A 112,361-nucleotide genomic window follows, 5' to 3' on the forward strand; every position below is an offset into this window, starting at 1 on the left:
GGGTCAGCGGCCGGGCCGGGTTGGGTTCGGTCCGGATTGCCCGTCGAGACGTATTCTGAGGGGACCTGAGCAAGATGAAATACTGGTTATCTGCCTGTTTGGCCGTTGCGGCCCAGTCCGCATATGCTGGTTGCAGCCCGGATGAGGGCACATGCAAGACGGCCTTGGGCGAATATCACATCGAACTGCCCAATGCCGAAAACCCGCCTTTGCTGGTATTCTTGCATGGCTATGGCGGCAGTGGGTCCGGCACCATGAACAACCGCAGCATGGTCGAGCCCTTATTGGCCCGTGGATACGCCGTTATGGCCCCCGAGGGTCTGGAAAGACCTGATCGCGGCGGCACCAAAAGCTGGAATTTCTACCCGGGCTTCGGTGAACGGGATGAGACAGCCTTTCTGAGCGAAGCGGTGAACGATGCGGCAGAGCGGTTCGGCATCGACAGCGATCGCGCGGTTCTGGGTGGGTTTTCAGCCGGAGGGTTCATGGTGAACTATCTGGCCTGCGACGCGCCCGAGACATTCTCGGCTTATGTGCCGGTTTCCGGCGGGTTCTGGCGACCACATCCAGAAGCCTGCAATGGGCCGGTGCGCCTGTTCCATACGCACGGCTGGATAGACAATGTCGTGCCGCTCGAAGGGCGGCTGCTTGGAGGTGGTCGTTTTCATCAGGGTGATATCTTTGCCGGGCTTGAAATCTGGCGTGTTGCCAACGGATGCGTTGACACCAAACCCAGCGGGTTTTCCACGACCGGTCCATTCATGCGCCGGTATTGGAGCGGCTGCGCTGATGGCAGCGCGCTGGAGTTCGCTCTGTTTCCCGGTGGCCATACAGTGCCAAATGGTTGGGCGGACATGATGGTGGATTGGTACGAAGGTCTGCCCGGCGGATAATCACTCTGCCGGGGTCATGCTTCCCTTACCTTCGATCAGACGTTTCAGCTCATCCCGATGACGACGGGCTGATCGGGTGATATCTGGCTCAGCAAAATCCTCGCGCATTCCGACCATCTGGCGCGCCGCCCCGGCGGATACGCCGCTGAGTGCTGACAGTGGGATTGCAAAGGCCAGGCTGATGGCAATCGGGGCCAGCCAGATTGAAACCAAACCGGCCAGAATACCAACACTGAGCGCGATGCCGCTAACGGTTTCCAGCGCATGGCAAAAGATCAGTGTGCGCAGACCATAGCTGCCTCCGTCGCGCGCCTGCGGTGACCAACCTTTTTGCAGGCCCAAGGAGGTGCGGAACACGGCAATCATCTGTTGCACCATCAGGATCGGCGCGTAGAGGATCGACAGGATGACTTCGAACAGGAACGAGGTGAAGAACCGCCGCCAACCGCCGAAATCTGAATAGCGGACACCGCTCAGCGGTAGGGCGGCCACGCCCAGAACCTTGGGGGCCAGCAGCATCGCGTACATGACCAGAATGATCAGCACGTGACGGGTTTCGCTCATCTCGGGCCATTGCGGAAACAGTGGGTTGTCCGGGCTGAAATAGTGCAGAACTGACGCCTCTTCACCCTGACCGATCAGTGCCCACATCAGTAGCAGTGCAAACCACAGCGGCGACATCAGATAACCAACCGCACCATGGAACATGTGAAACCGCGAGACCGAGCGGAACCCGCGCGAGCCCAGCAGTTTCAGGTGTTGCAGGTTCCCCTGGCACCAGCGACGATCCCGCATGGCGTGATCGATGAGGGTGGGTGGTGTTTCTTCGTATGATCCACGGATACGCGGCAGGAAACGCACGCCCCATCCGGCACGGCGCAGCAGACCAGCCTCGACGAAGTCGTGGCTCATGATCAGCTTATCTTGCCCGTTGAACGACCGCAGCTTTGGCAGGCCTGCACAGGTGGCGAAAGCCTTGGTTCGGATGATGGCGTTGTGGCCCCAGTAATTGCCTTCTTGTCCGCACCAGCGGGCCAGACCTTCGGCAAATGCAATGCCGTAGACGCCATTGGCGAATTGCTGCATTCGGGCAAAGACCGACTGCGCGCCGATCAGTTGCGGGTAGCTTTGGATCAGCCCTGCACCGGGGTCGCGGGCCAGCGAATCCGTCAGGCGGGCGATGGCGCGTCCGGTCATCAGGCTGTCTGCATCCAGCACCAACATCGCATCCCAATCGCCGCCCCATTGGCTGACCCAATCGGCGATGTTGCCCACTTTGCGATCCGTATTCTGTTCGCGGCGGCGATAGTAGAGTTTCAGATCGGGGGCTAACGTGGTGCGCAATGCCTCGATACTGGCTTGTTCCTGTGCCGCGATTTCGGGGTCGCGGGTATCTGACAGAATGAACATGGCGTATTCGTGCCGTCCGCCGCGTGCGCGCAGCTGTTCCAGCATGGTGCGGGCATTGCCCAGAACAAACCAAGGAACCTCATTGTAGATCGGCATCAATAGGGCGACGCGCAGCGGCTGTACGCGGCCCAGAGCGACGGGTCGTTCTTGCCGCGATAGCGAGATCATTCCTAGCAGGACAGTGCAAACCGTGAACGAGATCCAGAAGAAGTTGAACGAGATCAACGCCAGCAGAATGCCTTCGACCAGGTTGATCCCCTCGGCCCCGAACCAATCGGTCATTACCCATAGCAGGCCAAGTGTTGCCACCATGGCCGGGGAAAAGGCCAGCGCGCGCCAGAACCCGGCTGAGCGATGTTTGCCTGATGGCACCTCGGCATCACGGAACCCGGCGCTGAAGTCCTGAGCGGGCATCGCCTGTGGCGCCTCGGGTGGCATGATATGCAAATCGCGGTTCATGCGGTCCAACGATACAGCCACACTTCGGAGGCCGGGCGTTTGTTTACTAGCAGCTGCGCGCGCAGTTCGACATGGTCACGCTCATCAGGTTGGAAGGAAAACGCCAGGCGCACACCGCCGGTATCGGGGTTGCGTTGCAACACACCATCTGAGGTTTCCGCATGAGGCGAATTGGCAAAGATGGTAACTGCGTCCAGATCATCGAACAGCTCACTGGGTTCGAAGTCGATCACGGCCAGACGGCCCTCACCAAAGGTATTTTCACCCATGGCCGTGTTGATCACGCGCGGCATCGGCGTAAGCTGAGGTTCCTCGCCCCAGATCAAGCGGTAGGTCAGATCAACCTGGTTGCCAGCAGAATAAGGTTCTGCCGGACGCCAATAGGCAACGATGTTGTCGTAGATCTCCTGATCGGCTGGGATCTCAACCAGCGTCACCGTTCCCTTGCCCCAATCAGAGCCGGGCTCGACCCATAAGCTGGGGCGCTTGTGATAATTCGCCTCAAGATCTGCATAGTCCGAGAATTCGCGTTTACGCTGCATCAGGCCAAAGCCCTGAGGGTTCGTATCCACGAAGGACGAGATTTGCAGGTGGGTTGGGTTGGCCAATGGCCGCCAGATCACCTCTCCCGCGCCGTTGCGGATCAGCAGCCCGTCGCTGTCATGGACGGCAGGGCGGAAATCATCAAAGCGGCTATGATTTGTTTGGTCGAACAGGAACATCGAGGTTCCGGGCGCGATGCCAACGTGATCCAGTTCGGTACGTGGGAACAAGGTGGCATCGACATCCATGATGCAATCGGCCCCTGCAGTCACATTAAACCGATAAGCCCCCGTTACGCTGGGGCTGTCCATCAGGGCGTGAACCACCATATTGCGTTGGCCGGGTTCCGGTCGTTCCAGCCAGAAGCGGATGAATTCGGGGAATTCCTCGCCATCCGGATCGCCGGTTTTCAGCGCCAGGCCACGTGCTGACAGGCCGTAAACCTCGTGCAGACCGATGGCACGGAAATAGCTGGCCCCTTGCCAGACGCAGAACTCATCGGTTTCGCCGGGGCGGTGCATTTCAGTGCGCAGGCGCAGGCCAGAGAAACCCAGGGTTTCGTCGATCGGTAGGGCCGGAACATCTTTGGACTTGTCGAACATGTCCAGGTCGAAGGTGACCGGTCTGGTCATGCCTTTCTCAACTGTTGATACTTTGACCGTGCGCGGGAAATACAGGCCGGGCGTGAAGAAATCGACGTTGAACGGCGTCTCGGTTTCATACCACAGCGCGCGATCCAGCCGGAACCGGATCGAGCGGTATTGCTGGTACGTCAGGTCCTGCCATTCCTGCGGCACCATCTCGCGCTCAGCAAAGGGGCGGCTGGCCAGTTCGCGGGCAAGCTCGATCACATGGCTGCGGTCAAACGGCACATCCCCGCCCGAGGCAAAGGTGGCCGGCGCCAGAAACAGCGCTGAAGTTGAAACCAGAAATGCGCGGCGCGTCAGGGTCATCTCTTTGATTTCCAAGGCTGTGATTTGAACCAGGCCGCCAGATAGGCCACCGCGATGATCATGGCAAAGCCAATCGTGTTGGCGGCGAAGACGGTGGCAAAATCCCGCCCAGCCTGATCCAAGGCAACGCCGATGAGGCGCGCTGCGGCCATCGAAAAGACGAAGACCGCCAGGGATTGCTGGCCCACTTTGGTGATCAGTTTCAACACCACTTGCCAGATGCGCGCACCAAGACTGTGTCCCGAAGCAATCAGACGGTGTCCATGTTCACCGGCGACAACCCAGCCCAGATAGGCCAATGACAGGAAGTGGATATAGCGGAACAGGCCGAACTCGGTCTTGCCGCGCAGTTCTTTGGTCAGGGGCCAGATCTCGCGGATTTCTTCGGCCAGGCCGGGGGTTGCGGATTGCACCCACAGGAACACTTTCCACGATCCGATCGGCGCGGACAGAACCAGAAACGCAATCGCCGCCCAGATCAGTGTTTTTGAGACCGGCGGGGCAGGGATCCAGCCGCGCATGAAGGCAAAGCCGGTGAAGAACAGCAACTGCCAGCCGAACGGGTTGAAGAACCATTGCCGGTCCGACCAAGGCTCGGCCGGAAGGGCAAGCGCGCCGGTCTGAGCCACCAGCCAGATCGACACCGAAGCCAGCGCGACGGCCCAGAACCCGATGCGCGACAACGCCATGAACAGCGGCATCATCGCCAGCACAACCAGATACATCGGCAGGATGTCAAAGTAGTTGGGCACATAGGTCAGGGTGAAAATCCCGACCATCTGCGGCAACGGATCGTTGAAGAAATGCTGCAGGTTCAGGGACGAGACGTAATTCTTTGTAAACAGGCCGGAATTATCCAGCGCCGCCATGGTCATGGCGACAAAGAAGAACAGACAGATATGCGCCCAATAGACCTGCCAGATGCGGAACGCCACGCGGGCGGTGCCCATCCACCAGCCTTTGCGCAGGAACGCGCCGCCAAAGGCGATGGCCGAGGCCATGCCGGAACAGAACACAAAGATCTCGGTCGCGTCAGAAAATCCGAACCGGGCCGGAATCCAACTGGTCCATGGGTTGCCGGGAATATGGGCCACCAGAATAATGAACATCGCGATGCCGCGATAGAAATCCAGACGCGGGTCGCGCATGGTGGCAGGTGCAGCCGCATGGGCCGCCACGGGCGCAAAATCAGAAGCGGGCGATACTGTCGCCATACGTTTTCTGTCCTTCTTGGTCTTTTTGTTATTCAGCCGGGACGCTTTGCGCGTCGCCGCTGTCGCGGGCCGCTTCGATCAATGCGCGGCGCGCTAGTGCGTAATTGTCCTCGCCTCCGGCGCGTTTCGCGCGGCGATCATCCAGAATGCGCTCGACTGCATCCAGACGACCTGCGCGCAGGCCGGAATCAATTGTGATGCGCTCGAATACATCACGCTGGGCGTGGCTGCCACCGGCCAATTGCATACCGGCCCGAGCGGTTGACAGGAAGTCAAAGGCCGCGCCGTAAAGCCCGTCGCCAAACGCCTCAAGCCCCTTGGCGGCTGCAATGCCCGGATCAGACATGCGGATCGGGGTGTCACCCTGATTGCGCTGCGCATCCTTTTGGATACGCTGCAGCATTTTCCCGGTTGCTTCGCCACGATTGTCACCGGTCAGGGCCAGCAGGTAGTGCAGGTCAGCAAAGATCAGGCAGCCATCCTCGGTCCGAGCGGCGCTGAGATCGGCCAGTTCCTCCCAACGGTTGCCGACATCGATCCCCTCAAGTTCGAGCCGCGAGAGCAGAGATGTGGCATTTGAGATGTCGCGGTAGTCGTCAGTCTTATCCTTACGGATATGCTGGTCGTATAATGCCATCACCTGATCGACCTGACCCAGATCCAGATGCATCAGCGCCTTGTGCCACCAGACGTGATAGCGGAAGTTGTTGCAATGGGCCCAAGCGTCCTCACGTCCGGCCAACCAATCAAGGCCCAGTTGGGCATTGCCCGTCATTTCGTGCACATGGGCCACAGCATGCAGGCCCCAGGCATCGTCTGAAACCATCCATAGCGCCTGACGCCCGGCAATTTCGGCCTTCTGGTAAGCACCGGTTTCTTCCAGCGCGAACGAATGGCACCCCAACAGGTAGCCGCGCCCGGCATGATCGGGCTCATAGGCAGGCAAGATGCGTTCGATCGACCGCCGCATCCCTTCGGCGTCCCCAAGAACAAACCGGGTTGCATGGCTGAGTTTCATCGCCAGCGTATCGGTTGGATGGGTGCGCAGAATCTCTTCGAACTTCTGGATCGCTTGCGAGGGCAGGTCGGACAGATAGAGTGACAGTGCCTCAACATACAGCCGTTCACGCGCAGATACGGGCTGCTGTTCCATTGCGGTGGTGGCCGCACTCAGCGCTTCGGTCGCAACAGGCAGCATTTCGCGCCGGCCCAGCAGAACCATGAACAAGCCCTTGATCGCGTGGCCCAGAGCAAAATCCGGTTCCAGCTCAAGCACCTTGCCCAAATGCTGAGGGGTGATTGCCGCATGCGCCATGAACCCAAGCAGAACACCATCCCACGCTTCGGCACTGGCCGAGTGGGTCAAAGTGTTCATTTGTCCAAAAACGTCTTGTTTCATACTTGGGTCCAATCCGACTGAGATATTCGACACTGTTTGATTTATCAGAGTGTGCGGGCGGGTCGTAACAGTATCGACCCTGCTCTCGAATTGGTGAAAACCCGTGTGTGCGAAAATTGAAAAAAACCGCCGATTCAAGGGCATGTTTCAGCAACTTGCCGCCGAAATGGGCAAGTGTTTCAGTCTTCAAAGGGGTTTTCAGCGCCTAAAATGTCATCAGTGTCTGCACCGAACACCGGCGGGGCGTGCCGGTATGTTACGGGCGTGCGGGACAGTTTCAGCGGATTCCCGATCAGATTCACCTCACCCGGTTCGGCTTGCATGGTGATCTGCATCTCGCGCGCATCCACCTGATCGGTGTCGAACACCTGATCCAATGTCTGTACCGGGCCAACAGGGACTTTGCGAAGTTCGAGTTCGGCGATCACGGTTTGCGTACTGTTTGACTGAAGCGCAGGCCGCAGGATCGCATTCAGTGCTTCGCGGTACTCCAGCCGGGCTGGGTTTGTGGCGAAACGCGGGTCGTCGGCCAGGTCGGGATGACCGATGAAATCGCAAAAACGGCGAAACTGGCCGTCATTGCCAACAGCCAAAATCACGTGGCCATCGGCGGTCTGATAGACCTCATAAGGCACGATATTGGGATGTCCATTGCCACGTCGCTGAGGAACATCGCCCGAGGTCAGATAGTTGACGCCTTCGTTGATCAGCCAGGCCACCTGCGAATCCACCAGCGCCAGATCGATCTGCTGCCCTTCGCCCGTCATGTCGCGATGGCGCAGGGCGGCCAGAATGCCGACAGCGGCGTACATCCCACACATCACGTCAGAGATGCCGACGCCCACTTTCATCGGCGCGCCGTCGGGGTCGCCGGTCAGTGACATGACGCCACCATAGCCTTGCGCCATCAGGTCATATCCGGGCTTGCTGGAATTGGGTCCGGTTTGCCCATAGCCGGAAATCGAACAATAGACGAGGCCCGGAAGATTCTGCGATAAGCTGTTGTAGTCCAAGCCGTATTTCGCCAGGCCGCCGGGTTTGAAATTCTCGATCAGGATATCAGCATGGGCGGCAAGGCGCTTGATCTCGGCCTGCCCCTCGGGCGTTGCGATATCGATGGCGACGGATTTCTTGTTTCGATTGGCCGACATGTAATAGGCGCTCAGGTCCGAGCGGTTGCCCTCGGTATCCGTCACATATGGAGGTCCCCATTGCCGCGTGTCATCCCCGCCCGAGGACGGGTTTTCAACCTTGATGACGCTTGCGCCCAGATCGCCCAGCAATTGTGTGCAAGTCGGCCCGGCCAGAATGCGAGACAGGTCCAGTACTTTGACGCCCTTCAGCGGCCCGTCAGATGCGGCCATCATATCCTCCACGCTCGATCTCGGCGGCGATCACGGTAAAGCGGTCGGCTTTGACCGCCTCTTCCAACGCCGTCCGCAGTTCTGCGCGGTTGCGAACAGTATGTCCATAGCCACCGAAAGCGCGCCCCATGGCGGCAAAGTCATGGCGGTCGAAATCAACGCCCCGATTGCCCATCTGGCGCTGGCGCTGTTTTAGCTCAATCAGCGCAAGGCTGGCATCGACAAAGACAAGAAAGATGGGATTGCCACCCATCTCGGCGGCGGTCGACAGCTCTCCGGCTATCATCAGGAAACCGGCATCGCCCGAGAAACTGATCACCGGACGGTCGGGTTCGGCCAGTTTCAGGCCGATGGCCATGGGCAGGGCACACCCCATCGTGCAAAGCGCCGAAGACTGGATCAGCCCGCGCGGCTCATGACAGTCCCACATCTGGCTCAGAAGGATGCGATGCGCACCACTGTCTGCCGTTGCAAGAGCGTTCTGTGGCAGGGTGGCGCGGGTTTCGGCGATAACTGCGGCAGGACCCCAGTCATCATCTTGCGGAAAGGCTTGCGCCAGCGCTGCCTTCACCTGAGCGGGTTCACTACCGGGCCAAGTCGCGCGTGCCGGGGTGCCTTTGGCCATCGCTTCAAGCGTTTCGCCGGTGTGAGCCACGAGATTCAGCCCGGCCTGATGCATGTAGTGATCATTGACAACAGCCGAGATATCGATGACGCGCTTTTGGTCCGGGTCCCAAATTTCGCGCCAACCGGGGCGCATCTCGATCGGGTCATAGCCCAGGCACAGCACCAGATCGGATTGTTCGATCAGCGGGATCAGGTGCTTATCAGCCAAAGGCGACAGCCCTGCACCGCCCAGACAAAGCGGGTGATCCTCGGGGATGACACCCTTGGCCTTATAGGTTGTCACGAACGGGATGTTGAAGTGTTCCAGAAAAGCCTGCACCACGCTGCACGAGTCATCATAGAGAACATCCAGTCCAATGATCGCGACGGGACGTTCGGCCTCGGACACCCAGCGACGTGCTTTGGCGAGGCAATCGCCTTCCGGAGCAACGGCTGCGACCTTGGCCAGACGCCGGCGCTTGGTCGAGGACACGCGCATATCCGCGACCGAGATTGGTACGTCGATATGAACCGGGCCGGGCCGGGGCTGGTTGGCCAGCGATACGGCCTTGTCTGCGATGATATCCGCGCCTTCTGCGGTCATCACAAAAGTGGCCTTGGTGATCGGGCGATAAACCTGGCTGTGATCCATCACCTGATGGGTATAGGTCAGCGCTTCATCGGGATCGACGCAGCCGGTCAGAACAATCATCGGCACCCGATCCTGAAACGCGTTGGCGACCACGTTGATCCCGTTCATCGCACCTGGGCCAATGGTAGCGACCAGAATCGCTGGCGCGCCGTCGCGGTGATGCACGGCCTCGGCCATGAATCCGGCCGCGTTTTCATGTTTGGCCAGGTGAAAGGTGATCCCTGCCTGCTCCAGCGCGTCGACCAGTGTCAGCACCTCACCGCCGGGCATGCCAAATGCATGGCGGCATCCGGCCTCGTACAAGCGTTGGGCCAGCAAATCAGCCGCGCGGGGGGACATGTCCTGCATCAATGAGCTCCGAGATTTTCTTTGCCAAGCAGATGTCTGACCTTCGCACCAGAGGCAAGCCGGATCACGCCAGTGTGACTATTCGCGCGCCGATTCCGCAATGGATTGAAACTTCGCGTCCAATTCTGCGGCGATGTCTGACAAGGCTGCGCCAGCTTGGTTGGCATATGGGGCGAAGACAAAACTGGGCGTCTTGTAGGACAGGGTTGCAGTTCCGTCTTCATTCTCGGTGACATAGAACCGGATTGGGGCTTCGATCATCGCCTGGGTTGAAGTTTCCAGAACCCGCACAGCATAGTCATTGTTGAATACGCCGATCACCCGATTGCCGGGGATGGTGATGCCACGTGCCGCTGCTGCCTTGGTCGGACCGGCCTGCGTGACAACGATTAGCCCGTTTTCTTTGACCGCCGCCTTGGTGTCCGCGACCAAGGCCTCATAGGTCTTGTCGGTCTCATACACGGCCCAGCCCGGCAACGCTTCGTCGGCCAAAGCGGGCAGGGCAAAAAGGCACATTGCTGCGTACAGGGCTTTCATATCTGAGATCTCCGTCAGGTATTCACATCTTGATGCCAGACTTTGACGGGATTTGCACTCACATCACCGTGTGGACTTTTGCAGCAGATAGATATCCATAATCCAGCCGTGATCGGCACGGGCCTTGGCGCGGGTGTCCAATATCTGTTGGGCAACGTCGAGCAGTGGCCCATGGATCAGGATTTCCTCTTTCATCCCGACATAAGCGCCCCACCAGATGTCATAACTCGCCATATCAAGGCTTTGGAATGAGCATTCCCCATCCAGCATCACCGCAACTTTCGAGGCATCTGCAGGCCACCCATCGTCTCGCAAGCGCCGCCCGGTTGTGACCACATAAGGTGCACCAATATCGTTGATCGGGATCGCATGTGCTGCTGTCAGGGCTTGTAGCGCGGTGATCCCCGGAATGACGCGTTTGCGGGGTTGTGGATCCAGCCGGGCCGCGATGCGCAGAGAACTGTCATAGAGCGATGGGTCGCCCCAGATCAACAGCGCCACTTTGGTTACATCCGGGTACTCTGCAAAGGCTGTCTGCCAGCGTAGGGCGATGGCGTCATGCCATTCGTCGACACCTCGCAGATATCCCTCATCCGAGCGGCGCTTGGGAATATCGAAATAGGCGATCTGAGGCGGCGTCTCGCAGGCCTTTGTGATGATCTCCTCCCGCACCCCGGCCAGATCAGTCTTGTTTTCACCCTTGCGTGGGATCAGGATCAGATCGGCCTCTCGGATCGCTTGCACACCCTGCAGGGTCACATGATCTGGATTGCCGGTGCCGATACCAATCAGGGTCAGCTCATACATCTTCGAATTCCGCGAGTGGGCCATAGAGGATCAGCGCCGGGGCTGTTCCGATCTCAGCTTTCAGCTTGTCCGCCAATGCGCCGATGGTTGAACGATGAAGGACCTGATCCGGGGTCGAAACGGATTCCGCCAGCAAGGCAGGCGTCTCCAACGGCAGGCCATGGGCATGCAGCGCATCGACCAACAAGGGAAAGGTGCGCTTGCCCATGAATACAACCGTTGTCGCCAGCCCATCGGCCAGGGCAGGCAGGTTCAGGTCTTCGGGCAATTGCCCGCTTACATCATGGCCGGTCACAAACTGCACTCGGCGCGCGGTCAGGCGACGTGTCAAAGGAATGCCAGCTGAGGCAGCCGCCGCGACGGCAGAGGGGATGCCCGGTATGATCTCGTAGTCGATCCCAGCCTCGCGCAACGCGACCAGTTCCTCTTCCAACCGTCCAAACAACCCGCCATCCCCGGATTTCAGTCTCACAATGCGTTGCCCTGTCTGGGCGTACTCTACGAGCAAGCGACTGACATGGTTCTGCTTCGGCGATGGGCGGCCAGCACGTTTGCCAACCCCAACCAAATCCGCATCCTCGCGCGCATGACTCAGAATCGGGCCGCTGCTTAAGTCATCGAACAGCACCGCATCGGCTTTTTGCAACCGATCCACGGCTTTGAGCGTCAGAAGTTCCGGATCACCTGGGCCAGAGCCGATGAACGAGACAAAACCCGTCATGCCGAAGCCTCAGCGATTAGGTGGAAGAATGTGCCGGTGACATTGCCGCGCATCGATCCGGTTTGAGGGCCTTCCGTGCCTTCGGCATCAAACACGCGCGCCAGCGGCGCGTCGGGTTGGTCGACAATCGATGAGTAATGGAACTCATGCCCACGCAGGGCGGCACCTGCTGCAAGCCCGGGCATCGGGGCCAGCAGCTCAGCCCTGCGATAACCCAGGTTGAATTTGCGTTTCTCGTAGGAAGTGACCAGCCCCAGCAACCCGGCCATTTGGTGCCGTGTGCCGTCTTTGTCGATTAGCCCTTCACCCAAAGCCATGTAGCCGCCGCATTCGCCATGCACCGGTTTGGTTTCGGCATGGCGGCGCAGCCCGTTTAGGAAGGTATTTGCAGCTGCCAGTTTGCCGGCATGTAGTTCCGGGTATCCCCCCGGCAACCAAACCAGATCGGCATCCGTCACCGGTGCTTCATCCGCCAAGGGTGAGAACGGTAGCACTTCGGCTCCGGCTGTGCGCCAGCCTTCCAGCAAATGGGGGTAGGTAAAGGAAAACGCGGCATCCTGCGCCAGTGCAATCCGTTGGGCCGGGGGCCGCGGCAGCGCGGCTGACGATGGCCCAACCGGGCCTGAGGAGGCCGCCCGCTTGATCGCCTCAAGGTCCACGTGTTCCCGCAGGAACGCCGCATAACCCACGATGGCGCTTTCCAGATCGGGATGCTCTACAGCTTGGATCAGGCCCAAATGGCGCTCGGGCAGGGTCAGGTCACCGCGCCGCGGCAGCACACCCAGTACGGGCAGACCCGCACGCTCCATGCCCAAGCGGGTCAGGCGCTCGTGCCGGGGACTGGCACAGCGGTTCAGGATCACGCCTGCAAAGGGCAGGTCGGGGTTGTACATCTTGAACCCCAGGGCAGTGGCAGCTGCCGATTGCGCCTGACCGCCGACATCCAGCACCAGAACCACCGGCCAGCCCATGCGTTGCGCCGTTTCCGCGCTGGAGCCATGCCCCAGCTCGCCGGGTTTGGCCACGCCATCGAACAGACCCATCGAGCCTTCAGCGACCACAATATCCGTCCCGTCTGCCTGATCCGAGATCGCGTTCAGCAGCGGATCACCCATCGCCCAACTGTCCAGGTTGAACGAGGCCCGCCCCGCCGCAGCCCGGTGAAAAGCCGGGTCGATATAGTCGGGGCCGCTTTTGAACGGTTGCACGGTCAACCCATCCTCGGCCAGTGCCCGCAACAGCCCCAGCATAACAGTGGTTTTGCCTGTGCCCGAAGATGGCGCGGAAATCAGTATGCCCGGAGGATTAGTCATCGCCATGTTCCCAGCTGGACCATGGGCTATCTGCGTTTTGCGGACGATACCGACGATCATAAGTCTTTGAATAGAGGCAGCTTTCGTCAAACCCTTCACTTGCCAGCGCGGGTCCGACCATGATCAGAGCGGTACGCGAAATGCATTCGTCCAGCGCATCTTTCAACGTTTCCAAGGTCGCACGGATGATCCGCTCATCCGGCCAACTGGCGCGATAGACAACGGCCACCGGGCAATCCGCGCCGTAGGCTGGTGTCAAATCCGCGATAACCTTGTCCAGATTGCCAATAGACAGGTGAATGGCCAGTGTAGCCCCGGTGCTGGCGAAGTTCTCCAACGTCTCACCTTCGGGCATCGAAGACGCGCGGCCCGGTGTGCGGGTCAGCACCACAGATTGCGCCAGACCGGGCAGTGTCAGTTCGGTGCCCAAAGCCGCAGCTGCTGCCGCAAAGGACGGCACGCCGGGGGTGACGCTTACCGGAATGCCCATCTCTTTCAATCGACGGATCTGTTCTCCCATTGCCGACCAGACCGACAGATCGCCTGAATGCAGGCGGGCCACGTCTTGCCCTGCCTTATGCGCCGCTTCGATTTCGGCCATGATCTGGTCCAGATCCATCGGCGCGGTGTTCACGATCTTCGCGCCTCTGGGGCAATGGCTAAGAATCTCTTCCGGAACCAGCGACCCGGCATAAAGGCACACCGGGCAGGATGCGATGATATCGCGCCCGCGCAGGGTCAGCAGGTCGGCGGCACCCGGTCCGGCTCCAATGAAATGAACGGTCATGTCTGTCCTCCGATAGCAATGGCGCAGGTGGCCAGCCGGTCGTTTGAAATCTGTCTGGGTGTAATCAGCCGCGCGCCGAATCCGGCGGTAGCCAAAGCGGATGCTTCGGCCACGCTGCCGGTGCCATAGCTCGCGCGGCTGCGGGGCGAGCATGTCAGGGTGCGCTGTCCGGCCAAGTCAGCGGGTGCAACAAGGTGCAATGGCAGGTCGACGATTGCCGCAAAGGCGTCCAACGCGGCGTGGCCGTCTTTGTTCGCGACCGTCGCCAACGCATCCACCGCATGGCCCGAGGACGCCTGATCGTAGGCCGCCTTCAGGCTGTCGACCGTGGCGGCGTTAGAAAACCCAAGACCGGCGACGATCATAGGGTCACGCTCCACTGCACCACCGGGTAAGCGGCTTTCCATCCACGCCGGGGACCCAGAGGGCCCGCCTGCGCCAATTCAATCCGCAGCAAGTCACCGCCAAGCGTTTCATGCCACTGAGCCAGCAGCGCCTCGCTCTCGAGCGTTACTGCATTCGCGACCAGCCGCGTGCCCTTTGGCAGACTGTCGCGCAACCAGACCAGCAAGGCCTCGGACAAGCCGCCGCCGATGAATACAACATCTGGATCAGCCAAGCCTGACAAAGCCTCAGGCGCGGTGCCGTGAATAACTTCCAATCGATCCTGCCCCAGCGTGTCCGCGTTGCGCCTAATGCGGTCTGCGCGCTCGGCCAGTGGCTCAATCGAGGTGGCGGTCAAGGTCGGGTCGCACATCAGCCATTCAATACTGATGGAACCAGTGCCACCGCCGATATCCCACAGATGCTCGCCTCGCTGAGGTGCCAATGCGGATAAGGTCAACGCGCGGATGGGGCGTTTGGTGATCTGACCGTCGGTTTCAAAGATGTCGTCCGGCTTGCCAGAAGCTTTGGGGAATGACATGCCGGGGCCGGTGACCTCGAGCCCAACGCAAACGGGGTGATCGAACGTGCCCAGCAGTGCTTCGGTCAGCGAAACCGTCTGCGTATTTTCGCGCGGTCCGCCTAGGGCTTGCATCACGTGCAGTGCGCTGTCGGCAAAACCGGTCTCTGTCAGATAGGTCGCCAGTTCGGCCACCGCCTTGCCGTCGCGCAGCAGAAGGATCGCGCGCAGCCCTGCCGCCAGATGTGGGCGCAACCGGGTCAGGGGCGCGGCGTGAAGTCCAAAGGTCAATGTGGCTTCCAACGGCCAACCCAATCGGGCAGCCGCCAGCGAAAAGGTGGATTGACCGGGCAGGGCAATCCATTCGCCTTCATCAAAGGTCCGGGCAATGACCGAACCGGCCCCGAACCAGAACGGATCACCTGATGCCAGCACGACGGTGGGTCGCCCGCGCAGGTCGTATAAAATCGGTATTCCATCGGCAAATGGCACGGGCCATTCGATCTGTTCGGCCTGAGTTTCTGGAACCAGCGACAGATGCCGTGGCGGGCCCATGACGATTTCGGCCCGATCCAGGGCTTGACGACTTGCGGGCGGCAGGCCATCCAGTCCATCTTCGCCCAGTCCCAGAATGGTCAGCCACGGAGCTTCATGCATGCCCAAACTCCTGCTTCTTGGCGGCACGACCGAGGCCAATGCCCTTGCTCGCAGCCTTGCCGAACGGGGGACGAACGCAGTATACTCTTACGCCGGGCGCGTGGACAATCCTCGCCCGCAACCATTGCCGGTTCGCGTGGGTGGGTTCGGAGGAGTCGATGGGCTGGCCGGATACATCCGCGACAACGCGATTACGCATGTTGTGGACGCAACGCACCCGTTCGCAGCAAAGATGAGTGCCAATGCTATCGCCGCGTGTAACGCTGCGGATGTTCCGCTTACCGCTTTGACCCGATCTGCTTGGAGCCCGCAGCAGGGCGATAGCTGGCAACATGTGCCGGATATCCCGGCAGCTGTTGCGGCGCTTGACGGTCCCGCTCGGCGCGTGTTTCTGGCTGTGGGTCGAATGCATTTGCAGGATTTCGCGGCTCAGCCTCAGCATCATTATTTGTTGCGACTGGTTGATGAACCGGAAACTGTACCTCTGCCCAACGCTGATATAGTTGTCTCGCGTGGGCCCTTCACGGTTGAGGACGATGTTGCGCTGATGAGAAACCACGGCACCGAACTGGTTGTTTCGAAGAACGCAGGCGGTACGGGTGCACGCGCCAAGCTGGATGCTGCGCGGAGGCTGGGTGTGCCTGTCCTGATGATCGACCGCCCCAGCCTGCCGTCCCGGCAAGAGCTTTCTTCGGTCGATCAGGTTTTGGACTGGCTTGATCATTCCTGACCCTCGGCCAAAGTGAACCTTGGTGTGTAGACAATTGGCGCGCCTTCGCGTTCGATCACGCGGGTTAGGGAGGAGCCGACGATCACAACGGTCTGCATATCGGCCATTTCGGGCGTTGCTTCTGCCAATGTCGAAATCCGGATCGCCTCATCCGCGCGCGACACGGCGCGGGCGAACAGGATCAGGCGTTCAGGTTCACATTCCTCACGCAGTATTTCCAGCGTCTTTACAAATCCTTCGGGCCGGGACTTTGAGCGCGGGTTGTAGAACGCCATCGCGAAATCGCCCTGTGCGGCCAGACGTAGCCGCTTTTCGATCAGCGACCAAGGTTTAAGGTTATCACTCAGGTTGATGGCGCAAAAATCATGCCCCAGCGGAGCACCGGCGCGGGCCGAAGCGGCCAACATGGCCGTAATGCCCGGCAACACGTCGACAGGAATGTCGCGCCAATCAACGGGCCCGTTTTCCATCGCCTCAAACACGGCGGCGGCCATGGCAAACACGCCGGGGTCTCCGGACGAGACCACAACAACCCGTTTCCCCTCAGATGCCATCTGCAACGCATGCTGGGACCGGTCAATTTCAACGCGGTTATCGCTGGCATGCAGAGTCAGCCCCGTGCGATCTGCCACGCGTGCGACATAGGGGATATAGCCAACCACATCCGTAGCCTGGGCCAAGGCAGCTGTGACTTCAGGTGTCACCAGCGCTTCATCTCCGGGGCCAAGCCCGGCAATCTTGACCCAACCCGTCATGGTCGCCGTCCCTGACCGTGAACGATAATGATCGAGAAATAGGGCGTGATCTCTTCGCAATCATCCGATAATTTGCAGACCCGCTGATTGGGCATCTGGGCGTATTCCACGATCCAGGCGCGGTCATACAGACCTGCGGTTTTCAAGGCGCGTTTGACCTTTTCGATATTGCGCCCGATTTTCATAACGACCAAAGCGTCGGTGTCCGCCATGCGACGAGCCAGATCATCTTCGGGCAATGTTCCCATCAGAATAGTCAGGACGTCGTCACCCCAAGTGATCGGGTCGCCCGTTGCGGTCCAGGCCCCGGACATGCCTGTGATCGCGGGTACGATTTCAACTTGAGCTTCATCTCGCAAGCGGTTGTAAAGATGCATGAATGAGCCATAGAAAAACGGATCACCCTCGCACAGTACCACGACATCTTCTCCTGCGTTTGACAGGTTTCTCAGATGCGCTGCGCAATCTTCATAAAACGCAGCGAGCAAGGCATTGTAGCGCGGATCAGACAGTGGAATTTCCGTGGTGACGGGGTATTCCATCGGGAACTCCGTCGCACTGCCGGGTATCATGCCATCCACAATCTTGCGCGCCTGACCGTTGCGGCCCGGCTTGCGAAAGAACGCCACATGGCGCGCATTGCGCAGCAAACGGTCGGCCCGAACGCTCATCAGATCCGGGTCACCGGGGCCGAGGCCAACGCCGTATATGGTGCCGGCGTTCATTCGGCGCGACTCGCGATGGCGTTCACGGCGGCAACGGTGATGGCGCTGCCGCCCAGTCGGCCTTTGACGATGCAGGACGGCACCGGCTGGGCCGCCCACAGCGCGTCTTTTGATTCGACCGCGCCGACAAACCCCACCGGGCAGCCGATGATGGCTGCAGGGCGCGGGCAGTCGGAGTCTTCCAGCATGTTCAGCAGATGAAACAGCGCGGTGGGCGCGTTGCCGATGGCGACTACAGCGCCCTCAAGACGCGGGCGCCACAGCTCCAGCGCGGCGGCTGAACGCGTATTGCTCATCTCTGCAGCCAGAGGGCGCACGCGCTCGTCATGCAGGGTGCAGATCACCTCATTCTCGGCGGGCAGGCGGAACCGGGTCACGCCTTCGCTCACCATACGTGCGTCACACAGGATCGGCGCGCCACCTTCCAGCGCGGTCCGCGCGGAGGATACAAAACCGGGTGAGAAATGGACGAACTCTTCCAGCCCGACCATGCCAGCCGCGTGGATCATCCGAACGGCGACCTGCTCTTCATCGGCATCGAACCGCGCCAGATCGGCTTCGGACCGGATGGTGGCAAAGCTTTCCCTGTAGATCGCCGCGCCGTCGGTTTCGTAAGTGTAGGGCATCAGGTGAAGTCCATCGTCATCAGTGTTTTGGGGTTCAGCCCGCGCAGGATTGGCTCATCCCCTGCGCGGCCCTGTTTGACAAGATCAAATCGTCCGTTCTGGCCGACTAAAACCACATCCGCGGGGCCCATTCGAGCGCAGCCTTTGGAACACCCAGAGACATGCAGATGGCCAGGAACGCGCGCGGCCAAGGCACGGGCGATTTCGCGGGTTTCCACCTGCGCCTGCGGGCAGAGCGGCGCCCCGGGGCAGGCGTCGGTGGTCATCAGCGGGTCGGAGCCATTTGTGACGAAGGCCGGTGCGGGTATCGCCGCCCCGCCTTCCAGCAGGATCAGTCGCCAAGGGGTGACACGTAGGGCAGAGGCGCCGCTGTCGCGGATCAGCGCGTGTAGCTCGTTGGCGGGCAATTGCCCAAAGGCCGCGCCATAGAGGCTGCCCAGATTGCAAGCACCCGGTTGCAACGGTGCGCCGATGGGTCCGGGGTCGCGGCCCTGCCACTCCGCAGGCAGACCAAAAGCCGCCACGGCCCGGGCCATGCGGCGGGTGTCTGGTGTGAAGACCTCGGCAAACCATGTGGCTAGAGCAATCAGGTGATCAATGGCCTCGGCCTCGGAGACGACACGTCCGGTCTGAGCCCCATCTGCGCGCAGGATCAGGTCATCAGCGGAACGCTCCAACCGGATATCGGCCGAGTCCGCCGCCAGCAGGCGCTCTGGTCCCGTGTCGATGGCAAAGCCGAACTTGGCCGGTAGAGCAGGCAACTCGCTCAGGCGGTCGATCAATTCCTGCGTCAGCCGCGCGGTCAGATCGCCCGGCTGGTAGAGCGGTGAGACCAGAATGTTGCGCCGGACCTCAATACCCGGCTCCGCGTCCAACAGCCCAAGCGCGGACAGCTCGGACAGCAATGCCTGGTGATCACTTTCCTGCACGCCGCGCAACTGCAGGTTCGCGCGGTTGGTCAGATCGATTGTGCCGTTGCCGAATTGCTGGGCCAGTTTACATAGGCCAAGCGCTTGTGCGGCGGTCAGCCGAGCCAGCCGAGGGCGCACACGCACCACCAGCCCATCCCCAGACATCATCGGTCGGTGGGCGCCGGGGCACCAACCTTGGACGATTGGTTTTGGGGTGGGCGCGCTCATCCCAGCCCCTCCAGATCCGCCCGGATCGAGTTGCGCCGGGTATTCCACAACCCGGCATCCAAAAGCGCGCGGAACCGGTCCTGCATCGCCTGATGGGCTTGCGGATTGGCCTGCTGCAGGAAGGCATCCACGTCTTCATCGCCCAGTGTCGCATCGTGGTAGAGGTCGAACAGATGCGGCGCAACGGTGCCCGACAGATGCGCAAACGAGGCCATGTGATCTAGCGTCGCGGCGATCTCGGCCGCGCCACGGAAGCCGTGGCGCTGCATCCCGGCGATCCAGTCCGGATTGGCTGCGCGGGCGTGGACGACGCGGCTGATCTCTTCCGGCAAGGTGCGGGCGCGTGGGTTTTCGGGATTGGTATTGTCCAGATGATAAAGCTGCGCGGTCCCACCCGTGGCCTTTTTGGCGGCGGCAAAACCGGCCTCATGCGTGGCGTAGTCGTTGGCCAGCAGCAAGTCTGTCTCGGTCAGGTCCTGCAGGTGAACAAAACTGTCGGCATGCGCCACGCGTCGGGTGATGCCCGCCTTGTCCTGAACGATGTTTTCGCCCTCCAGCGCGAAGGAGCTGGCCTCAAGCCATGCCTCACCCGCTTGCGCGCGCGCCTCGTCGGTATAGACCTCAGACAGTTGTGTCATGTTGACGCCATAGCTGCCGGGCGCGGGGCCGAAGACGCGGGCCGACGGGGCTTGACCGGCATAGGGGTTCCAGTCGCTCGCCTCATCCCGCGCCGCCAAGGCGCGAATTGCCTGACCGTATAGCGCCGAGAGGGTTGGGAAGACGTCCCGGAACAGGCCCGAGACCCGCAGCGTCACGTCTAGGCGCGGGCGGCTGAGGTCAGTGATCGGCAGCACTTCGATCCCCGAGACCCGCTCGGACTCTTCATCCCAGATCGGTTTCACGCCCAAAAGGTGCAGCGCCATGGCGAATTCCTCGCCCGCCGTGCGCATCGTGGCCGAGCCCCAAAGATCGACGATCAGCCCCTTGGGATAGTCGCCTTCTTCCTGAAGGTGGCGGCGGACCAGTTCCTCGGCCAGTTTGACGCCTTGGGTGTAGGCCGCCCGCGTCGGAACCGAGCGGGGGTCGGTGGTATAGAGGTTCCGTCCGGTTGGCAGCACGTCCGAGCGTCCGCGATAGGGGGAACCGGACGGCCCGGCCTCGATCCGCTTCCCGGCCAGCGCGTCGATCAGAGCGTTGCGCTCCGCATGCGCCGAGGGCGCGGGGTCGAAAGTACCGGAAACCTCAGACGCGCGGCCATAGATATGCAGCCCGTCGCCGAACTGGCTTTCTTTGATATCGCAGACAAAGCGGTCGATGCGGGTGATCGCCTCGGCAGTGCAGGTGGCCTGATCAAGGCCCAGATCGCTCTCCAACCCGATGGCCTGCGCCTCATCCCGGATATCTTCCTGCAGGCGATCGCGGCGTTTGGGGTCGAGGCCATCCGCATTCGAGAACTCATCCAACAGCGATTCCAGCCGAACCATGCGATCCGGGGTGCCACTTTCCTTCATCGGAGGCGGGATATGACCCAGCGTCACAGCCCCGATCCGGCGCTTGGCCTGCGCGGCCTCGCCCGGGTCGTTGACAATGAAGGGATAGATCACCGGCAGGTCACGGATCAGCGCCTCGGGCCAGCAATTCGCCGACAGCGCAACGGATTTGCCCGGAAGCCATTCCAGCGTGCCATGCGCGCCGATATGGATCAAAGCGTCTGCGCCCAATCCTTTGCGTAGCCACAGATAGAAGGCGACGTAGCTGTGACGCGGGGTGCGAGACAGATCGTGATAGTCGTCATCGCGCAGCTCGGGCGTACCGCGTTCGGGTTGCAGTGTAACCATCACGTTGCCTCGGCGCAGGGCGGTGAAGTGGAACGCGCCCTCGGTAAAAACCGGGTCGTCTTCTGGCTTGCCCCAAACAGTTTGGAGATCGACGCGCAGTTGCTCGGGCAGGTTAGCCAGGGCTGCCTGGTAATCTTCCAAAGACCATGAGATGCGCGCGTCCAGCAGGGTTTCAGCAATCGGCTCAGCCGGTGCGGTGCTGTAGCCCTCGGTTTGAAGATCGGCCAGGATCGCCTCGGCCGAGGCCAGCGCGTCGAGGCCCACCGCGTGCGCCATTTGCCAGTCCTTGCCGGGGTAGGTTGATAGCACCAGTGCGGGTACTTGATCTGCCTTGGGCTTGTTATGAAGGGTCAACCAGCCTGTGACACGGTTGATGATCGCTTCGATCCGCTCTTGCTCAGCCCGGTGGGCAAAGCGGGAATATTCCAGATGCGGATCACGCTTGCCCGGTTCCTTGAACGAGGCAATGCCCGCTGAAATGCGCCCGTCCACTTCGGGCAGCACCACATGCATGGCGAGATCGGCAGGGGAGAGACCTCGTTCGGCCTCGGCCCAAGCCTTGCGTCGGGATGTGGCGAGGGCCATCTGAAATACCGGCACGCCCGCCGCGTCCAAAGGAGACGTTCCCGATGCGCCTTTGCCCGAGAACGAGGTCGCGTTGATGATCGCCGAAGGTTTCAACGCGGCGATGTTATCACGCAGCCATTCTGCGGCAGCAGGAGCCTTGAGCGAAGGGGCGAAGAGGCCGACGGCCTCGAACCCACGATCCCGCAAGCTGCGGATCACGGCGGCGACAGGGGCCGTGTCCGCCGAGGTCAGATAGGCGCGATAGAACGTGACGATGATACGTTTTGCGTTGCCCGAAAAGGCCGCCTCAACCGGGATCACGCCGCGATCAGGACACCACGCGCCGGATTCGGGCAGGGTTTTAGCCCCCATAACAGGGCCGGCATAAAGCCCCGCCGCCAATGCCATCTGCGCCAAGGCAGCCTGTGCCGCGACCTCTCCGCCGGTGTCGCAGAGATGCGCCAGACGGCGCAGGGTCGAGACGGGCAGGGTGGAATATTCATCCAGCCGCGTGTCCTCTCGCCCGTCGGCGGGTAGGACAGCCAGCGCGATGCCCTTGGCCTGCGCCAGCGACAGCACTTGCTGCAGCCCGTAGGCCCAGTAAGGCACGCCGCCAATAAGACGGATCAGAATGCCTTTCGCACCCTCCAACGTCTGTTCCACGTAGGTGTCGACGGACAGAGGATGCTTCAACGCCGTCAGGTTCGCCAACCGCATCGTGGGCATGCGCCCCTCGGGCCCGCCACCGCGATGCCAGCCTGCCGCGAAAGCGCCAAGGTCGCTGTCCGAGAAGGACAGCACCACCAAATCCGCCGGGCTCTGGCCCAGATCGGTTGGGGTTTCCGTTTCTTCTAACCCGTGGCTTTCGCGGAAGACGACGTGCATGGGCCTTACTCGGCGGCCTCGGCTACACCCGTGAGGATTTCGCGGATTTCTGCTTCTTTGATGTCGTCATGCTCGGCGATCACTACCATGCGCGAGCGGCGTTCCTCGCCGGGCCCCCACGGGCGGTCGTACTGGTGACGCACACGAGCACCCACGGCTTGCACCAGCAGGCGCATCGGCTTGCCTTGAACGGCGGCATAGCCTTTGACACGCAAAATGTTCAGCTCGGTGGCCAGGCGCTCGATCTTGGCGACCAAATCGGCGGGATCGGACTGTTCCGGCAACTCGACGATGGTGCTTTCGAAATCGTCATGCTCGTGATCGTGGTGACCGTCGTGATGCGACGGACGAGCATCCATGTCGTCCTCGGCTGCGGCCTCAAGACCCAGAACGACGCGCACATCCACGGCACCTTCGGCAACCTCAACGACGGGTAGCGGGCGAGGGGCCTCGGCGGCGATGATCTCTTTCGCTTTGGCCACGCCTTCGGGACCGGCCAGATCAGGCTTGGTCAGCAGGATGATATCGGCGCAGGAAATCTGATCCTCAAACACCTCGGATAGGGGCGTTTCATGGTCGATCGAGTCATCGGCGAGGCGCTGAGCATCCACCGCTGCCACATTCGGCGCAAAGCGACCGGCTGCGACGGCCTCGGCATCGGCCAGCGCGATCACACCATCAACGGTGATTTTCGAACGGATATCGGGCCAGTCGAACGCCTTCAGCAGCGGCTTAGGCAAGGCGAGGCCCGAGGTTTCGATCAGAATATGCTCAGGGCGCGGCTCCAGAGCCATCAGGGCTTCGATAGTCGGGATGAAATCATCGGCCACGGTGCAGCAGATACAGCCGTTCGCGAGCTCCATGATGTTTTCCGCCGGGCAATCCGGGATCGCGCAGGATTTCAGGATGTCGCCATCAACGCCAACATCGCCGAATTCATTGACCACCACCGCCAGACGCTTGCCCTGCGGGTTTTGCATCAGGTGCTTGACCAGCGTGGTTTTGCCCGAGCCCAGAAAGCCGGTGATGACAGTGACGGGAAGTTTTTCAAGAGTAGACATGGGTCAAGCTCCAATCGGGGGAATACGGGCCGCACAGTTTTTGCGGAAATGTTCAGGACGTTCGCGCCATTTGACCAAACCATCGTCAGTGGCCAAATACTTGGTCACACCTTCGATGATCGTTTCGACATGGTCGGTTTCGTTGAGGTTTTCGTAGACAAAAGTCCAACGCGCGGGCCCACCACGTAGCACGATGGAACAGCCCTGATCGCAATTTGACAGGCATTCCACAGGCTTTAGGTCGATCCCGTCTGGCACGCCGGCCTGTTCCAGCGCCTTATGCAGCAAAGCGCCGGGGCGCTGGGTGTCATCTTCGATTGCCAGGCCACGGCGGCATGTCGTGCAGACCAGCAATTCAACTGGTGCGGCTTTACTCATCTCTCTCATCCCCCTTAGTCAAATCTGGGGGACGGGGTTTCATGTGGGCCGATCCAAGCCCCACACCGGAACACCCCGTCCGGTTTCATCTTCGGGCGCTGGCAGGTCTCCCGGCTTGCGGATGTCAGGGTGTATACCCTGTCGGATGTCCTGCCTTCCCAGCCTTTGGCCAGTGGCTTTGGGCACCCTCTCCGGTCACGGTCGCGGGGGCGGCTGCGTTTGGCGGTAAACCCGTTGACGCATTCCCTTTTCATCCTCTTACGAGGACACCAACGGATCGGACATGCGGCACTGATACGGTGCTTGTCAAGCGTGTCGCCGACAACCGCAAGGTCGGGCGCAGAAAAACGACCTGTGGCGGTCGTTGGGCGGCATGTCAGGGCTTGGCTTGCGGCTTTCGAAAGGTTTAACAGCGACCGCTTCACTGAACCAAATGTTTGACGAATAACCAGACGGCTCTTCATAACAGCAGATACAGGCCAACGGCGGGGGCGTTTTGCTCGGGTATCTGGAAGCTTTGTGAGAGTGGTGGGCGACCCTGGAATCGAACCAGGCGTGCGTCTCCGCGAGGGAGTTACAGTCCCCTGCCACACCTTGCGGCCTGTCGCCCACTGTCAGGCGTTGCACCTGACGTGGAGGCGTGATTACTAGCGCACCAAAGGAGCGTCAACAGGAAAATACGGCATTGACGCAGGAAAGCGAATTCATGGCCCGGAGGCCCTCAGAATGAAAAAACCCAAGTGGGTTGTTGAAAAGGAACAGGCACGAAAAGCAGCAGCGGCCGAGACGGTTTGGCTGTTTGGTTTACACGCCGTGCGCGACGCCTTGATGAACCCCAAGCGCCAGAAACTGCGCCTGATTGTGACACGAAACGCGCGGGACAAACTGCTCGAAGCCATTGAATTCGCAGGGATCGAGGCCGAGATGGTTGATCCGCGCAAGTTCAGTGCCCCGATCGATGCGGGTTCGGTGCATCAAGGGGCAGCGCTTGAGGTTAAGCCGCTGGAGTGGGGCGGTTTGGCCGAGAACTGCATCGGACGGGAACATCCCCGCGTGATCCTACTGGACCGTGTAACGGACCCACATAATGTGGGTGCGATTCTTCGGTCAGCCGAAGTACTGGGTGCAAGTGCTGTGATCGGAACCCGGCATCATTCGGCCCCTGAAACCGGGGCACTGGCCAAGACCGCCAGCGGCGCATTGGAACGTCAGCCTTATCTAAGGGTGCGCAATCTTGCCGATGCCATAACCGAGCTTCAGTCGATGGGATTTCTGGTGCTCGGTTTGGATGGCGAGGCGGATCAAACTATTGAAACAGCCCTGGGGGATCAAAGGGATCAACCTGTGGCGCTGGTATTGGGTGCTGAAGGGCCGGGACTGCGGCAAAAGACCAAAGAGACTGTGGATCAATTGGTGAAAATTGACGCATCCGGGGGATTTGGGTCGCTGAACGTCTCAAATGCTGCCGCAATCGCCCTATATGCCTCTCGGCACCATTAGCGAGGAGAGTACTATTTCCGGACCGTCCAAAATCGCTACCTGCTGCTACTGCGGTACACGGGCTGCCCTGGTTCTGACAGGAAAGAACCGGCATGAGCTGAGTTGTTCCAACTGCGGCGCACCGCTGCACGATCTTAAGAAACTGCCGAAGCACAAGGTTCAGAAATCAAGGCCTGACCGGGTCGCGATCAGTCATGCGGCGTCTCCGAAATCGCGAAAAAAGAAGAAGAAAAAGAGCACGCTTTATCGTGTTCTGGATGAGGCCTGGGATGTCATAGAAGACATCTTTGACTAAAGGCTGCTCCGCACTCGCAAGGATGTTCACATCCACGTCAACTGGGGTTTCACAGCCGCCCAAAAGTTGCATCTTAGTCGCTCGATTCTTTGCCACGGGACCCAGATGCAAAACCGCCGTTTCATATTCGGTATACTGACAGCCATCGCCCTTGCACCCGTCGCTTGGGCGCAGGATAAACCTGTCTATTTTGCGACCGATGGCGCCGCGATGGCGGGGTATGATCCGGTGTCCTATTTCGACAGTGCTGCACCGGTTCGGGGTGAGCCGAGCATTGCTGTCATGTGGAAAGGGGCCCAGTGGCATTTTGCGTCACAGGAAAATCGCGAGCGGTTTGAAAGTAACCCGCGCGCCTTTGCACCTCAGTTCGGGGGCTATTGTTCCTATGCGATGGCAAATGGGGTTCTAAAAAGCACTGACCCCATGGCATGGCAGGTCGTGGATGGGCGTTTGTATCTCACTCATTCCCCAGCAGTTGAACGGATGTGGGAACAGGACAGAGCGGCGAATATTCATCTGGCCGAGGAAAATTGGCCCGTCATTCTGTACGAAGACTAGCCGATTGTCCGTATTTTGTGAAAAGTCATCACAAAAATGAGCGCGCGGTCTTTTTTTTAACCAGATCATGCCTAAATGTCACAGTGACCGCGGAACGGAACTGCCGCGGGTCATTTCACTGTCCCTCGTTCCAACAACTGGCGCCCAAGGCTTCTTGGGCGCTTTTTTCTTTTTTGCGGCTATGATTAGGATGCAACCATGGCAGACTACTCTGACGCGCATCTGAAAACCATCCTGCAACGCACCAAAACCATCGCGGTAGTTGGGGTGTCGATGAACCCGGTGCGTCCCAGCTACTATGTAGCGCGGTATCTTTCCTTGAAGGGATATACCGTGATCCCCGTCAACCCGGGCCATGCTGGCAAGGACTTGTTCGGTCAAACGGTGCGTAGCGCCCTGTCCGAGATTTCTGAACCTGTCGATATGGTTGATATCTTCCGACGTTCCGAGGCTGTTCCGCCCATCGTCGACGAAGCGTTGGCGGCGTTCCCCAAGCTCCGGACCATCTGGATGCAGATCGGGGTCGAGCATCCTCAGGCCGCTGAAACGGCGCAGGACCGTGGTGTGGATGTGGTGATGAATCGATGCCCGAAGATCGAATATCAGCGCCTGTTTGGCGAACTGCGCATGGGCGGGTTCAGCACCGGCATCATCTCATCCAAGCTGTGAACCTAGTTGGTGACAAAGGGCTTCAACCGCGCCACCTGCTCGAGGCGCCGTTTTTCCAGAACAACATCGCGCGGAGCCCAGTCATATCGGCTGTCGTCTGACAGCGGTGACCAGAACAAAACCCCGCCATAGCGCCAGGGATCCAGCACAACACCTTCGTACATCGAGCCTCCGGCGCGGCTGATGATCGCCGTGCTGTGGTCGATGCGGAAAGGGTTGTCGGCATTGGCGATGGCGCGGTGCAGCGTAAGTGTTTCGAAGTTTTCCTGCTTTAACCGGCGTTCGATATCTTCGGCCCAATGCCAGCACAGCCCGCGTGGGCGTAGCCCCTGATTGACCTTTGTATTGTGGATCAGCGGGGGGTCGGTGATCTGATATTCCTGCGCCAGTTGCGCGGTGTAGGAATAGGCGATCCGGGCAGCGCGGTTGGCCTCTTCCGGGTCAATGTCGGGGCCTAATGCCCGGATTTCGGTCGCAAGGCGCTGAACCTCATCGCCGGTCTGCGGGGGAGGGGTGGCACAAGCCGCCAAATTCACAAGGGCCAGAACAAAGGCCAAAGCTCTAATCATTCCGAGTTCCCCTATTGAGCCTTCCGAAGGATCATAAGCCGGGGGTGCGCAGATCGGAACCCTGCTTAGCGCGTGGCCTTCTCAGCAATGCCGCTGGTGCCCTGTCGCCGTTCGAGTTCAACCAGCACATCATCCAGCGCAACATCGCGCGCGGCCAGCATCACCAACAGGTGGTATAGTACATCTGCCGCTTCGGAGATCAGCTTGTCCTTATCGCCTTTGACGGCTTCGATGATCGCCTCAACGGCTTCTTCCCCGAATTTCTCGGCACATTTTTCTGGGCCCTTGGCCAGCAGTTTGGCGGTCCAGCTGGAGTCCGGGTCAGTCCCTTTGCGCGCTTCGATGGTTGCAGCAAGATCGTGGAGAATACTCATGTCAGCCTCATCGGAATACCCGCAGCGGCCATGTGTTCCTTGGCCTCGCGGATGGTGTATTCGCCGAAATGGAAGATCGAGGCCGCCAGAACCGCGCTTGCACCACCCTCGGTCACGCCTTCGACCAGATGGTCGAGTTTACCAACACCGCCGCTGGCGATCACCGGCACGTCCACCGCGTCACTGATCGCTCGGGTCAGGGGCAGGTTGAACCCGGCCTTGGTGCCATCACGGTCCATAGACGTCAGCAGGATTTCTCCTGCACCTTTGGCTACAACAGTCTTGGCGAACTCGACCGCATCGATCCCGGTAGGTTTGCGTCCGCCATGGGTGAAAATCTCCCATTTCCCCGGGCTTACGGTTTTGGTGTCGATGGCACAGACGATGCACTGACTACCAAACTGGTCCGCGGCCTCTGCGATCACATCCGGGTTGGCGACGGCGGCCGAGTTGAAGCTGACTTTATCAGCTCCCGCCAGCAGCAGGGCGCGCACGTCGTCCTTGGTGCGCACGCCTCCACCTACGGTTAGGGGTACGAAGCATTGTTCGGCAGTGCGCCGGACCACATCGAACATCGTGCCGCGGTTTTCATGCGTCGCGTGGATGTCCAGAAAACAGATCTCGTCCGCGCCTGCGGCATCATAGGCTTTGGCCGATTCCACCGGATCGCCCGCATCGCGCAGGCCCACGAAATTCACGCCTTTGACCACACGGCCATCGGCAACATCCAGACAGGGTATGATGCGGGTCTTGAGCATGAACCTTCCTTTGTTTGGCGCACCTCTACCGGCAAAGCCCCGCCGATGCCAGACTTGTGATTGTGATCTGCGGTGAAGCCATGGAAATTAGGTGTGAAATTCAGCAAAAGGACGACTGCGATGAGACATCTTCTTCTGGCATCAGTTTTCACAATCGGAGGCGCTCTGACCGCCATGGCTGACGATATTATCAAGATACAAACCGAAAAATCCGTGGCTGAAGCGTTGGATGCGTTGGAAGCCGCTGTGGGCAATGCGGGTGCAACCGTTTTTGCGCGGATCGATCACGCGGCAGGGGCCGAAAAGGTGGGCACGCCGATCCCATCCAATCAGGTGTTGATTTTCGGAAACCCCGCTCTGGGCACGCCTGCCATGCTGATTGACCCTCGTGCAGGGCTATTCCTGCCGCTGAAGGTGCAGGCCTATCAAGATGCAGAGGGTCAGGTCTGGTTGGCCTATGAGGACCCGAAAGAAACGATGGACGAGTTGGACGAGGTCGAAAACTCACCCGTGGTCGAGAAAATGCGCGGAGCGCTGGCCAAACTGACTGCGGCGGCGGCTGGTTAAGCCCTAGGCGCTTGCGCGACTGACGCGTGCAAGCGCATTTCTGGCGATCAGGATGTGGAAAGGCAGGATCACTGCCAGGTACAAGCGTCCGCCCAGATTGTGCCGGTGAACCCAGGTCGCCAGCGAGATACGGCCATTTTCAGACAAGACCGAAACACGAAAATCCAGATGACGGTCGTTGAAGCCTGCGATCACCTCGGTCTCGTCGTCATGCTCAACAGGAAATATCCCGACCTTGTCGGTCGCACTGGGCCCGCCGGTGCTGAGCCCGAACGGCGCCACCAATACTCCGCGCAATCGAACAAGCGCCATGGCCCATGCCGGAAAGCTGGTGATAATCTCTGCTGCCTGACGTGGAGACAAATCCGACGCAACACTGAAACAGTCCAGGAAATCGCCCTGTTTGATTCGTTTGTGAAGCAAGCTTCGGGCCGATAGTGCCGTGCGTTTGACAGCGGAATGGAACATCGCGCTATTCTCTGAGAGTTGTCAGAGCCTCTTTCAAATCGATCGCCCCATCATAAAGGGCGCGGCCGGAAATGGCACCATTCAAGGCTGCGCCACAATCGCGCAGGGCAAGCAGGTCTTCAATCGAAGAGACGCCGCCCGAAGCGATCACAGGGATTGAAACAGCTTTCGCCAGCGCGGCGGTTGCGTCGATATTTGGGCCTCGCATCGCCCCATCCCGGTTGATGTCGGTGTAGATGATCGCCGCAACGCCTGCGTCCTCAAAACTGCGCGCCAAATCGGTGACCTGAACGTCCGTTTCTTCAGCCCAGCCTTTGGTTGCGACCAGGCCGTTGCGTGCATCAATCCCAACGGCGACCTTGCCGGGGAAGGCTTTGGCCGCTTCGCGCACCAGATCGGGGTTTTCGACGGCGACGGTTCCCAGAATGACGCGGGCCAGTCCTTTGTCGATCCAGGTCTCGATGGTTGCCATGTCCCGGATACCACCACCAAGCTGCGCGGGCACATCGCAGGCTTTCAGGATCGCTTCGACCGGGGCGGCATTCACCGGCTCACCCGCGAAAGCGCCGTTCAGATCGACAAGGTGCAACCACTCGCACCCGGCCTCGACAAACGCACGGGCCTGAGCGGTCGGGTCCTCATTGAAAACGGTGGCTTTATCCATCTCTCCGCGCAGCAGGCGCACGGCGTTGCCGTCTTTGAGGTCGATGGCGGGGTAGAGGATCATGTCGGGCGACCTTATCTGAATGTTACATGGGCGGCATATCGCACAAGCCGGGCCGGGGATGCAACGCGACGCAAAGTCAATCTTGTCCGCTACCCGATGGCAGGCCAAACTGTCACCAAATCAGGGAGGTTACTATGAAGAAACTTACAACATCCTTTGTCTTTGCAACCTTGGCGACCGGCGCAATGGCGGCGGACCCGGTTGATGGGCTGTGGAAAACACAGCCGGGTGACACCGGGGGGTATCTGCACGTCACCATCGGTGAATGCGGCAGCGCGATCTGTGGCACTATAGACAGTGCGTTTGATGGCAATGGCGATCAGCAATTGGATTATGAGAATCTGGGCAAGCAGATTATCTGGGACATGGTGCCCGAAGGTGGCGGAAGCTATGACAGCGGCAAGATCTGGGCCCCGGATCGGGATAAGACCTACAATTCGAAGATGACCCTGGACAGCCAGAACCAGCTGACGGTCAAAGGATGTGTCGCTGGTGGCCTGGTCTGCCGCGGGCAGACCTGGACGCGCGTTCAATAAGCTTTTACGGGGTCCAGGTCAGGAAGTTCCCGATCATGCGCAGGCCCACATCCTGGCTCTTCTCAGGGTGAAACTGCATCCCCACCATCGTGTCGCGGCCGATCACGGCCGTGACCTCTTGCCCATAGTTCACATATGCCAAACGCTGCACCGGGTCTGTGACACGGAAGTGGTAGGAGTGGACGAAGTAGGTATGATCACCGGATGCGACCCCGTTGAACACTGGGTGATCGCTTTCCAGAACCAGATTGTTCCAACCCATATGTGGCACCTTCAGTGCAGCATCTGACGGTTCAATCCGCACCACATCGCCAGCCACCCAGCCCAAACCATCGGTTTCGCTGTATTCATGGCCCTTTGAGGCCATCAGTTGCATTCCGACGCAGATGCCCAGAAACGGGCGACCTTTCTGTTCGACCGCTTCGACCATGGCGTCGTAGATACCCTTATGCCCCCGCAGCTCTGCCGCGCAGGCGGGAAAAGCTCCGTCACCAGGCAACACCAGCCGATCGGCGCGTGCAACGACATCCGCGTCCGAGGTCACCACGACCTCGCCCGCGTTTTCTTCCTGTGCCATGCGTTGAAACGCCTTCTCGGCCGAGTGCAGATTACCGCTCTCGTAGTCGATAATGGCAGTCAGCATCTACAAGGCACCTTTGGTCGATGGAATCGCATCTGCCTTGCGCGGGTCGGTTTCGACCGCATCGCGTAGCGCCCGCGCAACCGCTTTGAATGTGGCTTCGGCAATGTGATGGCTGTTAAAGCCGTGCAACTGGTCGATATGAAGGGTGATGCCCCCATGGGTGCTGAGCGCCTGAAAGAACTCACGCACCAACTCGGTGTCGAACGTGCCGATCTTCTGGGTTGGCAGGTCCACGTTCCAAACTAGGAACGGACGGCCAGACAGGTCCAGTGCACAACGCACTTGCGCATCATCCATGGGCAGGTGGCATTCACCATAGCGGCGAATCCCCTTTTTATCGCCCAAAGCCTGAGTCAGCGCCTGACCCAGCGCAATGCCGGTATCCTCGACCGTATGGTGGTCGTCGATGTGGTAGTCGCCCTTGGCCCGGATCGTCATGTCGATCAGCGAATGACGCGCCAACTGATCCAGCATGTGGTCAAAGAAACCAACACCGGTCTGGTTGTCATACTGGCCGGTCCCATCCAGATTGACCTGGACCGAAATCTCGGTCTCGGCGGTCTGACGACTGATCTTAGCGCTGCGCATGGGCGAATTCCTTTTGCTACAGGGGCGCTTATAGACGCGGACGGGCTGCCTATCCAGACCGCTTGAGGCCTTCGCTGCAAACTGTTGCAGGGGATTGCACCCGGGCGCGGCCCGTGCCAGCCTGCGCGCAACACGAACCAACAAGGCCCGGCCCATGTCCACCTGCGTTTTCATCCAGATCCGCTGTAAACCCGGCACCACTTATAAAGTGGCGGAAGAGATCGCGCTGCGCGAAATCCACTCCGAGCTCTATTCTACCAGCGGTGAATATGACCTGATGCTCAAGCTCTATATTCCCGAATCCGAAGATGTGGGCCATTTCATCAATGAAAACCTGCTGGTGATTCCCGGTATCGAACGCTCATTGACGACAATGACGTTCAAGGCGTTCTAGCCCAGCTCAAACGTCGTCACGCCGAAAATCCGGTTCAGGTCGATATCGGGTTCATGGTCCGAATACATTCGTGCGGTCTCAAAGACCTTCTCAAGTCCCAACGCATCGGCCAGCGCGAAGGCGGCGGCGTTGGGTTGGGGCATGTCGATAAACACCTCATGCGTTGCGTGATCCTCGGGGATAGTGTTGAGGACCGAGACCAGCAGCGCCTGTGCGATGTCAGGGCTGTCCGCAAACAAAGGCCCGATCTTATATCCGATCTGGCAGGGGCGCAGGGTCACGTAGCCCCTGATCGTCCCGTTTTCGATAAAGGCACGTGAGGCATGGCTAGGCGCGCGCAGCCATTCACGCACGAAAACGCTACGCGGGGCAGGGAATAGGGCCCGGTCATAGGTCAGCAAATCCTCGGATATCTCAGTCAGGACGGATATATGCGCAGTCGCTTGCGACCCAAGAGCGGCCAATATCCCGGTCTTTGTTCCGGTAAAGCGGTAGTTGTTATAGGCAAAGGTAAAGCCGGATTTGCGATAGTTGTCCTGTTGCTCGACCACACCATCCAGACCCATATTGCGCCCCTTGCAATGGGCCAGCGCGTGCTGGGCGATCTCCAGCCCATGGCCCGATCCGCGAAATTCGGGACGGACGATGTAAAAGCCCAGAAAAGAAAACGCATCGTCATAGTTCACCGCGGATACTGACGCGATCATTTCACCATCAAGAAACCCGCCCAGAAAGCCATCCGGGTCAGTAGGGCGAAAACACGCGGCATCGTGCTGACCGGGGTTCCACCCTTCGCGCCCGGCCCAGTCAACGGCGTGTTGAAGTTCTGCTGCAGTCAAGGGGCGGATGACGAAGTCAGACATGACAAATGATCCTGCAATTCATATTGTCGCCAGAATGGCGCAACGCTTTGCAAAGGACCAGCATGTTCGAGAAAGGTTGGTATCTGGAGCGGGCGAGGCGATTCGAACGCCCGACCCTAACCTTGGCAAGGTTATGCTCTACCCCTGAGCTACGCCCGCATCAGATACTTGTATGGTCCAAAGACCTCTCAATGGAGCGGGCGAGGCGATTCGAACGCCCGACCCTAACCTTGGCAAGGTTATGCTCTACCCCTGAGCTACGCCCGCGCCGTTGAGTGAGGAGGGATGTATAAAGTCCCACGCGAGGCTGCAAGCGGAAAAACACAAAATTCTGCAAAAATCTTTCGACGGAAACCGGTGTTTGGTGCGTTGAAGAACCAGAGGAATTGAGAACGAAAATGGCGGAGGTGGACAGATGGTACAGATTGCAGACCTGAAAATGGCGGCGTTTGCGGTGATGATTGTGATAGGATTTTGGATCATCAAAGCCGAGCCGGATCGCGTAGGCAATGCACATCCAGTGGGTATGGCGTCGTCCGTGGTCGAGTTCAGCGTGCTGCCGGGGTAAGCCCGGCCGAGGGACCTATAGAGCCAGTACAAGATTTGCGATAGCGCTGACCAGAATGGCAGCGAAAGTCAAAACCATTCCGATCTGCCGCAGAACAACAACCTGAGGGTTGCGGCCAAAGCCATAGGCATGCATCAGCCGTCCAGCCAGGATCAACAAACCCAACAGATTCACTAACAGACCTGGTGCGCCCTGCAACTCGACCATTGCAATCAAGAGCAGCGCAAAAGGTGCATATTCCGCGCAATTTGAGTGTGTGCGCATCGCTTTGATAAGCGCTTTGTCATCTCCATCTCCGACCGAGACCTTCCCGCTGCGGCGCGCCGAGATGACCTTTGCACTGAGCCAGACGTAAAGAATTGCGATCAATGCGGCATAGATCGGGGTAATAGTCAGCATTCTTGGGGCCTCCGTCTGGGTCATGCAAAATGGCCGCGCAGTTACCCGCGCGGCCATTCAAAGCTTAGCTGATTTTACAGCTTATTCCAGTTCCACAAGCAGGTCCTTGGCGTCAATCTGGCCGCCAGGCTGAACATGAACCGCTTTGACCACCGCATCGCGTTCGGCGTGAATGCCGGTTTCCATCTTCATGGCTTCGATGGTTAGCAGCAGATCACCTTCTTTGACCTGTTGTCCGACACTGGCCGCAACCGTTGCCACAACACCCGGCATCGGGGCACCAATATGGTTCGGATTGCCCGCTTCGGCTTTGGGTCGCGCCTGCGTGGATGACGTGACCATGCGGTTCGGCACCCGGATCACCCGAGGCTGCCCGTTGAGTTCAAAGAAGACTTTCACCTCACCCTTTTCATCGGTCTCTCCGATGGCCTGACAGCGGATTTCCAGCGTCTTGCCCGGGTCGATCTCGGCGGTGATCTCGTCACCTGGTTCCATTCCATAAAAGAAGGTGCGGGTCGGCAGGGTGCGGACGGGGCCATAGGTGCGGTGACGGCCCATATAATCCAGGAAAACCTTGGGATACATCAGGTAACCATTGAGGTCCTCGTCATCAACCTCCTTGCCCTCCAATTGCTTGGACAGTTCGGCGCGGGTGGCTTCCAGATCGACCGGAGGCACGTCCTTTCCGGGGCGTTGCGTGTTCGGTGCTTCGTCCTTCAGCACTTTCTGGATGATGGTGTTCGGGAATCCACCCGGAGGCTGACCCAGATTGCCGCGCATCATATCAACGACCGAGTCGGGGAAGGCCACATCCGTGTCCGGGCTTTCCACCTCGTGCCGTGTCAGGCCCTGACTGACCATCATCAGCGCCATATCGCCAACCACTTTCGACGACGGTGTCACCTTGACGATATCGCCGAACATCTGGTTCACATCGGCATACATCTGCGCAACCTCATGCCAACGCTCTTCCAATCCCAAGGACCGAGCTTGTGCCTTGAGGTTAGTGAACTGACCGCCAGGCATCTCATGCAGATAGACCTCGGACGCGGGCGCCTGAAGGCTGGATTCAAACGCTGCGTACTGGCCGCGCACCGCTTCGAAATAATCACTGATCTCGCGGATCGCCTTGATGTCCAGACCGGTGTCGCGGTCGGTGTGGCGCAGGGCTTCGACCACGGTGCCCAAAGTCGCCTGACTGGTGTTGCCCGAGAAACTGTCCATCGCGCAATCCACAGCATCCACGCCCGCCTCGGAGGCAGCCAGAATGGTGGCGCTGGCGATACCGGCGGTGTCATGGGTGTGGAAGTGGATCGGCAAGCCAACCTCTTCCTTCAAAGCGCGGATCAGGATCTTGGCCGAGGCCGGTTTCAGCAGACCGGCCATGTCCTTCAGGCCAAGAATATGGGCCCCAGCATCGCGCAGCTCTTTCGCCATGCCGACATAGTATTTCAGGTCATATTTGGCGCGATCCGGGTCAAGGATATCACCGGTGTAGCACACGGTGCCCTCGCAGATCTTGCCGTTCTCGACCACCGCATCCATGGCGACGCGCATGTTTTCGACCCAGTTCAACGAGTCGAATACGCGGAACACGTCGATATTCTGTGAAGCCTGGCGAACGAATTCCCGCACTACGTTATCGGGATAGTTGGTATAGCCAACCCCGTTCGCGCCCCGCAGCAGCATCTGGGTCATCAGGTTCGGCATCGCTTCGCGCAGGTCACGCAGACGCTGCCAGGGGCATTCCTGCAGGAAGCGGTAAGCCACGTCGAAGGTTGCACCGCCCCAGCACTCGACCGAGAACAGCTGGGGCAGGTTCGCCGCATAGCTGGGCGCAACCTTGATCATGTCAATCGAGCGCATCCGGGTGGCCAGAAGTGACTGGTGCCCGTCGCGCATAGTGGTGTCGGTGATCAGCAATTGTCGCTGGGCCTTCATCCAATCTGCAACCGCCTGTGGACCTTTCTGTTCCAACAGATTGCGGGTGCCCATCTGCGGCTCAGCCTTGAGCGCGGGCGCCTTGGCCTCTTTCAGATCGGAGCGTGGTTCCGGGCGATCCTTGGTCTCGGGATGCCCGTTCACGGTGATATCCGCGATATAGGTCAGCACTTTGGTGCCCCGGTCGCGGCGGCGTTTAAAGGCAAACAGGTCCGGTGTCGAGTCGATGAACTTGGTGGTGTATTCGTTCGACAGGAAGGTCGGGTGTTTCAGCAGGTTGATGACAAAGTCGATATTGGTGCTGACCCCGCGAATCCGGAATTCACGCAGTGCGCGATCCATCCGGGCAATTGCGGCCTGGGGTGTTGGAGCTTTCGCCGTCACTTTAGTGAGCAGCGAGTCATAGTATCGTGTGATCACCCCGCCCGCATAGGCTGTGCCGCCATCCAGACGAATGCCCATACCAGTGGCCGAGCGATAGGCTGTGATGCGGCCATAATCGGGGATGAAGTTGTTCTGCGGGTCTTCGGTGGTGATCCGGGTCTGCAATGCGTGGCCGGTCAGATGCACGTCGGCCTGGCTTGCTGCTCCTGTGGCTTCGGCCAAGGTCTTGCCTTCAGCGATCAGGATCTGAGCTTGAACGATGTCGATACCGGTGACCTCTTCTGTGACGGTATGTTCAACCTGCACACGTGGGTTCACTTCGATGAAGTAGAACTTGCCGGTTTCCATATCCATCAGGAATTCGACAGTGCCCGCGCATTCATAGTTCACATGGGCGCAGATTTTGCGGCCAAGTTCACAAATCTCGGCGCGTTGGTCTTCGGACAGATACGGGGCAGGGGCGCGTTCAACCACTTTCTGGTTGCGGCGCTGGACCGAGCAGTCGCGTTCATAAAGGTGATAGATCTCACCATGTTTGTCGCCCAGAATCTGCACCTCGACATGGCGGGCGCGGGTGATCATCTTTTCCAGATACCCCTCGCCATTGCCAAAGGCGGCTTCGGCTTCACGGCGACCTTCCAGAACCTTCTCTTCCAACTCGTCCTCGGATTCGATCGGGCGCATGCCGCGCCCGCCACCACCCCAGGAGGCCTTGAGCATCAGGGGATAGCCGATTTCCTTGGCCTCGGCCCGGATCGCATCCATGTCATCGCCCAGAACCTCGGTTGCCGGGATCACGGGCACACCTGCTTCGATGGCGACCCGTCGCGCGCTGGCCTTGTCCCCCAAGGCGCGCATGGTTTCCGCTTTGGGTCCGATGAACGTGATTCCGTTCTTCACACAGGCATCCACAAAGCTGGGGTTTTCCGACAACAAGCCATAACCGGGGTGGATCGCATCCGCACCGCATTCCTTGGCGACGCGAATGATCTCATCAATCGACAGATAAGCGGCAACCGGGCCCATTCCCTCGCCAATGCGATAGGCTTCATCCGCCTTAAAGCGATGCAGACCCAACTTATCCTCTTCTGCATAGACGGCGACTGTGCGTTTGCCCATCTCATTGGCGGCGCGCATCACGCGAATGGCAATCTCGCCGCGGTTGGCGATGAGGATCTTTTTGAAGTCAGTCATAGCGGGTCCCGGTGTTGATGGTTTGGGCGTGTTCTTAGCCGGACACTACGCGCAGATACATCAGTCTTTCTGGGTAGAACCGGCATGTTAACGCTCGCAAACGCCTTTTGTTTATGCGCTTTTCTTAACGTCGCTGCGATGCAGCATCAATTCTTTAATTTACTTTGGGTCAGCTGATCCAAAGAAAAGGCGCCCATCTGTCCCATGTTGGACAGCATATCCTGTTTCAGAATCTCGATCACATGGGCCGGACCTAGCGGTCCCAAGGCTGCCATCCCGTACAAAAAAGCCCGCCCCAGCATGACAAAATCCGCCCCACAGGCCAGCGCGCGCAGGATGTCCAGGCCACCTTCGATGCCACTGTCAAAGATCAGCGGCAGGTTGGTTGCCGAACGCAGCTCTGGCAAGACGTCGATACTGGCGGGGGCCGCATCGAACTGGCGCCCGCCGTGGTTTGACACCCACAGCGCATCAACGCCCGCGCGCTCCAAAGGCTCGGCGTCTTCGGCGCGCATCACACCTTTGATGATCAATGGCCCGTCCCAGTGATCGCGCAGCCAATTAACATAGTCCATGTCTGGCGAAGTGCGCAGCAGGTACCCCAAATGGGCGGTTGGCGGCAGGTTCTGTCCGCTGTCGATATACTTGTCCAGCGTGCGCATTCTGGGCGACCCCTGCCGCAACATCCCTAACGCCCAGGCGGGTCGCATCGCGATCTGTGCCAACAGTCGTGGCGTCAGCCTTGGGGGTTGCGTGAGGCCAGAGCGTGTCTGACGCTCGCGCCGAGAGGCCACAGGAACATCGACGGTCAGCACCAGAGTCCTAAAACCCGCGTTGCGTGCGCGAGACAGCAAATCGGCGCGTATGTCTGGGTCTTTGGGTGGATAGAGTTGGAACCATGCATTGTCGCCAATACTGGGTGCCAAATCTTCGGGGCTTTGTGCCGCGACGGTTGAGAGCGTGTAAGGCAGTCGGGCCTTGGCGGCGGTCCGGGCCAGCAGACCTTCGGCATCCGGCCAGACCAATCCGGACATACCGATCGGGGCAATACCAAACGGCATCGGGTAGTTCTGGCCCAAAAACTGCGTGCGGGTGTCAAAATCACTCTCACCGCGCAGGATTGCGGGGTAAAGCTGTACACGGTCCAGGGCATCCCGATTGCGCTGCAGGGCAGTTTCCATGCCCGTGCCACTTTCCACATAATCCCAGACAAAGCGCGGCAACCGCCGTCGCGCGCGGCGCTTCAGGTCCGAAATACCAGGGTAAAAGCTGTGTAAATCCATGCGGATTGATCCGCCTTGAGCTGCGATTCGGCAAGCATTTGAGGTTGTTCTACAGGTCTGCGCCTACGTTGGGGTGAGGTTCGTGCTTGATTTGTGGGTGTTCGGCTTCAAAAAAATGAGTGAACAAGCCGTGAACAAACTCTTCCCCTCAGCACGCAACCCGCGTAGTTTGGGGGTATGAGCAGTTACGACGAAATGGACGCCTTCGAGGGCGCATCGCTTTCGGCGCGGGCGATGCCAACGCGGTCGAAAGATCATTTGGAGTGGCTTAACACGCCACAACTTGAAGCGGCAACCAGGCTGGACGGACCTCTGCTGGTTTTGGCGGGAGCTGGAACTGGCAAGACGAGATGTTTGATTTCTCGAATCGCAGAAATCTTGGATGAAAAGCGTGCAAGATCGGATGAGATTCTTGCAGTCACGTTCACCAACAAAGCTGCGAAAGAGATGAAAGATAGGGTGCAAAAGTACCCGGTTAACGTCAGTCGCGGATTGCAATGGATGGGAACCTTCCACGCGATTTGCGTGAAATTGCTGCGGCGTCACGCCGAGCTTGTCGACCTAAAGTCGAATTTCACCATTCTGGACAGTGATGATCAGCTGCGTTTACTCAAACAGTTGGTGCAGGCGGCCAACATCGATGACAAGCGCTGGCCCGCTCGGATGTTGGCCGGCATCATCGACGACTGGAAGAACCGTGCGTTGACGCCTGACAAGGTGCCCGCTGCGGATTCTGGCGCGTACAATAACAAAGGTGTTGAACTTTATGCTCAATACCAGACCCGATTGCGTGAGCTGAACGCAGTGGATTTCGGCGACCTGCTTTTGCACATGGTCACGATTTTTCAGACCCATTCGGACGTTTTGGAACAATATCAACGCTGGTTCCGCTACATCCTCGTGGATGAGTATCAGGACACAAACATCGCCCAATACCTCTGGCTGCGTCTGCTGGCTGGGGGGCACAAGAACATTTGCTGTGTGGGCGATGATGATCAGTCGATCTATGGCTGGCGTGGTGCTGAGGTGGGCAACATTCTGCGGTTCGAAAAGGACTTCCCCGGCGCGTTTGTGGTGCGGCTGGAACAGAACTACCGCTCGACCCCACATATTCTGGCGGCAGCCTCGAATGTCATTCGCGGCAATGAAGGCCGGTTGGGTAAGGAACTGTGGACTGATCGCGAAGACGGCGAAAAGGTTCGCCTGATCGGCCATTGGGATGGCGAGGAAGAGGCGCGTTGGATCGGCGAGGAAATCGATGCGATGCAGGGAGGCACGCGCGGCGTGCGGCCCATGAACCTTGATGAGATCGCGATACTTGTGCGCGCCTCGCATCAGATGCGGGCGTTCGAGGATCGGTTCCTGACTATCGGTCTACCCTATAAGGTGATCGGCGGGCCGCGTTTCTATGAGCGGATGGAGATTCGCGATGCCATGGCCTATTTCCGGCTGGTGGTCAGCCCTGAGGATGACCTGGCGTTTGAGCGGATCGTGAACACACCCAAGCGCGGTTTGGGAGACAAGGCACAGCAGACGATTCAGGTGGTGGCGCGTGAGAACGGGGTGTCTCTGGTCGAAGGCGCGCGGCTTGCGGTCGAAAATGGCCTGATCAAAGGCAAGGGCGGCACGGCGCTGCGCGAGTTGATCGACGGTCTGGCGCGCTGGAATGCGATGACACGGGGCCCGCGGATTGAGGTCGATGATGCCTCGGTCATCGACGATGGCGTGTCGCCGATCCGCTATGGCGCGCCCGAGCATACGCATATCGAGCTGGCGCAGATCATCTTGGACGAGTCCGGCTATACCGGTCACTGGCAGAATGACAAAACACCCGAAGCGCCGGGGCGGCTAGAAAACCTCAAGGAACTGGTGAACCAGCTGGACAATTTCGAGAATCTGCAAGGGTTTTTGGAACATGTCAGCCTGGTCATGGACAATGAGCAGGATTCGGATGGCGCCAAGGTCTCGATCATGACCCTGCACGCGGCAAAGGGATTGGAGTTCCCAACCGTGTTCCTGCCGGGCTGGGAGGACGGATTGTTCCCCTCGCAACGGTCGATGGACGAATCCGGGCTTAAGGGACTCGAAGAAGAACGTCGCTTGGCTTACGTGGGTATCACCCGTGCGGAAGAGGTCTGCACGATATCCTTTGCGGCCAATCGGCGGGTGTTTGGGCAGTGGCAGAACTCCATGCCTTCGCGATTCATTGACGAATTGCCCGAGGATCATGTGGAGGTGCTGACACCTCCGGGGTTGTATGGCGGCGGGCAGGTCTCGGCGGGTATTGAAACCCGCGCAGCCGAGGCGAATGTGTACAACTCGCCCGGCTGGAAGCGGATGCAGGCGCGGCAGGGGCAGTATGGGATGTCGCAGCCCAAGGAAAGCCGGAATACGGTGATCGACGCAACAGCGGTGGCCAGTTTCACACTGGGAGAGCGGGTGTTTCACCAGAAATTCGGCTATGGCGGTGTGGTTGGCATTGAAGGCGACAAGGTTGAGGTCGAATTCGACAAGGCCGGGACCAAGAAAGTTGTCTCTCGGTTCCTATCCGCCAAGGACGACGTGCCGTTTTGATCTTTTGCGAGGCTCTGCCTCGCGCTCCGAGGTATTTTTGAACAGAAGAAGGTGGGGGCGTTCGCGCCCCTTTTTTGCTGTTTGCAAAAGAAAAGCGGCGGTTCCCAGGGAGGAGGAGAGGGAACCGCCGCTCTTTGCAACATCAGAGCAGGGAGGAGGAGAGCCCTGATGTATCAGCACCCGGGTTTAAGCCCGGTATGGGGAAGACGCGGCGACGTCAGGGAGGAGGTAGACGTCACCGCGCGCTTTCAACACCAGAGCAGGGAGGAGGAGAGCCCCGATGTATCAGCTTCCGGCTATTTGGGCCGGTATAAGGTGCGGCAGCATCAGGGAGGAGGTAGATGCTGCCGCTGATTACAGACCCTAAAGGGAGGAGGAAGGGCCTGATCTCGGTTGTTCTGGGCGCTTAGCGCGCTGTGTGTTCGTCGGCGGCTTGCTTGGCCAGACGTCGGATCATCGAGCGATGCAGGCCGAGATCGGCGAGTTCCCGATCCGAGAGGTTGGACAGCTCATTGACTGTCTGACGATACATCCGGTAGCTGGCGAAGCGGGTTTTGGCGGCTTCGATCCATGCGTTCAGCCCGTTGCTGTGTGCGCCTTTCAGCGCGGAAGTGTTGGTTGCGACTGCCATGTGCTCACTCGCTTTCATCTCTCTGTGCTGGTCATTTCCAGCGTTTGCTTGAGACTGAAGATAAGCCAATGCTGCAATTGCACAATAGGTAGCGATAACAATGCTGCTATGCAGCAAATGCATAGATATCAAAAACTTGATGCCCTGCACCTCGATTGCCCCTAAAAACATGAGTTCTGGGCAGATCATTTGCAAAATCGTTACATTGAAAAAAAATTGATGCACGATCTGAGTGCGCGATGTTTGAGCGACAAATCACAAAATTTAGGCGTTCACGGACCGGGTATCGAACGGTGTTGGGGTCCTTTGGAGGCGTCCTATGACCTTGCTGGGAATTCGTGGGATGCGGTGAACTCGGGCGATATCTCTGAGTTTTTTGAGAGGTGATTCGACTTCACGAGCAAGAAAATCGGTTAAAACACCCGGTTCTCTGAAAAAATCTGAGAATGTATGGGAAATCATGGGGTCAAATGGGTCGACGAGATTTGCATACATATAGTGTCTTGCTTGACGAAAGGCACTACAGGAGGTGCCTGAGGTTTGCTACAGAAAGATTTGAGGGCCATTGTTTGGCCACTGAGCTGGTATCGGGCCTAAATTTCCTGTTGATTTCCATGAATTCCCATGGCATCCCTATATGCATCCGATGAGGACGAGGCAGCAGGGGCACAAAACGACCCCAAACCAAATAACAAACAGGTTTCATACAGGCACTTCGCTTTCATCACTCTGAAGATCCGGCGCGCGAGCGAGCAGACATCCCCCCAGGTGGCGCGCGCAGCTGGACATCCCGCACAGCGGGTCAATGCGGCGGGTTGATCAGTGGCAGCAGATCAACTCGCCGTTTTTCATCCGGGGGACGTGAATTTTGAGGTGGGGCGCAAGCGAAAGGGACAGTCGTCTTGGCGCGCAGGTTTAGAGGTGAAAGCCACCATAAGGTGGACACGAAGGGCAGGGTGTCGATCCCGGCTTCGTTTCGCCGTGTGCTTGAAGCTTCTGATCCCAACTGGCAGCCCGGTGATACTCCTGAGCTTGTGATTGTCTATGGCGACCACCGTCGCAAATACCTTGAATGCTATACGATGCAGGCGATTGATGAGGTCGATGACAAGATCGATGCCTTGCCGCGCGGCTCGATGGAGCGGCGGATGCTGCAACGTATGTTCCACGGTCAGTCCTTCCCTACGACCGTAGATGAGACCGGACGTCTGGTCCTGCCCGCCAAGCTGCGCAACAAAATCGACCTTGGAAATGAGGCATTCTTTATTGCTGCCGGTGACACCTTCCAGATCTGGAAGCCCGAAACCTATGAGGTCGAAGAACTGGCCAAGACCGAAGAGTGGATGGACGATCTGCCAGATGATTTCGACCCGATGGTCTATCTCGATGGCGTTGGGGACGCGTAACGGCATGTCCGGCGCGGTCTCCTCATCTTCGAACCCACATATTCCTGTCCTGCTACGCCCTTTGCTGGCGGCGGTGTCTCCGGTGTCGGGTGTATGGTTGGACGGAACCTTCGGCGCAGGCGGCTATACGCGGGGTCTGCTTGAGGCCGGCGCCGACAAGGTGATCGGCGTGGACCGCGATCCGCTTGCGTTTGAGATGGCAGCAGATTGGGCGCGTGACTATGGTGACCGGCTGGTGATGCAGCCGGGTGTGTTTTCGCGGTTGGATGAATATGCGAAGGATTTGGAAGGAGTCGTTCTGGATCTTGGCGTGTCGTCGATGCAATTGGATCAGGCCAAGCGCGGGTTCTCGTTCATGAAAGACGGGCCGCTTGATATGCGCATGAGCCAAGAGGGCGAAAGCGCTGCTGATCTGGTGAACGGCGCAACCGAAGCTCAACTGGCCGATATTTTGTTCCATTTTGGCGAAGAACGGGCCAGTCGGCGTATTGCCAAAGCGATCATCAAAGCACGGACTGAGGCACCGATCACAACGACGTTGCGATTGGTCGAGATCATCGAATCTTGCCTGCCGCGTCCGAAACCCGGTCAATCTCACCCGGCGACGCGCAGTTTTCAGGGGCTGCGGATTGCTGTGAATGCCGAATATGAGGAGCTATTTCAAGGGCTTATGGCGGCTGAACGGGCCTTGAAACCTGGCGGACAATTGGCCGTTGTGACCTTTCATTCCATCGAGGATCGGATGGTTAAGCGGTTCTTCCAATCGCGCGCGGGCAAGACCGGTCGGGCCAATCGCTATGCGCCAGAGATCGAACAGGAACTGCCGCAATTTACCCTGAAAACCCGCAAGGCCGTGGCGCCGGATGAGCGGGAATTGCAGGAAAATCCACGCGCGCGTTCTGCCAAGCTGCGCGTTGCGGTTCGGACAGAGGCTCCGGCAGGGGAAATCGATGCGCGGGCCATTGGCATGCCGCAGCTGGGGGAGAAGGCAAGATGAAGAGTATTCTGTATGTGTTGACTGCCATGTCCGTATTCGGTTTGGCGCTTTGGGCGTATCAAGAGAACTACCGCACCCAGCAGGTGTTGAAAGAAACCCAGTCGTTGCAGCGTCAGATTGGCACAGCGCAGGTGCGTTTGGCTGTCCTTAACGCCGAGTGGGCCTATCTGAACCGTCCGGATCGCTTGCGCGAGCTTGCGGATCTCAATTTTGAGCGTCTGGGCCTGTTGCCACTGCGTGCCGAACAGTTCGGGCGTGCGGATCAGATCGCATATGCCGAGGATCCCGACCTGCCAATTGTCGACCCGATTGAATTGCAGGCCATCACCGACCTGCAGGCTCTGGGCGAGGTTCAGCTGCCATGACACGTACCCCACTTCGTCCTCTGGCCCGTGTTCTTGAGGCGCGCGCGAAAGGGGAAAACCCCAAGGTCATCGAGCGCGAGAATATCCGACAACGCCACGAGCAGATGAAAGATCGCGCGCGTGCCCGCGCTGAGGGGCGTTTGCTTGTGCTGGGCCTGTTCTTTTTCTGCGCGTTTTCGGTTGTTGGGGTCCGTATGGGCATGCTTGCGACCTCTGAAGCGCAAGAGCCGCTGGCGAGCGCGCCTGGGGCTTCGATTGCTATGCAACGTGCCAATATTGTGGATCGTGAAGGCCGTATTCTGGCGACCAATCTGGACACCTATTCCGTCTATGCCCAGCCGCCGTTGATGATCGACCCAATTGCGGCGGCAGACCAGTTGGTAGCGATCTTCCCCGATCTGGAAAAAGAACTTCTGGTCAAGGACTTCACTGGCAATCGCAAGTTCCTGTGGATCAAGAAGCGCATCTCACCTGAGCAGAAACAGGCTGTTCACGATATCGGCGATCCGGGCATTCTGTTTGGCCCGCGCGAAATGCGCCTGTACCCCAATGGCAAACTGGCTGCGCATATTCTGGGGGGGTCCGGTTTTGGACGTGAGGGCGTAAGTGCCGCCGAAGTGATTGGCGTCGCTGGCGTCGAAAAGAAGTTTGATAACTATCTGCGCGACCCGGCCAATGGTAACAAACCGCTACAACTGTCACTGGACCTGACCATTCAAGCCGCAGTTGAGCAAGTTTTGTATGGCGGCATGAAGATTATGAATGCCAAAGGGGCCTCGGCGGTTCTGATGGATGCGCATACGGGCGAGGTGATCTCAGCCGCGTCTCTGCCTTCGTTCGATCCCAATGATCGCCCGCGCCCGCCGACCTCGGGTTTTGATCCCTCCGACAGCCCGTTGTTCAACCGCTATGTGCAGGGCGTGTACGAGCTGGGCTCGGTGTTCAAGATTTTCACCGCAGCACAGGCGGTGCAGCTTGGGTTGGTGAATTCTGAGACTATCATCGATACTTCAGGCCCAATGAAGATCGGTCGTTTTCCAATTGGTGAGTTCAACGGCAAGAACTACGGCAAGATCAGCGTGGCTGATGTGATCGTCCACAGTTCGAACCGGGGAACCGGCCGGCTGGCCCTGCAGATCGGGGCCAAAAGACAGCAGGAGTTTCTGGAAACGCTGGGCATGTTCGAACCAACACCGTTCGAGATTGTCGAGGCCTCCGGGGGCGCGCCGCTTAAGCCCAAGAAATGGGGTGAGTTGAGCACGGTGACCATTTCCTATGGCCACGGCCTATCGACCAGCCCGATGCATCTGGCAGCGGGCTATGCGGCGATTGCCAATGGTGGGCATTATGTCAGCCCGACGATCCTGAAGAAAAACAGCCCGCAATACGGCCCGCGTGTCCTGACGGACAGCGCTGCGTCGCAGGCGCAGAAGATGCTGCGCAAGGTGGTGACCGACGGCACCGCCAGCTTTGGCGATGTCAAAGGCTATGACGTCGCGGGCAAGACCGGAACGGCGGATAAACCCAAACCGCGTGGCGGGTATTACGATGACAAGGTCATCGCGACCTTTGCCACAATCTTTCCGGCCTATGATCCGAAATACGTGCTGATCGTCACGCTGGATGAACCGTCAATTGTGGCCTATGGCGAAAAGCGCCGGACAGCCGGGTGGACGGCGGTGCCGGTCGCTGCTGAATTGATCGGACGTGTGGCGCCACTGTTGGGGTTGCGTCCGCGTCTTGAGCCCGAGGCGGGCGCTGCTATAACCCTGACCTCGAATTAGGGTGCCAGAGAACAGGTGGGTCATGGGCGCAAGAACAAAAAAACTCAGCCAACTGGCCCTAACCGCACGCGGTGGCGCAAATCCGGATATCACCGGGCTGGCCGTTGACAGCCGCGAGGTCAAAGACGGTTTTCTGTTTGCAGCCCTCCCCGGCACTCGGGTTCATGGTGGCGAGTTCATCCAATACGCCTTGCGCATGGGGGCCGCCGCCATTCTGACCGACGCCGAAGGCGCGAAGATCGCCGAGGCCGAACTGGCCGCATCCGACGCTGCCTTGGTTGTAGTTGAAGACCCGCGCCAAGCATTGGCCGGGTCCGCTGCACTTTGGTTCGGTGCGCAACCGCAGACGATTGTTGCGGTCACCGGAACCAATGGCAAAACCTCGGTTGCCACATTCGTCCGCCAGATCTGGGCTGAGCTTGGCCATGCCGCCGTCAATCTTGGCACCACCGGAGTCGAGGGCGCTTGGACCGCACCGCTGGCTCACACAACGCCCGAACCGATCACCCTGCATCGATGCCTGTCCGAGGCGGCTGAGAACGGCGTGACCCATGCGGCGATGGAGGCTTCTTCGCACGGGCTGGAGCAACGGCGTCTGGACGGAGTACATCTGGCTGCTGCCGGGTTCTCGAACTTCACGCAGGATCATCTGGACTATCACGAAACCTTCGAGGCCTATTTTGCAGCGAAGATGGGCTTGTTCGACCGGGTTTTGCCTGAGGACGGCACCGCAGTGATCAACCTGAGCGACCCTAAGGGAGCGCAGGTGCGCAAGATTGCCGAGGCGCGGGGGCAGTCGGTGCTGACAGTCGGATTGGGCGAGGCCGATCTTTGCCTTATGAACCAACGCTTTGACTCAACTGGGCAGGATTTGCGGTTTTCCTGGCAGGGCAAGACCTTCCAGACGCGCCTGAACCTGATCGGTGGGTTTCAAGCTGAAAACATCCTGCTAGCCTGTGGGCTGGTCATCGCAGCAGGCGACGACCCTGAGAGAGTGTTCGAGACCCTATCGCATCTGACAACGGTCCGAGGCCGCATGCAACTGGCCGCCACCCGCGACAATGGCGCGGCGGTGTTTGTAGACTATGCTCACACGCCCGACGCTGTTGCGACAGCTTTGAAAGCGCTGCGCCCGCATGTGATGGGACGTCTGATCGCTATCGTCGGCGCGGGCGGAGATCGCGATGCCACCAAGCGCCCGTTGATGGGCAAGGCCGCAACCAATCACGCCGATATCGTCTTCGTCACCGATGACAACCCTCGCAGCGAAGATCCCGCCGCCATCCGCGCGGCCGTGATGGAGGGTGCGCCAGGCGCGACCGAAGTGGGTGATCGGGCCGAAGCGATCTTGCGCGGCATTGACGCTTTGCAACCCGGTGACGCGCTGTTGATTGCAGGCAAAGGCCATGAAACCGGCCAAATCGTCGGCGATCAGGTTTTGCCCTTCGATGATGTTGAACAGGCGAGCATCTCCGTGGCCGCCCTGGATGGGAGGGTCGCATGACGCTCTGGACAGCGGCAGAGGCCGCCGAAGCGACCGGTGGTCGCGCGACGACTGATTGGATGGTAAACGGTGTGTCGATTGACACGCGCACCTTGCAGCCGGGCGACCTGTTTGTTGCGTTGAAAGCTGCGCGAGACGGGCACGACTTTGTGGCTCAGGCGCTTGAGAAAGGCGCGGGTGCAGCCTTGGTCTCGCATGTACCGGAGGGCGTGCGCGAAGATGCGCCGCTGTTGATTGTTGAGGATGTTCAGGCCGGTTTGGAGGCACTGGGCCAAGCCGCGCGTGCGCGCACTGAGGCACGTATCGTCGGGGTGACAGGCAGTGTCGGCAAAACCTCGACCAAGGAAATGCTGGCGACCATTCTGGAAAGACAGGGTAGGACCCATGCCAGCGTTGCCAGCTACAACAACCATTGGGGCGTGCCTCTGACACTGGCGCGGATACCGCAGGACACGGAATATGCTGTGATCGAGATTGGGATGAACCACCCCGGCGAGATTGCTCCACTCGCGTGTCAGGCCCGCCCGCATGTGGCTTTGTTGACAACGGTAGCCGCGGTGCATCTTGAGGCGTTTGAGTCGGTTGCAGGAATCGCCCATGAAAAGGCGGCAATTTTCGAGGGGCTGGAACCCGGCGGCGCAGCCATCGTCAATGCCGATATCGAGCATGCCGAAATTCTGCGCCACACGGCGCAAGACCACGGCGCAGGGATCGTCGAATTTGGCCGACAGGCCGCAGATTACAAACTGACGGATGTGACCGCCGGGCCGGATTCGATTCAGGCCCAAGCCTCGGTTGGTGACACGCAGTTCATCTTCGACGTCCAATCCGCTGGTACGCATTTTGCAATGAACGCGTTGGGGGCCTTGGCGGCCTGTGTCGAACTGGGTGTCGATCTGGAACAGGCCATCGATGGGCTGCAGCACTGGTCTCCGGTCAAAGGTCGCGGAGTGCGCGAGACTTTGCCATTGGCAAATGGTGGGCAAATCGAACTGCTGGACGACAGCTACAATGCCAACCCGACCTCGATGGAAGCCGCTTTGGATGTTCTGGCGGCATCCCAAGGTGCGCGCCGGATCGCCTTTTTGGGGGACATGAAAGAGCTTGGGCCGCAGGAACAGGCCATGCACGCGGCGATGGCGCAGGTCAATGCGATGGCCGGTGTGGATAAGGTGCATTGCATCGGCCCGCTGATGCAAGCGCTGCATCGGGCTCTGCCAGATGATAAGCGCGGGCTCTGGTTCGAAACCAGCGCTGAGATGGCTGAGCACCTGCCTGACCTGATCAAAACCGGCGATAGCGTGCTGGCCAAGGGCTCGCTAAGCATGGCCTTGGCGCGGATTGTTGACGGTCTGCGCAAAATGGGGCAAGGGGGCGCGCTTGACGGGTGAACTTGCCCATGGGCCTCGTGTAAGAAAGGTTTTGTAATGCTGTATTGGTTGACCGCCTTGTCGGATGGAGGGGATTTCTGGAACCTCTTCCGCTACATTACCTTCCGCGCAGGCGGGGCCTTTCTAACGGCGCTGATCTTTGGCTTCATCTTCGGAAAACCGCTTATTAATGTGCTGCGCAAGAAGCAGGGCAAAGGCCAGCCGATCCGCGACGACGGCCCTGAGGGGCATTTTTCCAAGGCTGGTACCCCAACCATGGGCGGGTTGCTGATCGTCGGGGCTCTGGTCACTTCGACCCTCGTCTGGGCGCGGTGGGACAACCCTTATGTCTGGATGGTTCTGTTCGTAACTTTGGCCTATGCGGCCATTGGTTTTGCGGATGACTACGCAAAGGTGTCAAAGCAAAACACGAAGGGCGTTTCCGGCAAGATGCGGATGGCTTTGGGTGTCATCATCGCTGTTCTGGCATCGCTATGGGCAGTTCTGCACCATCCTGAAGCGCTGCAAAATCAACTTGCTGTGCCCGTTTTCAAAGATACGCTCGTCAATCTGGGCATCTTCTACATCCCGTTCTCGATTGTCGTCATCGTGGGGGCGGCGAATGCGGTGAACCTGACCGATGGTTTGGACGGCTTGGCGATCATGCCCGCGATGATCGCGGCCTCGACGCTTGGAATCATCGCCTATGCCGTCGGGCGGGTCGACTTTACCGAGTACTTGGACGTGCATTATGTGCCCGGGACAGGAGAAATCTTCATCTTCACCTCGGCCCTCTTTGGCGCGGGGCTTGGCTTCTTGTGGTACAACGCCCCGCCCGCCGCGGTGTTCATGGGCGATACCGGATCACTGGCACTGGGCGGCGCGCTGGGGGCTATTGCTGTGGCGACCAAGCACGAGCTGGTGCTGGCCGTCGTCGGCGGGTTGTTCGTGGTCGAAGCGCTGAGCGTGATCATCCAGGTCCTCTATTTCAAACGCACCGGCAAGCGCGTTTTCCTGATGGCCCCGATCCATCACCACTATGAGAAAAAGGGCTGGGCCGAGCCGACCATTGTGATCCGCTTCTGGATCATCTCGCTGATCCTGGCGATGATCGGGTTGGCGACGCTGAAGGTTCGGTGAAGAAGCGTCGGGTTGTACTGTCCGGATGTTCGGGCGGTGGCAAGTCCACCCTACTAGAGGAAATGGCGCGACGCGGCTATGCCACGGTCGCGGAACCGGGTCGTCGGGTGATCGCAGCCGAGCAAGAGCACAGCGGAGATGGTTTGCCCTGGATCAATCCCGATTCGTTTTGCCGTAAAGTGATCCAAACATCTTTCGATGATGTGACCAAGGCTCCAGATGGTTTGGTCTTATTCGACCGTTCCGCGCTGGACGCTTTGATTTGGTTTGATCGAACCGGCGCCAATCTGGAGAGTTCACTCCGGGATAAGATACTAAGCCTAGGATACGATCACTGCGTTTATCTGTTCCCACCGTGGCGCGAAATTTATGTAAAAGACGAACAGCGAAGGCATGACTTGTCCGACGCACTTGAAGAGTATGAGGCTTTGTGCGACCGCTTACCAAAGCTCGGGTTCCAAACTGCGCTTGTTCCGAAAAAGCCAGTTGCAGACCGAGCAGATTGGTTTGAGGCGCAGCTAAACAAAGGGCAGACGACATGATCCCGGTCAAAGGGTTTTCAGGACAAAAAGTTGCGGTTCTGGGGCTGGGCCGATCTGGGCTGACCACCGCACGGGCGCTGCGTGCGGGTGGGGCACAGCCGGTGTGTTGGGATGACAACCCGGACGCACGGGACGCTGCTCAGGCCGAGGGGTATGACTGTACTGATCTGCGCCGAAATGGGGCGTTCGAGGGCATTGCGTCTCTGATAGTCTCGCCGGGAATCCCGCATCTTTATCCTTCACCAAATCCTATCGTTGCGACCGCCTTGGAGGCAGGCGTTCCGGTGGACAATGATATCGGCCTGTTCTTCCGCTCCTTCGCAGGGCCGGAATGGAACAACTTTGATACTCCACCGCGCGTGATTGCCGTCACAGGGTCGAACGGGAAATCAACCACCGCTGCTTTGATCCACCACATCCTGACCGAGGAAGGACGATCAGCCGAACTGGCCGGCAATATCGGGCGTGGCGTGCTGGATATTGATCCCGGCACGGATGGTTCGGTCGTGGTTCTGGAACTCAGTAGCTATCAAACCGAACTGGCCCGGTCGCTGACACCGGATGTGGCCGTGTTTACCAATCTTTCGCCAGATCATCTGGACCGCCATGGCGGCATGGGTGGTTACTTCGCCGCCAAGAGACGGCTGTTTTCCGAAGGTGGGCCCGATCGGGCTGTCATTGGCGTGGATGAGGCCGAAGGCGTGTTTCTGGCCGGGCAGATGGCAGAGGGGCCAGCGGATGACCGGGTTATCCGTGTCTCGGTTGATCGTAAGCTGACGGGTCCGGGTTGGCAGGTCTTTGCGCGCAAGGGGTTCTTGTCGGAATACCGCAAGGGGCGACAGGCGGGCTCAATTGACCTGCGCGCCATAAAGGGCTTGCCGGGGACACATAACCACCAGAACGCTTGTGCGGCATATGCCGCCTGCCGTTCGTTGGGCCTGGCCCCTCGGGTGATCGAGGACGCGCTGCACAGCTATCCGGGCCTGCCGCATCGCAGCCAAATTATCGCCGAAGCGCAGGGTGTAACTTATGTGAACGATTCCAAAGCCACAAATGTCGACAGTGCGGTCAAGGCGCTGGGGGCGTTCAAGCGTATACGCTGGATCTGTGGCGGGCTGGAGAAAGAGGGTGGGCTGGCTGCTCTGAACGAGGCAACCACCGACGTGCTAAAGGCTTATGTCATTGGGCGCGAGGCTGCGAAATTTGCAATGCAATTGAACGTCGAAGCACAGGTTTGCACAACCATGGCTGTTGCGGTTGAACAGGCGATGGCAGATGCCGAAGCCGGTGATACTATTTTACTTGCGCCTGCTGCTGCAAGTTTTGACCAGTATGATAGTTTTGAACGACGTGGCGAGGATTTTGCTGACAATGTTCTGCAAAGACTGGCTGAATAGAGCGATTACAGTTTGCCGCTTGTTCACAAGGGCAAATGGGCTATCGTCTTGACGCCCTAGCGGATTTGGTCTTGCCTTGGCAGGACTTTAGAAAACGAGGTTACGGATATGTCCAACCGAAAGAAATTTATGGTGTTGCCAGCGGTGCTGTTGGTCGGAGCCTGTGCCAACTCTGGCGCGAACTACACGCCTATCATCGATGGCAATATCGGTCCCAATTACAACGCAGACCTGGCGCAGTGCCAGGCTCTGGCCCGAACACAGCCAACGGTTGATGGCAGAACAGCGGGTGCGGCGGCGATTGGTGCTGCAGGTGCCGCTGGTACAAAAGCGATCATCGATGACAGTGCCAGCGATCTGGGCCGTACCGCCGTTGCCGGTGCTCTGATCGGTGCGGGTGCAAGCGCGCTACAGAACACCCAAAATCAAGAGGTTATCGTGCGCAACTGCATGCGCGGGCGTGGCTATAACGTCGTCGGCTAAGGGTTGATCGTCAAAACGAGTGGCTTGCGATGGCGGTTCCAGCGGCGTGGCCGGAGGACCATGCCCATTGGAAGTTGTACCCACCCAACCATCCGGTGACATCCACCGCTTCACCAATTGCATAGAGGCCGGGGACATCCCTGGCCTCCATCGTTTTTGAGGACAGGTCATCTGTGTCGATCCCGCCCAGCGTGACCTCGGCCGTACGGTAGCCTTCGGTGCCCGATGGGGTCAGTTGCCAGTTGGAAAGGGCAGAGCTCAGATCGCTGAGCACCGCATCAGACTGGTCGGCCAAATTGCCATGCATTGGCATCTGCTGGCTGAGGTAATCGACCAGTCGCGCGGGCAAGTGGCGCGCCAGTTCCGTGGTCAAATCCTTGCGCCCAGCGCTTTGGCGTTGATCCCGCAGCAGGTCGAACAGCGGCAGATCGGGGATCAGGTTCACGCAGATCGTCTCTCCCTCGCGCCAGTAGGAGGAGAGTTGCAGAACCGACGGCCCGCTAAGGCCGCGATGAGTGAACAGAAGCGCTTCGTCAAAACTGGTACGCTCGTTTGACAGTCGTGCGGGCAGCGAGACGCCCGATAGGTCTTTGAACTTCCCATCTGAGAACGTGAACGGGACTAGCGCGGCGCGGGTTTCGGTCATTCGCAACCCGAATTGCAGCGCGATATCATAGGCCAGCCCTGTCGCGCCCATTTTGGGGATTGACTTGCCGCCTGTGGCCAGAACCAGATTGGAGCAAGTCAGGCTTCGGCGCTGTCCTTCGCGCTCGACCTCCAGTGTGAAGCCACATTCGGTCTTGCGCAGGTCCTTGAGCTCGGTTCGCACCCACAGCTCCGCTCCGGCACGTGTCATCTCATCCAGCAACATCTGGATGATTTGCTTGGAGGACCCGTCGCAGAATAGTTGGCCGAGTGTTTTCTCGTGCCATGCGATGTTGTGGTGTCCGACCAGATCGACGAAATCCCACTGCGTATATCGCGCCAGGGCGGATTTGCAGAAATGTGGGTTCTGCGACAGAAAGTTTCCCGAGCGCGCATACATGTTGGTGAAATTGCACCGCCCGCCTCCCGAGATGCGGATTTTCTCACCCGGAGCCTTGGCGTGGTCGATCACCAAAACGCGCCCGCCGCAATGGGCGGCGCACATCATACCTGCTGCACCGGCCCCGAGGATGATCGTGTCATAGGTCATGGGTGGGGGATGGCTTGGATTGAGCCGGAACGCAAGAGCGTGCCATCGTCTCGTTCAGGCTGCAATCCCGCGCGGGAAATCCGGATTGCCAGTTGCCGGACGCACTGTCATCCTGCGGTGATAACTTACCTGCATAGAAGGAACAGTTTATGCAATTCCCGGATTTTATGGTGGCCTTTCCAAAACTCGACGTTCCTTTCCCCGAAGATGTGGTACAGACGGCCGTAATTCGCTCGGACGCGGGGCTGGTGGCGTTCTTTACCTTTCTGAAGGAAGTGGAGCTTCCGCTCCATTCTCATGGCGCGCAATGGGGTACAGTCGTTGAAGGTGAGATTGAACTAACAATCGGAGATCAGACGAAAACCTACCGTCCTGGTGAAAACTACTCGATCCCAGCCGGGGTCGAACACGGAGGCCGGATCAAGGCAGGTACGCGCGTGATTGATGTCTTTGAGGAACCGGACCGGTACCCGATCAAAGCGTAACGCACTTTCATATCTCTGGGGCTGATCGAATTCCGCCTATGCCCCTCATTTCCCTAGCCCAATCCCCAAAATCCCTGTACACTTCTACCCAGACCCCGAAAACGGGGCGTTAACGAGGCAGTAAGTGGCGGTATCTCATGACTGAGATGGTGTATGGCGCGGTCCAGGACCAGCGCGGCGAACCGATTCTACCAAAGTGGTGGCGCACGATTGATCGCTGGACGATGTCCTGCGTGCTGATCCTGTTTGTCATCGGGCTATTATTGGGGTTGGCGTCCTCGCCGCCACTGGCAGGGCGCAACGGCTTCGATCCGTTTCACTATGTCGAACGGCAGGCGCTGTTCGGTGGGCTGGCGCTGATTGCGATGTTGCTGACCTCTATGATGTCGCCAACACTGGTACGCCGTCTGGCGGTGCTGGGCTTTCTGGGGGCCTTTGTTGCGCTCGCGTTCCTGCCGATCTTCGGCACCGATTTCGGAAAAGGGGCGGTGCGTTGGTATTCTCTGGGATTCGCGTCGCTGCAACCGTCCGAGTTTCTGAAGCCCGGATTTGTGGTTGTTGCGGCGTGGCTGCTGGCGGCATCGCAGGAAATCAACGGCCCTCCGGGGCGTTTGTGGTCTTTTGCGCTGTGCATGGCGATTGTCGGGATGCTCGTGATGCAGCCAGATTTCGGGCAGGCCTGTCTGATCCTGTTTGGTTGGGGCGTGATGTATTTCGTGGCCGGGGCCCCCATGCTGCTGCTAGTAGGCATGGCCGGCGTGGTCATTCTGGCGGGGATGTTCGCCTATTCCAACTCGGACCATTTCGCGCGCCGTATTGACGGATTTTTGAATCAAGAGGTCGATCCGACCACTCAACTTGGCTATGCGACCAACGCCATACGTGAGGGCGGTTTGTTTGGCGTCGGCGTGGGCGAGGGGCAGGTCAAATGGTCTCTGCCCGATGCGCATACAGATTTCATTATCGCCGTCGCAGCCGAGGAATACGGCCTTATCCTGGTGCTGATCATCATCGCGCTCTATTCGATTATCGTCGTGCGCTCGCTGCTGCGGCTGATGCGTGAACGGGATATGTTCATCCGCTTGGCGGGAACTGGTCTGGCCTGCATGTTTGGCGTTCAGGCAATGATCAATATGGGTGTTGCGGTGCGACTGCTGCCTGCCAAGGGTATGACGCTGCCTTTTGTCAGTTACGGCGGCTCGTCGTTGATTGCAGGCGGTATCGCGATCGGCATGTTGCTGGCCTTCACCCGAACCCGCCCGCAAGGCGAACTGGGCGATATTCTGCGCGGACGAAGCTGATGGGCAAACCCTACCTTCTGATTGCGGCGGGCGGCACCGGGGGCCATATGTTCCCGGCGCAAGCCCTGGCTGAGGCGATGTTGCACAAAGGTTGGCGGGTGCGCCTGTCTACCGATGCCCGTGGGGCCCGCTATACCGGTGGCTTCCCGCACACGACCGAGATTGTCGAAGCCTCCTCGGCCACTTTCGCGCGAGGCGGTTTGGCGGCTAAGGCACTGGTCGGCCCTAAGATTGCTGGTGGTGTCGCCAGCATGGCGTTTCAGATGATGCGGGACAAACCGGATGTGGTCGTGGGCTTCGGCGGATATCCCTCGATCCCAGCCCTGGGTGCGGCGGTGATGCTGAAACTACCACGCATGATCCATGAGCAAAACGGGGTGCTGGGCCGGGTGAACCAGCTGTTTGCCACGCGCGTTTCACAAGTGGCCTGCGGTGTCTGGCCGACCGATCTGCCGGACAGTGCGCAGGGCATACACACCGGCAACCCGGTCCGAGCCTCGGTTTTGGAGCGGGCCGGGGCGCCCTATATCCCGCCCGGCGAATACCCGATGTCGATCCTTGTCATGGGTGGCTCGCAAGGTGCCCGAATTCTCAGTGACGTGGTGCCAGAATCCATTGCGGCGCTGCCCGAAGACATCCGTGCTCATATCCGCGTCTCACATCAGGCGCGGGATGAAGACGGTGCACGCGTCACGGCCTTTTACAACGAGCACGGCATTCGTGCGGATGTTAAGCCCTTTTTTGACGACGTGCCACGCCGTATGTCAGATGCGCAACTGGTGATCAGTCGCTCGGGCGCATCCAGCGTGGCCGATATCTCGGTCATCGGCCGCCCGTCGATCCTGATCCCGTTTGCAGCCGCCGCAGGCGACCATCAGACCGCCAATGCCCGAGGGTTGGTACAGGCGGGCGGGGCGATCATGATCCCCGAAAACGCTCTTGACGTTGCCGCGCTGACCGAGCAAATGAGCACGGTTTTGACGAACCCTGAAGCCGCACAGAAAATGGCCCATGCCGCCTTGTCGGTCGGAGCCCCCGACGCCACCGAGCGTCTGGTCGCCCTGGTCGAGCAATTGGCGCAGAAGGAGACCACATGACCCCAGCAACCAAACTGCCGCAGGATGTCGGGCCGATCCATTTCGTTGGGATCGGCGGGATCGGGATGTCGGGCATCGCCGAGGTGTTGCTGAACCTTGGCTACCGGGTGCAGGGGTCAGATCTAAAGGCTTCGAAGATCACGGATCGGTTGGCGTCCCTTGGGGCCGAGATTTTTGTGGGGCAGAAAGCCGAAAACCTGCAAAACGCCGCCGTGGTCGTCACCTCGACCGCGATCAAACCGGGCAACCCGGAACTGGATGAGGCGCGCGCGCAAGGTCTTCCTGTTGTCCGTCGTGCGGATATGCTGGCCGAGCTGATGCGCCTGCGGTCGAACATCGCCATTGCTGGTACGCATGGCAAAACAACCACGACCACGATGATGGCCGAATTGATGGTGGCGGGTGATTTCGACCCTACGGTCATCAATGGTGGCATCATCCACGCCTACGGCTCGAACGCACGGATGGGGCAGGGCGAATGGATGGTGGTCGAGGCCGACGAATCCGACGGCTCGTTCAACCGTCTGCCCGCGACCATCGCCATCGTCACCAATATCGATCCCGAGCATATGGAGCATTGGGGCGATTTCGACAAGTTGCGCGATGGGTTTTATGAGTTCGTTTCGAACCTGCCGTTCTACGGTCTAGCCGTGTGCTGCACGGATCATGCCGAAGTTCAGGCTCTGGTCGGGCGCATCACTGACCGTCGCGTTCGCACCTATGGTTTCAACGCGCAGGCCGATGTGCGGGCGATGAACCTGACCTATAAAGGCGGCGTCGCTCATTTCGATATCCACCTGCAATACGAAGACAAGGTGATTGAGGGCTGCACGTTGCCGATGCCTGGCGATCACAACGTCTCAAACGCGTTGTCTGCCGTGGCTGTCGCCCGCCATCTGGGCATGAAAACCGCAGAAATCCGCGAGACGCTGGCCAATTTCGGAGGCGTGAACCGCCGCTTTACCAAAGTCGGAGAGATTGATGGGGTCACCATCATCGACGACTATGGCCATCACCCGGTGGAAATCGCTGCGGTGCTGAAAGCTGCGCGTCAGGCGACTGAGGGACGCGTGATTGCCGTGCATCAGCCGCACCGCTATTCCCGTCTGTCCAACCTGTTCGATGATTTCTGCACCTGCTTTAACGACGCTGACGTCGTTGCCATCGCCGATATCTTCGCCGCCGGCGAAGACCCGATCGAAGGGGCGTCGCGCGATGATCTGGTGCAGGGGCTGATCCGCCATGGGCATCGGCATGCTCGTGCGTTACTGGACGAGGACGATCTTGAACGCCTCGTGCGCGAACAGGCGCGCCCCGGAGATATGGTTGTCTGCCTTGGTGCCGGTACGATCAGCGCCTGGGCGAATGGGCTGCCTGAGAGATTGCAAAGAAAACAAGCAGTTTGACGGCACTCCTCATTTGCAGCACAACCTGAAAGTGTGATACAATAACCTCAGCTACCGCGAGTCCTCGGAGGGGGCGCATGGACTATTCGATGATCTTTGCCGCGATCTGGGTAATCTGCGCCACCATTGTGGCGTTGTTACCCATGCGGCTGCAATTCCCTCCGGGTGTCACCTTGTTGATTTGCGCGCCAGTTCTGATTGTCTGGCTGGGCTATGATCACGGCTGGTTCTGGTCGGCTCTCGCCTTTGGGGGCTTTGTCTCAATATTCCGCAACCCGATCCGCTACTACTGGCGCAAATGGGTGCGCGGGGAGGTGATGGAATGAGCTGGTCGCTTGCTCTGGCCGCCCTGTGGGGCCTTGCCGCCAACCTGTTGGCGATGATCCCCAGCAAGGACAACCACTGGACGCGCGCCTATGTCTTGATTGCTGTGGGCATTCCGATTTTGGGCTATGTTACCTATGAGAACGGCCCATGGATTGGGTTGTTGGTTTTGGCTGCGGGCATGTCCATGCTGCGCTGGCCCGTGATCTATCTGGGTCGCTGGATCCGTCGACGCATTTGATGTCTGGGTTTCGGATACAGGTTGCCATATCCCTCTGAATCCGCGATCTAGCATTCATGAGAACACTTCCTGCGCCGCGTGGCAAACTGTCCGAAAATCGTAACCTTAACGACCTGACATGGCTCCGCGTTGGTGGCCCTGCAGACTTTCTGTTCCAGCCTGCCGATCTTGAGGATTTGCAGGCCCTCCTGCGCGAGCTACCCGAAGATTTACCGGTCTTTCCCATGGGTGTTGGCTCTAACCTGATCGTGCGTGACGGTGGCTTGCGTGCCGTGGTGATCCGGCTGGGGCGTGGCTTCAACGGAATTTCGGTCGAGGGAACGACCGTCACGGCAGGTGCTGCCGCCTTAGATGCGCATGTTGCGCGAAAGGCGGCGGATGCGGGGGTTGATCTGACATTCCTGCGCACGATCCCCGGATCGATCGGTGGGGCGGTGCGAATGAATGCGGGTTGCTACGGCAGCTATACGGCAGACGTCCTACGCAAAGCCACAATCGTCACGCGGCAGGGTGAGTTGATAGACCTCACCGCCGCCGAACTGAACTTCCGCTATCGCCAATCCGACCTGCCTGAAGGGGCTGTTCTGGTGTCGGCCACATTCGAAGGCCCCAAGGGCGACCCGGCAGAGCTGCACGCCCGAATGGAGGCGCAGCTGAAGAAACGTGACGAAACCCAACCCACCAAGGACCGCAGCGCCGGATCGACCTTTCGCAATCCAGCGGGGTTTTCCTCGACCGGGCGGGCGGATGACGTGCATGACCTCAAGGCATGGAAGGTGATCGACGATGCCGGGATGCGTGGCGCAACCAAAGGTGGCGCGCAGATGAGCCCTAAGCATTCGAATTTCCTGATCAACACCGGTGACGCCACCGCGGCTGATCTGGAAGGTCTGGGCGAAGAAGTGCGAAAAAAGGTTTACGAAACAAGCGGCATCACGCTAGAGTGGGAAATCATGCGGGTCGGTGATCCGCTGACAGAATAAAGCCCCAACCGTCAGACCAAAACAGGCAAATTCAGGCGACGGATCAAAGGCATAAACGCAGTACGGACCATTACATAAGGTCCGGGGACATTGAGGCGCACATTGGGTATGTCGAGCAGGACAAACCCCAAAGTGGCGGTATTGATGGGCGGCCCCTCGGCGGAACGCGAGGTGTCTCTCAGCTCTGGGCGCGAATGCGCGGCCGCCCTTGCGGGAGAAGGCATTGACGTGGTCGAGCTGGACGCGGGTCCGGACCTCTATGCGCGCCTGATGGAAATCAAGCCGGATGTGGTTTTCAACGCCCTGCATGGCCGCTGGGGCGAAGATGGCTGTGTGCAGGGGCTACTGGAGTGGATGCAAATCCCATACACGCATTCCGGCGTTTTGGCCTCGGCCCTCGCAATGGACAAGCAGCGTAGCAAAGAGGCGTTTCGCATAAACGGCCTGCCCATTGCAGACAGCATCATCGTGTCCAAGCAGGGCGTGATGGCCGATCACGTAATGGCGCCACCTTATGTGGTCAAACCCAACAACGAGGGCTCCAGCGTCGGTATTTACCTGGTGCATGAAGATGCAAATGGCCCTCCACAGCTATCCGATGACATGCCGGATGAGGTGATGGTCGAGCAATATGTGGCCGGTCGAGAGCTGACCGTGACCGTCATGGGTGACCGGGCCCTGACTGTGACCGAGATCATGACCGATGGCTGGTACGACTATGACGCCAAGTATAAGCCCGGTGGCTCGTGGCACGTTCTGCCTGCTGAGATTCCCGCAAAGATTTTTGACCTGTGCATGGACTATGCCCTGCGCGCCCACAATATTCTTGGCTGCAAAGGCGTCAGTCGGACCGATTTCCGTTGGGATGATACCAAAGGCGTTGATGGTCTGGCGTTGCTGGAAACCAATACTCAGCCGGGGATGACTCCCACCTCGCTGGTCCCCGAACAGGGTGAGCATTGCGGCATGACATTCGGCCAGCTTTGCGCCTGGATGGTGGAGGACGCCTCATGCGACCGCTAAGCGCCACCCGCGCGCCGGTGATCCACCGGACCAAACCCGTTGCAGGGCCGGATGCCGATTTCGAATCTGCAGATACAGAAACGCATGAGGTGGACCCCGTCTTGCGTTTGCGCGGGGCGCGGCTGTTTGGGCGTACGTCACGCGGCTCTGACCCAGCGCCTTCGCGGCTGAGCTATCGGTTTCAGCGGTGGATGCTGACGCCTGGCATTCGATTGGGTGTCAAACTGGGGTTGCCGATTTGCGCGGTCGTTGCGGGTGTGGGGCTTTACTTTGCTTCTGCCGAACGGCGTGAGGCGGTCAGCACCTACATTGCCGATATCCGCACTTCGATTCAGGAACGTCCAGAATTTATGGTCAACCTAATGGCCATCGATGGCGCGGGATCAAGCCTTGCTGAGGATATCCGCGAGCTCGTGCCGCTGGATTTCCCGATCAGTTCCTGGGATCTGGATGTCGAACAGATGCGCGACACGATCATCGGGTTGGACCCCGTGAAAACGGCCAGCGTGCGCATCCGGCCCGGCGGAATATTGCAGGTCGATGTGATCGAACGCCAGCCCGTCATTGTCTGGCGCACCCGGAGCGGCATTGAGCTGCTTGATGAAACCGGGGTTCATGTCGATCAGATCGCCTCGCGCAAAGATCACGTTGATCTGCCGCTGATCGCGGGTGAGGGCGCGGATCTGCACGTTGCCGAAGCGTTGGAGATTTACCGAACCGCGCGCAGCCTTGGCACGCGGGTGCGCGGGCTTGTGCGCATGGGCGAACGGCGCTGGGATCTGGTTCTGGATCGCGGCCAGCGCATCATGTTGCCGACCGAGCGTCCGGTGCGCGCGCTGGAACGGGTATTGGCCGTCAATGAAGTGCAAGACCTTTTGGAACGCGATGTCGCTATCGTCGACATGCGCCTTGGGCAGCGTCCCACGGTCAGAATGACCAAAGCCGCCAGCGAAGACTGGTGGAACACAAAAACAGACGTGAGTAGCGGGCAGTAACGACCATGATGACCGATCTTTATCAGTCCCAACGCGCCATGCGGCAGATGCGAAGACAAGCGATGCAGCGGGGTGTCATTGCCATTCTGGATGTGGGCAGTTCCAAGATTGCCTGTTTGGTGCTGCGCTTTGACGGAACCGGTCGCCTGAACGAGGATAACATGATCGGGTCCATGGCCGGTCAGACCGGGTTCCGCGTCATCGGTGCCGCCACAACGCGTTCGCGAGGTGTGCAATTCGGCGAAGTTACTGCGATGCAGGAAACCGAGCGGGCCATCCGGACCGCACTGCAAGCGGCGCAGAAAATGGCCGATATTCGCGTCGATCACGTGATTGCCTGTTTCTCGGGCGCGAACCCGCGTTCCTACGGTCTGGACGCGCAGGTCGATCTGGAAGGTCAACTGGTGACCGAGGCCGAAGTGGGCCGCGTACTTAATGCTTGCGACGTTCCGGATTACGGGGCAGGGCGCGAGGTTCTGCATGCGCAGCCTGTGAACTTTGCGTTGGATAACCGCTCAGGCCTGATCGATCCGCGTGGGCAACTGGGTCAAAGCCTGGCCGTTGATATGCACATGCTGACTGTCGATACGGTTGCGATCCAAAACATAGTGCGCTGTATCAAGCGTTGTGATCTTGAACTGGCCGGTATTGCAAACTCGGCCTATGTGTCGGGCGTTTCTGCATTGGTTGAAGACGAGCAGGAGCTGGGTGCCGCCTGTATCGATATGGGCGGTGGTACGACCAGCGTGTCGATCTTCATGAAGAAACACATGATCTATGCCGATTGCGTGCGCATGGGTGGGGATCACGTGACCGCTGATATCTCAATGGGGTTGGGCGTACCAGCGGCCGTGGCAGAGCGGATCAAAACCTTCAATGGTGGTGTCCACGCAACCGGTGCCGATGACCGCGACCTGATAGATATCGGGGGAGATACCGGCGATTGGGAACATGATCGCCGCACCGTTAGCCGGGCGGAGTTGATCGGCATCATGCGCCCCCGTGTCGAGGAAATCCTGGAAGAGGTCCGAGTGCGTCTGGATGCAGCAGGCTTTGAGCATATGCCGAGCCAACAGATCGTTCTGACTGGCGGTGGCAGTCAGATCATGGGGCTGGATGGGCTGGCGACGCGCATACTGGGTCAGCGCGTGCGCCTGGGCCGCCCACTGCGCGTTCATGGTCTGCCGCAATCGGCAACAGGGCCGGGCTTCTCGTCTGCCGTGGGGCTCAGCTTGTTTGCGGCCCATCCGCAGGACGAATGGTGGGATTTCGAAATTCCAGTAGACACCTATGCCGCGCGCCCGTTCAAACGCGCCGTCCGGTGGTTCCGTGACAATTGGTAGAGTTCTCGGCCTTACCACTCTGACGCTGTGGTCGGGCGCTGCCTTGGCGCAAACCCGGATCACGCCCGAAGCCTTTCTGGATGCTGTTGTCGGTAAAACCGTCATGTTCTACGAGATTCGCAGCGGGGATCTGGTCGGGACCGAGGAGTTTCTGAATCACCGAACCTCTGTCTGGCGGGAAGAAGGGCGCGGCTGCGTCTATGGTCAGATCACCACGCCGGATGGTCAGATTTGTTTTCTGTATGACAATGACGCGGACGGGGTGCCGGTCTGTTGGTGGCCGTTTTTGTACCAGGACCGGCTGATGGTGCGACTGGCCTCATTGTCGGATGGGGAAATTCAGGAAACGCGAAACATCTCTGACAAGGGTTTGAACTGTCCGAATGCGCCCACCAGCTAAAGAAACCGGTTGCAGCGCAGGCATTTATCCATAAAGATATCCACAAGGCCCGTCAGAGGCCCGGCGGCAGGACCATGAGCAGTTTTCCGCCCTTTGAAATCCGGGAATGCAACCCGCACGTGAGCTGAAAGGCGTCACGCACATTTCTGCTGTCTTGTAGCATCGTTAAGTCAATCCGCTAGATTTCGCAGGTGGCGCGAAATACCGCCGGATAACGCCTTATTTCCTCCATATTTTGTGGGAATTCGCGATTTTTAGCGTGACCTTTGCGCATCACAACGATAGAATCGAGCAAGGATAGGTAAGAAAAACACCGCTTTGGCGGAACAAAGATACAGGCGGACAGAGCATGACATTGAACCTTTCGATGCCCGGGCACGACGAACTGAAGCCTCGGATTACAGTATTTGGTGTTGGCGGTGCGGGTGGCAACGCAGTCAATAACATGATTGAAAAGCAGTTGGATGGCGTTGATTTCGTAGTTGCAAACACCGACGCGCAGGCGCTGCAGCAAAGCCATTCCTCTGCACGCGTGCAGCTAGGTGTGAAAGTCACCGAAGGTCTGGGGGCAGGGGCCCGCCCAACCGTCGGCGCAGCCGCCGCAGAAGAAAGCATCGAGCAGATCGTCGATCATCTGGCCGGCGCGCATATGTGCTTTATCACCGCCGGTATGGGCGGCGGCACCGGTACGGGTGCTGCGCCGATCATAGCGCAAGCTGCTCGGGAACTGGGCGTGCTGACCGTTGGTGTTGTTACCAAGCCCTTCCAGTTCGAAGGGGCCAAGCGGATGCGTCAGGCCGAAGATGGCGTTGAATCGCTGCAACAGGTCGTCGACACACTGATCATCATTCCGAACCAGAACCTGTTCCGGTTGGCCAACGAAAAAACCACCTTCACCGAAGCCTTCTCGATGGCTGATGACGTTCTGTATCAGGGCGTCAAAGGTGTTACCGACCTAATGGTGCGCCCCGGCCTGATCAACCTCGACTTTGCGGATGTTCGTGCGGTGATGGACGAGATGGGCAAGGCGATGATGGGCACAGGCGAAGCAACTGGTGAAGACCGCGCCATTCAGGCGGCCGAGAAAGCCATCGCCAACCCGCTGCTGGACGAAATCAGCCTCAAAGGCGCGAAGGGCGTGTTGATCAACATTACCGGTTCGCACGACCTGACGTTGTTCGAACTGGACGAGGCCGCCAACCGCATTCGCGAGGAAGTGGACCCCGAGGCCAATATCATCGTCGGTTCGACCCTCGATACCGCGATGGAAGGCGGAATGCGCGTTTCGGTGGTGGCAACCGGGATCGATGCCACGGAAAAAACCAGCGATGTGCCGGTCGCGCGCCGCTCGATGTCCGAGCCGCTGACCCGCACCGTATCTGCCGAAGAACCAACCCCCGAGGCAGCGCCCGTTGCTGCTGAATTTACTGAACCTGCGCCTGAAATGGTGGAAAACCGTGAGCCAACGTTGTTTGAAACCACCGAAGACCCGGCAACCCGGTTCCAGCCGCAGGATCAGCAGGAGGATGACGGCCTGCCTCCGCCAGCCTATCAGCCTCGGGTCGCCGAGTTTGAACCGCAGCCGGAGCATTTCGAACAGACCCCCGAAAGCTATGTTGCGCCGCAGCCGGAACCCGCAGGAACACCTTCGCCAGAAGCGCTGCAGCGGTTGCAGGCCGCTGTGCAGAACGTGCCTTCTTCGGCGCAGCGTCTGACGGCGACCCGGGCACAGGAACCGGCGCCTCAGGCGCAGGCAGAAACCGAGGAACGCTCGCGCTTTGGCTTCAACCGATTGATCGATCGGATGACTGGACATGCGGCAGACACACCGTCTCAGCCAGCCCGTCAGCAGCCCGCGATGCGCCAGGTTGACGCCACGGCACCTGCGCATGAAGAGGCCGACCCCGATCAGGATCGGATCGAAATTCCTGCTTTCCTGCGCCGTCAGGCCAACTGATCGCGGTAACAAAATGAATGCAAAGGGTCGCCTTCCGGCGATCCTTTTTTCTTTGTTAACAGATGGATATAGGGGGATAAGCAGGGTTTTGCCGATCTGTCACATCCATGTTTCATTCAGTTACAAAGAGTGAGTTGAGCATAGACCCGTGCTTCCTTAACTGAGTGGCCAACACAGCTGTAACAGGCTGGACACCACTCGCTGAGGCCCAATTTGCAACATACGCTCAAATCTCCGGTTACCTTTAACGGCGTCGGACTGCATGGCGGTCAGCCTGTCGTTATGGTTCTGAAACCCGCTGCGGCAGGTCATGGAATCTGGTTCAAGCGGACGGATATTGAGTTAGGCAATGCGCTGATCCCTGCGATCTATGACGTGGTCGAGCGGACACCGCTCTGCACCCGTCTGGTGAACGACGCAGGCGTATCGGTTTCGACCGTGGAACATATCATGGCCGCACTTGCAGGCTGTGGTGTTCACAACGCGCTGATCGAGATTGACGGCCCCGAGGTTCCGATCATGGATGGCTCGTCGATTGATTTCGTGCGCGGCATCATGGCCAAGGGCGTGCGCCGTCAGGCCAGCCCGGTTCTGGCTTACGAAGTGCTCAAGCCCGTTACTGCCTCCCGCGAAGGTGCAAGTGCAACGATTGCGCCTGCGGATGGTCTGATCATCGATTTTCACATCGACTTTGAAGATGACGCAATCGGAAACCAGACCAAGACACTGGACATGCGCAATGGCTCGTTTGTGCGTGAGCTGAGCGATTGCCGCACTTTCTGTCGCCGCATTGATGTCGAGACGATGCGTGAAAACGGCCTTGCCTTGGGCGGTACACTGGAAAATGCAGTGGTGGTGCAGGGCGAAGAGGTGCTGACACCAGGCGGTTTCCGCCACGCGGATGAGGCCGTGCGCCATAAGATGCTGGACGCTCTGGGTGATCTGTATCTTGCCGGTGGCCCGATTCTGGGTCATTTTATCGGCGACAAGTCCGGTCATTCCATGACCAACACCCTGTTGCGGAAGCTGTTTGAAACGCCGGGTGCTGTGCGCCCGATCCTGTGTACCCCAGAACAGGCGGCACGCCTACCGGGGCAAGGTCTGGTTCAGGAAGAGATTCCGGCGGTGGCCTGAGCCGTTCACCTTTGACGACATTTGCGACAGAGGGTGCATAAGGCGTTTTGCACCGGAAATATCTATGCTAGACCATGGCTCAATTCGGGGCGAACCCCGGTGAGTAAGATGACAAGGATGGGCGGTATGGTTGGCAGCAAAGCGGCAGTCAGGTTCGCAGGTGCGATTCTTCTGGCAGCAGTTTTGACGGCATGCGGCAACAGGGGCGCAGACCGCGATCAAAACCTCGAAGGCTTCACGCCCGAGCAGATCTATACCCGTGGTGAATACGAACTGTCGCAGAATCGCTCGGATGATGCGGCTTGGTATTTCTCGGAAGTTGAGCGTCTCTATCCCTATTCTGACTGGGCAAAACGCGCGCTGATCATGCAGGCGTTTTCGTTCCACTCCGACAAGAATTATGAAGAAAGCCGTGCCGCTGCGCAGCGCTATATCGATTTCTATCCCACGGATGAAGATGCCGCCTATGCGCAGTATCTACTGGCGCTCAGCTACTATGATCAGATCGACGAAGTGGGCCGCGATCAGGGTCTGACCTTTCAGGCGCTGCAAGCGCTTCGAACGGTGATCGAAGTCTATCCTGACAGCGAATACGCGACCTCGGCGGTGTTGAAATTCGATCTGGCCTTCGATCATCTGGCGGGCAAGGAAATGGAGATCGGGCGCTACTATCTGCGTCAGGATCACTATGTCGCGGCCATCAACCGATTCCGCGTTGTTGTCGAGGATTTCCAGACTACGTCCCACACAGCCGAAGCGCTGTATCGTCTTGTCGAGGCCTATTTGTCTCTGGGTCTGTTTGATGAGGCGCAGACCGCTGGTGCGATCCTGGGGTATAACTACCAATCCTCGGAATGGTATGACGATGCCTACAAGTTGCTGACCTCGCGCGGGTTGGACCTGAAGAGCCGCGGCAACAATTGGCTCAGCCAGATCTATCGTCAGACGATCAAGGGTCAATGGTTGTAAGCTGGTGACGGGCAGGGGATGCTAACACCCGATGCTGCGTGCCTTAGATATCCGTGACATGTTGATCATCGACCGGCTGGAATTGACCTTCCAGCCGGGACTGAACGCGCTGACCGGTGAGACCGGGGCGGGTAAGTCGATCCTTCTGGATTCGCTGGGATTTGTTCTGGGCTGGCGCGGGCGGGCCGAACTGGTCCGGCAGGGGGCTGCGCAAGGCGAGGTCGTGGCCGAATTCGAACTGACCGAAGGCCATCCCGCGCACGAGATTTTGGCTGAGGCTGGACTGCCGGGTGGGGAAGAGTTGATCCTGCGCCGTGTCAACACTGCCGAAGGCCGTAAGACCGCCTGGGTCAATGACCGCCGCTGTTCCGGTGAAGTTCTGCGCGCCCTGTCCGAGACTCTGGTCGAGCTTCACGGCCAGCATGATGATCGCGGCTTGCTGAACCCGCGGGGGCATCGCCTGCTGTTGGACGATTACGCTCAGGTCTCGGAGCAACTAGCCGCAGTGCGCCGCGCATGGTCCGAAGTGTCGCGCAGCGGCAAAGCGCTGGCCGAGACCGAGGCCGCGCTGGCTGCGATGCGGGCCGAAGAAGAATTCTTGCGGCATTCCGTTGCCGAACTGGACAAGCTGGACCCGCAACCGGGTGAAGATGCTGAATTGGACGCCCGCCGCCGCATGATGCAGGGGGCTGAACGCATCCGCGACGATGTCGCCCGGGCTTTTGACCTGCTGGGTGGCGAAGGGGCCGAAGGGGCGATGTCGGATGCGATGCGCTGGCTGGAAGGTGTCGCGGACAATGCTGGCGGGCAGTTGGAAGGGCCAATCGGTGCTTTAGGCCGCGCGCTGATCGAGCTGGGCGAAGCGCAGGACGGCGTGAACGCCTGCCTTCAGGCGCTGGATTTCAACCCGGCCGAGCTTGAAGCGGCCGAGGAGCGCCTGTTTGCGATACGCGCACTTGCCAGAAAGCATGATGTCGCCCCGGATGACCTGGGGGCCTTTGCGAATACCCTGCGGGATCGGCTGGGTCGTTTGGATGCAGGCGATGCCGATCTGGCCGATCGACGCGCATCAGTCGAGGCCGCGCAGGCCGCTTACAACGCCGAGGCTGCGACCCTCAGTACGGCCCGTCAAAAGGCGGCCGGTCAATTGGATGCAGCGGTCATGGCCGAGCTTGCGCCGCTCAAAATGGAACGCGCCGTGTTCCAGTCCGAAATCACTATAGCGGAGCCGGGTCCCGAAGGTATCGACGCGGTTGCATTTACCGTGGCCACGAACCCCGGCGCGCCATCGGGTCCGTTGAACAAGATCGCTTCTGGCGGCGAGCTCAGCCGCTTTCTACTGGCGCTCAAGGTCTGTCTGTCTGGAGATGACAGTGCGCGCACCATGATCTTTGATGAAATTGACCGGGGCGTCGGCGGCGCCACCGCCGATGCAGTTGGCCGGCGGTTGGCTGCATTGGCTAAAGGAGGGCAAGTTCTGGTCGTGACCCACTCACCTCAGGTGGCCGCACGGGCGGCACACCACTGGCGGGTGCAGAAACAGGTCAGCGACGGACAGACGCTGTCGACCGTTGTACCGCTGGCCGAAGGTGACCGTGTGGACGAAATTGCCCGGATGGTGTCGGGCGATACGATCACCGACGAAGCGCGCGCCGCAGCACGTGCGCTGTTGAAGGCGTGATGTATCAGCGCCGCCTTCTTTGTCCTGCCATGCTTTTATATGACCGCCCCTTGGCTTACTAAGGGTTAAGTGACGAGCCCCGAAGGCAGATGACTCAATCAACCTATACCGTACTGCGCAACCAGCTGAATCAGGCCATCGCCGCGATCAAGGATGCCTTTTGGGTGATGCGCCGACGCGGGCCCAGTCAAATACAGTTCTGGTTCATCGCTTTGGTGATCGGGATTGCCGCCGGGTTCATGGCCCTGGGGTTTCGCAAGGCAATCCAGTTTTTGCAGGCCTATCTGTACGATACAGATAATATCTTGCTGCTGCACAGCCATGCCGAGAAACTGCCGTGGTACATGGTTCTGATTATCCCGATCCTGGGCGGTTTGCTTGTTGGCGTGATCCTAAACCGGTTCACTGATGATGGCCGTGTACGGTCGGTCGCGGATGTGATCGAAGGTGCTGCGATCACCGATGGCCGGGTCGAGACGAAGGCGGGTATCGCCTCATTCTTCGCCTCACTTATCACGCTCAGCTCAGGCGGTTCGACCGGTCGGGAAGGGCCGGTTGTGCATATGGCAGGGGTTATCTCGACATGGGTCAGCAACCGTATTCACGCGGATGGGATCACAGGCAGGGATCTGTTGGGGTGCGCCGTTGCCGCTGCTGTGTCGGCCAGCTTCAACGCGCCCATTGCTGGGGCTTTGTTCGCGCTAGAGGTCGTGCTGCGCCATTTCGCGGTTCACGCCTTTGCGCCCATCGTCATTGCTTCGGTTGCAGGAACGGTGATCAACCGGCTGGCCTATGGGGATGTGACCCAATTCGCGCTGGATACGCCTGGGTCCCTGAAATTCTATGTGGAACTGCCTGCGTTTCTGATTCTCGGGCTGATCTGCGGTCTCGTTGCTTTGGTATTGATGCGCTCAATCTTTTTTGCCGAAGACATCGGCACCCACGTCCAGAACCGCCTGTCTTTACCGGGATGGCTGCGACCGGCAGTGTCCGGTGCGATGCTGGGCGTTTTGGCCATCTGGTTTCCGCATATTATCGGTGTCGGCTATGAAACCACGATCCGTGCGTTGACTGGTGATCTGGTTCTGACGACCGCAATCCTGCTGGCCGTGATCAAAACCATCGCGGTGGCCATCACTATGGGGGGCCGCATGGGCGGCGGTGTGTTTTCGCCCTCTTTGATGATTGGGGCGTTGACCGGGTTGGCCTTCGGTTTGATTGCAACGGGGTTGTTGCCGGATGTGTCGGGGACTCATACGCTCTATGCGTTTGCGGGAATGGGAGCGGTTGCAGCTGCGGTGTTGGGCGCGCCGATTTCAACCACACTTATTGTGTTCGAACTGACCGGTGACTGGCAGATCGGTTTGGCGGTGATGGTTTCGGTTTCGATGTCGACGGCGCTGGCATCTCGTTTGGTGGACCGGTCTTTCTTCCTGACCCAGCTAGAGCGTCGAAATGTGCATCTGGCCGCTGGCCCGCAAGCTTATCTGCTTGCCATGCTGCGTGCCGGGGCGGTGATGCGGCCAATAGGCGACCCGCGCTCGATTACGGCAGATGAGGCGCAAGAACTGATCGCGCGGGGCCTCTGCGTCAAAGCGAGCGCCACACTGGAAGCCGCCATGCCCTATTTCGACCGAGAAGACATTCCATGCATTCCGGTGATTGTGCTTGAAGAGGACGGGTCAGAAACCCCGATCGGCGCGCTCTATCATGTCGATGCGTTGAAGGCTTATAACAGGGCGTTGGCGGCCACTGCGGCCGAAGAGCATTCCTAGCCACCATAGACGCTCGCAGCGTCACCCAGATAGTTATCCCAGGCAAACCAATAAGAGATATGCCCGGCGACGCGTGGCAGTTGCGCGCCATCTGGTCCGGTTAACATCTCTTCGGACAGGGTCCATTTGCGACCGCTTTCGTCCACGAGCCCACCGTCAGAGGCTTTGAATCTGTGCCCCGCCCGCTCATATGCCCGCACGGTCCGGCGATCCGGGTTTCCGATCAAAACCAGAGTGCGGTTCGCAATTGCATCGTTGATCACACGGGTGCGGCTGAACGCGTCCAAAGGCCAAGCGCGCGCTGCGCCAAACTGGCGGATCGTGAAGATGTAATCCTTTTGTCGATGCTGGGATTGATCGACCCGCGCGGGGAACATCAGCTCGGGCGAGGCGAAATACTCGCGGTAGACCACGCCAGACCCGTAGTTTCGGCGATGCCCAGTATCCAACGACAGGACGCGGGTACCAGGATGCGAGGTCTTCCAGTTGTCCCAGGTCGTGATCACCACCGGTCGCTGCTTCAACTCAATCCCGCTATCGACCAACGGGCCAACCACGGGTTTGCCGGTGTATTGGTTCCACAGCGAGTGTGTCTCGCGATCAAACATTAGTTTGTTGGACCGGTAAAGGAAGCCAGACGAGCCAAAGACAAACGGTTTGCGCCGACCCGCAACCTGCGTTTCAAACAGAATGCCTGACCCGCACAGGGTACAATAGGCAAGTGCGACCGGAACTCCTCCGATCACTTCGTTGAACATTTCATGCCACCCCATGATCCGCAACGGATAGGCGCGTACATCCCCATTGATCGAGACGCCAAAGACCAGATCGTCACCCTTGAGGTAGCTGGCATCAGCCGCCGAGATGAGGGTTGGATTGTCCAACGAAGGGATACCGTCTTTATAAACCCCACCCCAGGCGATCTCTTCCAGCCTGATTTTCATCCGGTCCCGTGCCAGGTATTCGGGCCGGAGGAACAGATCAAAGTTTTGGTCGAGGCCCAGCAGAACCTCGCGCTTGAAGGGGATCAGTGATGGGTGGGGGATCAGCTGCGGGTTCCGCTCTTGCCAGAGCATCCAATCAAACCAATCGGTGCCCAGCTTTTGCCCACTGAGGGTTTCCATCACCTCCGAGATTTCATCCCGTCGCCGATCCCCGTATCGCATGGCGGTCAGCAGGGCAGGCACCACATCCGGCTTTCCGCGCTGCGTCAGATAGGTCATCTGCGCCTCAAACTCGGTTCGACCGGAATAAAGCGTGCTGCGCAGCGCCTCGAGCACCGGGTCCTGCTGCGCCCATAGCACTCGTGGTGCCAGCACGCTGAGACCCAGCCCCCCAACAAAGCTGCGGCGTGAAACTGACATGGCATCCTCCATGGTCGTACATGTATAGTATGCCTTCAGTTGCACTCACTTTCATTCAACAGCGTCGTGATTGGGGCGTGAGCCTTTCGTTTCGCGCGTCGCAGCCGATTCCAAACACATCGCATTTGAATAAATCGGCATATTCGAGGAGCGACCCCTGCATCCCAACTGAAGGTCAAGATCCTAAGTGTGTCACTCAGTTAGCAATCCGTATTTGCGGATCTCGGATTTTGACATCTTGTGTATGTCGTCAGCCGGGGCCGCATCGATTGTGAACCAGTAGAAAGCGTCATGCCCTAGCATGCGTTCGACATAAAGTCGGTTTTGCTCGTGTTCAGGCGCGCCGCGCGGGTAGTCGGATGCTTCTTTTGAACCATCTGACCATGCGTGTACACCAATCTCTGCCCCGTCATCCATGGTTCTTCTGACACCTGCCAGAAAAAGATCAACCCCGCCCGAGTGGATGAGACTGGATGATGTGAGATGCGTGTTGAGGCCCAGTTCGCGCACTCGGTAGGCCAATGCGATCATGGTATCGTCATCCAGTGAGCCCGGCACATCAAGTTCAACCAGGGTCTCGATGTCGGGGTGTTGGGCATAGATTTCCTCGAATTGTTTTAGGGTTTTCGAGTTGATCGCTCCATGCATAAACAGCTTTGTGCCTTCGACGCGGAACCCGGTCATTGGGACCTGGTTCCACGCCATAACAGCCATCTGGGTACATCCAGATAGCACGATGGCCACCAATGCTGCCAATACAGCAGCATACTTTCCAAAGCGCCAGCGGCGGGTGCGTCTCAGACTAGCCGACGACATTATGCCCTCGACCGCGCATGCAGTTAAAAACAATACTCTTTCTCGCTTCATCTAGCTCGCTAGAGTCTTCTGCCGTTCCCAGAAGCCCTCCGACAGCTGCGCCGACACCCAGCCCGGCAAGCGCATCTCCGCTATCGGCTTCGGCAGCACCTACAAGCCCGCCTACTATGGCACCTGCGATAGCAGAGTCATTGGATTTCTCTTTTTGCAAAGACACCTGCTCGCACGCTGCCATATCTGATTGGAAGTTTGGGTTTCGGTGTCCGTCTACGATCAGTGGGTCATTCGGGTCAGCGCACGCGGTCAGGGTTAGTCCGAGCGCCATCAACCCATATGCTTTTTTCATTTTCATAAGCCTTTGTCCTTCTGTTCAGTCTGAATTGCTCGGAAGCTGAGGTAGAGTTTCAATCTCAATAAATCAACAACGTTTTTATGTTTTATTTAAATTACGTAAAGTAAGGATTTATTGATTTGATGATTTGCGCTAAAGAGCGCTTGCTACAGCAGGAGGACTGATGACTTTTTTTGCAAAAGCCGCCATGGCGCTTAGTCTGAGCTATTATTTCCTATTGTTCGGATTCGTCTGGATTGGTGAGATGTTGGGGATTCACGGTCTGGTTTGGGATATGTTCGACTTTCCCGAACAAGACACTTCGCCGCCATTCTGGACGCTGGTTGTTGGTCTGATTTTAACCCTGATAGCGCTCGTGTCCCTTGCTGGCGCCTTTCGCGGTGCATGGCTTGTGCTCAAGGGAGGGCCAGAACAGGATTTTCGGGATCTTGGACGAAACCTACGGCATATGGCCTGGGGGCTGATCGGATTTTGGATCGGCTACAACGTAATAGCTCTCGTCATGCCGCATCTGATCGTAATTGGATTGGAATCAACCGAAGGCTTTGATTTTAGTTGGGCGCCGCTCGACCTGGATATTGTTTTTGCGATTACGGGTGTGGTGTTGCTTGCAATATCCCAAACGTTAGAACGCGCCTGGCAGGCTGAAGACGAAAACAAGCACTTTCTCTAGGGGGCACCATGGCTATTCAGGTAAATCTCGACCTGATGCTTGTTAAGCGCAAGGTCTCCTCGCGTGAGTTGGCTGCGGCAATCGGATTGTCCGAAACCAACTTGTCGTTGATCAAGTCCGGCAAAATCAAGGGTGTCAGGTTCTCAACGCTGGAGGCTATCTGCAGATATTTGGACTGCCAGCCGGGCGATATTTTGAGCTTCGAACCGGATTAACCCGGTACCAAATCTGTGCGTAGGTCAGTCTGACAGTGCACTAAACTGTCAGATCTGCTCTACCTTCACCGACTCCACCGGATAAAACGCGATGTAGTCCTGAATCTGCGCCACACCAGGGATCGGGTTCTCATAGCTCCAGGCAGCATTCTCGGTGACTGATGACTTGTTGACGATCGAGAAATGAGTTGCGTCCCCTTTGTGCGGGCAATGTGTCACCTTGTCCGTTTGGTCCAGGAAGGCCATCGCGATGTCAGACCGAGGGAAATAGATCACGGGTTCCAGATCACCTTCCAGCAGTATCAGAGCATTGTTTGTTTCGCCAAGAATGGCACCGCCTGATCGGACGCTCCACTTGCCATCAGCCTTCTCGATTGTGATCTCTGTCATTTCTTGCCTTTCCCTCAGCGTCGCGTGGGGCTCTCCTCTGCCCGTTCTATGTAACAGCCCCGTGTCAGACCGGCACAGTTGCGGCATCCAACCACAGTTGAGCGTCAGGGCCCAGCCTTGGCCGGATTTTTTCCGCAACGTCGTGGTGATAGGCATTTAGCCAACTGCGCTCGGCAGCGGTCAGCATATCCACCACGATCAGCCGGCGATCAATAGGCACATAGGTCAGGGTGCGCCAATGCAGCATCGCGCGTTCGTCATCGCCACCAGGCAGGGCTGGGGCATCTTCGACGACGACCAGATTTTCAATGCGTATGCCAAATGCCCCTTCGCGATAGTATCCTGGTTCGTTGGACAAGATCATCCCGGGTTTCAGGGGCACATGGCTGACGCGTGACAGGCGCTGCGGGCCTTCGTGGACGCTGAGATATGCGCCCACACCATGGCCGACGCCGTGATTGAAATCCTGCCCGGCCAGCCACAGTGGCGCCCGTGCGATACACTCAATGTCGCGCCCAGCCAAACCGACGGGCCAGCGCAGCATCGACAGGCTGATCATGCCCTTTAGAACGCGGGTAAAGCAGGCCTTTTCTTCATCACCGACCTCACCAATGGCGATGGTTCGGGTGATGTCAGTGGTGCCGTCCAGATACTGCCCACCGCTGTCCAGAACCAGCAGGTGGCCATTCTGTAGCCGACTGTCGGTCTCCTCGGTCACTCGGTAGTGCATGATGGCCCCGTTTGGGCCGGTACCTGAAATTGTGTCAAACGAGATGTCCTGCAAGGCATTGTCCTTGCGCCGGTTATGTTCCAGCCGGGTCACGACCTGCGTTTCGGTCACGCTGCCGGGCTGTTGCGCATCCAGCCAACACAGGGTCTCGACAACTGCGACCGCATCGCGCAGATGCGCCTCGGCGCTGCCTGCAATCTCAGCGGGGTTTTTGCAGGCCTTAGGTAGGGCGCAGGGATCGCCACCATCGACCATCTTGTCGCCCAGCATATCTGCCACGATCTGTGGCACCGTGCCTGCGTCGACCTGAACACGCCCGTCCAACTTCTGAACCGCATCCAGAAAATCAACAGGTTCATGGATCGAAACCTCATCACCAAGATGATCGCGCACCTCGACAAGTTTCTGAGCCGCCATGAACAAATCCACCTGGCCTGCGGCGTGCATAATTGCGAAACCATGAGCAACCGGATTATAGGCGATATCAGAGCCGCGAATGTTCAGCAGCCACATGATCGAATCCGGCAACGTGATCAGCGCTGCCGTACACCCTGCGCCCTGTACCTCACTCGCCAATCGCGTGATCTTGTCACGCGCGGCTTCTCCGGCAAACTCTAACGGGTGTGCTTTGACCGGGTTCATCGGCGGGGCAGGCTGGTTCTCCCACACTCGGTCGACCAGATTGTCGGAGCGCACCAGTTCGATTCCGCTGCCTTCAAGCTCCTTTTCCGCGGTAGAGATTTGTCCCGCTGCGTGCAGCCAGGGATCAAATCCGATCTTTCCACCTTGCGGCAATTGCTCTTTCAGCCAGGCGCTCAGGTTAACATCCGGCCATGGGACTGGGGTGTAAACATCAGCGACCTGCGCCTTGACCTGTGTGCGATATCGCCCATCGATGAACACACCCGCCACATCCCCGAGCGCGACGCAAAATCCGGCCGAGCCAGTAAAGCCGGTCAACCAGGCCAGACGTTCATCCCGAGGCGCTACGTATTCGCCCTGATGGGCATCCGCACGGGGGATTAGAAATCCATCGAGCCCCGCGCGCGCAATCTCGGCGCGCAGTGCAGCCAGCCGGGGTGGCCCCTGTTCCGGGCGCGCGGTGACTTGGAAAGACTGGAACATTTCGGGCCTCTTGGGTGTGTCGCTGTTTGCGCAAACTGCGGCGACTTGGCCCAAATGTCCACATCAACAATGCAGTTGGTTGGGGCGGCACGAACCGCCCCTGCCGCCTTAACTTGAAGGTGCCGCAATGTTGGACAACGACAGCCGGGTACTTTTGGTCGATCCGGTGGCCGAGAAATAGGCGATATCAGCGGTGTTGGGATTGTAGGTGAACCGGAATGGAGATTCGATATCATCCCCGGCTTGCACCCACATATACATCCAGACCTCGTTGCCCGCTTGCAGCGGCGCGTTTTCCAATTCGAAATAGGTGCATTGCTGGGTTTCCCCCGACCCGCCGCCGCTCATGGTCGAGCTCCACTTCCAACTGCCCCAATTCGACCGCGGAACCGCAGTCTGCGGTTGCGGTTGGCCGTTATTCACCCAGAACATGGTGAAGGCGCAGTTGTACCAGCCCTGATCCAGCAGGTTGAACCCTGCGATATCCGCAATGGGCCCGACCGAGTTGCCAGCTTTTGCAGTCAGAAAATCCCTATGTGTCTCGATTTCGGGAACAAAGCGTAATGTGTGCAGGGCCCATTCCTCATCCTCTGCTGCCTTTTCGATCAAAGGGTCCCGGTAGTCCCCCAGATCATCAAGCGATCGCAATGCCTGATAGGCCCATTCTGGATCGTTTCTCAGAATGTGATCTACCAGCTTGTCCAAGCCGACCTCTTGCCGTGCGGTGGTCAATATGTCCTTGTAACAACTGTTCTGATCCCGGATTTGGCGCAACGTATTGTCCGCGTGTTCCGAAACCGCCGCCCGAACACCGGCGCGTCTTTGCTTATCATATTGCATGGTATCGTCCCTTGAATTGAATAATTTCAGTACGAAAACACTGCAGCGATACCGCCTCAAAAAATGGCGTAATACTTTGTAATTATGAAATTTAATGAGATATTCTGATAAAAGAAGGCAACTGGTCGCAGCTTGTACGCCGTGAATTGCATAGCAGAAATTCACATTTGAAACAAACTGGCTACAGTTTCGGGCCGTGGCCAAGCAGGTGTCAACCGTTGGTCAGAAATTCCTGCAAGGTATCGATATAGGTCTCGTAGGCCGTATTGCCGGGCAACGGGATGTGATTGGCGGTTTCAAGCACCACCAGCGAGGCATCGGGTATACCTGCGGCCAGTTTGCGGGCCTCGGACAGCGGGTGCACCGAACTGTTGCGTCCGTGCATAACCAGGGTCGGGCATTTTATCTTTGGCAGCAGGTGCAGAACGGAAGCGGTGTTGCCGCTGTCGCGCTGGTAGAGCTTTTGCTCGACGGAATACAGCGTCTGCATCTCGTCCACGATCTCGCGCACGGTTTCCAGCGGCCCCTCGGGAAAGTAACTTAGCAGCGATCCCGTGGCATAGCCGCTGCCGGGCTCCTGCCAGCCTTCGAGGATCAGCGTGCGGATCGAATCCGGCCCCTCCACCCCCGCACGGTGATCACGCCCTTCGGCCCAGCCTCCGACGATGGCAAGCTTGCTGACGCGCTCGGGATACTGGGCCGCGAATCTCAGAGCAGAAAACAATCCGCCGAATTCCGAGATGATCGCAAGGCTGTCAAAATCTGCGGCTTTGGTAACCGCGAGAATATCCTCGACAACACCATCATAAGACGTTTGTTCTGGCTCACCCCAACCGCTTTGATGGTGTTTATTGTATCGCAGCAGGGTAAACTTGGCCTCCATGGCCTGCAGGTAGGTCCTTTCGGACGACAACCGCCATTCTGCTTCGATATCGTAGACAATCGATCCGACACGCAGCACCGGAGGGCCGGAACCAGCAACTGAAAAGGCTATTGCCTGCCCATCGCCCCCCTTGGCATAGCGCAGTTTCCGTGTGGGCGCGGCCCCGCCCTCGGTGATTTCTGACTCACATGTGACATCCGCGGCCAATTGCAGCCCGCGGCGCACGATTGTGCGGATGATCCGCTGCGCCTTGCCATCATCTCCAACAGCTCGCCTTGCGGCGGCCACGCGGGCGCTGATGGTGGATTCCGATACGAAGCGCCCGTTCCAGACCCGCTCGATGATCTCATCACGTGCCACCAGTTTGCCGGGGTGTTCAGCCAGAAGTTTCAGCAGATCGAAGACCTGCGGCTCAACAGGCACCGCCTCGCCCTGGCGGGTCAGAACGTGACGTTCCACGTCCAGAACACAATCTGCAAATTCATAGCGCATGGGATCACTACATCCGGTTTTGGGCGGTCTCACAAGCGCCAATGGCAATCCCAAAGGTTTCTTAGGGATTTCTCAATGCGGCCTTCAAGCGCTCAGCTTAGCTGGGTGGCAAAATCACAATCAACATCAGGAGATTTCAACATGTTGCCACCCTTTGACACAGCGCTTCTGCAGCATCAACCGACACGCTCCCAAATGCGTAACGCTGCTGCCCGTACCAAGAGGTCTCGCCGACCGTTCCTGCAGAGCATTTCGCCTTCTTATCAGGCCTCTGGGCTCTTCGGGCGCAGCAAGCCTAGCTTGCCTTCTTCATCCCCATGACGCGGGCACGGGCGCGAGGATCGCTGTCAAACAGCGCGGCCAACTGTTCAGTCATCGCACCGGCCAGTTGCTCGACATCGGTAATGGTCACCGCGCGGTCGTAGTAGCGCGTTACGTCGTGGCCGATCCCGATGGCCAGCAATTCCACCATCTTGCGCTTTTCGACCATCGCAATCACATCGCGCAGGTGTTTCTCCAGATAATTCGCCGGGTTCACGCTGAGCGTTGAGTCATCGACCGGCGCACCATCCGAAATCACCATCAGAATCTTGCGCTGCTCGCGCCGGGCCAGCATGCGGCGATGGGCCCATTCCAGTGCCTCACCGTCGATGTTTTCTTTCAGCAGCCCTTCTTTCATCATCAGGCCCAGATTGGCCCGTGCACGCCGCCAGGGCGCATCGGCCCCTTTGTAGATGATGTGACGCAAGTCGTTCAGGCGGCCGGGTTGCTGCGGGCGACCATCGTTCAGCCATGCCTCGCGCGCCTGTCCGCCTTTCCACGCTCGAGTGGTAAAGCCCAGGATCTCGACCTTCACATTGCAGCGTTCCAGCGTCCGCGCCAATACATCCGCGCAGACCGCCGCGATCGAGATCGGGCGTCCGCGCATTGAACCAGAGTTGTCCAGCAGAAGGGTTACAACTGTATCGCGGAACTCGGTATCCTTTTCGACCTTGAAGCTTAGCGGAGTGGTTGGATTTGCCACCACGCGTGCCAACCGACCGGCATCCAGAATACCTTCTTCGCGGTCAAACTCCCAAGACCGGTTCTGTTGCGCCTGCAGGCGGCGCTGCAGCTTATTGGCCAGACGGCTAACTGCGCCTTTCAGCTGATCCAGCTGTTGGTCCAGATAGGCGCGCAACCGTTCCAGCTCGGCTGGTTCTGCCAGGTCCTCGGCGGCGATCTCTTCATCATGCGTGTTCAGGTAGACCTTGTAGTCCGGGTCAGCCTCGGAGGCGGGTGGAGGGGCAGGCGGCTCCAGCGGCGCCTCGCCATCTGGCATCTCGGCCTCATCCGACATCTCTTCGTCGGCCATCTCATCCATCGAGACCTGCGCCTGAGACTGATCCGGCTGTTCTTCCTGCGTTTGCTCAGGGGTGGCGTCGGCGTCTTGTTCGTCCTGATCATCCTGCCCGGTGCTGTCAGGATCGGGCTGCTCTTCAGCGTCTTCTTCGGCCTGATCTTCTTGTTCGTCGTCCAGCTCATCCGGGTCGTCGCCCAACTGGTCACCATAACCGAGATCCTTGATCACCTGCCGGGTGAATTTGGCGAACTCGGCCTGATCCGAAAGGATGTCATCGAGGTTTTCCAGCGTGCCACCTGCCTGTTCCTCGATAAACCCGCGCCACAGGTTCATGACATTCTCAGCCGCAGGCGGCAGATCGCGCCCCGTGGCCAGATGCCGGATCAGGTAGCCCGCGGCCACGGACAAAGGCGCCTCGGCCGGTTGTTTGCACTGATCATATCCGCGCCGCAGCGCTTCATGGCCGATTTTCACATCGATGTTAGACGCCGTACCGGGCATATCGCGCGCGCCCATCGCCTCGCACCGCGCGGTTTCCATCGCCTCATAGAGGTCCCGCGCCATATCTCCCGGAGGGGCATAACGCGCATGGGTCGCGTCGTCATGATAGCGGCGTTGCAAGGCCAGGGCATCCGCTGTACCCCGCGCCAGTAGAACCTCTTCGCGGGTCATCCGGCGGCTGACCTGAGGCAGACGCATCGATTCACCCGATAGGCCAGACGGGTCGACCGTATAGCTTACCGACAACTCAGGATCGTCGGCCATCACCTTGGTGGCCTCGGCCAGAGCCTTCTTGAACGGATCAGCGGGGTTGTCGTTTGGTTTGCTCATCTGTCCGCCCCTGCTTCTTCAAGCGTCATTTCATCACTTGCCAGACACGCCAGCACGTCCACGTGGACATCCAGCGCATCAACAACTCTATAGCCGGGATCTCGCCCGTCAAAGGCAAGGTTCAGATCTGTCCCGGCCAAAACGATGGCGTCGGCATTCAAATCATCCACCATACGGCGACCTGCGTCCAGAAACAGCGCGCGATCCCGATCCGAGCAAATCCCGGCAACCGCCATCTTCTGATAGGTTTGTCCCAGCACTTCGATCTCATCTTCCAACGCAACCGCCCGGGTTTGCCCAAGCTGACCATAAAGTTTGGTCTGCATCACAACACGCGTTCCCAGCAGCCCAACAGTGCCTAACCCTTGCGAGGCGAAATGCGCATCCAGAGGCTTTACAGCCGAAATAAGAGGCAACGAAGACAACGGCACGGTTTCATCATAGCAGAAATGCCCACCCAGCGACGTGATTGCTGCACAATCCGCACCTGCCGCTTTAAGGCGATCAATGAGCCCCGCGTAGACTCGCGCCTGTGCATCCCGTTTGTCCGCCAGATTGTTGCGGATCAATTCCTGCACATCCGCATGTATGATGGTCAGTTCCATCGACTGTCCACGCGCCGCCATCGCCGCACTCAGCCGCTGATAGTAAACCACCGTTGCAGCAACACCGATCCCGCCAATCAATCCGATATGCATGGCGGTCCCCCGTCACCCCACGCTGGCGCTCGCTGCGCTTTCTGGCAGTTCTTCGTCGAAGCAGCGCTGATAGAACTCGGCCACGGTCTGGCGTTCCAACTCGTCGCATTTGTTCAGGAAGGACAGACGGAAGGCGTAGCCGACATCGCGGAAAATCTCGGCGTTCTGGGCCCAGTTGATCACGGTCCGAGGGCTCATCACGGTCGACAGGTCACCGTTCATGAAGGCGGTCCGGGTCAGGTCGGCAACGGTAACCATCTGGCTTACGGTCTTACGCCCCTCGGCGGTGTTATACAAAGGCGCTTTCGACAGCACGATCATCGTTTCGGCATCGTGGCTGAGGTAGTTCAGCGTTGAGACCAGAGACCAACGGTCCATCTGCGCTTGGTTGATCTGCTGCGTGCCGTGATAGAGGCCGGTGGTGTCGCCCAGACCCACGGTGTTTGCGGTGGCAAATAGGCGGAAATTCGGGTTCGGTGTGATGATTTCGTTTTGGTCCAGCAAGGTCAACTTGCCGTCATGCTCGAGCACGCGTTGGATCACAAACATCACGTCGGCCCGGCCTGCATCGTATTCGTCGAACACGATGGCAACGGGGTTGCGCAGGGCCCAGGGCAGGATGCCCTCGTGGAATTCGGTGACCTGCTTGCCGTCGCGCAGCTTGATCGCATCCTTACCGATCAGGTCGATCCGGCTGATGTGGCTGTCCAAGTTCACACGCACGGCGGGCCAGTTCAGGCGGGCGGCAACCTGTTCGATATGGGTCGATTTACCCGTGCCGTGATAGCCCTGGATCATCACGCGGCGGTTATGGGCAAAGCCCGCCAGGATCGCCAGCGTGGTTTCCGGGTCGAACTTGTAGGTTGGGTCGATGACCGGTACACGGTCACTTGCTTCCGCAAAACCCTTGACCGCCATGTCGCTGTCAACTCCGAACACTTCACGGACCGAAATCTCTTCGGTTGGTTTTGCGTTGATGTCGATCGATCCGTCAGCCATGCGCCTTGTCCTTATCCTTTGGCCCGTTCACCGGGTTTGAACCCGTGTGTGGTGCAACATATTGCAGACAAGGGCAAGGGAAAGCCGCGTGATGAAATGGCTGACAGGATCTTTCTTTCAAACTGGCCTTATGGCGGGCAGAACCACGCTTAATCCAGAATGGCGTCACGCATCCGGATTAGGCTGCGTTCATCAACGAAACGCGGGGTCTGATGCATGTAGTCGCGGAATGCGCGGCCATAACCCTGCAGCAGCCAGCGTTCTTCGTTCAGAACGAACAGAAAGTAGATCACGAACAGAATAGCGGCCAGACCAAGGGTCAGCCAAGACCCGCTGGCGATACCCAAGCCAATGGTTGCCAGAACCGAGGTGACGTATTGTGGATTGCGCGAATAGGCATACATGCCGCCAGTCACCAGCCCATCACTTTCGCAATAGGTGTTATCGAGCCCCAGGAACCGATATCCCCAAAGCGTGATGCCAAAGGACATCACCATGATCGGCAGGCCCAGCACATAGCGGATCCAATGACCCCAGCCGTTCACCCACACTTCGGACAGGGCAAACACAACCGTTGCACCGCAGAACAGCCGAAAAAGGCCAAAAGCCGAGTGGTGCCGCCATCCGCTTGCGCTGGGCCATAGGCTAAGCTGCGGAAGGCGCAGATTCAGAGAAAGATATCCGCTCAGCAACAAGGCCGAGCCCAAAGCAACACAAAGAGCAATCGTATGAACGTGATAGATGAGGGGTTCCATATCGAATTCCGTTGTCACAAGTCATGTTCGAATATGGGCAATATGCGCAGCCCATAGGGACAGGCCGTAGCAAGGCTTTGTAACAGGTTGAGGACGCAAAAGCCGGTTAAAGGTTCAGTGCGACGCCTCGGTTGTTTTGAGAGTCATGAAAAGCGCGCGAAAGTTCGTTTCTGACAGAAAAGAACTCGAAACCCGATGCATCTTTCGGTAGAACTACGTCAACAAAAAATACTTTTATGCAGAGCGTGTTCTAGTTTAGAAATGATTGATATTGATGATGAAAAATTGAGCAATATTAATGCTCTAGTCAAACTCGTTGAAAGGCGCGAATCCGTTGATCGAGATTTCGGACGCGCTATTGAAATTCTAAAGGATGATCTGGTCTACATAGACAAAGCCCTAAGAGCCGAGCCTGCCAAGTGGCGGCAAAACAGGGCGTTCCATATCGTTCATGTACCAAGCTTCCTCGCCATCATGTCGATATTCGATGACATGGATCAGATGGTGTCTATATCGGATGATGAAAAACACCAGATTCTGATTTCGGTTCATCGAGCTGCGCAGCTAGCCAAAGTAGCTAGACGACGCATGGAACAATCCAAGTTGATAGATGCCAAGACCGAGCTTGAGGTGCTTGCCCAATACGCGGCAGTCCCGGACGAACCCTACCAAACGCCGTCGCGCCTCACGCGCGTGCTCGATGGCCTTGCTTCGGCTTCGGACACCGCGTGGCAGGGTACGAAATCGCATGCAACTGCAATGCCTAATCTGGTTAGCGGCCTTCAGAGCGGTGTTTCAGGTACACTGTCGCGCGCCGCGTCTGCTCCGGCATTGTTCGAGAATTTGCAGAAAACCGTGTCTGGTGCACTGTCTGACACCGTTTTGACTCCGATATCCATGCGGCTGAATGCAGGGGGGCGAGCTCTGAAACATGGCGTCGGGGCCGGGGTCGGGTTGGGTGTTGTGGTTGGGGTCCTGTGCCCACCATTGTTGCCGCTTACGGCAGGGGGCGCAGTGCTTGCTGCGATGCGCGCCTGGCGCAAAGACATGGACAAAGCAGCCACGCTACATCAGGCCGAACGCGAACAGCGCATTGCAGAGCTGCAATCCGAGCGAAAGGCCGCCCTGCGCCATTTGACCCACGGAGCGCCTGCGTTGCAGATGGAAACCGAAGACCTCAGCATGACACTGGATGTTGAAACCGGTCGCGCGGATGCGGTGATTTTGAAAGGCGATCACACGGGCTGCCTGTGGTCAAACTTGTCCCCGGCTGACAAAGCAGAGCTTGGGATGGATCTGGCCGAAGGCGCAGCCAGCCTGCTTAATATCTTAGAGCTTGCGATAAAGGACTAACCTTCAGCCCCAAGCTACTTAAAGTTCCGGCTGTCCTTGATTTGATCCCAGGCCCAGACCACCTCTTGCAGCTGTTCCTCTTGTGACCGGTCGCCGCCATTCATGTCAGGGTGCAGGACCTTGATCAGCTTTTTATAGGCTTTGCGTACTTCGGCTTTGGACCAGCTGTCATTGGCCTCAAGAATCTCAATGGCGCGACGCTCGGTCGGCGGAAGGCGGCGCCCACCGCCACCCGACGTGCGACCTTTGTTTTGGGTGCTGTTTGCGCCTAGAACCTGATGCGGGTCCTCGATGCCCAGACGGGCCCAAGCGCGGGCTTCAGGGTCGCCCATGGGCTTTGTTTCACGTTCCCACACCTTGTCTTTCGAGCGTTGCGCATTCAGCTCGGCCTCGGTGGTGCCATCGAAAAAGTTCCATTTCTGGTTATATTCACGCACATGTTGTTGGCAGAACCAGTAGAAATCATCCAACACATCCGGGGCCTTGGGTGCACGGTACTTTCCGGGCTCCTGACATCCGGGATGGTCACAGATTCGCACCGAGGTTTCAGACGCACCCGACATGCCCCGACGCCCGCGCGGGTTCTTTTTCTTGGCGCTGGAAACGGACATATCGAATCCAAAGGGGTCTGATTTCGCCATGCTTTATCCTCACGAACGCATCTTTTCGACTCGGAGGCAGCAGTTTAGTCTAAGCTGCCGAAAGTAGAAGAGGGGGGCGGCAAGTTTTTTGCCGCTGAGCACAAAATTGAGCATAACCGAGGACATCCGAACCCGCCTTCAAGCCGCCTTCGACCCGCGGGAGTTAGAGGTGATCGACGACAGCGAAAGCCATCGCGGCCATGCAGGCTTTCAGGAAGGCGGGGAGAGCCATTTCAACATCCGCATCCGCGCCGCCGCGTTCGAGGGTCAATCGCGCGTCGCGCGTCACCGGGCAGTGCACAAGGCGTTGGGCGATGTCGTGCCACGCATCCACGCACTGGCGTTGGATATCGACGATTAAACAACTGCGCGACAAGCAAATAATACGAGGCCGAGGTTGAACAGAAATACATATTACATCGAATATCTGATCGTCGGCAGTATTGCCGTGGCACTATATCTGCAAGGCATCGGGTTGAACGCTGTCACCCCCGAAAATGAGTCAGACAGTTTCAATCTGATCTGGACTCTGATGATCATCCCGGCAGCCTATGTCTGTGGAATATTGGTGGATGGGATCGGTGTCATCTTTTTTGAGCTGCCCTTACGGCACTATACAAATGATTCAAATTTGTTGCGCAGGCGTGCGGATTCGCGAACTGCAGAGATCATCGCTTTTGATGACAATCTCTACAGCAATTTACGTACGTTGCGCAGCCGTGACCGGATCGTCCGGGGCAGTGCGGTGGCTCTGCTGGCCACATGCCTGTTCGACATTGCCCCATCCGACAGTCTAATGCGTCCAATTCCATCTTTTAGTATTGATTTGGACAAGGACTGGCTGCTTTGGATGGCCACGCTATTGTTGTTTGGGACCTGGGGCTTTCTGCACTACCAGACACGCAAGTTCAAAGCCGCCGCCTATGAATTGGCCATGCGGAAAAAAGGCTAAATCTCTGAGCTGGGGTTAAATCTTTTCAACTTTGTCCTCGGCGCTGCTGGTCAAGGGCGGTTCATCCGCTTCCTCGGAAATCGGCTCAGGCGCCTGCACCATATCCGGGCCGGGCACGGGCTGTGCCAGTGCGACGCCGTCGGGTGTTTCCTTTGGGGACGGGGTCGCTACCGGGGCGGTAGGGGGCTCGGCGGGTTGTTCGATCAACCGCCGAAACACCAATACATTGCGCCAGTTCGTTGTCGACCCGGTCAGGCCCGAACGTTCCTCGCTGGGCAGTAGTTCCGCGCGCTGATACTCCCAACCGTCCTGGCCCATCTGGTTCAACACCTGCTCGACCGAGGCGGCAAAGCGGCCCTCGGTCGTTTTCACGCCCTTGGCTTTGACACCTTTTAGCGGGGCGGGGATGACCTTGTATTCGTAGCGCTGCATCAACTGTTCCTAAACCATATTCGCGCCAACTTAACATGCTGGTCCCCGGGCGAAAGCATCGTTGCGGGATCGGCGAGATTTAGCTCCGCATGTTGCCGCTGGCCTGTGCCGCTTTGGTCACAACTGACAGGCAAAGCTCCGTCGCCAGCGCCATGTCCTGGACTGAGATCCACTCCAGCGGCCCATGAATACACTGCATCCCGGTGAACAGATTGGGACAGGGCGTGCCGAATTCGGTCAGCCGAGAGCCATCGGTGCCGCCGCGAATCGGAACGGAGAGGGGCTCGATGCCCAGTTCCCGACAGGCTTCGCGCGCCAGATCGACGGGTGTCATGTCATTCTCGAGCCAATAGCGCATATTGCGGTATTGGTGGCTGATGTCGCAGGTGATGGTCGCGCGCGGTTCCGAGGCCTGAACAGCGTCGCAGACCTTGCGCACCAGATCGCGCTGGGCCTCAAGCCCCTCCATCTCGAAATCCCGCAGGATCAGCTTGATTTCCATCTCGGACGAGCCGCCATTCATGTCGGTGACATGGATGAACCCTTCGCGCCCATCGGTGACTTCGGGGGTCAGAGTGGCTTGTGGGAGGGTCTGTACGATCTTTGCGGCCAGATGGGTGGCATTGACCATCTTTTCCTTCGCCAGACCGGGATGGATCGACACGCCGGTGATCTTGATCACCGCACGGTCGGCCGAGAAGCTTTCATATTCGATCTCGCCCACCTCTTGTCCGTCCAGCGTATAGGCGAAATCGGCCTTGAGGTCCTTTGGCAGTTGCTCGGTAACGCCGCGCCCGATTTCTTCATCCGGGGTGAAAGCAATGCGGATTGGCCCGTGTGGAATGTCTGGATTTTCTATCAGGTGCCGCGCCATTGTCATCAGGATCGACACGCCCGCTTTGTCATCGGCGCCGAGCAAGGTCGTACCCGAAGCGGTGACCAGATCATGGCCTATCTTTTCGGCCAGATAAGGGTGTTCCTCCGGGGACAGAACCAAATCGGGATCGTCGGGAAAGGTGATCTCACCGCCGTTATAGCCCTTGATGACGCGCGGTTTGACCCCGGTTGCGTTGAATTGCGGGGCGGTATCGACATGGGCCAGAAATCCCACGGTCGGCCCTTTGGCGGTGCCGGGAATGGTGGCCACAACAACGCTGTCTCCCGTTATCTCAACATCCTGGGCGCCGATGTCTGTCAGTTCTTGCTGCAGCAGTTTCAGCATGTCAAACTGTATGTCGGTGCTGGGGGTCGAGGGCGAGGTCTCGTCACTTTGGCTGTCGATTGCGGCGTAGCGCATCAGCCGGGTTTCGAGTTCCTGGTCAAATCTGTTTGTCATGATGCCTCGCATATTTTAGTCTAAGCAAGACGAGCAATTTCCGGTGGTGTCAAGCGAGCGCCCGGAATTCGAATTTTCCTGAACCGACCGTGTCTCTACTTTTGACTTAGCGGAGTACCTCGGTCTTCGTACTTCAATATGTGTTGGGCAGATCAGGTGGTTCTCGGTTGAAGCAGAAAGTCAGTTGCCCGAAAAACTACTCCCTTGCCTGACCGGACGCATATCTGACACACTCTTCAGCATTGAAAGAACAAACTTATTCGAATGTATTTGAAGGAGGGGAAAGTGAACGGAATCCATAATCTGTGCAGAGCTGCCTTAACATGCGTCGCTTTGACTTTGAGTGCAGCATCCTGCGTGGCGCAATCAGTACCTGTTGCCGAGTTGACCGAAGGGCTTTGGGCCGAGGGACGCGATTTTGACCCTTTTGGACGGCGCCCTGTGCAACTCTGGCTGCCGGAAGGGACACTGATCTTTGACATTCAGAAGTCAGACCGGGTATCGGGTTCCAAGGGCAGAAAGTATCGTTCAGCGCATACTTTCCACGGCTATCCTGTCAATCTCGAACTGTTCCCAAGACGGGGTGTCGCGCGCTACAGCACCATCTCCGTGCCGGATGACAGCGCGCGTTTTCGTCTGATCCAGTCGGTCTATTGCCCCGGGGAAACGAACCCCATTGTGACTTCGGGAGGATGCAGGCACTCCGAACCCGTTGGGGAAGGCTGGGTGTTCGAACTGTCCGAAACGGGTACGGACACGACGTTGGGACCGCGCTTGAAAGCGACCGCATATCCCGATGACGCAACAATCGCGGCGCTCGGACCGGCCTCAAGCAGTATATACACGTTCGACATTTACGAGCGTGATCTGGATTTGTTCGAACAGCAGGGCGTACTGTTTCGCCTTGATCGAGAGCACCCGTTGACAGAATTTGTTTTTGTGGACGATTACTTTTTTCCCTGCAACACAACCAGCACGGTTGAGTTCAAGGAGGAAGAGATCGTTAAAGCGTTCGTCGAGGCATCGGTCGAGGCCGAAGTCGGATTCTGGAGCTGGTTCAAAGCGTCTGCATCGGCTGGCGGCGGATTTGAAGACAAGGGTACGTCAATCAGTTCCAGCAGAACTCAGACAGATTCGTCCGAATCCTCTGTTTTTAGCCAGTGGGGCCTGATGAAGAGCGCTGACATGGGGGAAACCCCCTTCTTCGTTGAAAAGAGATTTGACTGTCAAAGTGGTGCAGGGACCACCAAGCCGGGGGATTGGATCAACTCGATCGAGATCAGCTTCTGGAATGACGACGACGATGTGAATGACGTCTACGAATTTAATCTCGCCGGTGACTGGGTGGAAATGGATCGGGATGAAATCAAAAAGCGGCACCAGCGTCCGGTATTCTTCAGTATCAACGATTCAACGAAACAGGCGAAGGTAATTCAGAACATCCTTACGGAATACCCAGAGCTAAACTACAATCAGGCGGTTTTCATGTTCGCTCAGCTCAACAACGGCTGTAGCGGCCGGTTCCGCGATGACTGCAACAAATCCGTGGACGTTGTCGAACAATAGAGTTTCGTGAATAGGCTGGGTTTCACGCAGCGCTTTGGTCCCTGTTTTGCCCGTATTCGAGCAAAACAGGGACGCACGCGCTTTGAGGCTGGCGAATTCAGTCGCCTAGTTTTTTGCTGACCAGTTCGTTAACGGCCTTGGGGTTGGCTTTGCCGCCGGTGGCTTTCATCACCTGACCGACGAACCAGCCTGCCAGTTTCGGGTTTACCTTGGCCTTTTCGACCTGCGCCGGGTTTGCTGCGATGATCTCGTCCAAGGCGGCCTCGATGGCGCCAGTGTCAGTGACCTGCTTCATGCCGCGCTCTTCCACGATCTGCGCCGGGTCACCACCTTCGGTGTAGACGATCTCGAACAGATTCTTGGCGATCTTGCCCGAGATGGCATCCGACGAGATTAGATCAATGATCCCACCCAACTGAGCCGGAGATACGGGCGACTCGGTGATGTCGTGATCTTCTTTTTTCAGGCGGCCAAACAGTTCGTTGATGACCCAGTTCGCGGCCAGTTTGCCGTTGCGGCCTTTTGCGACCTCTTCGAAATAGGCGGCGCTTTCGACCTCGGCGGTCAGTACTGAGGCGTCATAGTCGGTCAGGCCGAACGCTTCGATGAACCGCGCTTTTTTCTCGTCGGGCAGTTCCGGCAGCTTGGCGGCGATGTCATCGACCCATGCCTGTTCGATCTCCAGCGGCAGCAGGTCAGGGTCTGGGAAATAGCGGTAGTCATGCGCTTCTTCCTTGGACCGCATCGAGCGGGTCTCACCCTTGTCCGGATCGTACAAGCGGGTTTCTTGATCGACTTTGCCACCGCCTTCGACGATGGCGATCTGACGGCGGGCTTCGACCTCAATCGCCTGCTGGATAAAACGCATCGAGTTCATATTCTTGATCTCGCAACGCGTGCCCAGATGCGAGAAGTCCTGCGTTTCCTGATACTTCTCATACGCACCCGGCAAGCAGATCGAGACGTTCACGTCCGCCCGTAGGTTGCCGTTCTGCATGTTGCCATCGCAAGTACCCAAATAACGCATGATCTGGCGCAGCTTGGCGATATATGCGGCGGCTTCTTCGGGGCCACGGATATCGGGGCGCGACACGATCTCCATCAGGCAAACGCCCGTGCGGTTCAGGTCGACGAAGGACATATGCGGGTCCATGTCGTGGATCGATTTACCGGCGTCCTGTTCCATGTGGATGCGTTCGATACGGACCATACGTGCGGTGCCATCACCCATCTCAACCAACACTTCACCTTCGCCCACGATGGGGTGGTACAGCTGCGAAATCTGGTAGCCTTGCGGCAGGTCGGGGTAGAAATAGTTTTTGCGGTCAAAAGCCGATTTCAGGTTGATATCCGCCTTCAGGCCCAGACCCGTGCGCACGGCCTGTTCCACGCAATATTCGTTGATCACAGGCAGCATGCCCGGCATTGCCGCATCCACGAAGGCCACGTTCGAGTTCGGCTCGGCCCCGAATTGGGTCGACGCGCCGGAAAACAGCTTGGCATTGGACGAGACCTGAGCGTGCACCTCCATCCCGATCACCAGTTCCCAATCGTGCTTGGCCCCGGCAATGGTTTTGGGTGTGGGCATTTCGTATGTCAGGTCGAGCATGGCGCGCCTCATATCCGCAGAAGTCTAAGCCTGCGTATTAGGCTCGGCGGGGCCTAGGGGCAAGGGGTAAAGGCGCGATTCAGTGCTGCGAGAATTGCAGACCGGTAGGAGTAAATGTCACGTCCTTGCCGCTGCCCAACTCATCCCGGAAGAAATCGCCGATCGTGCGCAACGCATCGCGCTGTCCACGTGCTGCAAATCGCTCGGGTGAATTGATACGCACTGAGTTGTTGAAGCCCGCAGTTGCATGGGCCCAAATCAGCGGATGCAGCTCGGTCAGATGGTCACGGATCAGCCAATTGGCGGCTTCGCGCATCTGGCTGCGGACCTGATCGGCCTTCTCGTTCAAGCCCAGCCCATTCTGCACCGTGATCGCGCAATAGGCGGACAGCATATTGACCATTTGCTGACCGGGGTGCAGCCGCAGAATATCGCGCAGGCCTTCAAGGAAATACTCGACATCCACCCGCGCGCAAGCTTCGGCATCCATCGCGATGGCGTCGAACTGGACCCATGTGTAACCGCCTGCGCCCCACGTGTCGTGTGTTCTGGCCGCGTTGCGTAGGGCTTGTAGTTCAAGCTCCTCATAGCTGCCGAACCAGCGAGGCAGCAGATGGCTGCCCATCGCGCGCATATGGCGCTGGTTTTTCGGGTCGAGGTCAATTAGCCGCTCATACTTCTGGGCGACCCGAGCGGTCTCCTTGCGTTGACCGGCTAGCAACGCACAGTTCGCCGCAGCGATAAGCGGGCTATCGGGTGCGGTGGCTGTGCAGTCCGGCAGGATTAGCCCGGCGCGATCGAAATGGGCCGCGCAACGCGAACTGTGCAGCGCAGGCAAAGTCGCATCCGCCGAATTGCCTCGCCAAGCCCACGCAATATCGATATGTGCCAGCGCGACGATTGCAGCAATCATTGGATCACCCGGATGATCGCGCATCTCGGTTTCCAGTTCCGAAATCCCGCCCAGCAGATCGTAGTCGGAAACGGCCTTGCCATCTGACAACGCATGTTCCGCCGCCAAAACCACGTCAGACCGAGCGCCAAAACCCAACAAATCGGCAATCGGCATCCCATCCGGCGCCGTCGCGCCTGTCTGATCTGCAGCGCGCATTTCTGCGGACAATTCATCCCACCGATCCTGACGCGCCAGATGACGCCCGCGTTCGATCATCTCACGGCCCACAAGATCCTTGGGGTCATGCTTGGCAACGGGAATGTTCAACTGGCCCTGTTCGGGTAGAGCGGCGGCCAAGGCAGAATTAGCCGGACAGAGATCGGGTGCAGCTTGCGGTTTCTGAGGTGAAAATCGGGCAGAGATTGCCCGTGCAATGCGGAACATAGTGGAACTCGAGAACTTAAAAACTGGTAACTGCAAGGTAGGCTGGCCGGAAAGCCCGACGATTTCAAGTTAAATGCGCGTTACCTTCCATGAATCCGGTGTAATCGCACTCGGCTGCGTGGATCGTTTCAGAAAACAGAGAAATGATGGCGCTCAACGCGGAAACCGGCTTGGGTGACAACGTTTTCAAACTCTCGGTGCGGCGGCAGCGACTCATCAGGCAGGCGGATGCGCTTTTCCGATTTCAGCACCAATGAGACGCGGACCGAGAAATCCCAGCGCGTATCAAATCGAAAGAAATCAACCTCTTCCAAAGCGATCTGGCCCTGCCGTTTGCCGGAATACCAGCGCAGGCTATCCCGATCGAATTGAATACCCGCACTGCTGTCGTGCAAAACATCCCATATCGCGGGCAGGGTCGTCAAAGCCAGCAAAGCCATCAGCCACCATACGGCGTCAAACAGAATAATCAGCGCAAGCAAAGTCGCGTAGATGCTGATCAGAAGAATGACTGTCCGAGGGTTCCGATTGCGCCGCGTAAACGTGTAGGTCGTCATGCGTTTAGTATGCGCGAGATCATTTCGGTCGTGTCGCGCGACAGGTTTGGTGTTTCGGAAATGCGGGTCAGTTGCGCCTGAATCAGGTCCTGTCGGCCCGCATCATACCGCCGCCAGGTCTGGAAGGCCGAACACATGCGCGCCGCGGTTTGCGGGTTCACGGGATCCAGTTTGATCAACCAATCGGTCAGTAGTTGATACCCTGCGCCATCAAGCTGATGAAAGCCTGCATGATTCATCGCCAAACCACCCAACACAGCGCGGAATCGATTGGGATTTTTCCAATTGAAGTCAGCATGTTCCGTTAGCTTCTGTGCGACATCAGCTGTGGCTTCGGGCGCGACCATTGCCACTTGCAAACCGAACCATTTGTCGATGACCAATCGATCATGCTGCCATTGATCATAGAATCCGACCAATTCCGCCTTGCCTTTCCGGGCACGCAGAAGGCAGGACAGGGCCGAGAGTTGCAAGGTCATGTTATCCGACTTCGCGTAGGATTCAGCCGCCAGTGCGCCTCCATCCAGACGGGTGGTCAAAGCCAATGCCGCACCGTCCAGTGAGCGCTTGCCGGATTGTTCGGCATCCGGCGTATAGGGCGCGTCCACGAGGGCTTCGCTATGCAGGCGGGGCAACAGGTCTTGCAGGTGCTGGGCTGTGGCTTGTCGCAAGGTTTCGGTTGCGGTCCAGATCGCCATCGGATCGGGCGTACGGCCCCTTTCGTGCAAAGCCGCTGCAAGTTCCGATTGTGTAGGCAGGCCCAGCATCAGCGCTCGGTAGGCGGGGTCTAAATCCCCATCGCGTAGCACGGCCAGCAACCCGTCCAGGTAGTCAGAATCTGGTGTTGCGTCCTCTGTAATCATGCGCAGTAGCGTATCTTCGGCCAGCGAACGCCCGGCTTGCCAGCGATTGAACGGGTCTGTGTCATGGGCCAGTAAGAAGGCACGATCTGCGTTGGTGTGATCGTGTTCAAGGATCACAGGGGCCGAGAAATCCCTCAGGATCGACGGTATCGGCTTGGCCGCGAGACCGGAGAAGGTAAAGCTCTGCTCGGCCTGGGTCAGTTCCAGCACTTCGGTGGCGCGCACTTCGTCCCCGTTCGGACCAAGCAGGCCGACTGCGATGGGGATGACCTGCGGCAGCTTTTCGGTCTGGCCTTGTGTCGGCTCTGTGCGCTGGCTCAGCGTCAGGGTATAGGTCCCATCGTTCCAGTCTTCGGCGACCGAAACCTTTGGCGTGCCGGATTGGCTGTACCAGCGCTTGAACTGGCTGAGGTCGCGGCCTGTCGTGTCTTCGAACACTTGTAGCCAGTCCTCGATCGTGCAGGCCTGCCCGTCATGGCGGTCAAAGTAGAGGTTTAGCGCTTTGGCATATGCCGCATCCCCGACCAGCCGTTTCAACATCCCAATCACCTCGGCGCCTTTTTCATAGACTGTCGAGGTGTAGAAGTTGTTGATTTCCTGAAAACTCTCAGGTCTGACAGGGTGCGACAATGGCCCATTATCCTCGGGGAACTGGCGTGCGCGCAGGTCGATAGCATCGTGAATGCGTTTCACCGGAGCTGAGCGCATGTCGGAGGTGAACTGCGCATCACGGTACACTGTCAGCCCCTCTTTTAAACACAGCTGGAACCAATCGCGGCAGGTGATGCGGTTGCCGGTCCAGTTGTGGAAATACTCATGCGCGATGATGGCCTCGATCCGTTCGAAATTCATGTCGGTTGAAGTTTCGGGGCTGGCCAGAACTGCGGAAGAGTTGAAGATGTTCAGCCCCTTGTTCTCCATCGCGCCCATGTTGAAATCATCCACGGCGACGATGTTGAACACGTCCAGATCGTATTCACGGCCATAGACGTCTTCATCCCATTTCATGGACTTCTTCAGCGCCTCCATCCCGAAGGCGCATTTGCCTTCGTCACCGAGGCGGACCCAGAGGTTCAGCTCGACCTCGCGGCCGGACATGGTGGTGAATTGACCGGGATGGGCGATCAGGTCTCCGGCGACCAGCGCGAACAGATAGGCGGGTTTGGGCCACGGATCGGTCCATTCGGCCCAGCCTTCACCTTTGCCAGATGGGTTGCCGTTCGACAGCAGGACCGGAAGTTCGCCGTTGATCCGTACTGTAAATGTGGACATCACATCGGGGCGGTCGGGATAAAAGGTGATCTTGCGAAACCCCTCGGCCTCGCATTGGGTGCAGTACATGCCGTTCGACATATACAACCCCTCAAGCGCCGTGTTGTTGCCCGGGTCGATTTCGACCTCGGCCTCCCAGATGAATGGCGCATCGGGGACATCGGCAGTCAAACCTTGCTCGGTCACCGCAGGGTTCACATCTGTGCCATCAATGGACGCACGTATCAGCTCTAACTCTTCCCCATGCAAAAAGAAGCGGTGGTCCGAGGCATCGGGGTTTGGTCGAAATGCGATGCGCGATTTCACACGCGTTGCATGTGGTGCGAGATCAAAGGTCAGATGAACGCTGTCCACCAGGAACCCAAAGGGCGTGTAGTCTTTCAGATAAATTGTCTTGCCGGTTTCGTCGCGCATCCGAGGCCTCGCATCGGTTTTGGGTTTTCCGCGACGTTATGAGCTTCGATCCGGGGCTGCAACCGGCCTGCGGAATTGCCTTGCCGCTTTTGAAACAGCTTTAGGCAAAACGGGGCGATGGGAAACCCTAGACAAAAGTTGCCTATCGGAAACTTTCGGCCTAAGTCAGTTTGGCATACATCGGCACACAAACGCGGGAGAGCAACACATGAGCGGCAGACAGACCCTGAGCGGGTTTCAGGTAGATCCGATACTGGTTGAGTTTATCGAGACACAGGCGCTGCCGGGCACAGATGTGTCGTCCGAACAGTTTTGGGCCGGTCTGGCCCGCATGGTGCATGATTTGGGCCCCAAAAACCGGACCCTTCTGGCCAAACGCGCGGATATTCAAAGTCGTATTGATGGCTGGCATCTTGCAGAAAAATCGCAACCCATGGACGCCGCCGCCTATCAGGCGTTTTTGAAAGAGATCGGGTACCTCGTTGATGAGGGCGAGGCGTTTCAGATCGAAACGGCAAATGTGGACCCCGAGATCGCGCTGACCCCTGGCCCGCAGCTTGTCGTGCCAATTACCAATGCCCGCTTTGCTTTGAACGCGGCAAACGCACGCTGGGGCAGTCTATATGATGCACTCTACGGGACAGACGCAATGGGCGATCTGCCTGCGGGTGGGTGCTATGACGAAAAGCGTGGGGCGCGTGTAATTGCATGGGCCAAAGCGTTTCTGGATGAGGTTGCGCCGCTTGCCGAAGGATCATGGGCTGATGTCGCGGGGCTGACCATCGATGCCGGAGCGTTGACTCCCGCGTTGGCCAATCCTGCACAGTTTGCCGGTTTCGGCGGGGAAGCAAATAAGCCTGCGTTCGTATTGTTGAAAAACAATGGCTTGCACATTCAAATCATGATCGACCCGTCCAGCGCAATTGGGACAAGTGATCCTGCGGGCATTGCCGATATGCGCCTGGAATCGGCGCTGTCGACCATCATGGATTGCGAAGATTCTGTCGCCTGTGTGGATGCCGAAGACAAGGTTGTCGCTTATGGCAACTGGCTGGGCTTGATGAAAGGCGACCTGACCGAGGAGGTCACGAAGGGCGGCGAAACCTTCACCCGTAAGCTTGCGGATGATGTGGAATACACCACGGCTGACGGCGGTCATGCGTCGCTAAAGGGCCGGTCGCTGATGTTGATACGGAATGTGGGCCACCTGATGACCAACCCGGCCGTATTGGACGCTGAAGGCAATGAGATCGGTGAGGGGCTGATGGATGCGCTGTGCACCACGCTGATCGCAATGCATGACCTGAAGCGTGACGGCGGCAACTCGGTCGAAGGGTCCGTTTATGTGGTCAAACCCAAGATGCATGGCCCCGAAGAGGTCGCTTTCGCGGTTGAGATTTTCGACATGGTCGAAGACGTTCTGGGACTGCCGCGCAACACTGTGAAACTGGGCATCATGGACGAGGAACGCCGCACCTCGGCAAACCTGACCGAGTGTATCCGCGCCGCGAAATCGCGCGTGGCGTTTATCAATACCGGGTTCCTTGATCGTACCGGGGATGAGATTCATACCTCGATGGAAGCGGGTCCGATGCTGCCCAAGGGGGACATCAAAACCACGCCGTGGATAGCCTCGTATGAGGATCGCAATGTCGATATCGGCCTAGCCTGCGGTCTCAAAGGCAAGGCGCAGATCGGCAAAGGTATGTGGGCGATGCCCGACCGGATGGGTGAGATGCTGGAAGCCAAGATCGGCCACCCGCAATCTGGCGCAACCTGCGCTTGGGTTCCATCTCCTACAGCGGCAACTCTGCATGCAACGCATTACCACAAGGTGGATGTGCTTGCCCGGCAGGATGAAATCGCAGCTGGCGGCGCGCGCGGTACTTTGGATGATCTGCTGACCGTTCCATTATTGGGTGGTCGCAACCTGAGCGATGAGGAAATCACCCGCGAGATCGAGAACAACGCGCAGGGCATCCTGGGTTATGTAGTACGCTGGGTCGATCAGGGCGTGGGCTGTTCGAAAGTGCCGGACATCCATGATGTCGGGTTGATGGAGGATCGCGCGACCTGCCGTATCTCATCCCAGGCGCTGGCGAACTGGCTGCATCATGATGTGGTGAGCGAGGCACAAGTGATGGCCGCGATGCAGAAAATGGCAGCTGTAGTGGATCGCCAGAATGCGAGCGATTCAAACTATGTCCCGATGGCGCCGGGATTTGACGGTGTCGCTTTTCAGGCTGCTTGCGATCTGGTCTTCAAGGGCCGGGTTCAGCCGTCAGGCTATACCGAGCCGGTTCTGCATGCGCGGCGGTTGGAATTCAAAGCCAGTCAGGATTGAGTGGTAGTTGCGGGAACGAGGGGGCTGTCTGCACCCTCGCGCTCCCCCGAGGATATTATTGGCCAGATGAAGGGATCAGGTATGGGTATTTCTTTGCGCAAGGCGCGGACCATTATACGTAAAGCGATGGAAAAAGGGCGGGAAATGGAACTAAAACCACTGTCGGTTGTGGTTCTGGATGCCGGCGGTCATGTTATCGCGTTTGAACGTGAAGACGGTGCCGCCCCCGGCCGGTTCGCCATTGCGCAGGGCAAGGCATATGGTGCGGTCATGCTGGGCATGGCAGGCACGGCGCAGATGCAGCGGGCCGAAGCGCAGGCCTATTTCATGGCTGCGGTGAACGGCGTGTATGGCGGACAGGTCGTGCCAGTGCCGGGTGGCATTCTGCTGCGCGACCGCAAAGGTGCCGTGATCGGTGCGGTTGGTGTGACAGGCGATACCTCTGACAATGATGCTGTTGCAGGCATGGCAGGGATCGAAGCAGCTGGGCTGACGGGCGAAATCTAAGCCGGCACTGTCCAGTTAATAGGCGTGTGCGCAATTGAACATTGCTTTGCGCTGTTATGCAGCCTGTGCTCTGTTGCACGGGCTGCTTTGTGTCGATAGCGTCAGTTCCAATCAATGCAAAAGCAAGGACATTGGAATGGTGCGACCCGTTGTTGGTATTATCGGCAATTCTTATCTGATGAATGATCAGTATCCCACACATGCGGGTGGGACGATGAATTCGGATGCAGTGGCCAATGTATCGGGTTGTCTGCCGCTGCTGATACCAGCTGATCCGCGGTATGTTTCGGTCGACGAATTGCTTGAGGTCTGTGACGGGTTCCTGCTGACGGGTGGTCGCCCCAACGTACACCCTGAGGAATATGGCGAAGCGGCCACAGATGCGCATGGAGATTTCGACCGGGCGCGGGATGCAATCACGCTGCCTTTAGTGCGCGCCTGTGTCGAACGTGGCCAGCCCTTTCTGGGGATATGCCGCGGGTTTCAAGAGGTGAACGTGGCCATGGGCGGCACGCTTTATCCCGAAATCCGGGACCTGCCGGGCCGCATGAACCACCGGATGCCGCCCGATGGGACGCTTGAGGAAAAATTTGCCCTCCGCCACATCGTAACCCTGTCGGAAAATGGTATGTTTCATGATCTTTTTGGTGCGACCGAGGTGATGACGAACACGTTGCACGGTCAGGGCATCAAACGGATTGGCGAACGCGTTGTGATCGACGGCCATGCGCCGGATGGCACACCTGAGGCGATCTATATCAAGGATGCGCCCGGTTTTACCCTTTCGGTTCAGTGGCACCCGGAATGGGATGCGATCAATGATCCGGTGTCTCGTCCGCTGTTTGAAGCGTTTGGGGCGGCTGTGCGGAACTGGGCTTCAGGAACCGCGCTGCAACAGATGCAGAGATTGGCATGATATTGTCAGCGGCCCGGCGATGGGTGCCGGACCGCCTCTATGTCATCAGATCATCAGATCGAACTGATTAATCAAAGGCAGGCTGCGCGCTCGTTCCCCGGTCAGGTCGAACAATGCGTTCCCAAGCGCGGGCATGGATGGCGGCGTGCCGGGCTCACCCGCGCCGCCCATATGGCGGTTGGTTTCCAGCACGCGCACCTCAACCTGTGGCGCAGTGTGCATGCGGATCGCGTCATAGTCGGGGAAGTTGTACTGCTCCACTTCGCCGTCGGCAAAGGTAATCTCGCCGTAGCAGGCCGCTGATAGGCCATACATCATGCCGCCGAACATCTGGGCTTTGACATTCTCGGGATCCAGCGCAAGCCCCATGTCACAAGCGATCCACGCCTTGTTGATACGGATCGTGCCGTCTTCATCCACCACTTCGATAACTTGCGCAACAGGGGTGCCGAAGCTGTAGGTGAAGGCCACACCGCGCCCGACACCGTTGGCTGTTTGACCCGTCCAGCCCGACATATCGCGGACCGCTTCGAGGCATCCTGCGGAAGGGGCGTGCTCGTCTTGCATCAGTTCCAATCTGAATTCAAGCGGGTCACGGCCTGCAGCATGGGCCAGTTCATCCATGAATGTCTCGTGGAAGAACCCGTTATGGCTGTTGCCGACCGAGCGCCAGAACCCGACAGGGATATCGAGATTGGCGATATGTCCGCTTATGCGATAGTTCGGGACGCCATAGGGCTGGTTGAAGAAACCTTCGACCAATACCTTGTCCGGGCCGGCGCCAGGCAGGCCAGTATAGCGCTGAACAGCTTGTTGCGTACAGGACTGTGAGGCGACGGCCCCTTCAATCAAAACCGCTTTGCCATCTTGAACCGCGCCCCGCATCCGAGCGATGGCACCGGGGCGGTAGTAGTCGTGGCGCATGTCTTCTTCGCGGCTCCAGGTGGTTTGGACCGGCGTTCCCGGCATCGCCATGGCGACCTTGGTGGCAATGTCACCAAAATCCAGCTCACCACGTCGGCCAAAACCGCCACCCAGATAGGTGGTATGAATTTGCACGGCTTCGGTCTCCAACCCGGCTGTGTTGGCAACCCGGAACTGGATCAGAGTGGGGGCCTGGTTGCCGCACCAAAGTTCCAGTGCGTTTCCGGTGTAAAGCGCGGTGGCGTTCATCGGCTCCATCGTTGCATGGGCCAGATAGGGCAGTTGATACTCAGCTGTGATCTCTGTTGCGCCCTCGGGCATAACGCTGACATCGCCATCATCGCGCATGGTCGAGTTCGGGGCGTCGTCGAACGCCTTGGCAATCTCGGCAAAGACCTGATCGGTTTCGGGCGGGTAGGGGGCGTCGCCCCAATCCACGTCAATTGCGTCAACCGCCTGTTGGGCGAGCCATGTGTTGTTGGCGATGACCGCAACTCCGGTGCCCAAATCGACAACTTTCTCAACACCCGGCATCGAGGTTGCGGCACTGTCATCATATCCGTTCATCGCGCCACCCAGCTTAGGGTTCATGCGCACAGCGGCGAATTTCATACCCGGCAAGCGGACATCGACGCCAAACTCTGCCGTACCCGTTGCTTTCTCCACCATATCCAGCCGCGGCTGGGATTGTCCCAGATAGCGCCATTCGGAGGGATCGCGCAGGGGAACCTCGACCGGCTCAAGATCGGCGACATCAACGGCCAAATCGGTGTAAGGGATTTTGTCACCATTGGGGGCGATTACATGGCCAGACGCGGTCTGCAACTCTGCGGGGTCAACGCCCAGCCGGTCGGCAGCGGCGCGTTTCAGGGTTTCGCGCGCCGAAGCCCCGGCCTGACGCATGCGTTCATACCCGTCCTTCATCGAAGTCGAGCCACCGGTGACCTGAAGGCTGAGTGTACGCCCCAACACCCCTAGCGCTTCACCCAAGTTGTACTGGATATCCGGGATGTCATAGCCCTTGTTGGGCAGGCCTTCGCCAATCAGGGCCGAGTTGTAGTAAGCCGCAGCAGCAGGCCCATGCAGAACGGTGACCTGATCAAGGTCAACGTCCAGTTCCTCGGCAATCAACGCGGCCCATGTGGTCTGTACACCCTGTCCCATTTCCGCGCGGGGCGCGAATAGCGTTACACCGTTCTGGTCGATCAGAATGAATGGGTTCAGTGCAGCCTCACCCTCGCCGGGTTTCAGCGGGTTCGCGGCGGGTCGGCTGACGTAATACGCACCGAAGGCCACACCGCCGACAATCGCGGCGGACCCGATCAGGAAGGTGCGCCGCAGGATTTTTCCAACTTTGCCCATCTCTTACGCCTCCTTCAGTTTGCCAGCGGCGTCGTGAATTGCTGCACGTATCCGGGGATAAGTGCCGCAGCGGCACAGGTTGCCCTGCATCGCGTCTTCGATATCGGCATCTGAGGGCGCGGGGTTTTCGGCCAGCAAAGCTGCGGCCTGCATGATTTGACCGGACTGACAATAGCCGCATTGCGCCACCTGATGGTCGACCCAGGCTTGTTGGAGTGCTGACATGGCCGCAGGCGTTCCGATGCCTTCAATCGTTGTCACGTCGCCCCAAACATCCGACAAAGCCACCTGACAAGAGCGCACTGCCTCGCCATCGATGTGCACGGTACAGGCCCCGCAGGCCGCGACACCGCAACCGAATTTGGTACCGGTCAAGCCGACCTCATCACGCAGCACCCAAAGCAGGGGGACATCATCAGGCAGATCCACCTGATGTGCGGTTCCGTTGATCTTAAGGGTGGTCGCCATGGCGCGCCTCTCGTTAGCTGTGGCAGTTTCTGACATAATTGGTGAAAAGTGTCAGCATGTCAATTGACAAAATATACGAAAACTGTCAGAGCTTCTGAAATGAAGGATACGAGGGATGACATACGGCAAAAGGCTATTCTGGCTTCGGCTTTTCAGGCTTTTTCGAAATACGGATTTCGCAAGACATCGATGGATGACATTGCGAAAGGTGCAGGTGTGTCCCGGCCTGCTGTGTACCTGCACTATAAGAACAAAGAGGCGATCGTTCGCGAACTAACCAGGCTGCACTATGCTGACAAGGCAAATGCTGTAGCCGCTGCTTTGAAGAACGCAGGATCGATCTCGCACGTGTTGAACGCAGCGATTCAGGCGCAAATGGAGGGAATGGCGGCGATACTGGCTTCACCCCATGGGGTCGAGATGCTGGATACGACCAAATCCATGTCCACCGATATCGTCGAACAGGGTGAGGCGGAACTGACCTTGCTATTTGCGGACTGGCTGACCGATATGCAGGCCAAAGGGCGCACCCGCGTGTTCGACACGCCCCACGACACCGCAAAGACGATTACGGCCAGCCTGAAAGGGATCAAGCTGACCGCCTCCAGCGCCGAAGAGTTCGAACAGCGCACCCGGCAGCTGGCTGCGATGATCGGCGCGGGGCTTGAAGTCAGGTAACCCGCTGACGGATTTTGTATTCGGGCCGATCCCACTGCCTGTTGCGCATGATATCGGCCAGAATATCAACCGCTTGCTCCACATCCGTTACATCAATGTAAAGCGGTGTAAAGCCAAAGCGCATGATATCCGGTGCCCGGAAATCTCCGATTACGCCGCGCGCGATCAAGGCCTGCATCGCGGCGTATCCTTCGGTGAACCGGAACGACACCTGACTGCCCCGTTGCAGCGGGTCGCGGGGGCTGGCCAGTGTCAGGCCAGGGCAGGTGGCCTCGACCCGTTGAATGAAAAGCTCGGTCAATTCGATGGATCTGGCACGGACATCGGCCATATCTGCCATATCCCAGACATCCATCGCCACCGAAAGTGAGGCCATCTGAATGACCGGAGGGGTTCCGACCCGCATCCGTTCGATCCCCGCGCCGGGGCGATAGTCGAGATCAAAAGCGAACGGAGCCTCGTGCCCCAGCCAACCAGACAGTGCTGGGCGCACCTGCTCCGCCAACCGAGGGGCCACATAGACAAAGGCCGGAGCACCGGGCCCGCCGTTGAGGTACTTGTAGGTACAGCCCACTGCAAAATCGGCATTGCAGACCGTCAGATCTACAGGAATCGCCCCAGCCGAATGGGCCAGATCCCAAACGGTCACCACGCCCAAGGAGTGCGCCAATTCGGTCAGGGTTTTCATGTCATGCATGCGCCCGGTCCGGTAATCGACCTCGGTCAGCATCAGTACGGCGACGTCATCCGTCAGGGCATCGGCCACCTGTTCAGGGTCGACCACGCGCAACTCATAGTCATCGCTGAGCGAACGCAAAAGCCCGTCAACCATGTAAAGATCGGTTGGGAAGTTGCCATTGTCTGACAACACAACTTTGCGATCCGGGTTTAGCTCCAAAGCGGATGCTACCGCTTGATAGACTTTGATCGATAACGTGTCGCCCACGACAACACTGCCCGGTTTTGCTCCGATCAGTTTGCCAATCCGGTCGCCCAATGCCGCGGGCATACCCATCCAACCGGCTTTGTTCCAGCCCGTGATCAGCAATTTCCCCCATTCGTCGGTCATCATCTGATGCACGTGATCCGCCGCCGCCTTCGGAACCGGGCCCAGTGAGTTTCCGTCGAGGTAGATCATCCCCTCGGGCAGAGTGAACATGTCTTTGGTCGTCGCGAAATCAGTCATGGCGGCCCGTTTTTTTGTATATTCGGATAGCATTGCCCCTAGGGCGTAAAACATCCCATCTCTGCTGTCCATTGATGCGACAACTGGGGTTTTGCTATTTCGGTCCCAAAGCGGTAGGACAGCGCCCAGAAACGACACGTGCCCTTACGTGACGTCAACCCTGAGGATCGACGATGCGCTGGATCGACCTTCCCCCTGTCTGGCTAGTGGGCTTTGCCCTGCTTGCCTGGTTACAGGGGCGCTATATGGGATTTGGCCTGTCCCTCGACGGTGGGTTGACCGATCTTCTCAGCGGTGTGCTGATCGGGGGTGGCATCCTGCTGGCCGTATTGGCTGTTGCCGAATTCCGGCGCCACAAGACGACAGTCATCCCGCATGAAACACCCAGTGCAATCGTGCAATCCGGTATCTACAAACGCAGCCGGAATCCGATCTACCTGGGAGATGTTTTGATCCTGGCGGGCTTGGTTCTGCGCTTTGACGCCGTTCTGTCACTGGCTCTGGTGCCGATCTTTGTCTGGGTGCTTGAACGTCGTTTCATCCTGCCCGAGGAGGACCGCATGCGCCGCACCTTCCGCGCTGATTTCGCCCGCTATGAACAAAAGACAAGACGGTGGGTGTAGCCAGATCAACCGAATGACACAACGTAATGGATGCTGCGCTTGCGAAATAAAATTGCGCAAGATACATCTTTTCTTAACAATCCATACCCGAGGACCTGACCGGCCTTAGAAGCAAGGGGGACTGCCAGTGAAAATAGGCACACCAAAAGAAATACTGGATGGCGAGAACCGAGTGGCAATGACGCCAGACTCGGCCGTGCAGTTGCAGAAACTGGGCTATGAGTGCCTGATCGAAAAAGGGGCTGGTGCTGCGGCTGGGTTCTCGGATGCGGCATATGAGGCTGCGGGTGTTGAGGTCGTAAAAACTGCGGCGTCTCTCTGGAAAAGCTCGGACATAGTTGCCAAGGTGCGCCAGCCGGATGCGACCGAGTTGAAACGGCTGACCAAGGGTAAGACGCTGATCTCGTTCTTCAACCCCGCGGGCAATGAAGAGGGGATGGAGCTGGCCAAATCCAAAGGCGCGAATGTCATCGCCATGGAGATGGTGCCGCGTATCTCTCGTGCGCAGAAGATGGATGCGCTGTCTTCGATGGCCAACATCGCAGGGTATCGTGCGGTGATCGAGGCCGGCAACAACTTCGGCCGGTTCTTCACCGGTCAGGTGACTGCCGCCGGTAAAGTGCCGCCTGCAAAGGTGCTGATCGTTGGGGCTGGTGTTGCCGGTCTGGCGGCGATCGGAACTTCGACCTCGCTGGGAGCGATTACCTATGCGTTCGACGTGCGCCCCGAAGTGGCCGAACAGGTCGAGTCGATGGGTGCTGAGTTTGTCTATCTGGACTTTGAAGAAGACCAGCAGGACGGCGCGGCCACTGGTGGTTATGCCTCGGTTCAGTCGGATGAATTCCGCGAGGCGCAGCTGGCCAAGTTCCGTGAGCTTGCGCCAGAAATGGACATCGTCATCACCACAGCGCTGATCCCGAACCGCGAGGCTCCTGAGCTTTGGACCAAGGATATGGTCGAAAGCATGAAGCCGGGCTCGGTTATCGTGGACCTTGCGGCGGAAAAAGGCGGCAACTGTAAGTTGACCGTCGCGGATGAGAAGATCGTGACCGACAATGGCGTGACCATCATCGGTTATACCGATTTCCCCAGCCGGATGGCGGCGCAATCCTCGTCGCTTTATGCCACTAACATCCGTCACATGATGACCGACCTGACGCCTGAAAAGGACGGTCAGATCAATCACGACATGGAAGATGACGTGATCCGCGGCGCGACCGTGACTCATGAGGGTGAGATCACCTTCCCGCCGCCTCCGCCAAAGGTGCAGGCGATTGCGGCGCAGAAGAAACCCGAGGTCAAGGAACTGACCCCGGAAGAAAAAAAGGCGCAAGAAATCGCAGCCTTCAAGGCGCAGACTAAACAGCAGTTCACCCTGCTGGGTGTCGGTGGTGCGCTGATGCTGCTGGTGGGACTGATTGCTCCGGCCAGTTTCATGCAGCACTTCATCGTCTTTGTTTTGGCGATCTTTGTGGGCTTCCAGGTGATCTGGGGCGTTGCGCACAGCTTGCACACACCGCTAATGGCGATCACCAACGCGATCTCGTCGATCATTATCGTCGGGGCGTTGATGCAGATTGGGTCCGGGTCGTTCCTGGTCATTCTGCTGGCGGCGCTGTCTGTCTTCATGGCCGGGATCAACATCTTTGGCGGCTTCCTCGTAACCCGGCGCATGCTCGCCATGTTCCAGAAATCTTAAGGAGGTCGGGCATATGATTGGCTTTACTTCTGCCGCTTATGTAGTTGCGGCTGTCCTTTTCATCCTGTCGCTCGGCGGCCTTTCGAACCAGGAAAGCGCCAAGCGCGCGGTCTGGTACGGCATCGTCGGTATGGCGCTGGCGGTCTTCGCTACGCTGGTTGGTCCGGGTTCGGGCCTGTGGCTGCTGTCCATTCTGCTGATCATCGGCGGTGGTTTGATCGGTCAATACGTGGCGCAGCGCGTCCAAATGACCGAGATGCCGCAACTGGTGGCTGCGATGCACTCGCTGGTCGGCCTGGCGGCTGTGTTCGTGGGCTTCAACGCGCATTTCGAGATTGGCAACGTGGCGCAGGTCATGGCGATTGCGGATAGTGCCAGCCAGGCGAACCTGTCTGATCTGGGCGCGTTCGCCAAGCTGATCGCCAAGAAAACCCCTGCGGAACTGGCGATCCTGCATGTTGAGCTGTTCCTGGGTATCTTCATCGGTGCGATCACCTTTACCGGCTCGGTCGTGGCCTATGGCAAGCTAGCGGGCAAAGTGACCTCGGCTGCGACCAAACTGCCCGGAGGTCATATGCTGAACGCGGGGGCTGCAGGTCTCTCGCTGATCTGTCTGATCTGGTACACCAGCTCGGGTGGGTTGTTCCCGCTGTTCCTGATGACGCTGGCAGCGTTGTTCATCGGCTATCACCTGATCATGGGTATCGGTGGGGCCGACATGCCGGTAGTTGTGTCGATGCTGAACTCGTATTCGGGTTGGGCGGCTGCGGCGATCGGCTTCAGCCTTGGAAACGACCTGCTGATTGTGGTTGGCGCTCTTGTCGGCTCGTCGGGTGCGATCCTGTCCTACATCATGTGCAAGGCGATGAACCGTCACTTTGTCAGCGTAATCCTAGGTGGCTTCGGTGGCCCGCAGGGCGAGCAGATGGCTGTCGAAGGTGAACAAATCGCGATTGAGGCTGACGGCGTGGCTGCTGCGCTGAACGATGCGGACAGTATTGTCATTATCCCGGGTTACGGCATGGCCGTGGCTCAGGCACAGCAGTCGGTTTCCGAGCTGGTCCGCAAGCTGCGCGCCAAGGGCAAAGAGGTGCGCTTTGCGATCCACCCCGTTGCAGGTCGTCTGCCCGGCCACATGAACGTTCTACTGGCCGAGGCGAAAGTGCCGTATGACATCGTGCTTGAGATGGATGAAATCAATGACGATTTCCCGGACACGGATGTGGCCATCGTCATCGGCTCGAACGACATCGTGAACCCTGCGGCGCAGGAGGATCCCAACAGCCCCATCGCCGGTATGCCGGTGCTGGAGTGCTGGAAGGCCAAGCAGGTGTTCGTGTCGAAACGTGGTCAGGGAACCGGCTACTCGGGGATCGAAAACCCCCTGTTCTTCAAAGAGAACACGCGCATGTTCTATGGCGATGCCAAGCAGTCGCTGGACAAGCTGCTGCCGATGATCGACTGATCAACTGTTGCTAGTGAATTGTAAAGGGCGCCTGCGGGCGCCCTTTTCTTTTTTTGGGTAGAGTTGAGGGCTTTGCCCCCAAACCCCCAGGATATTTGTGGCCAGATGAAGCCTTTGGAATGTGCTATTCTGAGCGGGAACACGGTGACAGGAGGTGGTCATGCAGAAAGTGAATGGTATTGGTGGGGTTTTCTTTCGGGCCCGAGATCCTGACGCTTTGCGGGACTGGTACGCTACCCATCTTGGGGTCAATCACTATGATCCAGTGCCCTGGAAACAGCGCGAGGGCTACACGGTCTTTGCCCCCTTCGCGCAGGACACCGAGTATTTCGGAAAGGCCGAACAGCAATGGATGATCAATTTTCGCGTTGATAACCTTGCGGCGATTACCGCACAGCTTGAGGCCGCGGGGATCAAGGTTGAGACCCATCCCGACTGGGACAGCGAGGTTGGCAAGTTCGCCCGCATTCATGACCCGGAAGGCAATCCGATCGAGCTGTGGCAGCCAAATCAATGAGATAGCGGGTTTGTATACCGTTGCATTCCTGTAAGTATATGAAATAAAAAGAGAATTGATGTATTCCAGCTGTGTCGTATAGTGCCCCGGATAAGACGGAGCCAAAAATGACGCCGATTGATGATCATCCCTTGCGCTATGCGCTGGCCAACGAGCTGCACGCACGGCCCTTTCCAAGCGCCGAGGTACCTTGCACGGTTGCATTTCTAGCGATCAAGAAGCCGACTGAGTTGGTCGATGGAGATCGTCAGGCGGATATCGCACATTTGACCGATCTGTTGACGCGCCATGGTGCGTCTCGCCCCCAGCCGGATGCAACACATTACGCGGGTCAGATTGGGCGTCATTGGTTGAAGTGGGAACAGCATACCGAGTTTGTGACCTATACCGCGATCTCGCAGAATGTGAGCGCCCGGGCGTTTGACCCAGCTGACTTTGAAGTGTTCCCGGCGGATTGGGTTATGGCCAGCCCGGGCAAAAGGATCACATCGATCCTGATGCGTGTGGTGCGGCGGCCAGATCAGGATGCGGTCCGTGCTGTGTTGCCCGACTGGTTCGAACCCGAAAGCCTGGCCGTTTCTTGCGTTCTGGATGATGCGGCGATCTGTGCCAGCGATTTTCGCATCGATCCAGCAGGCCATATGCGTTTTGCTGTGTTTATTTCCGAAGGTACGGGTCAGCGACGGATCGGGCGTATCATTCAACGCTTGTGCGAGATCGAGACGTATAAGGCGATGTCCATGTTGGGATTTGCCAGGGTCAAAAGCCTGACGCCGCGCATCGGTGGGTTAGACCAGAAGTTGACCGCGTTGATGGGCGAGATGACGGACGGAGAAAACCATCCTGACGATCTGTTACCTGATCTGCTGCGCATCTCGACCGAGTTGGAAACCTTGTCTGCCCGCTGTGCCTTTCGCTTTGGGGCGACTGGTGCCTATGAGGCCATTGTCAATCAGCGCATTGCCGTGTTGCGGGAAGAACGGTTTATGGGCCGTCAGAGCTTTGCCGATTTCATGATGCGCCGTTACGACCCGGCTATGCGCACTGTGAAATCGACAGAAAAACGCCTGCAAACCCTTTCAGACAGAGCAATCCGCGCCGGGGATTTGCTGCGTACAAGGGTTGATGTTGAACGCAGCGCACAGAACCAGGCTTTGTTGGAAAGCATGGACAAGCGCGCGGACCTGGCCTTGCGCCTGCAGCACACGGTTGAGGGGCTTTCGGTTGTGGCCATCAGTTACTATGCCGTCTCGCTGGTCAGCTACGTGCTGTATCCGCTCACGTCGACCGGGTTGAGCAAGGGTACATTGACCGCCTTGATCACGCTGCCGGTCATTTTGATGGTCTGGGCTGCCGTTCACAGAATTCGCAAGCGGTTGGAATGACGTGACTTGCACAGCGGGGCAAGCTTTGTACTAGTGACCGGCAACGATAGTCACACAATCGGAGCATCCCTGTGATCAGTGTCGTTTCAGCATGGCGGGCTGTGACCGCGATGTTCATCCTCAACGGCGCATTGTTCGGTATCTGGGCTTCGCGTATTCCGGCGGTTCGGGATCATCTGCAGCTGAGCCATGAGGCGTTGGGCTATGGCCTGCTGTTCATGGCAGCAGGCGCGGTGTGCTCCTTTCCTATCACCGGGCGACTGACCGACCGGTTTGGCGCCGTTGCAATCACTCGGGCTATTGCGGTTCTCTATACCGGGTCGCTTGTGCTGTTGGGGCTGGCAGGCAGTTTCACTATGCTGGGCGTCTTTCTGTTTATCTTCGGGGCGTTTCACGGGTCGATGGATGTGGCCATGAATGCCTGGGCTGCCGAAGTTGAAAGCGCCTATGAGAAATCGTTGATGTCCTCATTCCACGCGATGTGGAGCCTTGGGGCAGGCTTGGGGGCGATCAGCGGGTATGCGGCTGTTCATATGCAGATGAGCGTGTTGCAACATTTCCTGTCGGCGGGCGGTTTGGTTGTGGCTCTGGCTTTGGCGCTGTCCTGGGTGCAATGGACTTCCCGGCGTTCGGTGCAGTCGCAGGGGTCAGTTTTTGCGTTCCCGTCTGGGGTGCTGATCCTGGTGGGGTTCACGGCCTTTTGCGGTGCGCTGGGCGAAGGGGCCGTCGCGGATTGGAGTGCGATATTCCTGCGCGATGTCACTGGCGCTGCCGAAAGCATTGCGACGCTGGGCTATGCCGTGTTCTCGGTCGCGATGGTGGTTTGTCGTCTTGCGGGGGGGCTGATGATTGCTCGGGTCGGGCCGGTTGCTGCGGCACGGGGCGGCGGGATGTTTGCCGCTATGGGCGTGTTTTGTGTTGTCTCGGCCGGGGCCGCTCCGCTGGCTTTGGTGGGCTTTACGCTGATGGGCGTGGGATATGCGGTGATCATGCCATTGGCGTTTAGCCGGGCCGCCAACGATCCGCAGATACCGCCGGGGCAGGCCATCGCCAGCGTGGCAACGCTTGGATATGGTGGGCTGTTGATCGGGCCGCCCCTGATCGGGTTTTTGGCAGAGTTGTTGACGCTGAGAATGGCCTTTGGTGTCTTGCTACCGCTTGCCGTTCTGATCGTCGTGTGTGCCGGCGCGCTTAAGCGCGCCGACTGAGTTTGCTTAACGTCCGCGAATACGCGGATCCAGCGCGTCGCGCAGGCCGTCGCCCAGATAGTTCACGCTGAGAACGGTAAGCGAAATCGCAAGACCGGGCCAGAACACGCGTTCAGGGTATTGCTGCAGGTAATCGACGCCGTCGAATAGCAAGCGGCCCCAGGTCGGGAAGTCGGGCGGGAAGCCCAG

General features: G+C 58.5%; 109 protein-coding genes, 3 tRNA genes and 1 riboswitch (2 of these 113 only partly in view). Of the genes, 54 read left to right on the forward strand and 58 right to left on the reverse strand.

All coding sequences use genetic code 11. From position 1 onward, the window contains the following. Both ACR0DH_RS04920 and ACR0DH_RS04925 read left to right on the forward strand, forming a co-directional pair. Positions 1 to 69, forward strand: the 3' end of a protein-coding gene (locus ACR0DH_RS04920) for a rhodanese-like domain-containing protein (RefSeq protein ID WP_480547569.1). 402 nt of this gene lie to the left of the window's left edge; the window shows 69 of its 471 coding nt (coding positions 403-471); the start codon falls outside the window, past its left edge; it ends in the stop codon at positions 67 to 69. Between the two features lie 5 nt (positions 70 to 74). Beyond that, positions 75 to 893, forward strand: coding sequence for a CE1 family esterase (locus tag ACR0DH_RS04925; protein WP_480547571.1), 819 nt, complete (start codon positions 75 to 77; stop codon positions 891 to 893). On the opposite strand, the gene mdoH is transcribed toward ACR0DH_RS04925, so the two are convergent. The 13 genes from mdoH to cbiE all read right to left on the reverse strand — a co-directional run bounded on the left by mdoH (position 894) and on the right by cbiE (position 15,567). After that, positions 894 to 2,762: a glucans biosynthesis glucosyltransferase MdoH gene (gene mdoH, locus ACR0DH_RS04930; protein ID WP_480547573.1), complete on the reverse strand. Its 1,869-nt coding sequence runs from the start codon at positions 2,760 to 2,762 to the stop codon at positions 894 to 896. After that, positions 2,759 to 4,258, reverse strand: coding sequence for an OpgD/OpgG family glucan biosynthesis protein (locus tag ACR0DH_RS04935; protein ID WP_480547575.1), 1,500 nt, complete (start codon positions 4,256 to 4,258; stop codon positions 2,759 to 2,761). Before ACR0DH_RS04935 ends, mdoH begins: the two co-directional genes overlap by 4 nt. Continuing rightward, positions 4,255 to 5,472, reverse strand: a complete 1,218-nt coding sequence (locus ACR0DH_RS04940; protein WP_480547577.1) for an OpgC family protein — start codon at positions 5,470 to 5,472, stop codon at positions 4,255 to 4,257. Before ACR0DH_RS04940 ends, ACR0DH_RS04935 begins: the two co-directional genes overlap by 4 nt. Before the next feature lie 28 nt (positions 5,473 to 5,500). Further along, positions 5,501 to 6,871 (reverse strand): tetratricopeptide repeat protein, encoded by a 1,371-nt coding sequence (locus ACR0DH_RS04945; protein WP_480547579.1) that lies wholly within the window; start codon positions 6,869 to 6,871, stop codon positions 5,501 to 5,503. Between the two features lie 179 nt (positions 6,872 to 7,050). Further along, positions 7,051 to 8,235: a CaiB/BaiF CoA transferase family protein gene (locus tag ACR0DH_RS04950; RefSeq protein WP_480547581.1), complete on the reverse strand. Its 1,185-nt coding sequence runs from the start codon at positions 8,233 to 8,235 to the stop codon at positions 7,051 to 7,053. Then, positions 8,222 to 9,841, reverse strand: a complete 1,620-nt coding sequence (locus tag ACR0DH_RS04955; RefSeq protein WP_480547583.1) for a thiamine pyrophosphate-binding protein — start codon at positions 9,839 to 9,841, stop codon at positions 8,222 to 8,224. Before ACR0DH_RS04955 ends, ACR0DH_RS04950 begins: the two co-directional genes overlap by 14 nt. A 78-nt stretch (positions 9,842 to 9,919) precedes the next feature. Continuing rightward, positions 9,920 to 10,378 carry a DUF302 domain-containing protein gene (locus ACR0DH_RS04960; RefSeq protein WP_480547585.1) on the reverse strand — a complete coding sequence of 153 codons (459 nt, stop codon included), beginning with the start codon at positions 10,376 to 10,378 and terminating at the stop codon, positions 9,920 to 9,922. A gap of 63 nt (positions 10,379 to 10,441) precedes the next feature. Continuing rightward, on the reverse strand, positions 10,442 to 11,185 hold the full coding sequence (cobF, locus tag ACR0DH_RS04965) for a precorrin-6A synthase (deacetylating) (protein ID WP_480547587.1): 744 nt from the start codon (positions 11,183 to 11,185) through the stop codon (positions 10,442 to 10,444). Then, on the reverse strand, positions 11,178 to 11,906 hold the full coding sequence (cobA, locus tag ACR0DH_RS04970) for a uroporphyrinogen-III C-methyltransferase (protein WP_170532057.1): 729 nt from the start codon (positions 11,904 to 11,906) through the stop codon (positions 11,178 to 11,180). The genes cobF and cobA overlap by 8 nt, the downstream gene beginning before the upstream one ends. Next, the gene (locus ACR0DH_RS04975; RefSeq protein WP_480547589.1) at positions 11,903 to 13,219 is read right to left on the reverse strand and encodes a cobyrinic acid a,c-diamide synthase CobB; all 1,317 of its coding nucleotides are present in this window, start codon (positions 13,217 to 13,219) and stop codon (positions 11,903 to 11,905) included. The genes cobA and ACR0DH_RS04975 overlap by 4 nt, the downstream gene beginning before the upstream one ends. After that, positions 13,212 to 14,006, reverse strand: a complete 795-nt coding sequence (cobM, locus tag ACR0DH_RS04980; RefSeq protein ID WP_480547591.1) for a precorrin-4 C(11)-methyltransferase — start codon at positions 14,004 to 14,006, stop codon at positions 13,212 to 13,214. Before cobM ends, ACR0DH_RS04975 begins: the two co-directional genes overlap by 8 nt. After that, a complete protein-coding gene (locus ACR0DH_RS04985; RefSeq protein ID WP_480547593.1) occupies positions 14,003 to 14,371 on the reverse strand; it encodes a cobalamin biosynthesis protein in 369 nt (122 codons plus the stop codon). Before ACR0DH_RS04985 ends, cobM begins: the two co-directional genes overlap by 4 nt. Continuing rightward, on the reverse strand, positions 14,368 to 15,567 hold the full coding sequence (gene cbiE, locus ACR0DH_RS04990; RefSeq protein WP_480547595.1) for a precorrin-6y C5,15-methyltransferase (decarboxylating) subunit CbiE: 1,200 nt from the start codon (positions 15,565 to 15,567) through the stop codon (positions 14,368 to 14,370). The genes ACR0DH_RS04985 and cbiE overlap by 4 nt, the downstream gene beginning before the upstream one ends. On the opposite strand from cbiE, the gene ACR0DH_RS04995 reads away from it, so the two are divergent. Then, positions 15,566 to 16,297 carry a cobalt-precorrin-6A reductase gene (locus tag ACR0DH_RS04995; protein ID WP_480547597.1) on the forward strand — a complete coding sequence of 244 codons (732 nt, stop codon included), beginning with the start codon at positions 15,566 to 15,568 and terminating at the stop codon, positions 16,295 to 16,297. The genes cbiE and ACR0DH_RS04995 overlap by 2 nt on opposite strands. On the opposite strand, the gene cobJ is transcribed toward ACR0DH_RS04995, so the two are convergent. From cobJ to ACR0DH_RS05035, 8 genes are all read right to left on the reverse strand, one after another. Then, complete coding sequence (cobJ, locus tag ACR0DH_RS05000; RefSeq protein WP_480547599.1) at positions 16,288 to 17,052, reverse strand: precorrin-3B C(17)-methyltransferase; 765 nt, start codon at positions 17,050 to 17,052, stop codon at positions 16,288 to 16,290. The genes ACR0DH_RS04995 and cobJ overlap by 10 nt on opposite strands. Then, on the reverse strand, positions 17,049 to 17,777 hold the full coding sequence (locus ACR0DH_RS05005) for a precorrin-2 C(20)-methyltransferase (protein WP_480540609.1): 729 nt from the start codon (positions 17,775 to 17,777) through the stop codon (positions 17,049 to 17,051). The genes cobJ and ACR0DH_RS05005 overlap by 4 nt, the downstream gene beginning before the upstream one ends. Next, the gene (locus tag ACR0DH_RS05010; RefSeq protein ID WP_480547601.1) at positions 17,774 to 18,403 is read right to left on the reverse strand and encodes a precorrin-8X methylmutase; all 630 of its coding nucleotides are present in this window, start codon (positions 18,401 to 18,403) and stop codon (positions 17,774 to 17,776) included. Before ACR0DH_RS05010 ends, ACR0DH_RS05005 begins: the two co-directional genes overlap by 4 nt. Further along, complete coding sequence (gene cobG, locus ACR0DH_RS05015; protein WP_480547603.1) at positions 18,403 to 19,542, reverse strand: precorrin-3B synthase; 1,140 nt, start codon at positions 19,540 to 19,542, stop codon at positions 18,403 to 18,405. Before cobG ends, ACR0DH_RS05010 begins: the two co-directional genes overlap by 1 nt. Beyond that, a complete protein-coding gene (gene cobN / locus ACR0DH_RS05020; RefSeq protein WP_480547605.1) occupies positions 19,539 to 22,832 on the reverse strand; it encodes a cobaltochelatase subunit CobN in 3,294 nt (1,097 codons plus the stop codon). Before cobN ends, cobG begins: the two co-directional genes overlap by 4 nt. A 5-nt stretch (positions 22,833 to 22,837) precedes the next feature. Next, complete coding sequence (cobW, locus tag ACR0DH_RS05025) at positions 22,838 to 23,893, reverse strand: cobalamin biosynthesis protein CobW (protein WP_480547607.1); 1,056 nt, start codon at positions 23,891 to 23,893, stop codon at positions 22,838 to 22,840. Positions 23,894 to 23,896: 3 nt separating this feature from the next. Beyond that, on the reverse strand, positions 23,897 to 24,271 hold the full coding sequence (locus tag ACR0DH_RS05030; RefSeq protein WP_480547609.1) for a DUF1636 family protein: 375 nt from the start codon (positions 24,269 to 24,271) through the stop codon (positions 23,897 to 23,899). Positions 24,272 to 24,354: 83 nt separating this feature from the next. Then, positions 24,355 to 24,560: riboswitch (cobalamin riboswitch) on the reverse strand. Positions 24,561 to 24,797: 237 nt separating this feature from the next. Further along, positions 24,798 to 24,881 (reverse strand) — tRNA-Tyr (locus tag ACR0DH_RS05035). Positions 24,882 to 24,997: 116 nt separating this feature from the next. Between ACR0DH_RS05035 and rlmB the strand changes: the two genes are divergently transcribed. The 4 genes from rlmB to ACR0DH_RS05055 all read left to right on the forward strand — a co-directional run bounded on the left by rlmB (position 24,998) and on the right by ACR0DH_RS05055 (position 27,293). Beyond that, complete coding sequence (rlmB, locus tag ACR0DH_RS05040; protein WP_480547611.1) at positions 24,998 to 25,771, forward strand: 23S rRNA (guanosine(2251)-2'-O)-methyltransferase RlmB; 774 nt, start codon at positions 24,998 to 25,000, stop codon at positions 25,769 to 25,771. A gap of 13 nt (positions 25,772 to 25,784) precedes the next feature. Then, entirely contained in the window at positions 25,785 to 26,066 is a 282-nt protein-coding gene (locus ACR0DH_RS05045; protein ID WP_480547916.1) for a hypothetical protein, read from the forward strand. A gap of 105 nt (positions 26,067 to 26,171) precedes the next feature. Continuing rightward, a complete protein-coding gene (locus ACR0DH_RS05050; protein WP_480547613.1) occupies positions 26,172 to 26,624 on the forward strand; it encodes a YHS domain-containing (seleno)protein in 453 nt (150 codons plus the stop codon). A 198-nt stretch (positions 26,625 to 26,822) separates the two neighbouring features. Next, entirely contained in the window at positions 26,823 to 27,293 is a 471-nt protein-coding gene (locus ACR0DH_RS05055; RefSeq protein ID WP_480547615.1) for a CoA-binding protein, read from the forward strand. Positions 27,294 to 27,295: 2 nt separating this feature from the next. Here the strand turns inward: ACR0DH_RS05055 and ACR0DH_RS05060 are convergent, their stop codons facing one another. The 3 genes from ACR0DH_RS05060 to hisF all read right to left on the reverse strand — a co-directional run bounded on the left by ACR0DH_RS05060 (position 27,296) and on the right by hisF (position 28,994). Then, positions 27,296 to 27,862 carry a hypothetical protein gene (locus tag ACR0DH_RS05060; protein ID WP_480547617.1) on the reverse strand — a complete coding sequence of 189 codons (567 nt, stop codon included), beginning with the start codon at positions 27,860 to 27,862 and terminating at the stop codon, positions 27,296 to 27,298. Between the two features lie 65 nt (positions 27,863 to 27,927). Further along, positions 27,928 to 28,236: a phosphoribosyl-ATP diphosphatase gene (locus ACR0DH_RS05065; protein WP_480547619.1), complete on the reverse strand. Its 309-nt coding sequence runs from the start codon at positions 28,234 to 28,236 to the stop codon at positions 27,928 to 27,930. Beyond that, entirely contained in the window at positions 28,233 to 28,994 is a 762-nt protein-coding gene (gene hisF / locus ACR0DH_RS05070) for an imidazole glycerol phosphate synthase subunit HisF (RefSeq protein WP_480547621.1), read from the reverse strand. The genes ACR0DH_RS05065 and hisF overlap by 4 nt, the downstream gene beginning before the upstream one ends. A 120-nt stretch (positions 28,995 to 29,114) precedes the next feature. Here hisF and ACR0DH_RS05075 point away from each other — a divergent pair, with 120 nt between their 5' ends. Further along, positions 29,115 to 29,561, forward strand: a complete 447-nt coding sequence (locus ACR0DH_RS05075) for a DUF302 domain-containing protein (protein WP_480547623.1) — start codon at positions 29,115 to 29,117, stop codon at positions 29,559 to 29,561. Between the two features lie 3 nt (positions 29,562 to 29,564). Here ACR0DH_RS05075 and ACR0DH_RS05080 read toward each other — a convergent pair whose 3' ends face one another. Both ACR0DH_RS05080 and hisA read right to left on the reverse strand, forming a co-directional pair. Next, positions 29,565 to 30,029, reverse strand: a complete 465-nt coding sequence (locus ACR0DH_RS05080) for a DUF2867 domain-containing protein (protein ID WP_480547625.1) — start codon at positions 30,027 to 30,029, stop codon at positions 29,565 to 29,567. A 4-nt stretch (positions 30,030 to 30,033) separates the two neighbouring features. Further along, on the reverse strand, positions 30,034 to 30,756 hold the full coding sequence (gene hisA / locus ACR0DH_RS05085; RefSeq protein ID WP_480547627.1) for a 1-(5-phosphoribosyl)-5-[(5-phosphoribosylamino)methylideneamino]imidazole-4-carboxamide isomerase: 723 nt from the start codon (positions 30,754 to 30,756) through the stop codon (positions 30,034 to 30,036). Between the two features lie 134 nt (positions 30,757 to 30,890). Between hisA and ACR0DH_RS05090 the strand changes: the two genes are divergently transcribed. Beyond that, a complete protein-coding gene (locus ACR0DH_RS05090; protein ID WP_480547629.1) occupies positions 30,891 to 31,292 on the forward strand; it encodes a DUF2147 domain-containing protein in 402 nt (133 codons plus the stop codon). Between the two features lie 4 nt (positions 31,293 to 31,296). Here the strand turns inward: ACR0DH_RS05090 and hisH are convergent, their stop codons facing one another. Continuing rightward, positions 31,297 to 31,935, reverse strand: coding sequence for an imidazole glycerol phosphate synthase subunit HisH (gene hisH / locus ACR0DH_RS05095; protein ID WP_480540643.1), 639 nt, complete (start codon positions 31,933 to 31,935; stop codon positions 31,297 to 31,299). Continuing rightward, positions 31,936 to 32,523, reverse strand: coding sequence for an imidazoleglycerol-phosphate dehydratase HisB (gene hisB / locus ACR0DH_RS05100; protein ID WP_480547631.1), 588 nt, complete (start codon positions 32,521 to 32,523; stop codon positions 31,936 to 31,938). It lies immediately after the preceding gene. A 154-nt stretch (positions 32,524 to 32,677) separates the two neighbouring features. Here hisB and ACR0DH_RS05105 point away from each other — a divergent pair, with 154 nt between their 5' ends. Continuing rightward, positions 32,678 to 32,917, forward strand: coding sequence for an Lrp/AsnC family transcriptional regulator (locus ACR0DH_RS05105; RefSeq protein WP_170532103.1), 240 nt, complete (start codon positions 32,678 to 32,680; stop codon positions 32,915 to 32,917). On the opposite strand, the gene ACR0DH_RS05110 is transcribed toward ACR0DH_RS05105, so the two are convergent. The 3 genes from ACR0DH_RS05110 to ACR0DH_RS05120 form a co-directional block, all read right to left on the reverse strand. Next, complete coding sequence (locus ACR0DH_RS05110) at positions 32,914 to 33,780, reverse strand: GNAT family N-acetyltransferase (RefSeq protein WP_480547633.1); 867 nt, start codon at positions 33,778 to 33,780, stop codon at positions 32,914 to 32,916. The genes ACR0DH_RS05105 and ACR0DH_RS05110 overlap by 4 nt on opposite strands. Positions 33,781 to 33,864: 84 nt before the next feature. Then, a tRNA-Gly gene (locus ACR0DH_RS05115) sits at positions 33,865 to 33,939 on the reverse strand. A 33-nt stretch (positions 33,940 to 33,972) separates the two neighbouring features. After that, positions 33,973 to 34,047 (reverse strand) — tRNA-Gly (locus tag ACR0DH_RS05120). A gap of 148 nt (positions 34,048 to 34,195) precedes the next feature. Between ACR0DH_RS05120 and ACR0DH_RS05125 the strand changes: the two genes are divergently transcribed. After that, entirely contained in the window at positions 34,196 to 34,348 is a 153-nt protein-coding gene (locus tag ACR0DH_RS05125; RefSeq protein WP_480547635.1) for a hypothetical protein, read from the forward strand. 15 nt (positions 34,349 to 34,363) lie between these two features. Here ACR0DH_RS05125 and ACR0DH_RS05130 read toward each other — a convergent pair whose 3' ends face one another. The 3 genes from ACR0DH_RS05130 to ACR0DH_RS05140 all read right to left on the reverse strand — a co-directional run bounded on the left by ACR0DH_RS05130 (position 34,364) and on the right by ACR0DH_RS05140 (position 39,549). Further along, positions 34,364 to 34,747 (reverse strand): MAPEG family protein, encoded by a 384-nt coding sequence (locus ACR0DH_RS05130; RefSeq protein WP_480547637.1) that lies wholly within the window; start codon positions 34,745 to 34,747, stop codon positions 34,364 to 34,366. 81 nt (positions 34,748 to 34,828) lie between these two features. Further along, on the reverse strand, positions 34,829 to 38,266 hold the full coding sequence (locus tag ACR0DH_RS05135; protein WP_480547639.1) for a pyruvate carboxylase: 3,438 nt from the start codon (positions 38,264 to 38,266) through the stop codon (positions 34,829 to 34,831). Positions 38,267 to 38,412: 146 nt separating this feature from the next. Next, positions 38,413 to 39,549 (reverse strand): alpha-hydroxy acid oxidase, encoded by a 1,137-nt coding sequence (locus tag ACR0DH_RS05140; protein WP_480547641.1) that lies wholly within the window; start codon positions 39,547 to 39,549, stop codon positions 38,413 to 38,415. Positions 39,550 to 39,726: 177 nt separating this feature from the next. Between ACR0DH_RS05140 and ACR0DH_RS05145 the strand changes: the two genes are divergently transcribed. Next, positions 39,727 to 42,123, forward strand: coding sequence for an ATP-dependent helicase (locus ACR0DH_RS05145; RefSeq protein WP_480547643.1), 2,397 nt, complete (start codon positions 39,727 to 39,729; stop codon positions 42,121 to 42,123). Between the two features lie 406 nt (positions 42,124 to 42,529). On the opposite strand, the gene ACR0DH_RS05150 is transcribed toward ACR0DH_RS05145, so the two are convergent. Continuing rightward, positions 42,530 to 42,979: a DUF1127 domain-containing protein gene (locus ACR0DH_RS05150; RefSeq protein WP_480547645.1), complete on the reverse strand. Its 450-nt coding sequence runs from the start codon at positions 42,977 to 42,979 to the stop codon at positions 42,530 to 42,532. Positions 42,980 to 43,656: 677 nt separating this feature from the next. Here ACR0DH_RS05150 and mraZ point away from each other — a divergent pair. The 10 genes from mraZ (at position 43,657) to ACR0DH_RS05200 (ending at position 53,742) form a co-directional block, all read left to right on the forward strand. Next, a complete protein-coding gene (gene mraZ / locus ACR0DH_RS05155) occupies positions 43,657 to 44,160 on the forward strand; it encodes a division/cell wall cluster transcriptional repressor MraZ (RefSeq protein ID WP_170532118.1) in 504 nt (167 codons plus the stop codon). A gap of 4 nt (positions 44,161 to 44,164) precedes the next feature. After that, positions 44,165 to 45,157 (forward strand): 16S rRNA (cytosine(1402)-N(4))-methyltransferase RsmH, encoded by a 993-nt coding sequence (rsmH, locus tag ACR0DH_RS05160; protein ID WP_480547917.1) that lies wholly within the window; start codon positions 44,165 to 44,167, stop codon positions 45,155 to 45,157. Continuing rightward, positions 45,154 to 45,522 (forward strand): cell division protein FtsL, encoded by a 369-nt coding sequence (ftsL, locus tag ACR0DH_RS05165; protein WP_480547647.1) that lies wholly within the window; start codon positions 45,154 to 45,156, stop codon positions 45,520 to 45,522. The genes rsmH and ftsL overlap by 4 nt, the downstream gene beginning before the upstream one ends. Next, positions 45,519 to 47,306: a peptidoglycan D,D-transpeptidase FtsI family protein gene (locus ACR0DH_RS05170; RefSeq protein ID WP_480547649.1), complete on the forward strand. Its 1,788-nt coding sequence runs from the start codon at positions 45,519 to 45,521 to the stop codon at positions 47,304 to 47,306. Before ftsL ends, ACR0DH_RS05170 begins: the two co-directional genes overlap by 4 nt. A 22-nt stretch (positions 47,307 to 47,328) precedes the next feature. Further along, positions 47,329 to 48,810, forward strand: coding sequence for a UDP-N-acetylmuramoyl-L-alanyl-D-glutamate--2,6-diaminopimelate ligase (locus ACR0DH_RS05175; RefSeq protein ID WP_480547651.1), 1,482 nt, complete (start codon positions 47,329 to 47,331; stop codon positions 48,808 to 48,810). Further along, positions 48,807 to 50,201 (forward strand): UDP-N-acetylmuramoyl-tripeptide--D-alanyl-D-alanine ligase, encoded by a 1,395-nt coding sequence (locus ACR0DH_RS05180; RefSeq protein ID WP_480547653.1) that lies wholly within the window; start codon positions 48,807 to 48,809, stop codon positions 50,199 to 50,201. Before ACR0DH_RS05175 ends, ACR0DH_RS05180 begins: the two co-directional genes overlap by 4 nt. Positions 50,202 to 50,237: 36 nt before the next feature. After that, the gene (mraY, locus tag ACR0DH_RS05185) at positions 50,238 to 51,320 is read left to right on the forward strand and encodes a phospho-N-acetylmuramoyl-pentapeptide-transferase (protein WP_170532124.1); all 1,083 of its coding nucleotides are present in this window, start codon (positions 50,238 to 50,240) and stop codon (positions 51,318 to 51,320) included. Further along, entirely contained in the window at positions 51,317 to 51,862 is a 546-nt protein-coding gene (locus tag ACR0DH_RS05190) for an AAA family ATPase (RefSeq protein ID WP_480547655.1), read from the forward strand. The genes mraY and ACR0DH_RS05190 overlap by 4 nt, the downstream gene beginning before the upstream one ends. Continuing rightward, positions 51,859 to 53,259 carry a UDP-N-acetylmuramoyl-L-alanine--D-glutamate ligase gene (gene murD, locus ACR0DH_RS05195; RefSeq protein WP_480547657.1) on the forward strand — a complete coding sequence of 467 codons (1,401 nt, stop codon included), beginning with the start codon at positions 51,859 to 51,861 and terminating at the stop codon, positions 53,257 to 53,259. The genes ACR0DH_RS05190 and murD overlap by 4 nt, the downstream gene beginning before the upstream one ends. Positions 53,260 to 53,367: 108 nt before the next feature. Then, on the forward strand, positions 53,368 to 53,742 hold the full coding sequence (locus tag ACR0DH_RS05200) for a glycine zipper family protein (RefSeq protein ID WP_480547659.1): 375 nt from the start codon (positions 53,368 to 53,370) through the stop codon (positions 53,740 to 53,742). Between the two features lie 10 nt (positions 53,743 to 53,752). Here ACR0DH_RS05200 and ACR0DH_RS05205 read toward each other — a convergent pair whose 3' ends face one another. After that, positions 53,753 to 54,937 carry a BaiN/RdsA family NAD(P)/FAD-dependent oxidoreductase gene (locus tag ACR0DH_RS05205; RefSeq protein ID WP_480547661.1) on the reverse strand — a complete coding sequence of 395 codons (1,185 nt, stop codon included), beginning with the start codon at positions 54,935 to 54,937 and terminating at the stop codon, positions 53,753 to 53,755. A gap of 149 nt (positions 54,938 to 55,086) precedes the next feature. Here ACR0DH_RS05205 and ACR0DH_RS05210 point away from each other — a divergent pair, with 149 nt between their 5' ends. From ACR0DH_RS05210 to ACR0DH_RS05285, 16 genes are all read left to right on the forward strand, one after another. Next, positions 55,087 to 55,422 carry a cupin domain-containing protein gene (locus ACR0DH_RS05210; RefSeq protein WP_480547663.1) on the forward strand — a complete coding sequence of 112 codons (336 nt, stop codon included), beginning with the start codon at positions 55,087 to 55,089 and terminating at the stop codon, positions 55,420 to 55,422. Positions 55,423 to 55,559: 137 nt separating this feature from the next. Further along, on the forward strand, positions 55,560 to 56,723 hold the full coding sequence (gene ftsW / locus ACR0DH_RS05215) for a putative lipid II flippase FtsW (protein ID WP_480547665.1): 1,164 nt from the start codon (positions 55,560 to 55,562) through the stop codon (positions 56,721 to 56,723). Further along, positions 56,723 to 57,820, forward strand: coding sequence for a UDP-N-acetylglucosamine--N-acetylmuramyl-(pentapeptide) pyrophosphoryl-undecaprenol N-acetylglucosamine transferase (locus ACR0DH_RS05220; RefSeq protein ID WP_480547667.1), 1,098 nt, complete (start codon positions 56,723 to 56,725; stop codon positions 57,818 to 57,820). Before ftsW ends, ACR0DH_RS05220 begins: the two co-directional genes overlap by 1 nt. After that, complete coding sequence (gene murC / locus ACR0DH_RS05225) at positions 57,817 to 59,226, forward strand: UDP-N-acetylmuramate--L-alanine ligase (protein WP_480547669.1); 1,410 nt, start codon at positions 57,817 to 57,819, stop codon at positions 59,224 to 59,226. The genes ACR0DH_RS05220 and murC overlap by 4 nt, the downstream gene beginning before the upstream one ends. Positions 59,227 to 59,303: 77 nt before the next feature. Further along, the gene (locus ACR0DH_RS05230; protein WP_480547671.1) at positions 59,304 to 59,552 is read left to right on the forward strand and encodes a DUF2484 family protein; all 249 of its coding nucleotides are present in this window, start codon (positions 59,304 to 59,306) and stop codon (positions 59,550 to 59,552) included. After that, positions 59,549 to 59,791, forward strand: coding sequence for a DUF2484 family protein (locus tag ACR0DH_RS05235; protein ID WP_480498914.1), 243 nt, complete (start codon positions 59,549 to 59,551; stop codon positions 59,789 to 59,791). Before ACR0DH_RS05230 ends, ACR0DH_RS05235 begins: the two co-directional genes overlap by 4 nt. Before the next feature lie 56 nt (positions 59,792 to 59,847). Beyond that, the gene (gene murB / locus ACR0DH_RS05240; RefSeq protein ID WP_480547673.1) at positions 59,848 to 60,774 is read left to right on the forward strand and encodes a UDP-N-acetylmuramate dehydrogenase; all 927 of its coding nucleotides are present in this window, start codon (positions 59,848 to 59,850) and stop codon (positions 60,772 to 60,774) included. Positions 60,775 to 60,882: 108 nt separating this feature from the next. After that, positions 60,883 to 61,797 (forward strand): D-alanine--D-alanine ligase, encoded by a 915-nt coding sequence (locus tag ACR0DH_RS05245; RefSeq protein ID WP_480547675.1) that lies wholly within the window; start codon positions 60,883 to 60,885, stop codon positions 61,795 to 61,797. Beyond that, entirely contained in the window at positions 61,785 to 62,792 is a 1,008-nt protein-coding gene (locus ACR0DH_RS05250) for a cell division protein FtsQ/DivIB (RefSeq protein ID WP_480547677.1), read from the forward strand. The genes ACR0DH_RS05245 and ACR0DH_RS05250 overlap by 13 nt, the downstream gene beginning before the upstream one ends. A gap of 8 nt (positions 62,793 to 62,800) precedes the next feature. Next, positions 62,801 to 64,135 carry a cell division protein FtsA gene (gene ftsA, locus ACR0DH_RS05255; RefSeq protein WP_480541737.1) on the forward strand — a complete coding sequence of 445 codons (1,335 nt, stop codon included), beginning with the start codon at positions 62,801 to 62,803 and terminating at the stop codon, positions 64,133 to 64,135. Beyond that, positions 64,122 to 64,535 (forward strand): hypothetical protein, encoded by a 414-nt coding sequence (locus tag ACR0DH_RS05260; protein ID WP_480547679.1) that lies wholly within the window; start codon positions 64,122 to 64,124, stop codon positions 64,533 to 64,535. Before ftsA ends, ACR0DH_RS05260 begins: the two co-directional genes overlap by 14 nt. 349 nt (positions 64,536 to 64,884) lie before the next feature. Beyond that, positions 64,885 to 66,492, forward strand: coding sequence for a cell division protein FtsZ (gene ftsZ / locus ACR0DH_RS05265; protein ID WP_480547681.1), 1,608 nt, complete (start codon positions 64,885 to 64,887; stop codon positions 66,490 to 66,492). Between the two features lie 213 nt (positions 66,493 to 66,705). Continuing rightward, a complete protein-coding gene (gene lpxC / locus ACR0DH_RS05270) occupies positions 66,706 to 67,626 on the forward strand; it encodes a UDP-3-O-acyl-N-acetylglucosamine deacetylase (protein ID WP_480547683.1) in 921 nt (306 codons plus the stop codon). Positions 67,627 to 67,752: 126 nt separating this feature from the next. Continuing rightward, positions 67,753 to 68,595 (forward strand): outer membrane protein assembly factor BamD, encoded by an 843-nt coding sequence (locus ACR0DH_RS05275; RefSeq protein ID WP_170532154.1) that lies wholly within the window; start codon positions 67,753 to 67,755, stop codon positions 68,593 to 68,595. A gap of 31 nt (positions 68,596 to 68,626) precedes the next feature. Beyond that, the gene (gene recN, locus ACR0DH_RS05280; protein WP_480547685.1) at positions 68,627 to 70,276 is read left to right on the forward strand and encodes a DNA repair protein RecN; all 1,650 of its coding nucleotides are present in this window, start codon (positions 68,627 to 68,629) and stop codon (positions 70,274 to 70,276) included. An 89-nt stretch (positions 70,277 to 70,365) separates the two neighbouring features. Further along, positions 70,366 to 72,051, forward strand: coding sequence for a chloride channel protein (locus ACR0DH_RS05285; RefSeq protein WP_480547687.1), 1,686 nt, complete (start codon positions 70,366 to 70,368; stop codon positions 72,049 to 72,051). Here the strand turns inward: ACR0DH_RS05285 and ACR0DH_RS05290 are convergent. The 3 genes from ACR0DH_RS05290 to ACR0DH_RS05300 all read right to left on the reverse strand — a co-directional run bounded on the left by ACR0DH_RS05290 (position 72,048) and on the right by ACR0DH_RS05300 (position 74,583). Beyond that, a complete protein-coding gene (locus ACR0DH_RS05290; RefSeq protein WP_480547689.1) occupies positions 72,048 to 73,415 on the reverse strand; it encodes a DUF3179 domain-containing protein in 1,368 nt (455 codons plus the stop codon). The two genes, ACR0DH_RS05285 and ACR0DH_RS05290, sit on opposite strands and share 4 nt — an antisense overlap. Positions 73,416 to 73,607: 192 nt before the next feature. Further along, positions 73,608 to 74,231 carry an alpha/beta hydrolase gene (locus ACR0DH_RS05295; RefSeq protein WP_480547691.1) on the reverse strand — a complete coding sequence of 208 codons (624 nt, stop codon included), beginning with the start codon at positions 74,229 to 74,231 and terminating at the stop codon, positions 73,608 to 73,610. Then, on the reverse strand, positions 74,218 to 74,583 hold the full coding sequence (locus ACR0DH_RS05300; RefSeq protein WP_480547693.1) for a glycine zipper family protein: 366 nt from the start codon (positions 74,581 to 74,583) through the stop codon (positions 74,218 to 74,220). Before ACR0DH_RS05300 ends, ACR0DH_RS05295 begins: the two co-directional genes overlap by 14 nt. A gap of 163 nt (positions 74,584 to 74,746) precedes the next feature. Between ACR0DH_RS05300 and ACR0DH_RS05305 the strand changes: the two genes are divergently transcribed. Beyond that, positions 74,747 to 75,256 (forward strand): hypothetical protein, encoded by a 510-nt coding sequence (locus tag ACR0DH_RS05305; protein ID WP_480547695.1) that lies wholly within the window; start codon positions 74,747 to 74,749, stop codon positions 75,254 to 75,256. An 8-nt stretch (positions 75,257 to 75,264) separates the two neighbouring features. Next, positions 75,265 to 75,471, forward strand: a complete 207-nt coding sequence (locus ACR0DH_RS05310; RefSeq protein WP_480540708.1) for a helix-turn-helix domain-containing protein — start codon at positions 75,265 to 75,267, stop codon at positions 75,469 to 75,471. Between the two features lie 48 nt (positions 75,472 to 75,519). Here the strand turns inward: ACR0DH_RS05310 and ACR0DH_RS05315 are convergent, their stop codons facing one another. The 8 genes from ACR0DH_RS05315 to ACR0DH_RS05350 all read right to left on the reverse strand — a co-directional run bounded on the left by ACR0DH_RS05315 (position 75,520) and on the right by ACR0DH_RS05350 (position 84,556). Beyond that, positions 75,520 to 75,861 (reverse strand): DUF427 domain-containing protein, encoded by a 342-nt coding sequence (locus ACR0DH_RS05315; RefSeq protein WP_480540710.1) that lies wholly within the window; start codon positions 75,859 to 75,861, stop codon positions 75,520 to 75,522. A gap of 64 nt (positions 75,862 to 75,925) precedes the next feature. Further along, positions 75,926 to 77,716 carry an aminopeptidase P family protein gene (locus tag ACR0DH_RS05320; RefSeq protein WP_480547697.1) on the reverse strand — a complete coding sequence of 597 codons (1,791 nt, stop codon included), beginning with the start codon at positions 77,714 to 77,716 and terminating at the stop codon, positions 75,926 to 75,928. Between the two features lie 108 nt (positions 77,717 to 77,824). Beyond that, positions 77,825 to 78,556 (reverse strand): hypothetical protein, encoded by a 732-nt coding sequence (locus tag ACR0DH_RS05325; protein WP_480547699.1) that lies wholly within the window; start codon positions 78,554 to 78,556, stop codon positions 77,825 to 77,827. A 211-nt stretch (positions 78,557 to 78,767) separates the two neighbouring features. Then, entirely contained in the window at positions 78,768 to 79,931 is a 1,164-nt protein-coding gene (locus ACR0DH_RS05330; RefSeq protein WP_480547701.1) for an alpha/beta hydrolase, read from the reverse strand. A gap of 295 nt (positions 79,932 to 80,226) precedes the next feature. After that, positions 80,227 to 82,104: a cobaltochelatase subunit CobT gene (cobT, locus tag ACR0DH_RS05335; RefSeq protein WP_480547703.1), complete on the reverse strand. Its 1,878-nt coding sequence runs from the start codon at positions 82,102 to 82,104 to the stop codon at positions 80,227 to 80,229. Continuing rightward, positions 82,101 to 82,802, reverse strand: a complete 702-nt coding sequence (locus ACR0DH_RS05340; RefSeq protein WP_480547705.1) for an aspartate/glutamate racemase family protein — start codon at positions 82,800 to 82,802, stop codon at positions 82,101 to 82,103. Before ACR0DH_RS05340 ends, cobT begins: the two co-directional genes overlap by 4 nt. 12 nt (positions 82,803 to 82,814) lie before the next feature. Beyond that, positions 82,815 to 83,801, reverse strand: coding sequence for a cobaltochelatase subunit CobS (gene cobS / locus ACR0DH_RS05345; RefSeq protein ID WP_480547707.1), 987 nt, complete (start codon positions 83,799 to 83,801; stop codon positions 82,815 to 82,817). Between the two features lie 149 nt (positions 83,802 to 83,950). Then, positions 83,951 to 84,556 (reverse strand): methyltransferase family protein, encoded by a 606-nt coding sequence (locus ACR0DH_RS05350; RefSeq protein WP_480547709.1) that lies wholly within the window; start codon positions 84,554 to 84,556, stop codon positions 83,951 to 83,953. Between the two features lie 285 nt (positions 84,557 to 84,841). On the opposite strand from ACR0DH_RS05350, the gene ACR0DH_RS05355 reads away from it, so the two are divergent. Next, positions 84,842 to 85,909, forward strand: coding sequence for a hypothetical protein (locus tag ACR0DH_RS05355; RefSeq protein ID WP_480547711.1), 1,068 nt, complete (start codon positions 84,842 to 84,844; stop codon positions 85,907 to 85,909). A 14-nt stretch (positions 85,910 to 85,923) separates the two neighbouring features. On the opposite strand, the gene ACR0DH_RS05360 is transcribed toward ACR0DH_RS05355, so the two are convergent. Continuing rightward, entirely contained in the window at positions 85,924 to 86,550 is a 627-nt protein-coding gene (locus ACR0DH_RS05360; protein WP_170532183.1) for a J domain-containing protein, read from the reverse strand. 106 nt (positions 86,551 to 86,656) lie between these two features. Here ACR0DH_RS05360 and ACR0DH_RS05365 point away from each other — a divergent pair, with 106 nt between their 5' ends. Then, positions 86,657 to 86,911, forward strand: a complete 255-nt coding sequence (locus ACR0DH_RS05365; protein WP_480547713.1) for a BolA family protein — start codon at positions 86,657 to 86,659, stop codon at positions 86,909 to 86,911. Between the two features lie 36 nt (positions 86,912 to 86,947). Then, positions 86,948 to 87,502, forward strand: coding sequence for a hypothetical protein (locus tag ACR0DH_RS05370; RefSeq protein WP_480547715.1), 555 nt, complete (start codon positions 86,948 to 86,950; stop codon positions 87,500 to 87,502). 15 nt (positions 87,503 to 87,517) lie between these two features. Here ACR0DH_RS05370 and ACR0DH_RS05375 read toward each other — a convergent pair whose 3' ends face one another. Together ACR0DH_RS05375 and pepT are read right to left on the reverse strand one after the other, a co-directional pair. Next, a complete protein-coding gene (locus tag ACR0DH_RS05375; protein WP_480547717.1) occupies positions 87,518 to 87,934 on the reverse strand; it encodes a DUF4177 domain-containing protein in 417 nt (138 codons plus the stop codon). Positions 87,935 to 88,013: 79 nt separating this feature from the next. After that, positions 88,014 to 89,270 (reverse strand): peptidase T, encoded by a 1,257-nt coding sequence (gene pepT / locus ACR0DH_RS05380; protein ID WP_480547719.1) that lies wholly within the window; start codon positions 89,268 to 89,270, stop codon positions 88,014 to 88,016. A 357-nt stretch (positions 89,271 to 89,627) separates the two neighbouring features. On the opposite strand from pepT, the gene ACR0DH_RS05385 reads away from it, so the two are divergent. After that, complete coding sequence (locus ACR0DH_RS05385; RefSeq protein ID WP_480547721.1) at positions 89,628 to 90,836, forward strand: hypothetical protein; 1,209 nt, start codon at positions 89,628 to 89,630, stop codon at positions 90,834 to 90,836. A 97-nt stretch (positions 90,837 to 90,933) separates the two neighbouring features. Here the strand turns inward: ACR0DH_RS05385 and gatB are convergent, their stop codons facing one another. From gatB to pepN, 4 genes are all read right to left on the reverse strand, one after another. Continuing rightward, complete coding sequence (gene gatB, locus ACR0DH_RS05390; RefSeq protein ID WP_480547723.1) at positions 90,934 to 92,445, reverse strand: Asp-tRNA(Asn)/Glu-tRNA(Gln) amidotransferase subunit GatB; 1,512 nt, start codon at positions 92,443 to 92,445, stop codon at positions 90,934 to 90,936. Between the two features lie 79 nt (positions 92,446 to 92,524). Next, the gene (locus ACR0DH_RS05395) at positions 92,525 to 93,784 is read right to left on the reverse strand and encodes a hypothetical protein (protein WP_480547725.1); all 1,260 of its coding nucleotides are present in this window, start codon (positions 93,782 to 93,784) and stop codon (positions 92,525 to 92,527) included. A gap of 128 nt (positions 93,785 to 93,912) precedes the next feature. After that, positions 93,913 to 94,341 (reverse strand): hypothetical protein, encoded by a 429-nt coding sequence (locus ACR0DH_RS05400; RefSeq protein WP_480547727.1) that lies wholly within the window; start codon positions 94,339 to 94,341, stop codon positions 93,913 to 93,915. Further along, positions 94,338 to 96,890: an aminopeptidase N gene (gene pepN / locus ACR0DH_RS05405; protein ID WP_480547729.1), complete on the reverse strand. Its 2,553-nt coding sequence runs from the start codon at positions 96,888 to 96,890 to the stop codon at positions 94,338 to 94,340. The genes ACR0DH_RS05400 and pepN overlap by 4 nt, the downstream gene beginning before the upstream one ends. A 208-nt stretch (positions 96,891 to 97,098) precedes the next feature. Here pepN and ACR0DH_RS05410 point away from each other — a divergent pair, with 208 nt between their 5' ends. The 3 genes from ACR0DH_RS05410 to ACR0DH_RS05420 all read left to right on the forward strand — a co-directional run bounded on the left by ACR0DH_RS05410 (position 97,099) and on the right by ACR0DH_RS05420 (position 100,657). Next, positions 97,099 to 99,234, forward strand: coding sequence for a malate synthase G (locus tag ACR0DH_RS05410; protein ID WP_480547731.1), 2,136 nt, complete (start codon positions 97,099 to 97,101; stop codon positions 99,232 to 99,234). An 81-nt stretch (positions 99,235 to 99,315) separates the two neighbouring features. Beyond that, positions 99,316 to 99,741, forward strand: a complete 426-nt coding sequence (locus tag ACR0DH_RS05415) for a heme-binding protein (protein ID WP_170532203.1) — start codon at positions 99,316 to 99,318, stop codon at positions 99,739 to 99,741. A gap of 136 nt (positions 99,742 to 99,877) precedes the next feature. Further along, a complete protein-coding gene (locus ACR0DH_RS05420) occupies positions 99,878 to 100,657 on the forward strand; it encodes a gamma-glutamyl-gamma-aminobutyrate hydrolase family protein (protein WP_480540744.1) in 780 nt (259 codons plus the stop codon). A gap of 45 nt (positions 100,658 to 100,702) precedes the next feature. On the opposite strand, the gene ACR0DH_RS05425 is transcribed toward ACR0DH_RS05420, so the two are convergent. Together ACR0DH_RS05425 and ACR0DH_RS05430 are read right to left on the reverse strand one after the other, a co-directional pair. Next, positions 100,703 to 102,943 (reverse strand): xanthine dehydrogenase family protein molybdopterin-binding subunit, encoded by a 2,241-nt coding sequence (locus tag ACR0DH_RS05425; RefSeq protein ID WP_480547733.1) that lies wholly within the window; start codon positions 102,941 to 102,943, stop codon positions 100,703 to 100,705. 3 nt (positions 102,944 to 102,946) lie between these two features. Continuing rightward, a complete protein-coding gene (locus tag ACR0DH_RS05430) occupies positions 102,947 to 103,411 on the reverse strand; it encodes a (2Fe-2S)-binding protein (RefSeq protein WP_480547735.1) in 465 nt (154 codons plus the stop codon). Positions 103,412 to 103,510: 99 nt separating this feature from the next. Here ACR0DH_RS05430 and ACR0DH_RS05435 point away from each other — a divergent pair, with 99 nt between their 5' ends. Beyond that, the gene (locus tag ACR0DH_RS05435; protein ID WP_480547737.1) at positions 103,511 to 104,089 is read left to right on the forward strand and encodes a TetR/AcrR family transcriptional regulator; all 579 of its coding nucleotides are present in this window, start codon (positions 103,511 to 103,513) and stop codon (positions 104,087 to 104,089) included. On the opposite strand, the gene kynU is transcribed toward ACR0DH_RS05435, so the two are convergent. Continuing rightward, positions 104,082 to 105,275: a kynureninase gene (gene kynU, locus ACR0DH_RS05440; RefSeq protein ID WP_480547738.1), complete on the reverse strand. Its 1,194-nt coding sequence runs from the start codon at positions 105,273 to 105,275 to the stop codon at positions 104,082 to 104,084. The two genes, ACR0DH_RS05435 and kynU, sit on opposite strands and share 8 nt — an antisense overlap. 173 nt (positions 105,276 to 105,448) lie before the next feature. Here kynU and ACR0DH_RS05445 point away from each other — a divergent pair, with 173 nt between their 5' ends. The 6 genes from ACR0DH_RS05445 to ACR0DH_RS05470 all read left to right on the forward strand — a co-directional run bounded on the left by ACR0DH_RS05445 (position 105,449) and on the right by ACR0DH_RS05470 (position 112,172). Next, a complete protein-coding gene (locus ACR0DH_RS05445) occupies positions 105,449 to 105,898 on the forward strand; it encodes a methyltransferase family protein (protein ID WP_480547739.1) in 450 nt (149 codons plus the stop codon). A 127-nt stretch (positions 105,899 to 106,025) separates the two neighbouring features. Continuing rightward, positions 106,026 to 107,597 (forward strand): Re/Si-specific NAD(P)(+) transhydrogenase subunit alpha, encoded by a 1,572-nt coding sequence (locus ACR0DH_RS05450; RefSeq protein WP_480547740.1) that lies wholly within the window; start codon positions 106,026 to 106,028, stop codon positions 107,595 to 107,597. 13 nt (positions 107,598 to 107,610) lie between these two features. After that, positions 107,611 to 109,062: an NAD(P)(+) transhydrogenase (Re/Si-specific) subunit beta gene (locus ACR0DH_RS05455; RefSeq protein ID WP_480547741.1), complete on the forward strand. Its 1,452-nt coding sequence runs from the start codon at positions 107,611 to 107,613 to the stop codon at positions 109,060 to 109,062. Positions 109,063 to 109,222: 160 nt separating this feature from the next. Further along, positions 109,223 to 109,579, forward strand: a complete 357-nt coding sequence (locus ACR0DH_RS05460) for a VOC family protein (protein ID WP_480547742.1) — start codon at positions 109,223 to 109,225, stop codon at positions 109,577 to 109,579. Between the two features lie 107 nt (positions 109,580 to 109,686). Next, positions 109,687 to 110,964, forward strand: a complete 1,278-nt coding sequence (locus ACR0DH_RS05465) for a DUF3422 family protein (RefSeq protein WP_480547743.1) — start codon at positions 109,687 to 109,689, stop codon at positions 110,962 to 110,964. A 71-nt stretch (positions 110,965 to 111,035) separates the two neighbouring features. Beyond that, positions 111,036 to 112,172 carry an MFS transporter gene (locus ACR0DH_RS05470; protein WP_480547744.1) on the forward strand — a complete coding sequence of 379 codons (1,137 nt, stop codon included), beginning with the start codon at positions 111,036 to 111,038 and terminating at the stop codon, positions 112,170 to 112,172. A gap of 6 nt (positions 112,173 to 112,178) precedes the next feature. Here the strand turns inward: ACR0DH_RS05470 and ACR0DH_RS05475 are convergent, their stop codons facing one another. Next, positions 112,179 to 112,361: the final stretch of an ABC transporter permease gene (locus tag ACR0DH_RS05475; protein WP_170532225.1), read on the reverse strand. Its footprint extends 798 nt past the window's final position; 183 of the gene's 981 nt are visible here — the last part of the coding sequence; the start codon falls outside the window, past its right edge; it ends in the stop codon at positions 112,179 to 112,181.

The sequence above is a fragment of the Ruegeria sp. I1 genome (assembly GCF_056532675.1).

Coding starts and splice junctions, on each gene's coding strand:
- ACR0DH_RS04925 (WP_480547571.1), top strand. CDS start 75: ATGAAATACTGGTTATCTGCCTGTTTGGCCGTTGCGGCCCAGTCCGCA.
- mdoH (WP_480547573.1), bottom strand. CDS start 2,762: ATGAACCGCGATTTGCATATCATGCCACCCGAGGCGCCACAGGCGATG.
- ACR0DH_RS04935 (WP_480547575.1), bottom strand. CDS start 4,258: ATGACCCTGACGCGCCGCGCATTTCTGGTTTCAACTTCAGCGCTGTTT.
- ACR0DH_RS04940 (WP_480547577.1), bottom strand. CDS start 5,472: ATGGCGACAGTATCGCCCGCTTCTGATTTTGCGCCCGTGGCGGCCCAT.
- ACR0DH_RS04945 (WP_480547579.1), bottom strand. CDS start 6,871: ATGAAACAAGACGTTTTTGGACAAATGAACACTTTGACCCACTCGGCC.
- ACR0DH_RS04950 (WP_480547581.1), bottom strand. CDS start 8,235: ATGGCCGCATCTGACGGGCCGCTGAAGGGCGTCAAAGTACTGGACCTG.
- ACR0DH_RS04955 (WP_480547583.1), bottom strand. CDS start 9,841: ATGCAGGACATGTCCCCCCGCGCGGCTGATTTGCTGGCCCAACGCTTG.
- ACR0DH_RS04960 (WP_480547585.1), bottom strand. CDS start 10,378: ATGAAAGCCCTGTACGCAGCAATGTGCCTTTTTGCCCTGCCCGCTTTG.
- cobF (WP_480547587.1), bottom strand. CDS start 11,185: ATGTATGAGCTGACCCTGATTGGTATCGGCACCGGCAATCCAGATCAT.
- cobA (WP_170532057.1), bottom strand. CDS start 11,906: ATGACGGGTTTTGTCTCGTTCATCGGCTCTGGCCCAGGTGATCCGGAA.
- ACR0DH_RS04975 (WP_480547589.1), bottom strand. CDS start 13,219: ATGACTAATCCTCCGGGCATACTGATTTCCGCGCCATCTTCGGGCACA.
- cobM (WP_480547591.1), bottom strand. CDS start 14,006: ATGACCGTTCATTTCATTGGAGCCGGACCGGGTGCCGCCGACCTGCTG.
- ACR0DH_RS04985 (WP_480547593.1), bottom strand. CDS start 14,371: ATGATCGTCGCCGGTCTTGGGTTTTCTAACGCCGCCACGGTCGACAGC.
- ACR0DH_RS04995 (WP_480547597.1), top strand. CDS start 15,566: ATGCCCAAACTCCTGCTTCTTGGCGGCACGACCGAGGCCAATGCCCTT.
- cbiE (WP_480547595.1), bottom strand. CDS start 15,567: ATGCATGAAGCTCCGTGGCTGACCATTCTGGGACTGGGCGAAGATGGA.
- cobJ (WP_480547599.1), bottom strand. CDS start 17,052: ATGACGGGTTGGGTCAAGATTGCCGGGCTTGGCCCCGGAGATGAAGCG.
- ACR0DH_RS05005 (WP_480540609.1), bottom strand. CDS start 17,777: ATGAACGCCGGCACCATATACGGCGTTGGCCTCGGCCCCGGTGACCCG.
- ACR0DH_RS05010 (WP_480547601.1), bottom strand. CDS start 18,403: ATGCCCTACACTTACGAAACCGACGGCGCGGCGATCTACAGGGAAAGC.
- cobG (WP_480547603.1), bottom strand. CDS start 19,542: ATGAGCGCGCCCACCCCAAAACCAATCGTCCAAGGTTGGTGCCCCGGC.
- cobN (WP_480547605.1), bottom strand. CDS start 22,832: ATGCACGTCGTCTTCCGCGAAAGCCACGGGTTAGAAGAAACGGAAACC.
- cobW (WP_480547607.1), bottom strand. CDS start 23,893: ATGTCTACTCTTGAAAAACTTCCCGTCACTGTCATCACCGGCTTTCTG.
- ACR0DH_RS05030 (WP_480547609.1), bottom strand. CDS start 24,271: ATGAGTAAAGCCGCACCAGTTGAATTGCTGGTCTGCACGACATGCCGC.
- rlmB (WP_480547611.1), top strand. CDS start 24,998: ATGAAAAAACCCAAGTGGGTTGTTGAAAAGGAACAGGCACGAAAAGCA.
- ACR0DH_RS05050 (WP_480547613.1), top strand. CDS start 26,172: ATGCAAAACCGCCGTTTCATATTCGGTATACTGACAGCCATCGCCCTT.
- ACR0DH_RS05055 (WP_480547615.1), top strand. CDS start 26,823: ATGGCAGACTACTCTGACGCGCATCTGAAAACCATCCTGCAACGCACC.
- ACR0DH_RS05060 (WP_480547617.1), bottom strand. CDS start 27,862: ATGATTAGAGCTTTGGCCTTTGTTCTGGCCCTTGTGAATTTGGCGGCT.
- ACR0DH_RS05065 (WP_480547619.1), bottom strand. CDS start 28,236: ATGAGTATTCTCCACGATCTTGCTGCAACCATCGAAGCGCGCAAAGGG.
- hisF (WP_480547621.1), bottom strand. CDS start 28,994: ATGCTCAAGACCCGCATCATACCCTGTCTGGATGTTGCCGATGGCCGT.
- ACR0DH_RS05075 (WP_480547623.1), top strand. CDS start 29,115: ATGAGACATCTTCTTCTGGCATCAGTTTTCACAATCGGAGGCGCTCTG.
- ACR0DH_RS05080 (WP_480547625.1), bottom strand. CDS start 30,029: ATGTTCCATTCCGCTGTCAAACGCACGGCACTATCGGCCCGAAGCTTG.
- hisA (WP_480547627.1), bottom strand. CDS start 30,756: ATGATCCTCTACCCCGCCATCGACCTCAAAGACGGCAACGCCGTGCGC.
- ACR0DH_RS05090 (WP_480547629.1), top strand. CDS start 30,891: ATGAAGAAACTTACAACATCCTTTGTCTTTGCAACCTTGGCGACCGGC.
- hisH (WP_480540643.1), bottom strand. CDS start 31,935: ATGCTGACTGCCATTATCGACTACGAGAGCGGTAATCTGCACTCGGCC.
- hisB (WP_480547631.1), bottom strand. CDS start 32,523: ATGCGCAGCGCTAAGATCAGTCGTCAGACCGCCGAGACCGAGATTTCG.
- ACR0DH_RS05105 (WP_170532103.1), top strand. CDS start 32,678: ATGTCCACCTGCGTTTTCATCCAGATCCGCTGTAAACCCGGCACCACT.
- ACR0DH_RS05110 (WP_480547633.1), bottom strand. CDS start 33,780: ATGTCTGACTTCGTCATCCGCCCCTTGACTGCAGCAGAACTTCAACAC.
- ACR0DH_RS05125 (WP_480547635.1), top strand. CDS start 34,196: ATGGTACAGATTGCAGACCTGAAAATGGCGGCGTTTGCGGTGATGATT.
- ACR0DH_RS05130 (WP_480547637.1), bottom strand. CDS start 34,747: ATGCTGACTATTACCCCGATCTATGCCGCATTGATCGCAATTCTTTAC.
- ACR0DH_RS05135 (WP_480547639.1), bottom strand. CDS start 38,266: ATGACTGACTTCAAAAAGATCCTCATCGCCAACCGCGGCGAGATTGCC.
- ACR0DH_RS05140 (WP_480547641.1), bottom strand. CDS start 39,549: ATGGATTTACACAGCTTTTACCCTGGTATTTCGGACCTGAAGCGCCGC.
- ACR0DH_RS05145 (WP_480547643.1), top strand. CDS start 39,727: ATGAGCAGTTACGACGAAATGGACGCCTTCGAGGGCGCATCGCTTTCG.
- rsmH (WP_480547917.1), top strand. CDS start 44,165: ATGTCCGGCGCGGTCTCCTCATCTTCGAACCCACATATTCCTGTCCTG.
- ftsL (WP_480547647.1), top strand. CDS start 45,154: ATGAAGAGTATTCTGTATGTGTTGACTGCCATGTCCGTATTCGGTTTG.
- ACR0DH_RS05170 (WP_480547649.1), top strand. CDS start 45,519: ATGACACGTACCCCACTTCGTCCTCTGGCCCGTGTTCTTGAGGCGCGC.
- ACR0DH_RS05175 (WP_480547651.1), top strand. CDS start 47,329: ATGGGCGCAAGAACAAAAAAACTCAGCCAACTGGCCCTAACCGCACGC.
- ACR0DH_RS05180 (WP_480547653.1), top strand. CDS start 48,807: ATGACGCTCTGGACAGCGGCAGAGGCCGCCGAAGCGACCGGTGGTCGC.
- mraY (WP_170532124.1), top strand. CDS start 50,238: ATGCTGTATTGGTTGACCGCCTTGTCGGATGGAGGGGATTTCTGGAAC.
- murD (WP_480547657.1), top strand. CDS start 51,859: ATGATCCCGGTCAAAGGGTTTTCAGGACAAAAAGTTGCGGTTCTGGGG.
- ACR0DH_RS05200 (WP_480547659.1), top strand. CDS start 53,368: ATGTCCAACCGAAAGAAATTTATGGTGTTGCCAGCGGTGCTGTTGGTC.
- ACR0DH_RS05205 (WP_480547661.1), bottom strand. CDS start 54,937: ATGACCTATGACACGATCATCCTCGGGGCCGGTGCAGCAGGTATGATG.
- ACR0DH_RS05210 (WP_480547663.1), top strand. CDS start 55,087: ATGCAATTCCCGGATTTTATGGTGGCCTTTCCAAAACTCGACGTTCCT.
- ftsW (WP_480547665.1), top strand. CDS start 55,560: ATGACTGAGATGGTGTATGGCGCGGTCCAGGACCAGCGCGGCGAACCG.
- ACR0DH_RS05220 (WP_480547667.1), top strand. CDS start 56,723: ATGGGCAAACCCTACCTTCTGATTGCGGCGGGCGGCACCGGGGGCCAT.
- murC (WP_480547669.1), top strand. CDS start 57,817: ATGACCCCAGCAACCAAACTGCCGCAGGATGTCGGGCCGATCCATTTC.
- ACR0DH_RS05230 (WP_480547671.1), top strand. CDS start 59,304: ATGGACTATTCGATGATCTTTGCCGCGATCTGGGTAATCTGCGCCACC.
- ACR0DH_RS05235 (WP_480498914.1), top strand. CDS start 59,549: ATGAGCTGGTCGCTTGCTCTGGCCGCCCTGTGGGGCCTTGCCGCCAAC.
- murB (WP_480547673.1), top strand. CDS start 59,848: ATGAGAACACTTCCTGCGCCGCGTGGCAAACTGTCCGAAAATCGTAAC.
- ACR0DH_RS05245 (WP_480547675.1), top strand. CDS start 60,883: ATGTCGAGCAGGACAAACCCCAAAGTGGCGGTATTGATGGGCGGCCCC.
- ACR0DH_RS05250 (WP_480547677.1), top strand. CDS start 61,785: ATGCGACCGCTAAGCGCCACCCGCGCGCCGGTGATCCACCGGACCAAA.
- ftsA (WP_480541737.1), top strand. CDS start 62,801: ATGACCGATCTTTATCAGTCCCAACGCGCCATGCGGCAGATGCGAAGA.
- ftsZ (WP_480547681.1), top strand. CDS start 64,885: ATGACATTGAACCTTTCGATGCCCGGGCACGACGAACTGAAGCCTCGG.
- ACR0DH_RS05275 (WP_170532154.1), top strand. CDS start 67,753: ATGGTTGGCAGCAAAGCGGCAGTCAGGTTCGCAGGTGCGATTCTTCTG.
- recN (WP_480547685.1), top strand. CDS start 68,627: ATGCTGCGTGCCTTAGATATCCGTGACATGTTGATCATCGACCGGCTG.
- ACR0DH_RS05285 (WP_480547687.1), top strand. CDS start 70,366: ATGACTCAATCAACCTATACCGTACTGCGCAACCAGCTGAATCAGGCC.
- ACR0DH_RS05290 (WP_480547689.1), bottom strand. CDS start 73,415: ATGTCAGTTTCACGCCGCAGCTTTGTTGGGGGGCTGGGTCTCAGCGTG.
- ACR0DH_RS05295 (WP_480547691.1), bottom strand. CDS start 74,231: ATGTCGTCGGCTAGTCTGAGACGCACCCGCCGCTGGCGCTTTGGAAAG.
- ACR0DH_RS05300 (WP_480547693.1), bottom strand. CDS start 74,583: ATGAAAATGAAAAAAGCATATGGGTTGATGGCGCTCGGACTAACCCTG.
- ACR0DH_RS05305 (WP_480547695.1), top strand. CDS start 74,747: ATGACTTTTTTTGCAAAAGCCGCCATGGCGCTTAGTCTGAGCTATTAT.
- ACR0DH_RS05310 (WP_480540708.1), top strand. CDS start 75,265: ATGGCTATTCAGGTAAATCTCGACCTGATGCTTGTTAAGCGCAAGGTC.
- ACR0DH_RS05315 (WP_480540710.1), bottom strand. CDS start 75,861: ATGACAGAGATCACAATCGAGAAGGCTGATGGCAAGTGGAGCGTCCGA.
- ACR0DH_RS05320 (WP_480547697.1), bottom strand. CDS start 77,716: ATGTTCCAGTCTTTCCAAGTCACCGCGCGCCCGGAACAGGGGCCACCC.
- ACR0DH_RS05325 (WP_480547699.1), bottom strand. CDS start 78,556: ATGCAATATGATAAGCAAAGACGCGCCGGTGTTCGGGCGGCGGTTTCG.
- ACR0DH_RS05330 (WP_480547701.1), bottom strand. CDS start 79,931: ATGCGCTATGAATTTGCAGATTGTGTTCTGGACGTGGAACGTCACGTT.
- cobT (WP_480547703.1), bottom strand. CDS start 82,104: ATGAGCAAACCAAACGACAACCCCGCTGATCCGTTCAAGAAGGCTCTG.
- ACR0DH_RS05340 (WP_480547705.1), bottom strand. CDS start 82,802: ATGCATATCGGATTGATTGGCGGGATCGGTGTTGCTGCAACGGTGGTT.
- cobS (WP_480547707.1), bottom strand. CDS start 83,801: ATGGCTGACGGATCGATCGACATCAACGCAAAACCAACCGAAGAGATT.
- ACR0DH_RS05350 (WP_480547709.1), bottom strand. CDS start 84,556: ATGGAACCCCTCATCTATCACGTTCATACGATTGCTCTTTGTGTTGCT.
- ACR0DH_RS05360 (WP_170532183.1), bottom strand. CDS start 86,550: ATGGCGAAATCAGACCCCTTTGGATTCGATATGTCCGTTTCCAGCGCC.
- ACR0DH_RS05375 (WP_480547717.1), bottom strand. CDS start 87,934: ATGCAGCGCTACGAATACAAGGTCATCCCCGCCCCGCTAAAAGGTGTC.
- pepT (WP_480547719.1), bottom strand. CDS start 89,270: ATGACAAACAGATTTGACCAGGAACTCGAAACCCGGCTGATGCGCTAC.
- gatB (WP_480547723.1), bottom strand. CDS start 92,445: ATGCTCGACCTGACATACGAAATGCCCACACCCAAAACCATTGCCGGG.
- ACR0DH_RS05395 (WP_480547725.1), bottom strand. CDS start 93,784: ATGTTCCGCATTGCACGGGCAATCTCTGCCCGATTTTCACCTCAGAAA.
- ACR0DH_RS05400 (WP_480547727.1), bottom strand. CDS start 94,341: ATGACGACCTACACGTTTACGCGGCGCAATCGGAACCCTCGGACAGTC.
- pepN (WP_480547729.1), bottom strand. CDS start 96,890: ATGCGCGACGAAACCGGCAAGACAATTTATCTGAAAGACTACACGCCC.
- ACR0DH_RS05410 (WP_480547731.1), top strand. CDS start 97,099: ATGAGCGGCAGACAGACCCTGAGCGGGTTTCAGGTAGATCCGATACTG.
- ACR0DH_RS05415 (WP_170532203.1), top strand. CDS start 99,316: ATGGGTATTTCTTTGCGCAAGGCGCGGACCATTATACGTAAAGCGATG.
- ACR0DH_RS05420 (WP_480540744.1), top strand. CDS start 99,878: ATGGTGCGACCCGTTGTTGGTATTATCGGCAATTCTTATCTGATGAAT.
- ACR0DH_RS05425 (WP_480547733.1), bottom strand. CDS start 102,943: ATGGGCAAAGTTGGAAAAATCCTGCGGCGCACCTTCCTGATCGGGTCC.
- ACR0DH_RS05430 (WP_480547735.1), bottom strand. CDS start 103,411: ATGGCGACCACCCTTAAGATCAACGGAACCGCACATCAGGTGGATCTG.
- ACR0DH_RS05435 (WP_480547737.1), top strand. CDS start 103,511: ATGAAGGATACGAGGGATGACATACGGCAAAAGGCTATTCTGGCTTCG.
- kynU (WP_480547738.1), bottom strand. CDS start 105,275: ATGACTGATTTCGCGACGACCAAAGACATGTTCACTCTGCCCGAGGGG.
- ACR0DH_RS05445 (WP_480547739.1), top strand. CDS start 105,449: ATGCGCTGGATCGACCTTCCCCCTGTCTGGCTAGTGGGCTTTGCCCTG.
- ACR0DH_RS05455 (WP_480547741.1), top strand. CDS start 107,611: ATGATTGGCTTTACTTCTGCCGCTTATGTAGTTGCGGCTGTCCTTTTC.
- ACR0DH_RS05460 (WP_480547742.1), top strand. CDS start 109,223: ATGCAGAAAGTGAATGGTATTGGTGGGGTTTTCTTTCGGGCCCGAGAT.
- ACR0DH_RS05465 (WP_480547743.1), top strand. CDS start 109,687: ATGACGCCGATTGATGATCATCCCTTGCGCTATGCGCTGGCCAACGAG.